The sequence below is a fragment of the Pseudomonas sp. A214 genome (assembly GCF_900156295.1).
Taxonomy (GTDB): domain Bacteria; phylum Pseudomonadota; class Gammaproteobacteria; order Pseudomonadales; family Pseudomonadaceae; genus Aquipseudomonas; species Aquipseudomonas rhizophila.
Window position 1 is genome coordinate 2,409,098 of sequence record NZ_LT707062.1, and the last position, 113,039, is coordinate 2,522,136.

General features: G+C 60.2%; 107 protein-coding genes, 4 tRNA genes and 1 pseudogene (1 of these 112 cut by a window edge). 67 read left to right on the top strand and 45 right to left on the bottom strand.

Features of this window, described 5'->3' with window-relative positions; translation table 11 throughout:
- Positions 1–144, top strand: partial view of a lipid A biosynthesis lauroyl acyltransferase gene (locus tag BW979_RS10855; RefSeq protein ID WP_076383790.1) — the 3' portion only. The gene continues 789 nt to the left of window position 1, outside the view; the window shows 144 of its 933 coding nt (coding positions 790–933); its start codon lies beyond the left edge, outside the window; its stop codon occupies positions 142–144.
- A 35-nt stretch (positions 145–179) separates the two neighbouring features.
- The gene (locus BW979_RS10860; RefSeq protein WP_047229640.1) at positions 180–1,340 is read left to right on the top strand and encodes a patatin-like phospholipase family protein; all 1,161 of its coding nucleotides are present in this window, start codon (positions 180–182) and stop codon (positions 1,338–1,340) included.
- Positions 1,341–1,414: 74 nt separating this feature from the next.
- Here the strand turns inward: BW979_RS10860 and BW979_RS10865 are convergent, their stop codons facing one another.
- The 6 genes from BW979_RS10865 to puuE form a co-directional block, all read right to left on the bottom strand.
- On the bottom strand, positions 1,415–2,200 hold the full coding sequence (locus BW979_RS10865) for an outer membrane protein OmpK (protein WP_047229639.1): 786 nt from the start codon (positions 2,198–2,200) through the stop codon (positions 1,415–1,417).
- 507 nt (positions 2,201–2,707) lie between these two features.
- Entirely contained in the window at positions 2,708–4,009 is a 1,302-nt protein-coding gene (locus BW979_RS10870) for a urate hydroxylase PuuD (RefSeq protein WP_076383791.1), read from the bottom strand.
- A 52-nt stretch (positions 4,010–4,061) separates the two neighbouring features.
- Positions 4,062–4,565, bottom strand: coding sequence for an ureidoglycolate lyase (locus tag BW979_RS10875; RefSeq protein ID WP_047229637.1), 504 nt, complete (start codon positions 4,563–4,565; stop codon positions 4,062–4,064).
- 120 nt (positions 4,566–4,685) lie between these two features.
- The gene (gene alc, locus BW979_RS10880) at positions 4,686–5,681 is read right to left on the bottom strand and encodes an allantoicase (RefSeq protein WP_076383792.1); all 996 of its coding nucleotides are present in this window, start codon (positions 5,679–5,681) and stop codon (positions 4,686–4,688) included.
- A 67-nt stretch (positions 5,682–5,748) separates the two neighbouring features.
- Entirely contained in the window at positions 5,749–6,264 is a 516-nt protein-coding gene (uraD, locus tag BW979_RS10885; protein WP_076383793.1) for a 2-oxo-4-hydroxy-4-carboxy-5-ureidoimidazoline decarboxylase, read from the bottom strand.
- Positions 6,261–7,202, bottom strand: coding sequence for an allantoinase PuuE (gene puuE, locus BW979_RS10890; protein ID WP_076383794.1), 942 nt, complete (start codon positions 7,200–7,202; stop codon positions 6,261–6,263). Before puuE ends, uraD begins: the two co-directional genes overlap by 4 nt.
- Before the next feature lie 412 nt (positions 7,203–7,614).
- Here puuE and uraH point away from each other — a divergent pair, with 412 nt between their 5' ends.
- Positions 7,615–7,968: a hydroxyisourate hydrolase gene (gene uraH, locus BW979_RS10895; protein WP_076383795.1), complete on the top strand. Its 354-nt coding sequence runs from the start codon at positions 7,615–7,617 to the stop codon at positions 7,966–7,968.
- A 97-nt stretch (positions 7,969–8,065) separates the two neighbouring features.
- On the opposite strand, the gene BW979_RS10900 is transcribed toward uraH, so the two are convergent.
- The 5 genes from BW979_RS10900 to BW979_RS10920 form a co-directional block, all read right to left on the bottom strand.
- Positions 8,066–9,472 carry a hypothetical protein gene (locus BW979_RS10900; RefSeq protein ID WP_076383796.1) on the bottom strand — a complete coding sequence of 469 codons (1,407 nt, stop codon included), beginning with the start codon at positions 9,470–9,472 and terminating at the stop codon, positions 8,066–8,068.
- A gap of 266 nt (positions 9,473–9,738) precedes the next feature.
- On the bottom strand, positions 9,739–13,455 hold the full coding sequence (locus BW979_RS10905) for a calcium-binding protein (protein WP_076383797.1): 3,717 nt from the start codon (positions 13,453–13,455) through the stop codon (positions 9,739–9,741).
- A gap of 138 nt (positions 13,456–13,593) precedes the next feature.
- Positions 13,594–14,223 carry a LysE family translocator gene (locus tag BW979_RS10910; protein ID WP_076383798.1) on the bottom strand — a complete coding sequence of 210 codons (630 nt, stop codon included), beginning with the start codon at positions 14,221–14,223 and terminating at the stop codon, positions 13,594–13,596.
- Between the two features lie 63 nt (positions 14,224–14,286).
- Positions 14,287–15,636, bottom strand: coding sequence for an NCS2 family permease (locus tag BW979_RS10915; protein ID WP_076383799.1), 1,350 nt, complete (start codon positions 15,634–15,636; stop codon positions 14,287–14,289).
- A 343-nt stretch (positions 15,637–15,979) separates the two neighbouring features.
- Positions 15,980–16,420: a MarR family winged helix-turn-helix transcriptional regulator gene (locus BW979_RS10920; protein ID WP_047229629.1), complete on the bottom strand. Its 441-nt coding sequence runs from the start codon at positions 16,418–16,420 to the stop codon at positions 15,980–15,982.
- Between the two features lie 82 nt (positions 16,421–16,502).
- On the opposite strand from BW979_RS10920, the gene BW979_RS10925 reads away from it, so the two are divergent.
- A complete protein-coding gene (locus BW979_RS10925; RefSeq protein ID WP_047229628.1) occupies positions 16,503–17,669 on the top strand; it encodes an aminotransferase-like domain-containing protein in 1,167 nt (388 codons plus the stop codon).
- A gap of 143 nt (positions 17,670–17,812) precedes the next feature.
- Here BW979_RS10925 and BW979_RS10930 read toward each other — a convergent pair whose 3' ends face one another.
- The 5 genes from BW979_RS10930 to BW979_RS10950 form a co-directional block, all read right to left on the bottom strand.
- Complete coding sequence (locus tag BW979_RS10930) at positions 17,813–18,184, bottom strand: glutathione S-transferase N-terminal domain-containing protein (RefSeq protein ID WP_047229660.1); 372 nt, start codon at positions 18,182–18,184, stop codon at positions 17,813–17,815.
- A 104-nt stretch (positions 18,185–18,288) separates the two neighbouring features.
- A complete protein-coding gene (gene folE / locus BW979_RS10935; RefSeq protein ID WP_003204506.1) occupies positions 18,289–18,834 on the bottom strand; it encodes a GTP cyclohydrolase I FolE in 546 nt (181 codons plus the stop codon).
- A 77-nt stretch (positions 18,835–18,911) separates the two neighbouring features.
- Positions 18,912–19,469, bottom strand: coding sequence for a Smr/MutS family protein (locus BW979_RS10940; RefSeq protein ID WP_025214971.1), 558 nt, complete (start codon positions 19,467–19,469; stop codon positions 18,912–18,914).
- A gap of 74 nt (positions 19,470–19,543) precedes the next feature.
- A complete protein-coding gene (locus BW979_RS10945; protein ID WP_047229627.1) occupies positions 19,544–19,864 on the bottom strand; it encodes a hypothetical protein in 321 nt (106 codons plus the stop codon).
- 131 nt (positions 19,865–19,995) lie between these two features.
- The gene (locus BW979_RS10950; protein ID WP_047229626.1) at positions 19,996–20,586 is read right to left on the bottom strand and encodes a cysteine hydrolase family protein; all 591 of its coding nucleotides are present in this window, start codon (positions 20,584–20,586) and stop codon (positions 19,996–19,998) included.
- A gap of 266 nt (positions 20,587–20,852) precedes the next feature.
- Here BW979_RS10950 and prmB point away from each other — a divergent pair, with 266 nt between their 5' ends.
- Positions 20,853–21,761 carry a 50S ribosomal protein L3 N(5)-glutamine methyltransferase gene (gene prmB, locus BW979_RS10955; RefSeq protein WP_047229625.1) on the top strand — a complete coding sequence of 303 codons (909 nt, stop codon included), beginning with the start codon at positions 20,853–20,855 and terminating at the stop codon, positions 21,759–21,761.
- Between the two features lie 161 nt (positions 21,762–21,922).
- On the opposite strand, the gene BW979_RS10960 is transcribed toward prmB, so the two are convergent.
- Both BW979_RS10960 and BW979_RS10965 read right to left on the bottom strand, forming a co-directional pair.
- Positions 21,923–22,711, bottom strand: coding sequence for a hypothetical protein (locus tag BW979_RS10960; RefSeq protein ID WP_076383800.1), 789 nt, complete (start codon positions 22,709–22,711; stop codon positions 21,923–21,925).
- Positions 22,712–22,810: 99 nt separating this feature from the next.
- Positions 22,811–23,776, bottom strand: coding sequence for an alpha/beta hydrolase (locus tag BW979_RS10965; protein ID WP_047229659.1), 966 nt, complete (start codon positions 23,774–23,776; stop codon positions 22,811–22,813).
- 143 nt (positions 23,777–23,919) lie between these two features.
- Here BW979_RS10965 and aroC point away from each other — a divergent pair, with 143 nt between their 5' ends.
- The 5 genes from aroC to mtnC are packed head-to-tail and all read left to right on the top strand — an operon-like array spanning position 23,920 to position 28,060.
- Positions 23,920–25,011: a chorismate synthase gene (aroC, locus tag BW979_RS10970; protein ID WP_047229623.1), complete on the top strand. Its 1,092-nt coding sequence runs from the start codon at positions 23,920–23,922 to the stop codon at positions 25,009–25,011.
- 34 nt (positions 25,012–25,045) lie between these two features.
- A complete protein-coding gene (locus tag BW979_RS10975) occupies positions 25,046–26,191 on the top strand; it encodes an MFS transporter (RefSeq protein ID WP_047229622.1) in 1,146 nt (381 codons plus the stop codon).
- A complete protein-coding gene (locus tag BW979_RS10980) occupies positions 26,188–26,808 on the top strand; it encodes a methylthioribulose 1-phosphate dehydratase (protein WP_047229621.1) in 621 nt (206 codons plus the stop codon). The genes BW979_RS10975 and BW979_RS10980 overlap by 4 nt, the downstream gene beginning before the upstream one ends.
- 18 nt (positions 26,809–26,826) lie before the next feature.
- On the top strand, positions 26,827–27,372 hold the full coding sequence (locus BW979_RS10985; protein ID WP_047229620.1) for a 1,2-dihydroxy-3-keto-5-methylthiopentene dioxygenase: 546 nt from the start codon (positions 26,827–26,829) through the stop codon (positions 27,370–27,372).
- A 4-nt stretch (positions 27,373–27,376) separates the two neighbouring features.
- Positions 27,377–28,060: an acireductone synthase gene (gene mtnC, locus BW979_RS10990; RefSeq protein WP_047229619.1), complete on the top strand. Its 684-nt coding sequence runs from the start codon at positions 27,377–27,379 to the stop codon at positions 28,058–28,060.
- Between the two features lie 42 nt (positions 28,061–28,102).
- Here the strand turns inward: mtnC and BW979_RS10995 are convergent, their stop codons facing one another.
- Entirely contained in the window at positions 28,103–28,381 is a 279-nt protein-coding gene (locus BW979_RS10995; protein ID WP_042732342.1) for a DUF3509 domain-containing protein, read from the bottom strand.
- A gap of 354 nt (positions 28,382–28,735) precedes the next feature.
- On the opposite strand from BW979_RS10995, the gene BW979_RS11000 reads away from it, so the two are divergent.
- The 4 genes from BW979_RS11000 to BW979_RS11015 all read left to right on the top strand — a co-directional run bounded on the left by BW979_RS11000 (position 28,736) and on the right by BW979_RS11015 (position 32,113).
- Positions 28,736–30,562, top strand: coding sequence for a long-chain-acyl-CoA synthetase (locus tag BW979_RS11000; RefSeq protein ID WP_047229618.1), 1,827 nt, complete (start codon positions 28,736–28,738; stop codon positions 30,560–30,562).
- 94 nt (positions 30,563–30,656) lie between these two features.
- Positions 30,657–31,175, top strand: a complete 519-nt coding sequence (locus BW979_RS11005) for an ankyrin repeat domain-containing protein (protein WP_047229617.1) — start codon at positions 30,657–30,659, stop codon at positions 31,173–31,175.
- Between the two features lie 144 nt (positions 31,176–31,319).
- Positions 31,320–31,850, top strand: coding sequence for a hypothetical protein (locus BW979_RS11010; RefSeq protein ID WP_076383801.1), 531 nt, complete (start codon positions 31,320–31,322; stop codon positions 31,848–31,850).
- A gap of 71 nt (positions 31,851–31,921) precedes the next feature.
- Positions 31,922–32,113 (top strand): PLDc N-terminal domain-containing protein, encoded by a 192-nt coding sequence (locus tag BW979_RS11015; protein WP_047229615.1) that lies wholly within the window; start codon positions 31,922–31,924, stop codon positions 32,111–32,113.
- Between the two features lie 63 nt (positions 32,114–32,176).
- Here BW979_RS11015 and BW979_RS11020 read toward each other — a convergent pair whose 3' ends face one another.
- The 9 genes from BW979_RS11020 to gcl all read right to left on the bottom strand — a co-directional run bounded on the left by BW979_RS11020 (position 32,177) and on the right by gcl (position 43,084).
- On the bottom strand, positions 32,177–33,382 hold the full coding sequence (locus BW979_RS11020; protein WP_076383802.1) for an MFS transporter: 1,206 nt from the start codon (positions 33,380–33,382) through the stop codon (positions 32,177–32,179).
- Positions 33,383–33,543: 161 nt separating this feature from the next.
- Entirely contained in the window at positions 33,544–34,542 is a 999-nt protein-coding gene (locus BW979_RS11025) for a sulfate ABC transporter substrate-binding protein (RefSeq protein ID WP_047229613.1), read from the bottom strand.
- Between the two features lie 94 nt (positions 34,543–34,636).
- Positions 34,637–35,458 (bottom strand): ion transporter, encoded by an 822-nt coding sequence (locus BW979_RS11030; RefSeq protein ID WP_047229612.1) that lies wholly within the window; start codon positions 35,456–35,458, stop codon positions 34,637–34,639.
- 21 nt (positions 35,459–35,479) lie between these two features.
- Entirely contained in the window at positions 35,480–36,382 is a 903-nt protein-coding gene (locus tag BW979_RS11035) for an urea transporter (protein WP_076383803.1), read from the bottom strand.
- A gap of 124 nt (positions 36,383–36,506) precedes the next feature.
- Positions 36,507–37,922 carry a pyruvate kinase gene (gene pyk, locus BW979_RS11040; RefSeq protein ID WP_076383804.1) on the bottom strand — a complete coding sequence of 472 codons (1,416 nt, stop codon included), beginning with the start codon at positions 37,920–37,922 and terminating at the stop codon, positions 36,507–36,509.
- Positions 37,912–39,192 (bottom strand): glycerate kinase type-2 family protein, encoded by a 1,281-nt coding sequence (locus BW979_RS11045; protein WP_047229609.1) that lies wholly within the window; start codon positions 39,190–39,192, stop codon positions 37,912–37,914. The genes pyk and BW979_RS11045 overlap by 11 nt, the downstream gene beginning before the upstream one ends.
- 150 nt (positions 39,193–39,342) lie before the next feature.
- A complete protein-coding gene (locus BW979_RS11050) occupies positions 39,343–40,233 on the bottom strand; it encodes a 2-hydroxy-3-oxopropionate reductase (protein WP_076383805.1) in 891 nt (296 codons plus the stop codon).
- Positions 40,234–40,388: 155 nt separating this feature from the next.
- Positions 40,389–41,171, bottom strand: a complete 783-nt coding sequence (hyi, locus tag BW979_RS11055; RefSeq protein ID WP_047229607.1) for a hydroxypyruvate isomerase — start codon at positions 41,169–41,171, stop codon at positions 40,389–40,391.
- A 137-nt stretch (positions 41,172–41,308) separates the two neighbouring features.
- Positions 41,309–43,084, bottom strand: a complete 1,776-nt coding sequence (gcl, locus tag BW979_RS11060) for a glyoxylate carboligase (protein WP_076383806.1) — start codon at positions 43,082–43,084, stop codon at positions 41,309–41,311.
- Between the two features lie 266 nt (positions 43,085–43,350).
- On the opposite strand from gcl, the gene BW979_RS11065 reads away from it, so the two are divergent.
- Positions 43,351–43,788 carry a GlcG/HbpS family heme-binding protein gene (locus BW979_RS11065; protein WP_076383807.1) on the top strand — a complete coding sequence of 146 codons (438 nt, stop codon included), beginning with the start codon at positions 43,351–43,353 and terminating at the stop codon, positions 43,786–43,788.
- A 214-nt stretch (positions 43,789–44,002) separates the two neighbouring features.
- On the top strand, positions 44,003–44,461 hold the full coding sequence (locus BW979_RS11070) for an REP-associated tyrosine transposase (protein WP_047229658.1): 459 nt from the start codon (positions 44,003–44,005) through the stop codon (positions 44,459–44,461).
- Between the two features lie 215 nt (positions 44,462–44,676).
- Here the strand turns inward: BW979_RS11070 and BW979_RS11075 are convergent, their stop codons facing one another.
- Positions 44,677–45,285, bottom strand: a complete 609-nt coding sequence (locus BW979_RS11075; RefSeq protein WP_047229604.1) for a TetR/AcrR family transcriptional regulator — start codon at positions 45,283–45,285, stop codon at positions 44,677–44,679.
- A 131-nt stretch (positions 45,286–45,416) separates the two neighbouring features.
- Here BW979_RS11075 and BW979_RS11080 point away from each other — a divergent pair, with 131 nt between their 5' ends.
- Positions 45,417–46,331, top strand: coding sequence for a DUF808 domain-containing protein (locus tag BW979_RS11080; RefSeq protein WP_076383808.1), 915 nt, complete (start codon positions 45,417–45,419; stop codon positions 46,329–46,331).
- 133 nt (positions 46,332–46,464) lie between these two features.
- Here the strand turns inward: BW979_RS11080 and BW979_RS11085 are convergent, their stop codons facing one another.
- Positions 46,465–47,253: an MlaA family lipoprotein gene (locus BW979_RS11085; RefSeq protein WP_076383809.1), complete on the bottom strand. Its 789-nt coding sequence runs from the start codon at positions 47,251–47,253 to the stop codon at positions 46,465–46,467.
- On the bottom strand, positions 47,246–48,544 hold the full coding sequence (locus BW979_RS11090) for a serine/threonine protein kinase (RefSeq protein ID WP_047229601.1): 1,299 nt from the start codon (positions 48,542–48,544) through the stop codon (positions 47,246–47,248). Before BW979_RS11090 ends, BW979_RS11085 begins: the two co-directional genes overlap by 8 nt.
- A 440-nt stretch (positions 48,545–48,984) precedes the next feature.
- On the opposite strand from BW979_RS11090, the gene BW979_RS11095 reads away from it, so the two are divergent.
- From BW979_RS11095 to BW979_RS11105, 3 genes are all read left to right on the top strand, one after another.
- Positions 48,985–49,839, top strand: coding sequence for a glycine betaine ABC transporter substrate-binding protein (locus tag BW979_RS11095; protein WP_076383810.1), 855 nt, complete (start codon positions 48,985–48,987; stop codon positions 49,837–49,839).
- Positions 49,840–50,145: 306 nt separating this feature from the next.
- Positions 50,146–50,457 (top strand): DUF485 domain-containing protein, encoded by a 312-nt coding sequence (locus tag BW979_RS11100; RefSeq protein ID WP_047229599.1) that lies wholly within the window; start codon positions 50,146–50,148, stop codon positions 50,455–50,457.
- A complete protein-coding gene (locus tag BW979_RS11105; protein ID WP_047229598.1) occupies positions 50,454–52,112 on the top strand; it encodes a cation acetate symporter in 1,659 nt (552 codons plus the stop codon). Before BW979_RS11100 ends, BW979_RS11105 begins: the two co-directional genes overlap by 4 nt.
- A 266-nt stretch (positions 52,113–52,378) precedes the next feature.
- Here BW979_RS11105 and gltA read toward each other — a convergent pair whose 3' ends face one another.
- Positions 52,379–53,668, bottom strand: a complete 1,290-nt coding sequence (gltA, locus tag BW979_RS11110) for a citrate synthase (protein WP_003204440.1) — start codon at positions 53,666–53,668, stop codon at positions 52,379–52,381.
- A 364-nt stretch (positions 53,669–54,032) separates the two neighbouring features.
- On the opposite strand from gltA, the gene sdhC reads away from it, so the two are divergent.
- The 12 genes from sdhC to BW979_RS11170 all read left to right on the top strand — a co-directional run bounded on the left by sdhC (position 54,033) and on the right by BW979_RS11170 (position 69,354).
- The gene (gene sdhC / locus BW979_RS11115) at positions 54,033–54,407 is read left to right on the top strand and encodes a succinate dehydrogenase, cytochrome b556 subunit (RefSeq protein ID WP_024780620.1); all 375 of its coding nucleotides are present in this window, start codon (positions 54,033–54,035) and stop codon (positions 54,405–54,407) included.
- Positions 54,401–54,769, top strand: a complete 369-nt coding sequence (gene sdhD, locus BW979_RS11120; RefSeq protein WP_047230490.1) for a succinate dehydrogenase, hydrophobic membrane anchor protein — start codon at positions 54,401–54,403, stop codon at positions 54,767–54,769. Before sdhC ends, sdhD begins: the two co-directional genes overlap by 7 nt.
- 3 nt (positions 54,770–54,772) lie before the next feature.
- Positions 54,773–56,545 carry a succinate dehydrogenase flavoprotein subunit gene (sdhA, locus tag BW979_RS11125; RefSeq protein WP_047230489.1) on the top strand — a complete coding sequence of 591 codons (1,773 nt, stop codon included), beginning with the start codon at positions 54,773–54,775 and terminating at the stop codon, positions 56,543–56,545.
- A gap of 11 nt (positions 56,546–56,556) precedes the next feature.
- Positions 56,557–57,261, top strand: a complete 705-nt coding sequence (locus tag BW979_RS11130) for a succinate dehydrogenase iron-sulfur subunit (protein ID WP_047230491.1) — start codon at positions 56,557–56,559, stop codon at positions 57,259–57,261.
- 262 nt (positions 57,262–57,523) lie between these two features.
- Positions 57,524–60,355 (top strand): 2-oxoglutarate dehydrogenase E1 component, encoded by a 2,832-nt coding sequence (locus BW979_RS11135; protein ID WP_047230488.1) that lies wholly within the window; start codon positions 57,524–57,526, stop codon positions 60,353–60,355.
- 42 nt (positions 60,356–60,397) lie between these two features.
- Positions 60,398–61,621: a 2-oxoglutarate dehydrogenase complex dihydrolipoyllysine-residue succinyltransferase gene (odhB, locus tag BW979_RS11140; RefSeq protein ID WP_076383811.1), complete on the top strand. Its 1,224-nt coding sequence runs from the start codon at positions 60,398–60,400 to the stop codon at positions 61,619–61,621.
- Between the two features lie 109 nt (positions 61,622–61,730).
- Positions 61,731–63,176, top strand: a complete 1,446-nt coding sequence (lpdA, locus tag BW979_RS11145) for a dihydrolipoyl dehydrogenase (protein WP_047230486.1) — start codon at positions 61,731–61,733, stop codon at positions 63,174–63,176.
- A 196-nt stretch (positions 63,177–63,372) separates the two neighbouring features.
- Positions 63,373–64,539 (top strand): ADP-forming succinate--CoA ligase subunit beta, encoded by a 1,167-nt coding sequence (gene sucC, locus BW979_RS11150; RefSeq protein WP_003179235.1) that lies wholly within the window; start codon positions 63,373–63,375, stop codon positions 64,537–64,539.
- The gene (sucD, locus tag BW979_RS11155; protein WP_014339581.1) at positions 64,539–65,423 is read left to right on the top strand and encodes a succinate--CoA ligase subunit alpha; all 885 of its coding nucleotides are present in this window, start codon (positions 64,539–64,541) and stop codon (positions 65,421–65,423) included. Before sucC ends, sucD begins: the two co-directional genes overlap by 1 nt.
- Before the next feature lie 316 nt (positions 65,424–65,739).
- Positions 65,740–67,053, top strand: a complete 1,314-nt coding sequence (brnQ, locus tag BW979_RS11160) for a branched-chain amino acid transport system II carrier protein (RefSeq protein ID WP_047230485.1) — start codon at positions 65,740–65,742, stop codon at positions 67,051–67,053.
- Between the two features lie 145 nt (positions 67,054–67,198).
- A complete protein-coding gene (locus BW979_RS11165; RefSeq protein WP_076383812.1) occupies positions 67,199–68,224 on the top strand; it encodes an IS110 family transposase in 1,026 nt (341 codons plus the stop codon).
- 392 nt (positions 68,225–68,616) lie between these two features.
- Positions 68,617–69,354, top strand: coding sequence for a DUF599 domain-containing protein (locus BW979_RS11170; RefSeq protein WP_047230329.1), 738 nt, complete (start codon positions 68,617–68,619; stop codon positions 69,352–69,354).
- A gap of 74 nt (positions 69,355–69,428) precedes the next feature.
- Here the strand turns inward: BW979_RS11170 and BW979_RS11175 are convergent, their stop codons facing one another.
- Positions 69,429–69,692 (bottom strand): hypothetical protein, encoded by a 264-nt coding sequence (locus BW979_RS11175; protein ID WP_047230330.1) that lies wholly within the window; start codon positions 69,690–69,692, stop codon positions 69,429–69,431.
- 158 nt (positions 69,693–69,850) lie between these two features.
- Between BW979_RS11175 and BW979_RS11180 the strand changes: the two genes are divergently transcribed.
- The 4 genes from BW979_RS11180 to BW979_RS11195 all read left to right on the top strand — a co-directional run bounded on the left by BW979_RS11180 (position 69,851) and on the right by BW979_RS11195 (position 73,576).
- Entirely contained in the window at positions 69,851–70,327 is a 477-nt protein-coding gene (locus tag BW979_RS11180; protein ID WP_047230331.1) for a PaaI family thioesterase, read from the top strand.
- Entirely contained in the window at positions 70,324–70,785 is a 462-nt protein-coding gene (locus tag BW979_RS11185) for a PaaI family thioesterase (RefSeq protein WP_076383813.1), read from the top strand. The genes BW979_RS11180 and BW979_RS11185 overlap by 4 nt, the downstream gene beginning before the upstream one ends.
- Positions 70,786–70,872: 87 nt before the next feature.
- A complete protein-coding gene (gene htpG / locus BW979_RS11190; RefSeq protein WP_047230356.1) occupies positions 70,873–72,777 on the top strand; it encodes a molecular chaperone HtpG in 1,905 nt (634 codons plus the stop codon).
- Between the two features lie 70 nt (positions 72,778–72,847).
- Positions 72,848–73,576: a dienelactone hydrolase family protein gene (locus BW979_RS11195; protein WP_047230333.1), complete on the top strand. Its 729-nt coding sequence runs from the start codon at positions 72,848–72,850 to the stop codon at positions 73,574–73,576.
- Positions 73,577–73,736: 160 nt separating this feature from the next.
- On the opposite strand, the gene BW979_RS11200 is transcribed toward BW979_RS11195, so the two are convergent.
- The gene (locus BW979_RS11200; protein WP_047230334.1) at positions 73,737–74,597 is read right to left on the bottom strand and encodes a pirin family protein; all 861 of its coding nucleotides are present in this window, start codon (positions 74,595–74,597) and stop codon (positions 73,737–73,739) included.
- A gap of 133 nt (positions 74,598–74,730) precedes the next feature.
- On the opposite strand from BW979_RS11200, the gene BW979_RS11205 reads away from it, so the two are divergent.
- Positions 74,731–75,741 (top strand): amidohydrolase family protein, encoded by a 1,011-nt coding sequence (locus BW979_RS11205; RefSeq protein WP_047230335.1) that lies wholly within the window; start codon positions 74,731–74,733, stop codon positions 75,739–75,741.
- A 151-nt stretch (positions 75,742–75,892) separates the two neighbouring features.
- A complete protein-coding gene (locus BW979_RS11210) occupies positions 75,893–76,357 on the top strand; it encodes a DUF3859 domain-containing protein (protein ID WP_047230336.1) in 465 nt (154 codons plus the stop codon).
- A gap of 188 nt (positions 76,358–76,545) precedes the next feature.
- Here BW979_RS11210 and fabB read toward each other — a convergent pair whose 3' ends face one another.
- From fabB to BW979_RS11235, 5 genes are all read right to left on the bottom strand, one after another.
- Complete coding sequence (fabB, locus tag BW979_RS11215) at positions 76,546–77,766, bottom strand: beta-ketoacyl-ACP synthase I (RefSeq protein WP_047230337.1); 1,221 nt, start codon at positions 77,764–77,766, stop codon at positions 76,546–76,548.
- Positions 77,767–77,777: 11 nt separating this feature from the next.
- Positions 77,778–78,293, bottom strand: coding sequence for a 3-hydroxyacyl-[acyl-carrier-protein] dehydratase FabA (gene fabA / locus BW979_RS11220; RefSeq protein WP_047230338.1), 516 nt, complete (start codon positions 78,291–78,293; stop codon positions 77,778–77,780).
- Positions 78,294–78,541: 248 nt separating this feature from the next.
- Positions 78,542–80,449, bottom strand: a complete 1,908-nt coding sequence (locus tag BW979_RS11225; RefSeq protein ID WP_076383815.1) for an ATP-binding protein — start codon at positions 80,447–80,449, stop codon at positions 78,542–78,544.
- Complete coding sequence (locus tag BW979_RS11230; protein ID WP_047230340.1) at positions 80,446–81,378, bottom strand: ABC transporter substrate-binding protein; 933 nt, start codon at positions 81,376–81,378, stop codon at positions 80,446–80,448. Before BW979_RS11230 ends, BW979_RS11225 begins: the two co-directional genes overlap by 4 nt.
- Positions 81,379–83,502, bottom strand: a complete 2,124-nt coding sequence (locus BW979_RS11235) for a TonB-dependent receptor plug domain-containing protein (RefSeq protein WP_076386574.1) — start codon at positions 83,500–83,502, stop codon at positions 81,379–81,381.
- A gap of 199 nt (positions 83,503–83,701) precedes the next feature.
- Between BW979_RS11235 and BW979_RS11240 the strand changes: the two genes are divergently transcribed.
- The 8 genes from BW979_RS11240 to BW979_RS11275 all read left to right on the top strand — a co-directional run bounded on the left by BW979_RS11240 (position 83,702) and on the right by BW979_RS11275 (position 90,019).
- Positions 83,702–84,727: an NAD(P)H-dependent glycerol-3-phosphate dehydrogenase gene (locus tag BW979_RS11240; protein ID WP_047230341.1), complete on the top strand. Its 1,026-nt coding sequence runs from the start codon at positions 83,702–83,704 to the stop codon at positions 84,725–84,727.
- A gap of 30 nt (positions 84,728–84,757) precedes the next feature.
- Entirely contained in the window at positions 84,758–85,105 is a 348-nt protein-coding gene (locus BW979_RS11245; RefSeq protein ID WP_047230342.1) for a DUF4389 domain-containing protein, read from the top strand.
- Entirely contained in the window at positions 85,102–85,554 is a 453-nt protein-coding gene (sixA, locus tag BW979_RS11250) for a phosphohistidine phosphatase SixA (protein WP_047230343.1), read from the top strand. Before BW979_RS11245 ends, sixA begins: the two co-directional genes overlap by 4 nt.
- Positions 85,555–85,608: 54 nt before the next feature.
- Positions 85,609–86,052 carry a hotdog fold thioesterase gene (locus BW979_RS11255; RefSeq protein WP_047230344.1) on the top strand — a complete coding sequence of 148 codons (444 nt, stop codon included), beginning with the start codon at positions 85,609–85,611 and terminating at the stop codon, positions 86,050–86,052.
- Positions 86,053–86,326: 274 nt separating this feature from the next.
- Positions 86,327–87,121, top strand: coding sequence for an alpha/beta fold hydrolase (locus BW979_RS11260; protein ID WP_076383816.1), 795 nt, complete (start codon positions 86,327–86,329; stop codon positions 87,119–87,121).
- Complete coding sequence (locus BW979_RS11265) at positions 87,118–87,969, top strand: alpha/beta hydrolase (protein ID WP_047230346.1); 852 nt, start codon at positions 87,118–87,120, stop codon at positions 87,967–87,969. Before BW979_RS11260 ends, BW979_RS11265 begins: the two co-directional genes overlap by 4 nt.
- Positions 87,970–88,112: 143 nt before the next feature.
- On the top strand, positions 88,113–88,919 hold the full coding sequence (locus BW979_RS11270; RefSeq protein WP_076386576.1) for a DUF4892 domain-containing protein: 807 nt from the start codon (positions 88,113–88,115) through the stop codon (positions 88,917–88,919).
- A 62-nt stretch (positions 88,920–88,981) separates the two neighbouring features.
- On the top strand, positions 88,982–90,019 hold the full coding sequence (locus tag BW979_RS11275) for an AI-2E family transporter (RefSeq protein ID WP_047230347.1): 1,038 nt from the start codon (positions 88,982–88,984) through the stop codon (positions 90,017–90,019).
- A 117-nt stretch (positions 90,020–90,136) separates the two neighbouring features.
- On the opposite strand, the gene xopAW is transcribed toward BW979_RS11275, so the two are convergent.
- The 3 genes from xopAW to BW979_RS11290 all read right to left on the bottom strand — a co-directional run bounded on the left by xopAW (position 90,137) and on the right by BW979_RS11290 (position 92,809).
- The gene (gene xopAW, locus BW979_RS11280; protein ID WP_076383817.1) at positions 90,137–90,862 is read right to left on the bottom strand and encodes an EF-hand domain-containing protein; all 726 of its coding nucleotides are present in this window, start codon (positions 90,860–90,862) and stop codon (positions 90,137–90,139) included.
- Positions 90,863–91,007: 145 nt separating this feature from the next.
- Positions 91,008–92,051, bottom strand: a complete 1,044-nt coding sequence (locus BW979_RS11285; RefSeq protein WP_047230349.1) for a sensor histidine kinase — start codon at positions 92,049–92,051, stop codon at positions 91,008–91,010.
- Positions 92,051–92,809, bottom strand: coding sequence for a response regulator (locus BW979_RS11290; RefSeq protein ID WP_047230350.1), 759 nt, complete (start codon positions 92,807–92,809; stop codon positions 92,051–92,053). Before BW979_RS11290 ends, BW979_RS11285 begins: the two co-directional genes overlap by 1 nt.
- A 291-nt stretch (positions 92,810–93,100) precedes the next feature.
- Between BW979_RS11290 and pyrF the strand changes: the two genes are divergently transcribed.
- On the top strand, positions 93,101–93,799 hold the full coding sequence (pyrF, locus tag BW979_RS11295; protein WP_160893102.1) for an orotidine-5'-phosphate decarboxylase: 699 nt from the start codon (positions 93,101–93,103) through the stop codon (positions 93,797–93,799).
- 121 nt (positions 93,800–93,920) lie between these two features.
- Here pyrF and BW979_RS11300 read toward each other — a convergent pair whose 3' ends face one another.
- Entirely contained in the window at positions 93,921–94,925 is a 1,005-nt protein-coding gene (locus tag BW979_RS11300; protein ID WP_047230351.1) for an NADP-dependent oxidoreductase, read from the bottom strand.
- 226 nt (positions 94,926–95,151) lie between these two features.
- Here BW979_RS11300 and BW979_RS11305 point away from each other — a divergent pair, with 226 nt between their 5' ends.
- The 4 genes and pseudogenes from BW979_RS11305 (at position 95,152) to BW979_RS28110 (ending at position 99,592) form a co-directional block, all read left to right on the top strand.
- Entirely contained in the window at positions 95,152–95,913 is a 762-nt protein-coding gene (locus tag BW979_RS11305; RefSeq protein WP_047230352.1) for an SDR family oxidoreductase, read from the top strand.
- A 206-nt stretch (positions 95,914–96,119) separates the two neighbouring features.
- On the top strand, positions 96,120–97,517 hold the full coding sequence (locus tag BW979_RS11310; protein ID WP_076383818.1) for an aminotransferase-like domain-containing protein: 1,398 nt from the start codon (positions 96,120–96,122) through the stop codon (positions 97,515–97,517).
- Between the two features lie 989 nt (positions 97,518–98,506).
- Positions 98,507–98,731: pseudogene (locus BW979_RS28105) on the top strand (HAMP domain-containing protein); the annotation flags it as partial.
- Positions 98,729–99,592 (top strand): methyl-accepting chemotaxis protein, encoded by an 864-nt coding sequence (locus BW979_RS28110; RefSeq protein ID WP_371264151.1) that lies wholly within the window; start codon positions 98,729–98,731, stop codon positions 99,590–99,592. The pseudogene BW979_RS28105 and the gene BW979_RS28110, both read left to right, overlap by 3 nt.
- A gap of 79 nt (positions 99,593–99,671) precedes the next feature.
- Here BW979_RS28110 and BW979_RS11320 read toward each other — a convergent pair whose 3' ends face one another.
- Positions 99,672–100,430, bottom strand: coding sequence for a hypothetical protein (locus BW979_RS11320; RefSeq protein ID WP_076383820.1), 759 nt, complete (start codon positions 100,428–100,430; stop codon positions 99,672–99,674).
- Positions 100,431–100,801: 371 nt separating this feature from the next.
- On the opposite strand from BW979_RS11320, the gene BW979_RS11325 reads away from it, so the two are divergent.
- The 4 genes from BW979_RS11325 to BW979_RS11340 all read left to right on the top strand — a co-directional run bounded on the left by BW979_RS11325 (position 100,802) and on the right by BW979_RS11340 (position 101,215).
- Positions 100,802–100,877: transfer RNA gene (locus BW979_RS11325), tRNA-Glu, on the top strand.
- Between the two features lie 2 nt (positions 100,878–100,879).
- A tRNA-Gly gene (locus BW979_RS11330) sits at positions 100,880–100,955 on the top strand.
- Positions 100,956–101,060: 105 nt separating this feature from the next.
- A tRNA-Glu gene (locus BW979_RS11335) sits at positions 101,061–101,136 on the top strand.
- A 3-nt stretch (positions 101,137–101,139) separates the two neighbouring features.
- Positions 101,140–101,215, top strand: a tRNA-Gly gene (locus BW979_RS11340).
- 59 nt (positions 101,216–101,274) lie between these two features.
- Here the strand turns inward: BW979_RS11340 and BW979_RS11345 are convergent.
- Positions 101,275–102,144 (bottom strand): response regulator transcription factor, encoded by an 870-nt coding sequence (locus BW979_RS11345; RefSeq protein ID WP_047228158.1) that lies wholly within the window; start codon positions 102,142–102,144, stop codon positions 101,275–101,277.
- A 292-nt stretch (positions 102,145–102,436) separates the two neighbouring features.
- Here BW979_RS11345 and BW979_RS11350 point away from each other — a divergent pair, with 292 nt between their 5' ends.
- From BW979_RS11350 to BW979_RS11405, 12 genes are all read left to right on the top strand, one after another.
- A complete protein-coding gene (locus BW979_RS11350) occupies positions 102,437–102,631 on the top strand; it encodes a Flp family type IVb pilin (RefSeq protein ID WP_008070254.1) in 195 nt (64 codons plus the stop codon).
- Between the two features lie 156 nt (positions 102,632–102,787).
- On the top strand, positions 102,788–102,982 hold the full coding sequence (locus tag BW979_RS11355) for a Flp family type IVb pilin (protein ID WP_047228300.1): 195 nt from the start codon (positions 102,788–102,790) through the stop codon (positions 102,980–102,982).
- Positions 102,983–103,008: 26 nt separating this feature from the next.
- Positions 103,009–103,539, top strand: coding sequence for an A24 family peptidase (locus tag BW979_RS11360; RefSeq protein WP_047228159.1), 531 nt, complete (start codon positions 103,009–103,011; stop codon positions 103,537–103,539).
- Positions 103,540–103,541: 2 nt separating this feature from the next.
- Positions 103,542–104,870, top strand: coding sequence for an ATPase AAA (locus BW979_RS11365; protein WP_047228160.1), 1,329 nt, complete (start codon positions 103,542–103,544; stop codon positions 104,868–104,870).
- 15 nt (positions 104,871–104,885) lie between these two features.
- Complete coding sequence (cpaB, locus tag BW979_RS11370) at positions 104,886–105,698, top strand: Flp pilus assembly protein CpaB (protein WP_047228161.1); 813 nt, start codon at positions 104,886–104,888, stop codon at positions 105,696–105,698.
- A gap of 76 nt (positions 105,699–105,774) precedes the next feature.
- Positions 105,775–107,112, top strand: a complete 1,338-nt coding sequence (locus BW979_RS11375; protein WP_442962049.1) for a TadE/TadG family type IV pilus assembly protein — start codon at positions 105,775–105,777, stop codon at positions 107,110–107,112.
- An 8-nt stretch (positions 107,113–107,120) separates the two neighbouring features.
- Positions 107,121–107,600 carry a TadE/TadG family type IV pilus assembly protein gene (locus BW979_RS11380; RefSeq protein ID WP_047228162.1) on the top strand — a complete coding sequence of 160 codons (480 nt, stop codon included), beginning with the start codon at positions 107,121–107,123 and terminating at the stop codon, positions 107,598–107,600.
- Positions 107,600–108,094, top strand: a complete 495-nt coding sequence (locus BW979_RS11385; protein ID WP_047228163.1) for a TadE family protein — start codon at positions 107,600–107,602, stop codon at positions 108,092–108,094. The genes BW979_RS11380 and BW979_RS11385 overlap by 1 nt, the downstream gene beginning before the upstream one ends.
- Positions 108,088–109,308 (top strand): AAA family ATPase, encoded by a 1,221-nt coding sequence (locus BW979_RS11390; protein ID WP_047228164.1) that lies wholly within the window; start codon positions 108,088–108,090, stop codon positions 109,306–109,308. Before BW979_RS11385 ends, BW979_RS11390 begins: the two co-directional genes overlap by 7 nt.
- 3 nt (positions 109,309–109,311) lie before the next feature.
- Complete coding sequence (locus BW979_RS11395; protein ID WP_047228165.1) at positions 109,312–110,745, top strand: CpaF family protein; 1,434 nt, start codon at positions 109,312–109,314, stop codon at positions 110,743–110,745.
- The gene (locus BW979_RS11400) at positions 110,742–111,728 is read left to right on the top strand and encodes a type II secretion system F family protein (protein ID WP_047228166.1); all 987 of its coding nucleotides are present in this window, start codon (positions 110,742–110,744) and stop codon (positions 111,726–111,728) included. The genes BW979_RS11395 and BW979_RS11400 overlap by 4 nt, the downstream gene beginning before the upstream one ends.
- Before the next feature lie 27 nt (positions 111,729–111,755).
- Positions 111,756–112,721, top strand: a complete 966-nt coding sequence (locus BW979_RS11405; RefSeq protein ID WP_047228167.1) for a type II secretion system F family protein — start codon at positions 111,756–111,758, stop codon at positions 112,719–112,721.
- The last annotated feature ends 318 nt before the right edge of the window (positions 112,722–113,039 follow it).

The following is a 113,039-nucleotide window of genomic DNA, read 5'->3' on the forward strand; positions in this document are numbered from 1 at the left end:
GAGACCGAAGAGGCCGATTGCATCCGTATCAATCGATGGGTGGAGCAGTCGGTCAGCAGATGCCCCGAGCAATACCTCTGGGCTCACCGGCGCTTCAAGAGTCGTCCGCCGGGCGAGCCGAAGCTGTATGACAAACGCGGTTAAGCCTGTAGTCCACTTAATGAACACGGAGCGTTGCGATGACCCCACTTGAACCGGTGACAGGTTTGATTCTTTCCGGCGGCGGGGCTCGGGCAGCGTATCAAGTGGGGGTATTGGCCGCGATTGCCGAACTGTTGCCGGACGGGGCGGATAACCCGTTCCCGGTGATTGTCGGCACCTCGGCCGGGGCAATCAACGCGGTCAGCCTGGCCAGCGGGGCGATGGACTTCAAAACGGCCATCGAGCGCCTGACTGCCTTCTGGCAGGCCGTGCGCAGCCATCAGGTGATGCGCAGCGACTGGTGGGGCGTGATTGCCCAGGCGACACGTTTTATCAGCCACAGCCTGCTAGGCCTGGGCGCCCGGTTACCGGTGGCGCTGATCGACAGTTCCCCGTTGCGTGAACTTCTCCAGTCTCAATTCCACGCCTCGGGCATCGAACAGGCGATCGCGCAGCAGCAACTGCGGGCCGTGGCGGTGACTGCGTTCGGTTATGAGTCCGGCCAGGCCGTGACCTTCTACCAGGGCCGCGGCACCATCGAATCCTGGCTGCGGCACCGGCGCATCGGCGTGCCGACCCAGTTGTCGGTGGAACACCTGCTCGCCAGTTCGGCGATCCCCCTGCTATTCGCGCCGGTCAGGATCGGCCCGGAATATTTCGGCGACGGCGCGGTGCGTCAATCGGCTCCCATCAGCCCGGCCCTGCACCTGGGGGCCAATCGCGTGCTGGTCATCGGGGTCAGCGGCAATCCGCGTGGACTTGGTTCGCCAGAGCCGTTGCAGCGCAGTTACACCGGCCAGCAACCGACGCTGGCGCAGATCGGTGGCCACATGCTCAACAGTACGTTCATCGACAGCCTGGAAAGCGACATCGAACTGCTGGAGCGTCTGAATGGCTTCAGTCATCTGCTGCCCGATGACGTGCCGGCTCATGCGCTGGGCGCGGCGCCGGTGGAGGTGTTGGTGATTTCGCCGAGCCAGCCGATCGACGAAATCGCCGCCCGCCATCGCCTGGAATTGCCCCGCGCGCTGCGCATGTTCCTGCGCGGGCCGGGCGCGACCAAGACCAGCGGCGCCGGGGTGCTGAGTTATCTGCTGTTCGAAGCGGGCTATTGCAGTGAACTGATCGAGCTGGGACGCCAGGATGCGTTGGCCCAGCGCGAGGAGTTAAGCCGGTTCTTGCGGGTGACGGCGGGGTGATGCAGTAGCCTCCAGCGCCATCGCGAGCAGGCTCGCTCCCACAAGATTCCCTGAGCATCGAGGATCGATGTGGATCAGAAATGATACTTCAGCAAGAAGCTGGTATTGCTCTGATTGGTCTTGAAGCCTTCGCTGTCTTCGATCCCGTATTTGTTCTTCCAGTAGTCGTATTCCACACCCACATACAACTGTTTGGCGCCCAGCTTCAGTGCCTTGCCCAAGTCATACTTGATCTGCGGGTTGATGTGCAGGTTGGCGTGGTAGGTGCCTTTGGAGTTGCTGTCGTTGTCCACCACCCAGTCGATGAAGCCGTCGATCAGGATGTCGGATGAGCCCACCGGGAGGGTGTAGGCCCAGGTCGGTGTAATCTGCCAGACGTTGTCGCCAGCGCGCGGACCTTCGGTCTGGCGGTTGTAGAAATTCAACTGGAAGTAATCGAAACCGGGAATCGCCAGGTCGAAGCCCGGACCGATCAGGTATGACTCGTTGTCACCCTCACCGAACTCATAGGTCATGGCCAGCAACACATCTTTGATCGGACCCAGTTCCAGCTTCTGGTCGAAGATTTTGCCGAACGACAGGCGTGGGCTGAACTCACCGTAGTAGGTGTTCGGGCCGGAATTGCTGTCGTCCTGGCCGTTGTAGAAAATCCGGTCGAGGAAGAAGAAGTTGTCGCCGTATTTCCAGGCATCGGCGTGCTCGAAGGTCACGGTTTGCTGGATGCGCGGGTTGACCTGGAAATCCTTGCCATAGAGGTAGGTCAGGCTGTTGTTCTGCCATTGGAACAGGTCGTCGGCCATCGCTTGGCCAGCGGTCAGCAAAGATCCCGCAAGTATCAGGCTGGTGCACGTATGTTTCATTCGGTTTGCTCCCAAAGGTAAGTGGTACTGCATTTTTTTTAAGATCAGCGCTCTGGTGTGGCGCTTTTTTCTACGGAAAAACCATCCGTTCGGTCAGCTTTTTGTTTGTGGCAAGCGCTGACAGCAAGAGCTGAGCCAAGACCGGGATAAATCGGAAAAATGGCTTGTTCAGTGGTTTGAAGCGCTCGAAAAAGTGTGTTCAGCGCAAGCCGATATCTGCCAACACTGCAATAGTTGGCGTATCGGTCAGGATCTGCTGGTTTTACGCGGCACCGGACTCAAACGGCCGCGCAGGATACGGCCCTGCATTCATGGGCTCAAGTGCCCTGCAACGGCGCATTCGTGGCGAATTTGGGGCGTGATGGCGGGGCTGGGTCATCTGGTGCTTTCCTCTTGTTTTTATTGTTGAGGCGCAGGCAGTCGCTGACGGGCGACCGGTCGTGTGCCGGTCTGCCTGTCAGCGGTATTACGTGTAGCGGGTGATGTCAGGTTTGATGTCGGCGGGACTCAGTTGGTCCGCGCCCCCTGGCTGATCCACGCGCCGATCAGGTCGCGTTCCTGTTGGGTCATCTGGGTGATATTGCCCAGGGGCATGATCTGCGTGGCCACGGCCTGGGCCTGGATGCGCGCGGCTTGTTGCTGGATCTGCTGCGGGGTATCGAACATCACCCCGCCCGGCGCGGCGCTGAACAACGGGCTGGTGGGTTTTGCCGAATGGCAGACCGAGCAGCGCTCCTGAATCACGCTGTGGACCTTCTCGAACGAGGGGCCTTGGGCATTGGCGGTCTGGGCCGGCGTCGATGCCGGTGCGGCCGCTGCCGTCGCCGGTTTTGCGCCGCCGCCCACCGCCGTTTCCGGCAACGGTTGGTACTCGATCACACCAGGGGCCTTGGCCACTTCCGGCGCTGTGGCCATGGGCTTGGGACCCGTGACATAAGCCAGGCAGATCATCGCCAGAGCGCCGACCGGCAGCGTCCAGGCATACTTGTTGCTGTCGTGGCGGGTATTGAAATAGTGCCGCACCAACACCGCCGCCACGGCGATCCCGGCCAGGATCAACCAGTTGTACTGGCTGCCATAGGTGCTCGGGAAATGGTTGCTGATCATGATGAACAGCACCGGCAGGGTGAAGTAGTTGTTGTGGCGCGAGCGCAGCAGGCCCTTGGCCGGCAGCGCCGGATCCGGCGTGCGGTTCTCGGCAATGGCCGCCACCAGCGCGCGTTGGGCCGGCATGATGATGCGGAACACGTTGCCGACCATGATCGTCCCGATGACCGCCCCGACATGCAGGTAGGCACCGCGACCGCTGAACACCTTGCTGAACCCGTAGGCCGCGGCGATCAGCAGCACGAACAGGATCAGGCCGAGCAGGGCAGGACGTTTGCCCAGGGCCGAGTCGCAGAGAAAGGAATACACGAACCAGCCGACGAACAACGAGCCGATGCCCAGGGCGACGCCTTCGAGCCCGCTCAGGCTGCTGCCCGGTGCCAACAGGTACAGAGTCGGGTTCCAATAGAACACCAGGCACAGCAGGGCGACGCCCGACATCCAGGTGAAGTAGGCTTCCCATTTGAACCAGTGCAGGTTGTCCGGCATGGACGGCGGCGCGAGTTTGTATTTTTCCAGGTGGTAGATGCCACCACCGTGGATGGCCCACAAATCACCGGCCAGACCGCTTTTGGGGTTGACGCGATTGAGGTTGTTTTCCAGCCAGACGAAGTAGAACGACGCGCCGATCCAGGCCACGCCAGTGATCATATGAACCCAGCGCACGCTCAGGTTCAGCCATTCCAGCATATGTGCTTCCACAGTCTTTACCTCTCGCCCGTCACGCTTGTTTTCGCGTGATCGGACGCTTCTCTTATTGGTGGGGGGCGAGGATCAACAACTCATCCTCTTTGAAAAAATGCTCATCGCAGTTATTGCCTGTGCCACTGCGATCAACCACCAGGAAGTCATCCCGCTTTTCGATCGTCAGCACCGGGTGGTGCCAGACGCCGCGATGGTAATTAATGCCCTGCCTGCCGTTGGTGACGAAGGCGCGGACCAAGCCTGATACAGGTACATCGCCAAGTGGCGCGACCACGATCAGAAAGGGGTTGCCGAGCAGCCCGATGAAAGCCTGGCTGCCCAGCGGATGGCGCTCCAGCATGCGTACGGTCAACGGCATCTCCAGCGCCTCGGCGCGGAAGATGCTGATGATCGCCTTGTCGTCCGGCTCGGCGGTTTCAACCGTCGCCAGGCGATGGAAGCGCATGGTCGAACCATTGTTGATCATGAAGTGATCGCTGCCGTCGGTTTCGATCACGTCACCGAACGGGGCGAAGGCTTCTTTGGTCAACGGTTCGATCTTGAGTGTGCGCATGCTGGTCTTCTTACCTTGAATTCGTTGTTGTCTGTTCTATTGCTATCGCGAGCAGGCTCGCTCCCACATTCGACCTCGTACCCCTGTGGGAGCGAGCCTGCTCGCGATTGGCCTCACCGCTTATTTAGCGACCTTGCCAAGCACCCGCAGGCGACTCACGCCACCGTCCGGGAACACGTTCAGGCGGATGTGGGTGATCGGCCCCAACGCCTTGATCTGCTCGGCGAAGGTGTGTTCAGCGTGCATCTCCAGTTTCTGACTCGGCAGCAGCTCGCGCCAGAACAGCGACTGGGTTTCGATCTGGCTGTCGGTGCCGCCCTTGACGAATGCGCCCTGGATCGAGCAGCTGTCCGGGTAGTTACCCTTGAAGTGCAGGGTGTCGACGATGACTTTCTCGACCTCACCGGCATGGCCCAGGGCAACAATCACCCAGTCATTGCCCGGGGTGCGACGACGGGCGGTTTCCCAGCCGTCGCCCATGTTCACCCCGCGACCTGGGTTGAGGATGTTGCTCATGCGACCGAAGTGTTCGTCGGAACAGGCCAGGGCGCGACCGCCATTGAGGGCCGCGGCGAGGTCGATCTGTTCGTTGTCGCCCACGGCCGACCAGTCGCGGTACGGAATGCCGTAGACCCGCAGGCGGGCCACGCCACCATCGGGGTAGATGTTGAAGCGCAGGTGGCTGAAGGCCTGGTCATTGCTGATTTCATGGTAGTGGTGGCTGTTGCCTTGCAGTTCCACGGCCGACAGCACTTCAGTCCATTGGGTATGTTCGTCTGGTTCGCCCGAGGCCAGGAAGCAGGCTTCCAGGGACGCCGACGGCGGGTAGTTACCGGTGAAGAATGAAGTGTCGATGTCCACGCCTTTGATCGAACCCGGCACGCCCAGGCGGATCACCGCGCTGTCGTAGCCTTCGAAGCGCTTGCGGCGCGACTCCCAGCCGTCCATCCACTTGCCGTTGTCATCGAACACGCCCTCCTTCCATACGGCCGGAGTCGGCTGGAACAGACGGTTGGCGTCGGCGAACCAGTCATCGGTGACCGAAATGATCTTGGTGCCCAGGCGGGCGTCGGCCAGGTTGACGAACTTCTCGAAGGGTACGGCGTAAGCTTTCATTCTTCTTGTCTGCCTTTAATAAGTTGGCTGGGGATGCTTGCAGGGGCCTGGGCCTCAGGGCTGCTTGCTAAAGAGTCAGTAATCGGAACAACGCGATCTTGTTGATCTCTGCCAGCGCGCATTTGAACTCGGTATCTGCCGAGTGGTGAATGCGCGTTTCGAACGCCTCGAGGATCTGATGCCGGTTGCTGCCTTTTACCGCCATGATGAAGGGAAACTTGAACTTGGCTTTGTAGGCCTCGTTCAGCTCGGTGAAGCGTTGGAACTCATCGCTCGAGCATTGGTGAATACCGGCGCCAGCCTGTTCGTTGGTGCTGGCCTCGGTCAGTTGGCCCTGGACGGCGGCTTTACCGGCCAGGTCCGGGTGTGCGTTGATCAGCGCCAGTTGGCTGGCGTGATCGGCGCACAGCAGGATGTCGCTCATGCGCTGGTGCAGGGTTTCGATCTGGTCGATCGATGGGTCCTGGCCCAGGTCGAAAGCCTTTTCGGCCACCCACGGCGAATGTTCGTAGATGTCGGCGAAGGCTTTGACGAACGCTTCGCGGCTCAAGGTCGAAGGCTTGAGGGTCTGGAATGCGGTCATTTCGAAGCCCCTGATTTCAAAGCGCCCGGATGTGGGTGGGTCTGCTGCCAGTGGCGGGCGATGTCGACGCGACGGCTGAACCAGACCTGCTCATGACCCTTGGCGTATTCAAGAAACCGCTTGAGGGCCGCGAGACGGGCAGGCCGGCCGATCAGGCGGCAGTGCAGGCCGATGGAAAGCATCTTCGGCGCCTCGCTGCCTTCGGCATACAGCACGTCGAAGGCATCCTTGAGGTACTGGAAAAAATCATCGCCCTTGTTGAAACCCTGGACCTGGGTGAAGCGCATGTCGTTGGTGTCCAGGGTGTACGGAATCACCAGGTGCGGCTTGCCGGTGGGGGTGTTCGGTTCCCAGTAGGGCAGGTCGTCGTCGTAGGTGTCGCTGTCATAGAGAAAACCGCCTTCTTCCATGACCAGCCGGCGGGTGTTGGGGCCTGTGCGGCCGGTGTACCAGCCCAACGGACGTTCGCCGGTGATTTCGGTGAGGATGCGGATCGCTTCGAGCATGTGCTCGCGTTCCTGGGCTTCATCCATGTATTGATAGTCGATCCAGCGATAGCCATGGCTGCAGATCTCGTGACCGGCGGCGACCATGGCACGGATCACGTCCGGGTGGCGCTGGGCAGCCATGGCCACCGCGAAGATCGTCAGCGGAATATCGAATTCCTTGAACAGCTTGAGGATCCGCCAGACACCGGCGCGGCTGCCATACTCGTAGAGCGATTCCATGCTCATGTTGCGCTCGCCCTGCAGCGGTTGCGCCGAAACCATTTCCGAGAGAAACGCTTCGGACTCCTTGTCGCCATGCAGCACGTTGCGCTCGCCGCCTTCCTCGTAGTTGAGCACGAAGGACAGGGCGATGCGGGCGTTGCCCGGCCACTGAGGGTGGGGAGGGTTACTGCCGTAACCGATCAGGTCGCGTGGGTAGTCAGCGCTCACTGCAGTTTTCCTTCTTGTTCGAACCATGTAGGTGGCGCCTGGGCGATGAATCACAGGCTGGCGTCACAGCGATGGGTTGATTGTATACAACTTTATGCGCGCTTTGTAAGCCTGATTTTTTGCATTTTTCACTGCCGTCTCTGGCTTGTCTACACTGCAAGAAACCTGCCCATTTGGTCAGCTAAGGCATGACAATCCTGTGTGTCTGCTGGTTTTATTGCTGATCGGGTCCGAACCCTTCTCGAATGTGGCAGGGGATAAATTTCTGTTTTTTATTGTGTACAATTTTTGTTTAAAGTGTCTTAATTCGCTCATCGCCGCAGCGTTTCGTGCTCCGAAACGGTGCGGCCTGTCTTTCAACTGATTCAGGAGGCGTCGGGCCGGACTGCTTGCAGCGAGGCGCGCACAATCAATGGGACGTTTGACTACTCACGTTTTGGATGCCGCGCACGGCTGCCCGGGCAGCTCGATCAAGGTCGAGCTGTACCGCGTCGAAGGTGCGCAACTGCAATTGCTCGCCAGCGCGCTGACCAACAGCGACGGCCGTTGCGATGCACCGTTGTTGCAAGGGGATGACTACCGTAGCGGCGTCTATCAGATTCAATTCCATGCCGGCGATTACTACCGTGCCCGTGGCGTCCAGCTGTCCGAGCCGGCGTTCCTGGATGTGGTGGTGCTGCGCTTCGGCATTTCGGCCGAGCAGGAGCATTATCACGTGCCCCTGCTGATTTCGCCCTACGCTTACTCAACGTATCGAGGTAGCTGATCCCCCAAGCAGTTGCCTTGTCCTGGAAGCGACTGCGCATGTAGCTTCTTTGGTTTTTCGCCCGCTCACACTGCGGGCTTTTTTTTGGGCCATGTATTTACAGCCTGGAATTGTCATCCCGGATGATAAAAATCGTGTCTGCAACGCCGGGACGGATTTCAGTACCGCCCTTGAGCCAGATGATTTTATTGGCACTGTGGGCATCGTTGACGGCTTTCGCAGCGACTCCGCCAACCTGGGTTTCCAGGCGCAGCTCGGCTGTCTTGGGATCCATATACATGGGGAGGGAAATCTTCGGAATTCTGGTGCGGTGCAGGCTCATGAAAAATACATAGTCATGCCCTGTGCGGCGAAATACCAAAGCGGGAAAACTGTTGAAAGAGTTGGGCTCAATGACTGTATAGCCATTACGCGTCAGAAGGGCGGCCATAAAGCGTTTGAATTCCACTGGCGAGTACGACGTCAGATAAAGAAGCCACTGTCGCTGGAACCGCAGGGGATCAAAATCCAACCGATTCAATATTCCTGTAGAGGAGGGGTTAGGCAAGGCTATCGAGCGGGCAGCGCCTCGGGACGCCGAAGAGGTTGGAAGAATCGGAAGCATCAACAGTGGATCGGACCATTGCGGATGTGGCGAGAAGGTCGCGTTTTCCCAACTGCTGTAAATCTGCCGGAGTGCGGTCAAACCCGCAGAGTCGGCGAATGGCGAGTCATTGCTGAGTTCAAATTGCCTTCTTGCGATATTTTCCAGGGTGATGGTCGTGACTTCTGGAAAAAAATCCCTGACGTAAGCGGTCAGTGGTTTTTCAAAGGGTAACCTGGCGTCAATTTCCCAATGGTTGTCCGGCGGAACTTGTATTGCGCCTCGGGGTTGCTCGTCAGGCATATGCCTGAGGGTGGCTTCCAACAGGTCAAAATCATAGATGGGATGAGCGGGTGACTGAATGTAGGTGATCGGGGATTCTCGCGCGTCGGTACGTGTCACCACCTTATAGTGAACATTGTTTATGGTGATCAATTCGGACAGCGTGAATCTTGGGTCAACCCCCCAGTTTTTCCTGAATGCCCGTGTAGGTGGGAGATTGGAATCACTGTGGTGCGTCACGTCGCGGTGCGCAGTTGGACGCCATAGAAGGCTGCCCTCCACTTGTTCCAGGCGTGGTCCGGAGGCAACAAGTTCAGTGCCTGATCGGGCTCTGTAGTTCTGTTCGGAGTCGCGACCAAGCAGCACCGTCCCTCCCTCTGCAAGCTCAACGTAGGTGCGTGTCTTGAACGTGCGGATCCCAGAGGTTGCGTCTGGCTCCGATAACAGGGGGACCAGCTCAGGGGAAAGGTAATAATTGTCCAGCGATACCGACAGGGAGCCATCACTGATGGCTGTCGCGGATGCGATTTCGGATACCTGAACGGTCGGGCGCTGCGATTCAGTCGCTTCAGTTTGTCGTCCGGTTGGCGAGCCGGACGCCTGATCGGTTTCTGCGCCTCTCAGGGGATTGCCGAGCATTGTGTCCAGTGACGTATCGCGACTGGAGTGAGGCGTATCAGGGGACGACTTTGTAAGCGTGGGTCGGGTGTTTCGTCTTGGACTCATTGAAAATGTCTGCTCTTGAGTTTGAATATTGATGATTCAAGTAGGTATCAAGCTAATGGCCTGTCGTAGAGCCGGAGGCTGACAGGCCCTGGGTTCCAGGATGTTCGTGGAAAACCAGCAGACAGGTGCACTACATATGTATGGCGTGTGAAAGAAACCGTCGAAGACGTTCTTCAAGGTCAGGTAGGTTCGGGAGACGCCTCAGCCAATGAGAGGAACCAGCTCAATTGCGAGAGCCTTATGCCGAAGACTGCGCTCAGCGCTAACGCCCGCGCAAACATCACTGAGTTGTCCAAAGTGAAGCCTTCTATCAGCTCCACGCATTTTTCCCGCAACAGACGAAGTGTGTCATCACCCAGGGGCGGTGTCTGATTGAGCCCCTCGCGGGCCAGATCCTGATAGATCTTGAGGGCGTGGTCACACAGGTCTGTTTTTCTCAGGTTCGCCGCCTCAATGACTCGGGACTTATCGGTGTCAAGGATCCATTTACGGGTTCTGAGGTTGTAGCTCAGTGTGCCGGGAGACCCATCTTTGACAGCAACGTGAAGAACCTTCAGTTCTTCGGATGTCAGGCTCGACAGTTCGCTGGGCAATGGGATGTTGGGGTCAGTGAGCGGGGCAAAATACCGGCCATCAAGCGCTTCTACATAAACCCGCTCAAACAGGCTGTCGACAGCATGAACAACGCCTTGTGCAGTGATGACTCGTATCGGGTCGACAAGGTCATCAGCTTCATAGACGGGAAGATGGATGGTCGTTCCACCTATTTGCAGCAGGTTGGAGGACAGTTTTATCTCGACTTGGCCCAGGCGCGTGGCATCCAACTCCCATAGGGAGGCACGGGGTAACCGAGGATTGGCGCCGGCCAATGCACCTGGCGTGGACAGGCGTAACGTCATGTTCGGGCTCAGGTGAACCAGGTAGGTGGCGCCTTCGCCAATCAGGACTTCGATACCCGTTTGTTCCGTGGGCGATGTCAGCAGGGCGCAGGTTGCCCAACTGCGCATGTAATAAGGTTTTTTGTCCAAGGGTTGTAGATAGGCGTACTTCTTTTTGGTAGGCGTCAATGGCAATGGAACGTCTGTTTTCCATTCCACCGGATCTTTCCCTATGAATGTTTCGTCCAGCAACAGGCCATAGTCGGGCGAGGGTTGGACCATACGGTACGACGAGCCGTCGTTCAGGGTGAGGATAAAAGTATGATGCGAACCGAGGGCGGAAAATGCACGCCGACCGGTCTTCGCGTTTTGCGCGCTATAGCGCTCATCGGAACTTGCCAGATTTTTCAATACGACTTGGCGAACACCAAAGTGCAAGGTCAGGCCACATTCGCCATATTTGATGCTGTCCCCTTCATCTTTCTGAGTGACATGAGCCTTGTAGTAGGCCTCGATACGGGTCAGCTCGGCGTTGGCGTAGTTAAGATGAAGGGTGGTGGAAAATTCGCTTTTTTGTTTGACCTTGAGTGTGGTCAGTTCATTGAGATGTGAAACATAGTAGCGGGTGTCTTTGTCATGGCTGATCGGCTGCTCGCTTCGATCAGGCAGGATAGCCGGGTTGCGGGGTGTGCCTGGCTGCACCACAACTGTTTCAATGTCGAGCGGGCTGCTGGATTCGATCGTATCGGGCAGGTCGGGTACCAAATGGTAGCCATCCTGGGTGATGAACGTCAGTCTGTTGTTTTGTAAGGCTCTTGGAAAAGCAGAGTCTTCATAGACTTCCCTGATGGTGACTTTGCGAAACTCCCGGTCGCTTGCATCAAAGCATGAAGTAATGACCAGATGACCGTCTTCAATTCGCCAGCTTTCAATCAGGTCAGCTCTCCAGTCCAGCGCGATGACGCTGTTGTCCACACCATCTTCGGTGATGGAAACGTGGCCGGGTTTATGAGCGATGGCATAGATATCCTCACCCGGTCCGCCGTCTGCGTTGCGGTTATTTCCATTGAGAATGAAAATTCGGTCATCTCCCGCGCCGGCATCGATTGAATCGTTGCCGCGGGACTTGATGATGTTTGGGCCGGCTGTCCCCTTGATGATGTTGGCACCACCCTCGGGAATTTCTACGTTTTCAATGCTTTCAAGGTCCGCATGGCGATGATGCTTGCTCTGCGTGTCATGACTTTTTTGAGTGATGATGGACACTTGCCCGGCGTCCAGGTCGACCTGGTAACCCAGACGCGGCTCCTGATGACTGCTGCTACGGCCCGACAACACCAGGGTGTCGTTGCCCAAGCCACCTACCAGGTTATTTGCTGACGTTTCACTGAGGGTTTCCATGGAGCCTTCAAAGATAAAAACGTCGTCTTTTGTGCCCCCGGTCAGTTTTTTAACGCCCGCCCCGTAGTGAAAGACGTTTGGCTTGTTTTCGACGCCTTCAACGATGTCGTTGCCGCCGCCGATGTACCAATGGATAGCTTTATGTTCGGCCGACGTTTCAATGACTGCGCCGGGCGTCTGAGCCGTAACGCCTTTACGTGCATCGACCCGGTCGTCGTTGTCTTTGATCTTCGGGCGGACTGTCGTCGCGCGGTACCTGGCACCGGTCCACCAGTTCCAGGTGTTATAAGGCACCGGTTCGAGTTCCACGCTGAATGTGCCGTTTACGATTGCCTCAGTGCTGTCTTTCAGTGGGCCTTTGAGTAAGTGCGAGGCATTGGCCTGCAGCTGCTTTGTATGTTCGGCGGTAGCCTTGGCGATGGTGTAGCGATCCTGGATATCTTTATCAGGGCCCATTGCCCAGAAGGCCAACCAACCGGTGCGCAGACGCTCGTGTACGGTGAGTTCTATGTAGTCGTCTATTTCATCGACTTGACGAACCGCGCCCCAGATTTGTGAGCCAACCACCAGGATAAGTCCGGCGGCAAGGCCCACAGGACCGGCTGAACCAAATCCCGCCAGCGCCGCTATGCCAATGGTTAAGGTCATCGCGGCGCTGGTGACGCTCAAGGCTGCGCTGACATAGTGATCGATGGCTTCTTTGCCAGTGGCGTGGGCGGCCGCCTTGAAAGAATCAACTGCGGCGATGATATCGAAAGGAAGTGTCAGGACGCTGGCAATCAGCCCACTTCCACGGGCGAGGCGCGTGGCAAAGGTCGTTTTGGCAAAGTCCTCAAGGGAGCGTTGGCCGGCCCTGATCATCTGAGAGGCTTGTCTGGTCACCGCAGCTTCGACACCGATTGAAGCGACTTCGGCGGCCACGCTGGTCCCATTGAAAATGGTCTGGTAGGAGTCCTTGTTACGGATGGCGTCTTGCAGGCCGCGCAGACCGCTATAGATTCCGAAGGCCTGAAGTCCAAGCCCTGTAGGGATGAGGATATTGCTCTTGGTTGTATTTGCCCAACTGAATGCTCCATGGCTAAGCCCTTGTATATCGAGCCTTTGGGCCGATTTCAGGAGTTTTTCCAGCGTTCTCCGATGGCTGGCGGGTTCGGCCTGTGTTTCAGGCGTTTGCCTCAATAATGGGCGCGCGGCGGGTGAGCGCTGGCTCGCCATTTCAAACAGCAACGTGGGCAGCCGATAGTCGTTGGCGTCGGCGGTCAGTTTGAGCCGTGTTTCAATGTTGTTTGCGTTGAACTGTAACGAGTTCACGAAAAAACGATTGGGGCTGCGGAAAAAAGTATTGTCGCCGTTCAGCGGCTGTCCATCGGTGGTTGCGCCTAACGCATCCAGGGCTGAACGGGTGACAGTCACGGAACCGATGTGCAGCGGGCCGTAAAGTCTATCGACGATTTCGAGTTGGGTTTGTCTATGTTCGTGCTCCGGACTCAGCTGCGTCCCATCGGCAGTCTTGAAATCGAGTGTTTCGATGGTGTGCTTATTTGTAGGCACGCCTAAGTCGGTAATGACTACGGCATAGTCCTCGGGCACCGGGCCGGGCTGGATAATCTGGGCCATTGTGAACGTCCTTGTTCAACGATGATTGAGTGGCCCTATATGTAAGATGCTTCCTGGCGGGGTGTATATCGATGGGTTGTTTCTACGTTTTGCGAAAGCCTCGAGTAAAAGATGAGGCTGTTTCGCAAAATCAGGGACTCAGTGAGTGGACATCAAAGAGGCTGCGCCCGCACCGCCAAAGAGTCCTGCACTGATGCGGTTGAACCAACTCTGGCCTTTACCCGTTCGCAGATACCGCGCCGCGCCGTGGGCGCCGAGGCCGTAAGCCAGCTTGCAGAGCAGATCAAGAACGGTCCAGGTGGCGATCATGATCAGCAGTTGCGGCAGGAACGGTTGTTCGGCGCTCAAGAACTGCGGCAGGAAAGCGGCGAAGAACAGAATGTCCTTAGGGTTGCTGGCACCCAGCACGAATGCCCGGCCGAACAGGGCGCGAAAGCGCGGGATGGTGGCGGCCTGGGGCACTTCGGCACCCTGGAACGGCTGGCGCGATTGCTGCCAGCTCTGCCAGGCCAGGTAAAACAGATACAACGCGCCGACCATCTTCAGGGCGCTGAACAGTTGCTCTGACGCCAACAACAGTGCGCCGAGCCCCAGCGCCGATGCGCTCAGCAGGCAAATCGAGGCGATCACGCCACCCAGGAACGCCGGATACGAACGGCGCAGGCCATAGTTCAGGCTGTTGCCGATCATCAGCAACGACAGTGGGCCGGGGATGAGGATCACCACCAGAGCGGCGCCGCTGAACAACAGCCAGGTTTCCAGATTCATTGCTTTGCTCCTGATGCAAGAACGCCTCACCCGACGAGGTGAGGCTGATGAATAATCCCGTGCCTACAAGAAGATGAACTTGGCGATGAAGATCGCGCAGAGCACCCACAGACTGACGGAAATTTCCTTGTGTTTACCCGTGCCGGCCTTAAGCACCACATAGGTGATGAAGCCCAGCGCAATACCGTCGGCGACCGAAAAGGTCAGGGGCATCATGATGGCCGTGACGATGGCCGGGATACTGTCGGTCGCTTCGTCCCATTCGATGTGGGCCATGCCCCCCATCATCAGCATGGCGACATAGATCAAGGCACCCGCGGTAGCGTAGGCGGGGATCATCCCGGCCAGTGGTGCGAAGAACATCGCGGCAATAAATAGCACACCAACCGTCACGGCGGTAAGCCCTGTGCGGCCACCCGCCGCGACACCGGCGGCGCTTTCCACATAGCTGGTCACCGGCGGCACGCCGACCATGGCGCCGAACACGCTGGAGGCGCTGTCGGCTTTCAGGGCCTTGGACAGATTCTCGATCTTGCCATCAGGTTTGACCAGCCCGGCACGCTGGGCAACGCCCATCAGGGTGCCGGCGGTGTCGAACATGTGCACGAACAGGAACGCCAGCACTACGCTGATCATGCTGACGTTGAATACGCCGACTACATCCATCGCCATCCAGGTGGGCGCCAGGCTCGGAGGCGTCGACATGACCCCGTTGTATTGCACCAGTCCCAGGCCCCAACCGGCCAGGGTCACGGCGATGATGCTGATCAGGATCGCGCCGAACACGCGGTGATAGCTGAGCACGGCGATCATCAGAAAACACACCGCAGCCAGTAACGGGCCGGGCTCGTGCAGGGAGCCGAGCTTGATCAGGGTAGCGGGGCTGTCCACGACGATGCCGGCGGTCTTCAGGCCGATCAGTCCAAGGAACAACCCGACTCCCGCACCCATGGCATAACGCAGGCTCACCGGAATGCTGTTGAGCAGCCACTCACGCACCCGCGACAGGGTCAGGAACATGAACAGCACCCCGGAAACAAACACCGCGCCCAATGCGGTTTCCCAGTTGTAGCCCATGGTGCCGACCACGGTGTAGGTGAAAAACGCGTTCAGGCCCATGCCCGGTGCCAGGCCCACCGGCCAGTTGGCGTACAGGCCCATCAACAGGCAACCCAGGGCGGCGGCGATGCAGGTCGCGACGAATGCGGCGCCGTGATCGATGCCGGCGTCGGCCATGATGTTGGGGTTGACGAAGATGATGTAGGCCATGGTGATGAAGGTCGTCAGACCGGCAATCAGCTCGGTCTTCACCGTGGTGCCATGCAAGCTGAGTTTGAAGATGCGCTCCAGCCAGCCAGTGCGTAGTGGCGGCGAGAGGTCCAGCGTCCGGGCTTCGGGTTTGCGGCTTTCCACAGCGAGTACTCCTCAAGAGTTTTATTGTTATTTCCAGCACGCCCGCCCCCTGAGGGTGGCGGCGTTGCTTTGAGGCAGGTAAGGCCGGCGAGGTTTTTTGACCTTATGGTCAAGAACTCGCACGAAGCGAATTATGCTTTTGTATACAAATAAAGCAAATAATGTTTTCTATGTTGTCGACGAAAAGTCTGGGAGGTAGGGATATATCGACTGTGAGGACGCCATCGCGAGCAGGCTCGCTCCCACAGGGGAGCTGCGTCGTTCACAAAATTTGTGCGCATGGGGGATCCATTGTGGGAGCGAGCCTGCTCGCGATGGCGCTGGTTCTGACGCTACAAATCCCTCAGCTCGCCGAACCCTTGCCCAATCCCAGGTTCACCGCCAACCACCCATTCACCGCTTCCTCCCCAGCCTCGGCAAATACCCGCTCGAGCAATTTCACCTGCTCGCGACGCAACGCCTGTTCGAAGCGCTCGCCCTCGGCCGTCAGTTCCAGCAGCCGCTTACGCTTGTCCGTCTCGGACGCGACGCTGTTCACCAGGTGCATTTCCATCAACTGCCGCAACGGCATGTTCAACGCCTGTTTGCTCACGCCAAGCAGCGTCAGCAATTCCTTCACGCTCAGGGATGGGTAGCGGGCGATAAAAAAAACGATGCGCTGATGCACCCGGCTCAGCCCGCGACGCTCAAGCATTTCATCGGCCTTGGCGGTAAACGCCTGGTAACCGAAGAAGAACGCTTCCATGGCCATTTGCTGGGAGGCCGGGTTTTTAAGGTCAAGCATGTTGACGTATCCAGAGAGGTCGGAGTAATTTCGGTCAACTAGTTTGACTCATTTTTCCAGTGACCCGCTACAGGTGACCCCCATGGCTTTTTCCGAACGTGTCTCGCGCCTCAAAAGTTCTTTGATTCGAGAAATCCTCGCCGCCGCGCAGCGTCCTGAAGTGATGTCGTTCGCCGGTGGCCTGCCGGCCGAAGCCATGCTGCCGAAAGTCGAATGGGCGGCCATGCCGGTGTCCATGGGCCAATACGGCATGAGCGAAGGTGAACCGGCCTTGCGCGAAGCCCTGGCGGCACAGGCGCGGTCATTGGGCCTGGCGTGTGAAGCCAGTCAGGTACTGGTGGTCAGCGGCTCCCAGCAAACCCTCGACCTGGCGGCCAAGCTGCACATCGATGTCGGCACTCAAGTCATGCTGGAAGCGCCGACCTACCTGGCCGCGTTGCAGATTTTCCAGCTGTTTGGCGCCGACTGCATCACGGTGCCCCTGGAGGCCGATGGGCCTGATCTGAAACAGTTGCGAGCCCGACTGGAACAGTATCGCCCCGCGTTCATCTACCTGATTCCCACCTTCCAGAACCCTTCGGCGGTGCGCTACAGCGAAGCCAAGCGCGATGCCGTGGCGGCGCTGCTGGATGAGTTCGGCGTGACCCTGGTGGAAGACGAGCCCTACCGCGAGCTGACCTTCGACGGCGGCAGCGCCACGCCGATTGCCAGTCGCTTGAAGAAAGCCAGCTGGATCTACACCGGCACTGTGTCGAAAACCCTGTTGCCCGGGCTACGTGTGGGTTACCTGATCGCCAGCCAGGATCTGTTCCCACACCTGCTGCGGCTCAAGCAGTCGGCGGACCTGCACACCAATCGCATCGGTCAGTGGCAGGCATTGCAATGGATCGGCACCGAGCAGTACCAAAGCCATTTGAGCGAGTTGAGGGATTTTTACCGGGATCGTCGCGACCGGTTCCAGGCGGCGCTGCAAACACATTTTTCCGATATCGCGCATTGGAACGTGCCTCAGGGCGGGCTGTTTTTCTGGCTGACCCTCAAGCAACCGCAGGACACCCGCACCTTGCTCGACGCCGCCCTGGCTGCCGACGTCGCGTTCATGCCGGGAGAGCCGTTCTTTCCCGAGCCGGACAAGCATCCGGGGCACCTGCGGTTGAACTTCAGCCACATTGACCCGGCGCGGCTGGATGAGGGGCTTAAGCGGTTGGCGGGGGTGGTGCGGGAGGCTTTGGCGGTAAAAGCAGCCTGACTTATGTGGTGACTGGACTGGCCCCATCGCGAGCAGGCTCGCTCCCACAGGGTTCAGAGTCGATCACAAAACCCAGTTATCCACAGTTCCATTGTGGGAGCGAGCCTGCTCGCGATAGGGCCCGCAAATACACCATAAAACTATCAGACTGCCGCAAACCGCTTATCCAGATAATCAATGATCACCTTGGACTCATACATCCAGGTGGTCTCGCCGTTCTCTTCGATGCGCAGGCACGGTACTTTGATCTTGCCGCCTTGCTCCAGCAGCGTCTGGCGATCCTGCTCGTTGTTTTTTGCATCCCGCAAGGCCACCGGCACGTTGAGGCGGTGCAGGGTGCGGCGGGTCTTCACGCAGAACGGGCAGGCGTGGAACTGATAGAGCGTCAGGCTGCGGGCGGCCTGATTGACTTGCGCCTGGGCTTCGGCCGGACGTTGCTTCTTGCCGGGGCGGGTGATGAAGTCGATGAAAATAATCAGCTGGCCCAGGCCAACTCGCAGCGCTTTGACGATCACGGTATTAAGCCTCACGACAGGGAAGAAGAGGGCGCGCAGCTTACCTGATTTTTCACGGGCGAAAAAAAACCGGCGATCAATGCCGGTTTTTTTCATGCGGGGGGTTACTTGATCAGGCTGAGGAACTCGCTGCGGGTCGCGGCGTTTTCGCGGAACTCGCCAAGCATCACCGAGGTGATCATCGAAGAGTTCTGCTTTTCCACACCGCGCATCATCATGCACATGTGCTTGGCTTCGATCACCACCGCCACGCCCAGGGCACCGGTCACCTGCTGGACCGCGTCGGCGATCTGGCGGCTGAGGTTTTCCTGGATCTGCAGGCGACGTGCGTACATGTCGACGATGCGTGCGACTTTCGAAAGCCCCAGCACCTTGCCACTCGGAATGTAGGCCACATGGGCCTTGCCGATGAAGGGCAGCAAATGGTGCTCGCACAGCGAGTACAACTCGATGTCCTTGACCAGCACCATTTCGCTGTTGTCGGAGCTGAACAAGGCACCGTTGGTGACTTCTTCGAGGGTCTGTTCGTAACCGCGGCAGAGGTACTGCATGGCCTTGGCAGCGCGCTTGGGCGTGTCGAGCAGGCCCTCGCGGGAAACGTCCTCGCCCAGTTGGCCGAGAATCGCGGTGTAATTCTGTTCCAGAGACATGAAACTACCTGTGGGATTTTACGCAAAGGGCAAGGGTACGGTGGCGGACACGGCGCTGCAAGCTCGGCAATCGGGTGCTACTCGTCGCGGCCTTCCATCATGGTGCGCTTGAGCATCACGTACACCGCCCCGGCGCCACCGTGTTTCGCCTGGCAGGAGGTGAAGCCCAGCACTTGCGGGTGCTGGCGCAGCCAGGTGTTGACGTGGCTCTTGATCATCGGCCGCTTGCCGTCCAGCCGCACGGCCTTGCCGTGGGTGACGCGCACGCAGCGGATTTCGAATTTGGTGGCTTCGGCCAGGAAGGCCCAGAGGGTTTCCCGGGCTTTTTCCACGGTCATGCCGTGCAGGTCGAGGCTGCCTTCGAAGGGAATCTGGCCAACCTTCAGCTTGCGCATCTGGCTTTCCTGAACGCCGTCGCGAGCCCACATCAGCTCGTCTTCAGGACCTACGTCGATCACGAACTGGTCGGACAAGCCATCCACGGTGGTGGCGTCGGTGCGCACCGTGGCGGCCTGGCGCAGCTTGGCGATTTGTGCGCGATCCGCCTTGGGTTTGCCGGTTTCGGCACGGTCGTGCTTGATCGGTTTAACACCCTGGATCGCACTTTTGAACAGGGAAAAGTCGTCGTCTTGCATGTCAGCCTCCGCGAAGGCCGGCCAGTTTACCCAACTCCTGCGGGATCCGGCGCGACAAAACGTCGGGCGGCGGGTCAGTCGTGCTTTTTCATCAAGTGAGGAGCCATGGCCAGCTCCAGGGATTGGCGGGCCCGACGGCGGCAAAGGCGCCACAGCCACACGCCCAACAGCAGTACCAGCAAGCCGATCACCAGAATGATCGTGGAGCCGAGCGGGGTTGCGTTCAACTCGCCCAGGGCGGGCGGGCGACCCAGCAGGCTGGCGGCGCCCGCCATCGACAGCAGTACACCGAGCGTTGCCAGGAGCGCCGCGAGCGCGGCACCGAAACGCAAGCGCCAGTTGCTCGGGCCTTTGGGCCGCAAGCGACGTGCGTCAAAACCATCGGATAACTTCATTCCGACCTTCCTCAATGGGTATCGGCCCTTCGACCGGAAGATGTTCGGGTTGTTCCTGACACTACGGCAATTGCGGCAAATGAGAGGCTTTTGCGGATAAGCGGCGCAACGGGCCGCTTATCGAAGGGGTGTCAGATGAAATCGCGGGTCAGGGCCAGGGTGGCGAAGTTGTCCGCCATGATCGCCATTTCGGTCTGGTGCACGTGTTCGGCACTCAGGACTCCGCCCTTGTGCGGCAGATCGCGAGTGGCGCAGGCGTCTTCGACCAGAGTGCAACGAAAGCCCAGGTTCTTGGCGGCACGCACGGTGGTGCTGACGCTGGAATGGCTCATGAAACCACAAACGATCAGGTCCAGGGGGCCGAGGTCCTCCAGGCGCTTTTTCAGTTCGGTGCCGTGAAACGCGCTGGGCAGCAGTTTTTCCACCACGGTTTCGTCGCCCTGGGGTTCCAGGCCGCTAATGAACTCCCCGCGTTCGCCCTGTGGGTCGAACAGCCCGCCATGGGTGCCCAGGTGACGCACATGCACGATCGGCCGGCCGGCAGCACGGGCCGCGCCGAGCAATTGCTTGATGTTCGCGACCGCCGCATCCATGCCACTCAACGCCAGGGGGCCGGCGAGGTATTCTTTCTGGGCATCGATGATGATCAGCGTCGCTTGACTCAGATTGGCCGCTGCGTAACCGCGACCGCTGAGTTGAAACATCGTTTTTGGAACGGACATTCTGGGGCTCCTTCGAGTGGGGCTTTTGCGACATTCTCCTCTGGCTGAGCGGTTCTGTGAATCGCTTCCATCGCAAGGGCCGTCGTTGCTGGCCTACAGCCTTGTCAAGATGTCTGTCTTGTTCAATAGTCAGCGCGAAAAACGGATAAATCCTACATCTGCCCCGTCCTTTTTCGTGCGCGTTTGAGGTGTGTTTGAGGCGTGCTTTGGTGAGGGGAGTGTTTGGCTGGTAGACTCGCCAGTCGTTTTTTCTGGAGTTTGCCGCCGTGATCACTTCCCGTCTCCGTACCCTGCGCGACCATATACGTTGGGCCGTCAGTCGTTTCCATGGAGAGGATCTGTTTTTCGGCCATGGCACCGACAATGCGTGGGATGAAGCCCGGCAACTGGTGTTGGGCGCGTTGCATCTGCCGTGGGAGATTGCCGATAGCTACCTGGACTGCCGTCTCGAAGATGAAGAGCTGGTCCATGTGCAACGCCTGCTGCGCCGACGCATCGCCGAACGCATCCCGGCGGCCTACCTGCTGGGTGAAGCCTGGTTCTGCGGAATGTCTTTCATCGTCGACGAGCGCGTGCTCATTCCACGCTCGCCCATTGGTGAACTGATCGAAAACCGTTTTGCGCCCTGGCTGGGTCAGGAACCGGCACGGATTCTCGACCTCTGCACCGGTTCCGGCTGCATCGGCATCGCGTGCGCTTTCGAATTCCCGGAGGCGGAGGTGGTGCTGGCTGACCTGTCGTTCGAAGCGTTGGAAGTGGCCAACCAGAACATCGAGCGTCACGGCGTCGACGAGCGCGTGTTCACTGTCCAGGGGGATGGTTTCGAGGGCTTGCCGGGCCAGCGTTTCGACCTGATCGTGTCCAACCCGCCCTATGTCGATGCCGAAGATTTCGCCGACATGCCCCAGGAGTATCAGCACGAGCCGGAGCTGGGCCTGGCCTGTGGCGATGATGGCTTGAACCTGGTACGCCGGATGCTGGCCGAGGCCGCCGACCATCTGACCGAGAAGGGTTTGTTGATTGTCGAGGTGGGCAACAGCCAGGTCCACGTCGAGGCGTTGTATCCGGAAGTCGATTTTGCCTGGCTGGACTTCGAACGCGGCGGGCATGGTGTGTTCATGCTCAGTGCCGAACAGTGCCGTCAGCATCAGGCGTTGTTTGCTTCGCGGGTTTGACGACAATTGATCTGACGGGCGCGCCCGGGTCTGTCACCGAGGATGCAAACCTGTGGGAGCGAGCCTGCTCGCGATGAGGGGGTGTCAGTCAGTTTGAAGACTGCTGACACGACGCCATCGCGAGCAGGCTCGCTCCCACAGGGGTTAGGCGGTGTTCAGTCTTAGCTACGCGTCGCAATCCAGATCAACAACCCGGCCTGGAACATGGCAAATGCGACCAGGCAGGTGATGGTGAAACGCAGGCCGTTGTCTTCGCGTTTGAACTTGGCGACCTTTTCTTCCTGCTGCTTGAGTTTGACTTCCTGCTCCGCCAGGTTCTGCTCGGCTTGCTGGAGCATCTGCGCGGCTTCGAGAATTTCCACGAACTGCAGTTTTTCGGTGTTCCAGTCCCCCAGCAGATTGCCAACCTCGGCTGGCTTGACGCTGCCTTTGAGGTGCTGGGCGTCGGCGTAGACCACTTCGAAACCATGGGCTTTCAGGAAGTGGTCGCGGCGCAGGCGGGTGTCTTCGTTCAGCGCGTCCTTGTTATTCAGGTCGCTGCCATCGACCCGGTAGCTCGACCAGCGCTTCTTGGCCCAGGTAATGCCCTGTGCGGCGAGGAAGCGGCCAATGCCACGGTTCAGCGGCTCGACCTGCAAGCTGTCCGGGGAAAAATACAGGCGTTTATCGACGTGGTCGGCCCAGACGTCCAGGTGATTCTGTTCCTTGCGCACCCGCTGGCCCGGCAACTGGATGCTCATGCGCAGCAAACTGCGCTCCTTGCTGTGGCGCTCGGCATAGCTGAATTCGACAAACCGCAGCGGCCGCGCACCCGTGGCACGGTCGGTCTTGAGCGGTGCCAGCCGGAGCATTTTATGGTGCTCGGCCTGCACATCCGCCCAAGGCAGCTCCGCCACTGGAGCGGCGGGCGTTTCGGCGGGGGTGTCGGGTGAAGTTTGAGTGTCAGTCATAACGGCAAAATCCTGTCCAGGCCGGCCCGTCGGCAGCCATGGCGCTGTCCGACACCGGTCTATCGGCCGTTTTTGCCAGGACTGGAGGGGAAAAACCGCTTATCGAGCGGGTAATGAGCTAATAAAACCCAGAATGTGCGTACCCAGTTCGGCCGCCAGGGGCAGGTTTGGATTTTTGTAGGAGGCCAATTGCCGCTCCATGTCGTTGGGGACGATGCGCATGACATGGTTCATGCCCTTGATCAGCGCCAGCTCGGCGTCGGGTTTGGCGGCTTGCAACTGCCTGGCGTCATCGACGCTGACTTGAATGTCATGGCTGCCCTGGATAATCAACGCTGGCATCTTCAGCGCCGCGAAAGCCTGGGCCGGCGTCTGGCGGAACAGCGATATCAGGTAGGGCTGCACGCTAGGGCGAAAGATGACCTGCAGTTGCGGCGGCACATTTGGGTCGAGCCGACCGGCCTTGAGGCTGTCCAGCAGCTCATTGGCGCGCACCATCAGGGGGGGAGGCAGGCGGCTGCTCAGTTGTTGACGCAGCACCTGGTCGATCGGCCGGGCACTGCCGGACAGCGAGATGACCGCAGCTGCATTGGCCTGGGGCGCGGCGAGACTGGCGATCAACGCGCCTTCGCTATGACCCAACAGGATCAACGGACCCATTCGCGGATCGGCAGCCAGTTTGCGGCTCCAGGCCACGGCGTCGGCCACGTAGGCTTCGACGCTCAGGTTGCGTTCGTCCGGGGTCGCCGCAAGGCTGGCGGCCACCCCGCGTTTGTCATAGCGCACGCTGGCGATGTTGTGCTTGGCCAGCACCCAGGCCAGGCGCTTGAGGCTATCGTTGCGCCCGCCGTCGGGGTTGTTTCCGTCACGGTCGGTAGGACCCGACCCGGATATGATCAGGACAACCGGCACCGGTGCGTCGGATTTGGGTAACAGCAGCGAGCCGAAAAGCTCGCCGTTGCCGGTGTCGAGGCTGATCGGTCGTTGCAGGACGGTGGCCTGGGCCAGGCTGGAAAGCAGGCCGGTCAACAGGGCAAGGCTCAAGGCAAGCAGTTTTAACATCATCACGCCATTAGTTACGAAGGTGCCGGTTGGACTGACAGGCATCGATAAGGTTCGAGGATGAACTCGTCGGGGAGCCTGCGTATACTGGCGCCCACTACGAATCCAAGGTTGAGTCTCTCAGCGTTTTTCACGGAGCACCCTGCATGTCCGGCAATACCTACGGCAAGCTGTTCACCGTTACCACCGCGGGCGAAAGCCATGGCCCGGCGTTGGTCGCCATTGTCGACGGCTGTCCGCCGGGCCTGGAGATTACCCTGGACGATCTGCAGCGTGACCTGGACCGGCGCAAGCCGGGCACCAGCCGCCACACCACCCAGCGCCAGGAAGCCGATGAAGTCGAAATCCTCTCCGGCGTGTTCGAAGGACGCACCACCGGCTGCGCCATTGGCCTGCTGATCCGCAACACCGACCAGAAGTCCAAGGACTACTCGGCCATCAAGGATCTGTTCCGCCCGGCCCACGCCGACTACACCTACCACCATAAATACGGCGAGCGCGACTACCGTGGCGGCGGCCGCAGTTCGGCCCGGGAAACCGCCATGCGCGTGGCGGCCGGCGCGATTGCCAAGAAGTATCTGGCCAGCCAGGGCATCGTGATTCGTGGCTATATGAGCCAGTTGGGTCCCATCGAAATCCCGTTCAAGACCTGGGAGTCGGTGGAACAGAATGCCTTCTTCTGCCCCGACCCGGACAAGGTGCCGGCCCTTGAGGCCTACATGGACCAATTGCGTCGCGACCAGGATTCGGTCGGCGCGAAGATCACCGTGGTGGCCGAAGGTGTGATGCCGGGCCTGGGCGAGCCGATCTTCGACCGTCTCGACGCCGAACTGGCCCACGCGCTGATGAGCATCAACGCGGTGAAGGGCGTGGAAATCGGCGCCGGTTTCGCTTGTGTCGCCCAGCGTGGCACCGAGCACCGCGACGAACTGACCCCGCAAGGTTTCCTCAGCAACAATGCTGGCGGCATCCTCGGTGGCATTTCCTCGGGCCAGCCGATCGTGGCGCACCTGGCATTGAAGCCAACCTCCAGCATCACCACGCCGGGGCGCTCCATCGACATCCATGGCAACCCGGTGGACGTCATCACCAAGGGCCGTCATGACCCGTGCGTCGGCATCCGCGCCACGCCAATCGCCGAGGCGATGATGGCGATCGTGCTGATGGACCACCTGCTGCGTCATCGCGGCCAGAACGCCGATGTGCGAGTCAGCACCCCGGTGCTGGGCCAGCTTTGATGGCTGACCTGCCGACCGCCGTGGCCTGACGACCATGGCGGCTCTGCCGTACTGGCGGCTCTCCAGTTTCTATCTGTTCTATTTCGCGCTGCTTGGTTCGACGGCGCCGTTTTTGGCGTTGTATTTCGATCACCTGGGGTTCAACGCGGCGCGCATCGGCGAGCTGGTGGCGATCCCCATGCTGATGCGCTGCGTGGCACCGAATATCTGGGGCTGGCTGGGGGATTACACCGGTCAGCGCCTGGCGATCGTGCGTTTTGGCGCCATTTGCACGCTGCTGACGTTCTCGCTGATCTTCATCGATCAGAGCTACGCCTGGCTGGCGCTGGTCATGGCGCTGCACGCGTTCTTCTGGCACGCGGTGTTGCCGCAGTTCGAAGTCATTACCCTGGCCCACTTGAGCGGGCAAACTTCGCGCTACAGCCAGATCCGCCTGTGGGGCTCCATCGGCTTCATCATTACCGTGGTTGCGCTTGGCCGGCTGTTCGAATGGCTGAGCCTGGACATTTACCCGGTGGCGCTGGTGCTGATCATGGGCGGCATCGTGCTCGCCAGCTTCTGGGTCCCCAATGCCCAGCCGACACAGGGGCCGCGAGTCGCGGGGGAAGGTTTTCTGCGGCAACTGCGCAACCCTGGGGTGCTGGCGTTCTATGGGTGCGTGGGGCTGATGCAGGTCAGCCACGGGCCGTATTACACCTTTCTGACGCTGCACCTGGAAGGCCTGGGTTACAGCCGCGGGTTGATCGGTATGCTCTGGGCCATTGGCGTGGTCGCGGAAGTCTTGATCTTCCTGCTGATGAGCCGGATCCTGGCGCGGTTTTCCGTGCGTCGGGTGCTGCTGGTGAGTTTCCTGCTGGCGGCGTTGCGTTGGCTGCTGCTGGGCTCACTGGCCGAATTTCTCTGGGTCCTGTTGTTTGCCCAGGTGCTGCACGCGGCGACCTTCGGCAGTTTTCACGCCGCTGCCATCCATTTCGTGCAACGTAGCTTCGGCCCACGCCAGCAAGGCCAGGGCCAGGCGTTGTACGCCGCCCTGGCCGGCATGGGCGGGGCGTTGGGCGCGTTGTATTCCGGCTACAGCTGGAACGCCCTGGGTGCCAGTTGGACTTTCAGCATCGCCAGCCTCGCAGCCTTCGCTGCAGCCGTTATCATTGCCACACGTATGCAAGAGGACAGGCCATGAGCCTTACCCGTGAACAGCTCGCCCGGGAAATCATCGACGCCGGGTGTTTTTTGTATGGCCGCGGCTGGTCCCCGGCCACCAGCAGCAATTATTCGACCCGGCTTGCCCCTGACCAGGCCTTGCTCACCGTGTCCGGCAAGCACAAGGGGCAACTGGGCCTGGATGATGTGCTCGCCACCGACCTGGACGGCAACAGCCTGGAGCGCGGCAAGACACCCTCCGCCGAAACCCTGCTGCACACCCAGCTGTATCGCTGGCGCCCGGAGATCGGCGCGGTGCTGCATACCCATTCGGTGAATGCCACGGTGTTGTCGCGCCTGACCCATCAGGCTTTCATCGACTTTGAAGACTACGAACTGCAAAAAGCCTTCAGCGGTGTGTCGACCCACGAATCCTGTGTCCGCGTGCCGATTTTCGACAACGACCAGGACATCGCGCGCCTGGCCGGCCAGGTGCAGCCGTGGCTCGAGGCTCACCCCGATTGCGTCGGCTACCTGATTCGCGGGCATGGCCTGTATACCTGGGGGCCGAGCATGAACGATGCCCTGCGCCAGATCGAAGCGTTCGAGTTCCTGTTTGAGTGTGAGCTCAAGACCCGCGCACTCCTGAACCGTTAATTTGCTGGAGCCCTAACCATGAGCAGCCTGTCCGTCTATCACGTCTCAAGCCCCGACATTCCGAACAAGGTGCTGACCCATTTCGAAGACATCGCCGCGACCCTGGCCGATAAAGGTGTTCGCTTCGACCGCTGGGAAGCGGCGACGAAAATCCAGCCAGGCGCCGGCCAGGACGAAGTGATTGCCGCCTACAAGACCCAGATCGACCGGTTGATGACCGAGCGCGGCTACGTCACGGTCGACGTCATCAGCCTCAACAGCGATCACCCGCAAAAAGCCGAACTGCGGGCCAAATTCCTCGATGAACATCGCCATGCTGAAGACGAAGTACGATTTTTCGTCGCCGGTCGTGGCCTGTTTACCCTGCACATCGACGATTACGTCTACGCCGTACTGTGCGAAAAGAATGACCTGATCTCGGTGCCTGCGGGCACGCCGCACTGGTTCGACATGGGCGAGCATCCACATTTCGTTGCCATTCGCCTGTTCAACAACCCGGAAGGTTGGGTCGCGAAGTTCACTGGCGACGACATCGCCAGCCGTTTCCCGCGCCTGGAGGACTGAGCCTGTGTCGATCAAAGCCATTCTCACTGACATCGAGGGCACCACCAGTGCGGTGAGTTTCGTGTTCGATGTGTTGTTTCCCTATGCCGCCAGACATCTTCCGGATTTCGTTCGTCAGCATGCCAACCGCGCCGACGTCGCCGAGCAATTGGTAGCGGTGCGTCAGGACAATGGTGAGCCGGGGGCTGACATCGAGCGCGTCATCGCGATCCTGCTGGAGTGGATCGCCGAAGACCGCAAGGCCACGCCGCTCAAGGCGTTGCAGGGCATGGTCTGGGAGCAGGGGTATCAGGCGGGGCAGTTGAAAGGGCACGTTTACCCGGACGCGGTGCAGGCACTGCAGCGCTGGCATCAGCAAGGTTTACGGCTGTTCGTTTATTCCTCGGGCTCGATCCAGGCACAGAAGCTGATTTTCGGCTGTTCCGAGGCTGGCGATCTGTCGCCGTTGTTCAGTGGTTATTTCGACACCACATCGGGACCCAAGCGGGAAGTCCAGTCCTACCAGCGCATCAGCGCGGCGGTGGGCGTAGCCCCGGAGGAGATTCTGTTTCTGTCGGACATCGTCCAGGAACTGGATGCGGCCCGTGATGCCGGCATGGCTACGTGCGGAGTGGCGCGCGAGGGCGGTGAGCTGCAAGGGCATGTCACGGTGGACAGTTTTGCCCGGATCGATCCTGCGCGTTTTTGATAGAGGAGTGTGGGAGCGAGCAAGCTCGCTCCCACAACACGATCAGGCGCTGTGATAGGTCGGCAGCGCAAAACGATGCTGGCTTTGCAGCATGGCGATCTGCGGCAACTCGCTGGCCTGTTCCGCCAGGTCGCGACGGATTGCGCTGATTGCCCAGGACAGTTGGTCCCCGGCGTGCAACTGGGCGTAGGAAATTGTGCGTTTAAACAGTTTGCCTTCGCTGTTGCGCAAGGTCAGCAGGATACCGCCATCCGGGCGGGCCTGAGTGGTCACTTCGTAGTTGGAGAAGAGGGACGCAAACTTTTCTTGAATCATGTTCATATTTGACTGCTCCATGGTGGTGGCAAACCGTGGAGAGGTAGTTGCAGTGTCTGTGCCAGCGTTGGGCTTGATTAAAAAACGTTATAAAACAATCAGTTAACAATTCCTCCTATTTTTGCTTTCGTGCAACTTGCATGAATGGCCATCGTGCATCCTGCATTTTGCGTGGTCGGCTGATCTTTTGTTGAACCAAATGGATTTCTGGCGCTCATGCTCCGCCTGTCCGGAACGGTGGATACAAAACATTGCAAAAACCGCATGTACAGCGCCGGAATCGCTGGCGTAATTTCGAGCGCAATTGAGCTCCAGCCCGACAACAAGAACCCAGACCCACGAGGTCGAACGGGAGTGACCATGAGTCGTACATCCAGCGACGCCATTACCTGGGGCAAGATGCTGCGCAAGCTACCCACTATTGCCAGAGCCATTCCCCGTATCGTCAAAGGCATGAAGCTCGCCAACGTCCAGGACCCGACCCAGCCTTGCGGCCTGGGCTGGTGTTTCGAACAGGCCACCCAGCGCAATCCCCAAGGGCCGGCGTTGTTGTGTGGCGACACGGTATTGAGTTACGCGCAGGCCAACGAACAGGCCAATCGCATCGCTCATTACCTGTTGGCACAGGGCATCGGCAAGGGCGACTGCGTGGCGATTTTCATCGAGAATCGGCCAGAGATGCTGGTGACGGTGCTGGCGGTGGCGAAGGTCGGTGCGGTCAGCGCCATGGTCAACACCTCGCAGACCGGGGACGCGCTGGTGCACAGCCTGGCGTTGGTCACGCCTATCGCGGTGGTGGTCGGGGCAGAACGGGTCGCGGCCTTCAACGACGTGCGAGCCCGCACCTCACTGTCCGGCCACCGAACCTGGTGGGTCGCCGACCAGGACAGCGCCGTCGTTCCTTCCGGTTTTGTCGATCTGATAAGTAGCAGCGCCAGCCATCCAGGTGACAACCCGGCCAGCAGTCAGCAGGTTTTTTTCAACGACCCATGTTTTTATCTCTACACCTCGGGCACTACCGGGCTGCCCAAGGCCGGGGTGTTTCGCCACGGGCGCTGGATGCGCACTTCCACCAGTTTCGGCCTGATCGCCCTGGACATGCAGCCCGCGGATGTCTTGTATTGCACGCTGCCGCTGTACCACGCCACGGGCCTGTGCGTGTGCTGGGGAGCGGCGATCTGCGGCGCCTCGGGGTTTGCGATCCGGCGCAAGTTCAGCGCCAGCCAGTTCTGGAGTGACGTTCGCCGTTACCGGGCCACCACCCTGGGCTATGTCGGTGAATTGTGTCGCTACCTGGTCGACCAGCCCGCCAGTGCCGAGGACCGGCGGCACGAGGTCCGGAAGATGATCGGCAACGGCTTGCGCCCCGGGGCATGGTCGGCCTTCAAGACGCGTTTTGGTGTCGACCATATCTGCGAGCTGTACGCGGCCAGCGACGGCAATATCGGCTTCACCAATGTGCTGAATTTCGACAACACCGTCGGATTTTCCCTGATGGGCTGGGAACTGGTGCAGTACGACCATGACAGCGGGGCGCCGTTGCGCAACCTGCAAGGCCGGATGCAGAAAGTACCCAAGGGAGAACCGGGCCTGCTGATGGCGCGCATTGACGACAAGGCGCCGCTGGACGGTTACACCGATCCGGCCAAGACCGAAAAAACCATCTTCAAGGACGTCTTCGTTCCTGGTGACCGTTACTTCAATACCGGTGACCTGCTGCGCAACATCGGCTTCGGCCATGGGCAGTTCGTTGATCGCCTCGGTGATACCTATCGCTGGAAGGGCGAGAACGTCTCCACCACGGAAGTTGAAAACGTATTGCTACAGCACGCGCAAATCGCCGAGGCGGTGGCTTATGGCGTCGAAATCAATGGCACCAATGGCCGCGCCGGCATGGCGGCGATTACTCCGTCCGAATCCCTGGCTACCCTGGATTTTGCTGAGCTGTTGCAATTTTTGCAGTGCAAGTTGCCGGCCTATGCGGTGCCGTTGTTCTTGCGCATCAAGGTAAAAATGGACACCACCGGCACCTTCAAATACCAGAAAAACCGCCTCAAGAGCGAAGCCTTCGACCCGTGCGCCACGGACGATGAGCCGGTCTACGCCTGGCTGCCCGGCACCGCGACCTACGTGCGGGTCGACCGGCAACTGGCGGCGCAGATTCAGCAGGGACAGTACCGTTATTGATTCTGACTATGCACGGTGCAGAGAAAAAAGGGATGACAGGCCTGGAGTCCCTCGGGAAACTAGCCGCTTTGCGAAGACTTAAGTGGAGTTTCCCATGTCCGATACAAGCCGCCAGATGACCCCGGAAGAGGCTGCGGAGTTTGCCGAACAGGTGTTCAATGTCGCACGCCAGGGTGACGCCGCCATGATGGCCGCCTTGCTGAGCAAAGGTCTGCCCCCCAACCTGCGCAATCACAAGGGTGACACCTTGCTGATGCTGGCCGCTTACCACGGGCATGTGGAGACGGTGAAGGTATTGCTGGAAAACAAGGCCGATCCGGAAATCCGCAATGACAATGGCCAGAGCCCGATTGCCGGTGCGGCGTTCAAGGGCGACCTGGCCGTGGTCACCGCGCTGGTAGACGGCGGGGCGCAGGTGGAAGGCTCGTCCTTCGATGGTCGCACCGCGTTGATGATGGCGGCGATGTTCAATCGTGTGGAGATCGTCGATTACCTGATCAGCAAAGGCGCCGACCCCAAGGCCAAGGATGCCAACGGCGTCTCGGCGCTGGATGCAGCCAGGACCATGGGCGCGGTGGATACCACGGCGCAGTTGGAGAAGTTGTTGGGTTGATCCCTATCTTTTGGGGCTGCTTTGCAGCCCAGCGGGGATAAATCCCCTCGCCACAAAAGCTCCCAGGCCACAGCTTTCTGACTCAATCAATGTGATGCGCTATCCTGCGCGCCCTCAAAACCCAATCGCCACAGGATTTTCCCCATGAAAGCCGCACTCGTCGAACTCATCAGCAAAATAAGCTCCGGCTGCCTGGGCGATGCGGACGTTGCGAAAATCGCTGACGAAGCGGCCCAGGCCTACGCCGACCCGGCGGCTTTTCTGGCGGCCAACCCGGACATCAACTACGACGACAGCTTCCCGATTCCACTGGGCGAGTGGGTGGTGGTGGGTAGCCTGCCGGACACCGTGTTGTTTCAGGCCGACACTTATGTAGAGCTGTTCGAACAAATCGTTGCCTCGTTCGGCCCCGGTGTGGCCTTCAACCTCAAGCCCAAGCAACTGGCGAAAACCGAAGCCCTGACGGCGCTCAATCGCATCCAGATCCAGATGAGCAGTCTGAACAAGGAAAACGGCGGTTATGTGCTGATGAATTTCAGCCAGTTGCTCGACGATGAACTGCAAATGGTTCTGGTGTATGGCAACGACGTGCCGCGCGTGCTGGAGCTGTGCGCCGAAGTCGGCATCGCCGCCGCGCCGGCTCTGGAAGCGCTCAAGGTTGCGATCCACGTCTGACGCAATAAAACGGAACCCTCGCCGGGCCCCCGCTATCCTAAGTGGGCATATCACCATCTGGGAGCGACACCATGGGTTCCACCTTCAATGGCCTGATTGGCCTGATCATCCTGGCGCTCGATATCTGGGCGATCATCAATGTGCTCAAGAGTGGCGCGGGAACGGGGGCAAAAGTCCTATGGGTGCTGTTGATCCTTCTGTTGCCGGTGCTGGGCCTGATCATCTGGGCGATTGCCGGGCCGCGAGGCAACGTGCGGATTTGACCGCTTTTTGATGTTGCCCGGCAGGCCTCGGCCGCCGGGCATTGCGACCCTGTCGCGACGGTATCAGGCCGTCGCCAGTGCGTGTTTTTTCGAGGTCTTCAGGAAACTCAGCAAGGCCAGCAGCGGGAAGCCGCTGCCGACGATCACCACCCATAACCAGCCGCCGTGCTCGTACACCGCGCTGGCAATCGATGAACCAAACGCGCCGCCGACGAAGATGCTGGTCATGTACAGCGCATTGAGACGACTGCGGCTTTTGGCATCGAGGGCATAGATGGTGCGCTGGCCCAGGACCATGTTCATCTGCACACAGAAATCCAGCACCACGCCCGTAACCGCCAAGCCGATGACGCTGTAGAGCGGATGGATGAACGCTGGCAGAAAACTCAGGCTGGCCAACAGCATTGCCAGCAACGAAGCGATGCGGGTATGACCGGCATCCGCCAGGCGACCGGCAATGGGCGCGGCGATGGCGCCAATGGCACCGACCAGGGCGAACAGGGCGATTTCAGTTTGCGACAGGCCATGATTGCGCGACAGCTCCAGCGGCACGGCGGTCCAGAACAGGCTGAAGGTGGCGAACATGCAGGCCTGGTAAAAGGCTCGTTGGCGCAACAATGGCTGCTGGCGCAACAGGGTGCCGAGCGAGCCCAGCAGTTGGCCATAAGAGGCGCTGTGGTCGGGTTGGCGCTTGGGCACGGTCAATGCGAGGACGATGCTGATCGCCGCCATCAAGGCGGCGGCGATCATGAACATCGCCCGCCAGCCGAAGTGATCGGCCACCACGCTTGAGATCGGCCGCGCCAGCAGGATCCCCAGCAGCAGGCCGCCCATGATCCCGCCCACGACCCGCCCTCTGGACTCTTCCGGGGCCAAGTGCGCGGCCAGCGGGATCAGGACTTGCACCGACACCGAACTGAACCCCACCAGCAGCGAGACCAGCAGGAACACGTTCGGCTGGTCGGTGAACGCTGCCGCCAACAGACTGGCAATCGCCACAACGGTGGTGAGGATCATCAGGCGACGGTTTTCCAGCAGGTCCCCCAGTGGCACGAGGAAAAACAGGCCCAGGGCATAACCGATCTGAGTCAGCGAGACGATCAGGCTGGCCATGGTGCTGCTCAGGCCGACGTCGGGTGCGATCAGTTCGATGATGGGCTGGGCGTAGTAGATGTTGGCGACAATGGCGCCGCAGCAGAAGGCGAAGAGCAGGACCATGCCGCGAGTCAGGCTTGTACCGGCGGGCACGGAGGAGGGATGGGCACTCATGGCAATCTCATTAGTAGCTTGAAAGGATGGCGTGAGGCTAAAGAGTTAGCGGGCTCTGGAACAGGCTTTGTGGCTGATATCGGACATGCTTGCTATTGATGATGAAACAGGCGTGATCGTTCCCACGCGGAGCCTGGGAACGATCAAATGTGGATAGGACGTTATTGCCCGCTGTAGATCTGGTCGAAAACCCCACCGTCATTGAAGTGAGTCTTCTGCACTGTGCGCCAGTCGCCGAAGGTTTTTTCCACGGACAGGAAGTCCACTTTCGGGAAACGGTCGGTGTATTTGGCGAGTACCGCAGGGTCCCGTGGGCGCAGGTAGTTGGCGGCGGCGATTTCCTGGCCTTCGGGCGACCACAGGTACTTGAGGTAGGCCTCGGCGGCCTCGCGAGAACCTTTCTTCTCAACCACTTTATCGACCACGCTCACCGGTGGCTCGGCTTCGGCAGAAACGCTCGGGTAGATCACCTCGAACTGGTCGCGGCCAAATTCGCGGGCGATCATCTCGGCTTCGTTTTCAAAGGTCACCAGTACGTCGCCGATCTGGTTGGTCATGAAAGTGGTCGTCGCGGCACGGCCACCGGTATCCAGTACCGGCGCCTGCTTGAACAGTTTGCCGACGAAGGCTTTGGCCTTGTTCTCGTCACCGCCATTCTTGAGCACATACCCCCAGGCCGACAGGTAGGTGTAGCGACCGTTGCCGGAGGTCTTCGGGTTGGGCACGATCACCTGCACGCCGTCCTTGAGCAGGTCGGGCCAATCTTTCAGCGCTTTCGGGTTGCCCTTGCGCACGATGAATACGGTGGCTGAGGTGAAGGGGGCACTGTTGTTCGGTAAGCGGGTGACCCAGTTTTCGGGCACCAGTTTGCCGTTATCCGCCAGGGCATTGATGTCGGTGGCCATATTCATGGTGATGACGTCAGCTGGCAGCCCGTCGATCACCGAGCGTGCCTGCTTGCTGGAACCGCCGAAAGACATCTGCACGATGATGTTTTCGTTGTGCTCGGCCTGCCAGTGTTTCTGGAAAGCCGTGTTGTAGTCCTTGTAGAAATCACGCATCACGTCGTAGGAAACGTTGAGCAGGGGCGGGGCGGCGTGGGCCAGGCTGCCAAAGGTCAGGCCAGCGGCGAGAAGGGAGGCACCAAAGAAGTTCTTCACTGCGAATTCCTTTTTATTTGAAAGGGGTTCCGGGCAATTAGCCGGCACACTAGCGGCAAGCCAATAGGCCATCAAGCATTAAAAAGTGCTTTGCTTATTCCAGTTTCTTAAACAGCGCATTGCCGCAACGGGAGCAGAACGCAGCTCCATGATCGTGGTTGTTTTTGCTGCAGACCGGACAATCATGCTTGAGCTGGTCACCGCGCATGGCCGTGGCCAGCTCAGCGGTGAAAATGCCCGTCGGCACGGCGATGATCGAGTAACCGGTGATCATCACCAGGGACGAAACCACCTGGCCCAATGCCGTCTTGGGCACGATATCGCCAAAGCCCACGGTGGTCAGTGTGACGATGGCCCAATAGATGCCCTTGGGAATGCTGGTGAAACCGTTCTCGGGGCCTTCAATGACGTACATCAAGGTGCCGAACACGGTCACCAGGGTCGAGACGCTGACCAGGAACACGATGATTTTCTGCTTGCTCCCCCGCAGCGCCGCCAGTAGGTAGTTGGCTTGCTTGAGGTAAGGGCTGAGCTTGAGCACGCGGAATATCCGCAGCATGCGAATGATGCGAACGATCAGCAGATACTGGGCGTCGCTGTAGTACAGCGCCAGGATCCCGGGCACGATCGCCAGCAAGTCCACCAGGCCGTAGAAGCTGAACGCATAGCGCAGGGGCTTGGGCGAGCAGTACAGGCGCAGGCCATATTCGACGATGAAGATGAAGGTGAACCCCCATTCGATGGCGGCCAGCAGGGAGGCGTAGTTCTGGTGCACGCTGTCGATGCTGTCGAGCATCACGATCACCAGGCTGGCGAGGATGATCAACAGCAGTGTGCTGTCGAAGCGCCGGCCGGCCACGGTGTCGGTCTGGAAAATGATCACGTAGAGGCGTTCACGCCAGTTGCTGCTATCCATAACCTTCGCCTGAACCAATAGTCAGCGAAGCCTAGGGTGATTGCCCCGCAAAGCGCAAGGCGCAGTGTCCCGACTGGCCTGTTGCCACACTCGGTGGGTGGCATGAACCAGCCAGCAGGCCAGGATGAAGGGCGCGGTCAGCGGCGCCAGACCGAGGGCAAGAAAGCCCGGTGTGAGTATGAGCGCCAGCACAATACCCGCCAGCGGCAACCATCGCTGGCGGCGTTGTTGGCTGAGGGCCAGCGCCACCAGGGCCGGGTTATAACCGCCGAGCCCCGACAGGGCTTGGGTCGTGTCGTGATGCAGCAGGGAGAACCCCAGGCCAGCGGCTGAACCCAGCATCGCCCACCCGGCGGCGCGTGGATTGGCAATCAACAATCCCACAGCGATCAGCGCACCGGCGAATGGCTGGTCGAGAAACATGACCTGACCGAGTCCGCTCCAACAAGCGGCCAGCAAATTGGCCATCGTCAGTTCAACCGAAACGGGTGATGGCTGTGCCGGGGCAAAACTCAGCAGCAACCAGCCCAGCGCCACGAACGGCGCGGTGTAGGCGGGCAGGCACTGAGGGCCACGGCTGCGCTTGAGCCATTGCTCGGTCAACATCGCGCTGAGGCCGCCGCTGGCAATAATCAATGGCGGCAACACGGCTGACCAGGGTAACGCGAGGCTCAATAGCAAGCCCAGCAGGATGCCGTTGTAACTGAACAGTCCGGCCTGTCGATCAACCTTGGCATAACCGCGTCGCTGGGCGGTGAGCAACCCGGCCACGCCGCCGAGCAACGCACCGCCAAACAAGGCGGGTGCGGTGAAGAGAATCGCCAGCAGGCACAGCAGACCGCACAGCGGATGACGCTGGAGGAAAATCTGGCTGAAGCCGTTGAGCAGGGCGGTGGCCCAGTCGGGGCAGTGGGTGTAGGGCATGGCTAGGCGTGTCTGAGAGACCGAGTGGGTTTCATCGCGAGCAGGCTCGCTCCCACACTGGATCTGTGGTGTTCACAAAACCCCTGTGGGAGCGAGCCTGCTCGCGATGAGGCCGATACAGGCGCTAAATCAACGTCTCAATGCGCAGCGAATTAGTCGACCCCGGCTGCCCGAACGGCACGCCGGCTGTGATCAGTAGGGTGTCGCCCCGCTGGGCCATGCCCTGGGCCTGGGCGATTTCCAGGGCCGTAGAGCACACTTCGTCCACTTGGCGCAGCCGATCGTTGACCACCGAATGCACGCCCCAGGCCACGGTCAGACGGCGGGCTGCTTGCAGGTTGGGCGTGAGGTTGAGGATCGGCACCGTCGGCCGCTCCCGCGCCGCCCGCAGGCTGGAGCTGCCCGATTCGCTGTAGTTCACCAGCACCGCTACCGGCAGTACATTGCTGATACGCCGGATTGCGCAACTGATGGCGTCCGACGCCGTGGCTTCGGCCTTCGGCCGGCTGACATCCAACTGCGCCTGGTAATCCGGGCCGTTCTCCACCTGGCGGATGATCTTGCTCATGATCTGCACGGCTTCGAGGGGGTAATCGCCCGACGCGGTTTCCGCCGACAGCATCACTGCATCGGCCCCTTCAGCCACGGCGTTGGCCACATCGGTGACTTCGGCTCGGGTGGGTGCGGGAGAAAAACGCATGGATTCGAGCATCTGCGTGGCCACCACCACCGGTTTACCAAGGGCGCGGCAGGTGCCGATGATGTTCTTCTGGATCTGCGGCACGCTTTCGGCCGGTACTTCGACACCCAAGTCACCCCGGGCAACCATGATCGCGTCGCTCAGTTCGGCGATCTCCCGAAGCTGGGTCACCGCCGACGGTTTCTCGATCTTGGCCATTAGGAATGCCTTGTCGCCAATCAACGCACGCGCCTCGCGGATGTCCTCGGGGCGCTGCACGAACGACAGCGCCACCCAGTCCACGCCCAGCTCCAGGCCAAAGCTCAAGTCGCGACGGTCCTTGGTGGTCAGCGGGCTCATGTCGAGCACGGCCTGGGGCACATTCACGCCTTTGCGGTCTGACAGTTCGCCGCCGTTGAGCACTTGGGTGTCGATGGCATCGGCGTGTTTGGTGGTCACACGCAGGCGCAGCTTGCCGTCGTCCAGCAGCAGGTCCATGCCCGGCTCCAGGGCCGCGATGATCTGTGGGTGGGGCAGGTTGACCCGCTGTTCATCGCCGGGCGTGGCGTCCAGATCCAGGCGCAGGGCCTGGCCGCGTTGCAGCAGCACTTTGCCGTCGGCGAATGTGCCCACGCGAAGTTTCGGGCCCTGCAAGTCCATCAGAATGCCCAGTGGGTAGTTGAGCTGCTGCTCGACGTCACGAATCCACTGGTAGCGCTGGGCGTGGTCGGCATGCTCGCCGTGGCTGAAGTTCAGGCGGAAAATATTCACGCCGGCTTGCACCAGTTCACGGATGTCATCGATCCCACGGGTTGCGGGGCCAAGGGTCGCGAGAATCTTGACCTTTTTATCAGGCGTCATGTTTGGGGTTCTCAAGAATCAGGATGGCGCGAAAGTCGTTGACGTTGGTGCGCGTCGGCTCGGTAACGATCAACGCCTCCAGCGCGGCGAAGTAGCCGTAGCCATTGTTATTGTCCAGCTCGTCGCTGGCGCTCAGGCCCAGTTCGGCGGCTCGGCGATAGCTGTCCGGGGTCATGATGGCGCCGGCGTTGTCTTCGGAACCGTCGATGCCGTCCGTGTCACCGGCCAGTGCGTAAATGCCGGGATGGCCCTTGAGGCTGTCGGTCAGGCTGAGCAGGAATTCTGCGTTGCGTCCGCCCCGGCCATTGCCGTGCACGGTGACTGTGGTTTCGCCGCCGGAGAGGATCACGCATGGCGCCGCCAGAGGCTGGCCGTGCAGGGCGATTTGCCGGGCGATACCGGCGTGGACTTTGGCCACTTCCCGGGATTCGCCTTCCAGGTCGCCGAGGATCAACGGGCTGAAACCGGCCTGGCGGGCTTTCACCGCCGCCGCTTCCAGTGATTGTTGGGGACGGGCGATCAATTGGAAGTGACTGCGGGCCAGGCGCGGGTCGCCGGGTTTGACGGTTTCCGATTCCGGGCTTTGCAACCAGTTGCGCACCGAGGCCGGTACTTCAATGTTGTAGCGCTTGAGGATCGCCAAGGCTTCGGCCGACGTACTGGGGTCGGCCACGGTGGGGCCGGAGGCGATGACCGTGGCGAGGTCGCCGGGCACATCGGAAATCGCGTAGGTGTAGACCGTCGCCGGCCAGCAGGCCTTGCCCAGGCGCCCGCCCTTGATTGCCGAGAGATGTTTGCGCACGCAATTCATCTCGCCGATGGTGGCACCGGACTTGAGCAAAGCCTTGTTGATCGATTGCTTGTCGGCCAGGGTGATTCCAGCTGCCGGCAGCGCCAGCAACGCCGAGCCGCCGCCGGACAGCAGGAAAATCACCCGGTCGTCTTCGTTGAGGTTGCTGACCAGCTCCAGCACCCGTTGGGCCACCGCCAGGCCCGCCGCATCAGGCACCGGGTGAGCGGCTTCCACTACTTCGATCTTCTGGCAAGGCGCGCCATGGCCGTAGCGGGTCACCACCAAACCGGTGACGTCGCCCTGCCAGCAGCGCTCGACCACCTGCGCCATCGCCGCGGCGGCCTTGCCGGCGCCGATGACGATCACCCGGCCGCTGCGATCGCTGGGCAGATACTGTTCAAGGACATGCTGCGGATGGGCCGCATCGATGGCTGTGGCAAACAGCTCGCGCAGCAATTGTTGCGGATCGACCGACATGGCGGACTCCCGATTTTTATTATTGGATGAAGCGACTCGATTCCCTGTGGGAGCGAGCCTGCTCGCGATGGCGTTAATCCAGTCACTTTATGTGTTGAATGTAAGACCGCTATCGCGAGCAGGCTCGCTCCCACAGGGGTTAGTGCAGGTTTACTTGTCGCGAATCGAGAAATTCGCCATGTGCTCCAACCCCTTGATCAACGCCGAGTGATCCCAGTTGCTGCCGCCGATGGCCGCGCAGGTGCTGAAAACTTGCTGGGCGTTGGCGGTGTTGGGCAGGTTGATGTTCAGCTCCTTGGCGCCTTGCAGGGCCAGGTTCAGGTCCTTCTGGTGCAGGCTGATGCGGAAGCCCGGATCGAAGGTGCCCTTGATCATGCGCTCGCCGTGTACTTCCAGGATCTTCGAAGAGGCAAAACCGCCCATCAACGCTTCGCGAACCTTGGCCGGATCGGCGCCGTTTTTCGCGGCGAACAGCAGGGCTTCGGCCACGGCCTGGATGTTCAGCGCGACGATGATCTGGTTCGCCACTTTCGCGGTCTGGCCGTCGCCGTTGCCACCCACCAGGGTGATGTTCTTGCCCATGGCCTGGAACAGCGGCAGGGCACGCTCGAAAGCGCCGCTGTCGCCGCCGACCATGATGCTCAGTGTGGCGGCCTTGGCGCCGACTTCACCACCGGACACGGGGGCATCGAGGTATTGCGCGCCTTTTTCATTGATCCTGGCCGCGAACGCCTTGGTGGCGGTGGGGGAGATCGAGCTCATGTCGATGACCACCTTGCCCGTGCTCACGCCCGCCGCGACGCCATCGGCGCGAAACAGCACGTCATCGACCTGCGGGGTGTCCGGGACCATGACGATGATGAACTCGGCTTCCTGGGCGACTTCCTTCGGGTTGGCCAGCGCCACCGCGCCGCCGGCCAGCAGATCGGCGGGGGCCGGGTCGTGGTGCTGGCTCAGGAACAGACTGTGCCCGGCCTTTTGCAGGTTCATTGCCATGGGATGGCCCATGATGCCGGTGCCGATGAATCCGATTTTAGCCATGAGAAAATCCTCTTGTTTTTATTGCTGCTTCAGCAAATGAGACTGCTTTCCTGTGGGAGCGAGCCTGCTCGCGATGTCGGTTTCACATTCAACGAATAGGTTGGCTGGACTACAGCTATCGCGAGCAGGCTCGCTCCCACAGGGGATTTTTTGGGTCAGACTGCGTTATGGCTTTTCAGCCACCCCAGACCCGCTTCCGTGCTGGTCAGCGGCTTGTATTCGCAGCCGACCCAGCCCTGGTAACCGATGCGGTCCAAGTGTTCGAACAGGAAGCGGTAGTTGATCTCGCCGGTTCCCGGCTCGTTGCGTCCCGGGTTGTCCGCCAGTTGCACATGGTTGATCTGACCCAGGTGCGCCGACAGGGTCCGGGCCAGGTCGCCTTCCATGATTTGCATGTGGTAGATGTCGTATTGCAGAAACAGGTTGGCGCTGCCCACCTGCTCGCGGATCGACAGGGCCTGGGCGGTGTTGTTCAAGTAGAAACCGGGAATGTCGCGGGTGTTGATAGCTTCCATCACCAGCTTGATGCCTTTGGCCTGCAGCTTCTCGGCAGCGTATTTCAGGTTGGCGACGAAGGTTTTCTCCACCAGGGCCTTGTCGCAGTTCTGCGGACAAATGCCGGCCAGGCAGTTGACCTGGGTGTTGCCCAGCACCTGGGCATAAGCGATCGCCAGGTCAACGCCCGAGCGGAACTCTTCAACCCGGTCCGGAAGACAGGCAATGCCGCGCTCGCCCTTGGCCCAGTCGCCGGCCGGCAGGTTGAACAGCACCTGGGTCAGGCCATTGGCCTGGAGCAGCGCCTTGAGCTCGGCGGAGCTGTAGTCATAAGGGAACAGGTATTCGACACCGGTGAAACCGGCCTTGGCGGCCGCTTCGAAACGGGCGAGGAAATCCTGCTCGGTGAACAGCATGGACAGGTTGGCTGCAAAACGCGGCATGGTGGTCTCCTATAAATAGTTGGCAGGCCCCCTGTGGGAGCGAGCTTGCTCGCGATAGTGGTGTGTCTGCTTGCATCCATGTTGAATGTAGCGCCGTCATCGCGAGCAAGCTCGCTCCCACAGGAGTGCGTCGGCATTCAATCGAGCAACGAAATCGCTGTCGGCGCATCGTTGCCCACCAGCGCCAGGTCTTCGAATTCGTTGACGGCGTTGATCTCGGTGCCCATGGAAATGTTGGTCACCCGTTCCAGGATGATCTCGACGATCACCGGCACCTTGAACTCCTCGATCAACTCCTGGGCCTTGCGCAGCGCCGGCTGGATGCCGGACGGTTCGAACACCCGCAGCGCCTTGCAACCCAGGCCCTCGGCCACGGCGACGTGGTCCACGCCATAACCGTTGAGTTCCGGGGCGTTGAGGTTGTCGAAGGACAGTTGCACGCAATAGTCCATGTCGAACCCGCGCTGGGCCTGGCGGATCAACCCCAGGTAGGAGTTGTTCACCACCACGTGGATGTACGGCAGCTTGAACTGCGCGCCTACCGCCAGCTCTTCGATCATGAACTGGAAGTCATAGTCGCCCGACAACGCCACGACCTTGCGGCTCGGGTCGGCCTTGACCACCCCCAGTGCCGCCGGAATGGTCCAGCCCAACGGGCCGGCCTGGCCGCAGTTGATCCAGTGGCGCGGTTTGTAGACGTGCAGGAACTGCGCCCCGGCGATCTGCGACAGCCCGATGGTGCTGACGTAGCAGGTGTCCTTGCCGAAGACCTGGTTCATTTCTTCGTACACACGCTGGGGTTTGATCGGCACGTTGTCGAAGTGGGTCTTGCGCTGCAGGCTGGCCTTGCGCTGCTGGCAGTCCTGCAGCCAGGCGCTGCGGTTTTTCAGTTTGCCGGCGGCTTGCCATTCGCGGGCGACTTCGATGAACGCCGTCAGTGCCGAAGCGGCGTCGGACACGATGCCCAGGTCGGGGGTAAACACACGGCCGATCTGGGTCGGCTCGATGTCCACATGAATGAAGGTGCGGCCTTCGGTGTAGACATCCACCGAACCGGTGTGGCGGTTAGCCCAGCGGTTGCCGATACCCAGCACCACGTCCGATTTGAGCAGCGTCGCATTGCCATAGCGGTGGGAGGTTTGCAGGCCGACCATGCCGACCATCAGCGGGTGATCGTCAGGGATGGTGCCCCAGCCCATCAAGGTAGGGATGACTGGGATGCCGGTCAGCTCAGCGAACTCCACCAGCAGCTCACTGGCATCGGCGTTGATGATCCCGCCGCCGGCCACCAGCAAGGGGCGCTCGGCCTGATCGAGCATGGCCAGGGCTTTTTCGATCTGCACGCGGTTGGCGGCGGGTTTGGCCAGGGGCAGCGGTTGGTAGGCGTCGATGTCGAACTCGATCTCGGCCATCTGCACGTCGAACGGCAGGTCGATCAACACCGGGCCCGGGCGACCGGAGCGCATCTCAAAGAAGGCTTTCTGGAAAGCGTACGGCACCTGGCCCGGTTCCAGAACGGTGGTGGCCCACTTGGTCACCGGTTTGACGATGCTGGTGATATCCACAGCCTGGAAATCTTCCTTGTGCAGGCGGGCGCGGGGCGCTTGGCCGGTGATGCACAGGATCGGGATCGAGTCGGCCGAAGCGCTGTAGAGCCCCGTCACCATGTCGGTCCCCGCCGGCCCCGAGGTGCCGATGCACACGCCAATGTTACCGGCCTTGGTGCGGGTGTAGCCCTCGGCCATGTGGGAGGCGCCTTCAACGTGGCGAGCGAGGACATGATCGATGCCACCCACCCTTTGCAGGGCAGAGTACAGCGGGTTGATCGCGGCACCCGGGATGCCGAAGGCGGTGTCCACGCCTTCACGGCGCATCACCAGAACGGCGGCTTCGATTGCTCTCATTTTGCTCATGATTTTGTGCCTCTTACGTTTTGTAATTGTATACAAGTGGCTTTGCGCTGAGTGTATTCACGGCGGACGGCGCAGGTCAATCCATTTCCTCAAGCACCTGTTTCATTCGTCGGAAGGCCGTAAATGCTGTGGCTTTTCGTCGATAAGGTTACGTTGTTGGATTTATTGTATACAAAAAATATTATCATTGTGTTCTATTGTTTGCGTCTGGTATTGCTGATGGCAATGCCAGGAACGCTTCCCACAACAAAAAAAGGACAGCACCTATGAGCGCTTTAACCTTGAAAGTCGCCGTCAACCTGACGGGGCAAGCCCTTGCCGCAGGCCGTGAAATCAGCGCTGCACCCCTGACCATTGCGGTCCTGGACAGCGGCGGCCATCTGATTGCCTTGCAACGCGAAGACGGCGCGAGCCTGCTTCGCCCTCAGATCGCCATCGGCAAGGCCTGGGGCGCCATCGCCCTGGGCAAAGGCTCGCGCCTGCTGGCCCAGGACGCCCAGCAACGCCCGGCGTTCTTTGCCGCTTTGAATGGGTTGGGCCAAGGCAACGTCGTACCGGCCCCGGGTGGGGTGTTGATCAGGGATCAGGAGGGGAGGGTGCTGGGCGCCATTGGCATCAGTGGCGATACCTCGGATGTTGATGAGCAGGTTGCGATCAGGGCCGTGGAGGGAGTGGGGTTGATGGCGGATGCGGGGGTGGCTTGATTTTGTATTGACTGACCTATTGCTATCGCGAGCAGGCTCGCTCCCACAGGTGGACTTGGGCGGACACAATATGTATGGGCACCGCAAATCCCCTGTGGGAGCGAGCCTGCTCGCGATAGCCATCCAGCAGACACATCCAGCTAAAAGTTTGCCTCCTATCCAGGCATGCACAGATCTAGCCTTCTTCATGAGTCAATCATCAAAGGGGCAAGGAATGCCTGGTTCACCTGCTTCACATAGACTGCGCCTCGGTCGCTACGCCGAATCCAGTCGGGTCTATTTACTGACCACCAACACATTTGGCCGCATACCAATTTTTAAGGACGTTATCCTGGGTAGATTGGTCGTTGAGCAATTTCGAAAAGCTCAGGAGCAAGGCTGGGCCGACTCATTGGCTTGGGTGGTCATGCCTGATCATTTCCATTGGTTGATCGAGTTGCGAAGGGGATCTTTGAGTGAGTTGATGCAAAGGATCAAATCATTGAGTACCAAAGCTGTAAATCTGCGCCTGGGTAATAAAGTCAGCCTTTGGCAGCAAGGATTTCATGACCGCGCACTGCGGCGGGAAGACGAGTTGATCATAATGGCGCGCTATGTCGTCGCTAACCCGTTGCGGGCAGGTCTCGTGAAGCGGCTTGGCGATTATCCGCTGTGGGATGCCATTTGGCTTTGACTCGAAATCGAGTTGCCGCTATCGCGAGCAGGCTCGCTCCCACAAGGGATTTAGGTTGCTCGCAGAATCTACATTCACAGCAGAACCCTGTGGGGCGAGTCTGCGCGAGAAAGCCCGTTCCCACAGGGTTTATGTGATGGACACAAAATGTCTGAACACAGAAAATCCCCTGTGGGAGCGAGCCTGCTCGCGATGGCCGCGGCACGGTTCTGAGCCTAGCGATCCACCTCACACCCCTTCAACACCAACCGAATAATCGTCTGCGCCGCCGCTTCGTAATCCGCCTCATCCAGCTTCGCCTTGCCGGTCACGGCGCTGATCTGCCAGTCGAAATCGGCATAGGTCTGGGTGGCGGCCCAGATGCTGAACATCAGGTGGTTGGGGTCGATGGGGGCGATCTGGCCGCGGTCGATCCAGGTCTGGATGCAGTCGATGTTGTGCCGGGCCTGGGCGTTGAGTTGTTCCACCAGGTCGGCACTCAGGTGTGGGGCGCCGTGCATGATTTCGCTGGCGAAGACTTTTGAGGCGAAGGGCAGGTCGCGGGAGATGCGGATCTTGGAGCGGATGTAGTGGCTCAGCACTTCGCCGGGCACGCCGTCCGCGTTGAACGGGGTCGAGGCCTGGAGGATTGGCTCGATGATACTTTCCAGCACCTCGCGGTAGAGATTTTCCTTGGACTTGAAATAGTAGTAGACGTTGGGTTTTGGCAGGCCCGCCTTGGCCGCGATATCGCTGGTTTTGGTCGCCGCGAAGCCCTTGTCGGCAAACTCTTCGCTGGCGGCACGCAGGATCAGTTCTTTGTTGCGCTCGCGGATAGTGCTCATAAACCCAGGGGTTCCTTGCCTGTTCTGGCGGTTGCGCATGGTAGCACCGGCCTCGCGAAGCGCTCAAGAATGCCCCGCGGCCACGTCGGGCGCGCTATGCTGCGCAGCATTATTGTTCAAGGAGTTCCTCCATGGCCGGAAGCAGTTTGCTGTTACTGATCGACGATATCGCCACAGTGCTCGACGATGTTGCATTGATGACCAAGATGGCCGCCAAGAAAACCGCCGGCGTGCTCGGCGATGACCTGGCGCTCAATGCCCAGCAGGTGTCAGGCGTGCGTGCCGAGCGGGAAATACCGGTGGTCTGGGCGGTGGCCAAGGGGTCGTTCATCAACAAACTGATCCTGGTGCCGTCGGCGTTGGCCATCAGCGCTTTCGTGCCCTGGCTGGTGACGCCACTGCTGATGGTGGGGGGCGCCTACCTGTGCTTCGAAGGGTTCGAGAAACTGGCCCACAAGTTCCTTCACAGCAAGGCGCAAGACCAGGCCGAGCATGCGCAACTGGTCGAGGCCGTGGCGAATCCGGCGGTCGATCTGGTGGCCTTCGAAAAGGACAAGATCAAAGGTGCGATACGCACCGACTTCATCCTCTCGGCGGAAATCATCGCCATCACCCTCGGCACCGTCGCTGATGCACCGCTGACCCAGCAGGTGATCGTGCTGTCGGGTATCGCCATCGTCATGACCGTCGGCGTCTATGGTTTGGTGGCCGGGATCGTCAAGCTCGATGACCTGGGGTTGTGGCTGACGCAGAAGCCGGGGCAATGGGCCAAGAGCGTCGGTGGCGCCATCCTGCGCGCCGCGCCCTACATGATGAAAGGCCTGTCGGTGATCGGCACGGCGGCGATGTTCCTGGTGGGCGGCGGCATCCTGACCCATGGCGTGCCGGTGGTGCATCACTGGATCGAAGGTGTGACGGCCAGTGCTGGCGGCGCCGGGTTCATTGTGCCGTTGCTGCTTAATGCGGTGGCCGGGATTGTGGCGGGGGCGCTGGTGTTGGCGGGAGTGATGGTGGTTGGCAAGGTCTGGAAGGCGCTGAAAAGCTGAATCTGACAACACATGACAACTGTGGGAGCGAGCCTGCTCGCGATAGCGGTCTACCAGCCAACATAAATGTTGAATGGCAGGCCCTCATCGCGAGCAGGCTCGCTCCCACAGTGGGTTTTGGGGTGGCCGGGAGTTACTCGGCAATCTGCAACTTGCGCGACTCGGTATACACGTAACGCACCTTCTCATATTCGAATGGCGAGTTCAGTTGGCCATAGCGGAAGCTGGTCTGGTGGCGCTTGTCCACGGCGCGCAGGAGCAGCAGTTCCGGGTGGTTGCCGCTGACTTCTGAAACGTTGAGGAAGTTGATCGCCGATTCAGCCGTGTAGTCCACCAGCAATCCCGAGGTGTCGCGAAGGTTCGAAGGGCCGAAGATCGGCAGTACGAAATACGCACCGCCGGGCACGCCATAGAAGCCCAGGGTCTGACCGAAGTCTTCGCTCTGGCGCGGCAGGCCCATGGCGGTGGCCGGGTCCCACAGGCCGGCGATGCCGACGGTGGTGTTGAGCAGCAGGCGTGCCGTGGTTTCCATCGAACGCTTGCCCTTGAATTGCAGCAGGCTGTTCATCAGGTTCGGCACGTCTCCCAGGTTATTGAAGAAGTTGCTCACCCCGGTGCGCAGGAAACCTGGCGTGATGTAACGGTAACCATCGACGACTGGCAGGAAGACCCACTGATCGAATCGATAATTGAAGTGGTAAACGCGGCGGTTCCAGGACTCCAGCGGGTCATAGACGTTCAGGGCGTTGAGGGTCGAGCGTTCGAATTCGCGCTGGTCCAGCCCGGGGTTGAACTTGAGCTTGCTCAACGGTTCCTTGAAACCGTCGGAGTCCACCACCACAGGCGCGTTGGCCTTGCTGTTATCGGCGTGGACCATGCCGGCACTCATTAACGCGGCGATAAGCAGGAGATATTTAGCCACGGAAGAACTCCAGCATGGCGTCGCTGTTGACGCGGTAGTTTAGGTTGCCGCAGTGGCCGCCCAATGGGTAAACCGTCAGGCGGTCGCCAAAGGTCTTGCGCAAGAAGCCCAGATCGCCCGGGCCGAGGATGACGTCGTCGGCGTTGTGCATGACGGCAATCTTCGGACTGTCGTGCAGGTAATCCTTGAGCGCATAAAGGCTGACCTGATCGATCAGTTGCAACAGGCTGCCGCCGTCGGTGCGCGCGCGCCACATCGGAATCACCTGCTCGGTGAGATAGCAGTCGAAATCGCATTGCAACGCGCGCTTGAGGAACGGCGTCAGGCTGGTGCTTTCGGTAATCGGGAATTTGGGCGGGATGATCAGGCCGCGACGGTTGATCAGGTCCGAGGTGAATGCAATGTCGGCCGCCGAGAAGCGGAACGAAGTGCCGATCAGCATCGCCATCTGCTCGTTGGTCAGGTGCTGCTTGGACTGCTGGAAATCATAGAGCAGGGCATCGTTGAGATCGATGTAGCCTTTTTGCTGAAAGTAACGAGTCAGCTTGTTGAGCACCAATTCATAAAAAGTGGTGGTGTTGTTGATGCCCTTGACCTCGGTCTGGACCAGTTTGTCCAGGTTGGTGATCGAGGTGTAGAGGTTGACCGGCGGGTTGAGCAGCAGCACTTTCTTGAAGTTGAAGCTGCGTCGGGTTTCATCCAGATGCGCGACGAAAGCCGCGTCCAGGGCGCCGAGGCTGTAGCCGGTGAGGTAATACTCGGTCACGGGCAACTTGGGGTTCTGCGCGCGCACGGCCTGCATCACCCGGTACATGTCTTCGGCGTCTTCCTTGGTGATGCCGGGTGTGGCGAAGCGCGAAGCGGCACTCATGAAGTCAAAGCTGGTGGGCGACGACAGCTGCACCACGTGGTAACCGGCCTTGTAATAGAGGCGCTTGAGGTATTCGTTGAGGCTGCTGTCGTATCGTGCGCCGGTGCCAGCGATCAGGAAGATCAGCGGCGCGGGCTTGTCCTGGGTCGCCATGCGGTAGGTGAGGCTTTTCACCGGCCAGAAATTGTCTGGCAGGATGAACTCGCGTTCCGGGCGCAGGGTCAGGCTGTGGTCCGCCTGGTCGATATCTTCGATCGGGGGCAGTTCCGGGCGCAGGTCCGGTGGCGTAGTGGCGATGGTCGCCTCGAACGGGTTGGTCAAGGGGTAGCCATAGCTGGCGGCATCGATGTCCACCGCCAGCGCGGACGCACTCAGAAAAAGGCCGCCGGCGAAGGCAGCGAAGCGCAAGGAATGGAGCATGACTGGATCCCTTAAAGGAAGATGCCGATTGAAGTTCGCAGGCTATGACCGCCGAAGTGAAGCCAAGTGCCATGATTGGCACAAAACAGGCACAAAACAGGCACAAACGGGGCGCGATAGTAGCGCGAAGATACACGGTCACGCGTGGTAGCGGCTAGTTATCTGGCGGTTTGCCGAATTCGGGCGTGACCGGCAGGAGAGCATTTTTGTTGGCCCGAATGGCGCAGGCAGGTAGCTGGCGTTCTGATGTCGTTTCTCGTTGCTTCAACGTCGCAGGCAGAGCAGGTTCCAGATCGGCGCAGGTTGATGATCAACGAGTCAGTACTCCACTGACGTTCGAACCGGTTTTGCAGGCGAGCGTGATGGGGGCGCTGTGCACCATAACAATACGTTGACGCCGCTCGGCATCCGTCGGGCGCAGCACTTTCGGGGAAGTAACGATGAGAATGCGACGACTCTTGGGCGCAGGTGCCGCACTGGTACTGGCGATCAGCTCCACACTGGCCAGCGCCGAAACCAAAACCCTGAGCATCGGTTATGTCGATGGCTGGTCCGACAGCGTCGCGACCACCCATGTGGCGGCCGAAGTCATCAAGCAGAAACTGGGCTATGACGTGAAGCTGCAAGCGGTTGCGACCGGGATCATGTGGCAAGGCGTAGCCACTGGCAAACTCGACGCGATGCTCTCGGCCTGGCTGCCGGTGACCCATGGCGACTACTGGACCAAGAACAAGGATCAGGTGGTCGATTACGGTCCGAACTTCAAGGATGCAAAAATCGGCCTGATCGTGCCGGAGTACGTCAAGGCCCAGTCCGTGGCCGACCTCAAGACCGATGACAGCTTCAAGAACCGCATTGTCGGTATCGACGCCGGTTCAGGTGTCATGATCAAGACCGAGCAGGCCATCAAGGATTACGACCTGACCGGGTATCAACTCAAGGCCAGTTCCGGCGCCGGCATGATTGCCGAGCTGACCCGTGCCGAGAAGAAAAAAGAATCCATCGCCGTCACCGGTTGGGTGCCGCACTGGATGTTCGCCAAGTGGAAACTGCGCTTCCTGGAAGACCCGAAAGGCGTTTACGGCGCGGCTGAAACCGTGAACAGCATCGGCAGCAAGGAGCTGGACACCAAGGCGCCGGAAGTGGTCGCGTTCCTGAAGAAGTTCCAGTGGAACTCGAAAGACGAAATCGGCGAGGTCATGCTGGCGATTCAGGAAGGCGCCAAGCCGGACGCCGCTGCCAAGGATTGGGTTGCCAAACACCCGGACCGCGTGAAGGAGTGGACCGGCAAGTAATCCGCCCGGTTTAACATCCTCGAAACCGCATGACGTGGCGTCATGCGGTTTTTTTATGCCTGCGTTTTTTAGCCTCGCCCACGTCCTTGTGGGAGCGAGCCTGCTCGCGATGGCGACGGTACATTCGACGGTGCACCCACAGACCCACCGCTATCGCGATCAGGCTCGCTCCCACAAGGGGTAACGGTGCTCGTCATCAATCGATAAACGTCATGTCGTTCTAATACTAAGGTCGTCTGGAACCTGGCCTTCAGCCGCATAGAGTAGAGCTGTTCCAATTAAATCTGTGCTGCGAGGATAAAAACAATGAACGACAGCATTTACCTCTCGATTCAAAACAGCCCGCGCTTCAAGGAGCTGGTGAGAAAAAGAGAAAAGTTCGCCTGGATTCTCTCGGCGATCATGCTTGGGTTGTATTCAGGCTTCATTCTTCTGATTGCCTACGGGCCGCATGTTCTCGGGGCCAAGATTTCGCCCGAGTCCACCATTACCTGGGGTATCCCCATAGGTGTCGGCCTGATCGTCTCGGCCTTCATCCTGACCGGTATCTACGTGCGACGCGCCAACGGTGAGTTCGACGATCTGAACAATGCGATTCTCAAGGAGGCTCAGCAATGATCCGGCGTCTAATGGCTCTGTTGAGCATCGCAGCTTTCGCACCGGGGGCCTGGGCGGCTGAAGCCCTGACCGGTGCCGTGCAGAAACAACCGCTTAACGTTTCGGCCATTGTCATGTTCGTGGCTTTCGTTGGCGCGACCTTGTGCATTACCTACTGGGCGTCCAAGCGCAACAACTCGGCAGCCGACTACTATGCTGCGGGCGGGCGGATCACCGGTTTCCAGAACGGCCTGGCGATTGCCGGTGACTACATGTCGGCCGCGTCCTTCCTGGGGATTTCCGCGCTGGTGTTCACGTCTGGCTACGACGGTCTGATCTACTCCATCGGCTTTTTGGTCGGCTGGCCGATCATTCTGTTCCTGATCGCCGAGCGCCTGCGTAACCTGGGTAAATACACCTTTGCCGACGTGGCGTCCTACCGCCTGGGGCAAACCCAGATCCGCACCTTGTCTGCCAGCGGCTCGCTGGTCGTGGTGGCGTTCTACCTGATCGCGCAGATGGTGGGTGCCGGTAAGCTGATCCAGCTGCTGTTCGGCCTGGATTATCACGTTGCGGTGATTCTGGTCGGTATCCTGATGTGCCTCTACGTGCTGTTCGGCGGCATGCTGGCCACTACCTGGGTACAGATCATCAAGGCGGTGCTGTTGCTGTCGGGCGCTTCGTTCATGGCGCTGATGGTCATGAAGCACGTCAACTTCGACTTCAACATGCTGTTCTCCGAGGCGGTCAAGGTTCACGCCAAGGGTGAAGCGATCATGAGCCCTGGTGGCCTGGTCAAGGATCCGATCTCGGCGTTCTCCCTGGGTCTGGCGCTGATGTTCGGTACCGCTGGCCTGCCGCACATTCTGATGCGCTTCTTCACCGTGAGTGACGCCAAGGAAGCTCGCAAGAGCGTGCTGTACGCCACTGGCTTCATCGGTTACTTCTACATCCTGACCTTCATCATCGGCTTCGGCGCGATCCTGCTGGTCAGCACCAACCCGGCCTTCAAGGACGCGGCAGGTGCCTTGCTGGGTGGCAACAACATGGCGGCGGTGCACCTGGCTGACGCGGTGGGTGGCAGCATCTTCCTGGGCTTTATCTCGGCCGTAGCCTTTGCCACCATCCTGGCGGTAGTGGCGGGTCTGACCCTGGCCGGTGCCTCGGCGGTGTCCCATGACCTGTATGCCAGTGTCGTCAAGAAAGGCAAAGCCAACGAAAAGGATGAGATCCGCGTGTCGAAGATCACCACCATCGCCCTGGCGGTGCTGGCGATCGGCCTGGGCATCCTGTTCGAGAAGCAGAACATCGCGTTCATGGTGGGCCTGGCGTTCTCCATCGCGGCAAGCTGCAACTTCCCGGTACTGCTGCTCTCGATGTACTGGAAGAAGCTGACTACCCGTGGCGCCATGATTGGCGGCTGGCTGGGCCTGGTCAGTGCCGTGGGCCTGATGGTGCTCGGTCCGACCATCTGGGTGCAGATCCTGGGTCACGAGAAGGCGATCTTCCCGTATGAATACCCTGCGCTGTTCTCGATGGCCATTGCCTTCGTCGGCATCTGGTTCTTCTCCGTCACCGACAAGTCGGCTGAAGGCGTGAACGAGCGTGCACTGTTCTTCCCGCAGTTTGTGCGTTCGCAGACTGGTCTGGGGGCGAGTGGGGCGGTTAACCATTGATGTAGCGAGAAGTGCTTGAAGAAATACCCCGGTCGAGAGGCTGGGGTATTTTTTTGTGTTGGGTTTAAGGGGCGGCAGGCCGGCCGCCAATCGCGAGCAGGCTCGCTCCCACAGGGGAGTGCATTTCCATGTGGGAGCGAGCCTGCTCGCGATGGCGCCGGACCGGGCGAAGAAGATGGGGAGGGGCACAAACAAAACGGCCCCCGCTCTTATATAAGAAGCGGGGGCCGTTTCGGTGCAGCTTGGGACCTATCGCAAGGCAGGTCTTACTTGCGGTCTTCCAGCTGGGTGATGTCACGCGACTCGTAGCCGGTGTACAACTGGCGCGGGCGGCCGATCTTGTACGGGCTGGAGAGCATTTCTTTCCAGTGGGAGATCCAGCCCACGGTCCGCGCCAGGGCGAAGATCACGGTGAACATGCTGGTTGGAATGCCGATCGCCTTGAGGATGATCCCCGAGTAGAAGTCGACGTTCGGGTACAGCGAGCGCTCGATGAAGTACGGGTCGGTCAGGGCGATCTCTTCCAGGCGCATGGCCAGTTCGAGTTGCGGATCGTTCTTGATCCCCAGTTCCTTGAGCACTTCGTCGCAGGTCTGCTTCATGACGGTGGCGCGCGGGTCGCGGTTCTTGTAGACCCGGTGACCGAAGCCCATCAGCTTGAACGGATCGTTCTTGTCCTTGGCCTTGGCGATGAACTTGTCGATGTTCGAGACATCGCCGATTTCATCGAGCATGGTCAATACCGCTTCGTTGGCACCGCCGTGGGCTGGGCCCCAGAGTGCGGCGATACCGGCGGCGATACAGGCGAACGGGTTGGCACCCGAGGAGCCGGCCAGGCGCACGGTGGACGTGGAGGCGTTCTGCTCGTGGTCGGCGTGGAGGATGAAGATCCGGTCCATGGCCTTGGCGAGCACCGGGCTGATCGGTTTGATCTCGCACGGGGTGTTGAACATCATATGCAGGAAGTTTTCTGCATAAGTCAGGTCATTGCGCGGGTACATCATGGGCTGGCCCATGGAGTACTTGTAGACCATGGCTGCCAGGGTCGGCATCTTTGCCACCAGGCGGATCGCGGAGATTTCGCGATGCTGGGGGTTATTGATGTCCAGGGAGTCGTGGTAGAAGGCCGAGAGGGCGCCGACAACGCCGCACATGACGGCCATCGGGTGGGCATCGCGACGGAAGCCGTTGAAGAAGGTCTTCAACTGTTCGTGAACCATGGTGTGGTTCTTCACGGTGCTGACGAACTGGGCCTTTTGCTCTGCGGTTGGCAGCTCGCCGTTGAGCAGCAGGTAGCAGGTTTCCAGGTAGTCCGACTTTTCAGCCAGTTGTTCGATCGGGTAGCCGCGGTGCAGCAGGATGCCGTTGTCGCCGTCGATATAGGTGATTTTCGACTCGCACGAAGCGGTCGACATGAAACCCGGGTCAAAGGTGAAACGGCCCGTGGCCGTCAGGCCCCGTACGTCGATTACATCGGGACCAACGGTGCCGGTTAAAATGGGCAGCTCGACGGGGGCTGCGCCCTCGATGATCAACTGCGCTTTTTTGTCAGCCATGTGGCCTCCTATTAATGCTTGGAATCATCAGACAGACCCCCCACGCAGGGCCCGCACCACTATAGTGAGATAAATTCGAATGTCAATTTGCCTAAAGTCTTGCTCCAGAAGGCTTTAACCGGACTTTTTCCGCGAAATTGCCTGCCGTTTACGCCTTTTGCTTCATATGTGCAATGCGCTATTAGGGGAAGGTGAACGCGTTGTCATTAGTAGCCTAACTGTCTATACTCGGCCACCGACCGCCAGGGGCTTTTGGGCCTGCTTTCTTGGGGGTCGTCACTCCCTGGGTGGTGAGTACCTGACCAGTGCGCGCCCCAACAACTTTGCCCTGATTGTTAGGGGCTCTTCAGTGTGAAAAAAAGCCGTGAAAAGCCAACGACCTGTAAACCTAGACCTAAGGACCATCAAACTCCCAGTCACTGCTTACACGTCCATTCTTCACCGTATCTCCGGTGTCATTCTCTTCGTCAGCCTGGCCATCATGCTTTATGCATTGGACAAGTCGCTCGACTCGGAAGAAGGCTTCGGTCAGGTGAAAGCGTGTCTGACCAGTCCGCTAGCCAAGCTAGTGATTTGGGGCATCCTGTCCGCCTTGCTGTATCACCTGGTTGCCGGTGTGCGCCACTTGATCATGGACATGGGCATCGGTGAGACGCTGGAAGGCGGCAAGCTGGGCTCGAAAATCGTTATCGCCGTTTCCGTGGTGGTAATCGTTCTGGCAGGAGTCTGGATATGGTAACCAACGTCACGAACCTTTCCCGTTCGGGCCTCTATGACTGGATGGCGCAGCGTGTGTCTGCGGTCGTTCTCGCGGCTTACTTCATTTTCCTGATCGGATATGTCGTAGCAAACCCTGGCCTTGGCTATGCCCAATGGCACGAACTGTTCGCAAACAACTGGATGCGTATCTTCAGTCTGCTGTCGCTTGTCGCACTGGGCGCTCACGCCTGGGTCGGCATGTGGACCATCGCGACCGACTACCTGACGCCGATGGCGTTCGGCAAGTCGGCGACTGCCGTACGTTTCCTCTTCCAGGCAGTATGCGGCGTCGCGATGTTTGCGTACTTCGTCTGGGGTGTGCAGATTCTTTGGGGTATCTGATTCATGGCTAACATTCCTACGATTTCTTTCGACGCCATCATTATTGGTGGCGGCGGTGCCGGCATGCGCGCTGCGCTGCAACTGGCACAGGGCGGTCACAAGACTGCCGTGATCACCAAGGTTTTTCCGACCCGTTCGCACACTGTTTCCGCCCAGGGCGGCATCACCTGTGCCATCGCTTCGGCTGACCCGAACGATGACTGGCGCTGGCACATGTACGATACCGTCAAGGGTTCCGACTACATCGGTGACCAGGACGCTATCGAATACATGTGTCAGGAAGGTCCGGCTGCGGTTTTCGAATTGGACCACATGGGCCTGCCGTTCTCGCGTACCGAAACCGGCCGTATCTACCAGCGTCCGTTCGGCGGTCAGTCCAAGGACTACGGCAAGGGCGGCCAGGCTGCGCGTACTTGCGCGGCGTCCGACCGTACCGGTCACGCACTGTTGCACACCCTTTATCAGGGCAACCTGAAAGCCGGTACCACGTTCCTGAACGAGTACTACGCCGTTGACCTGGTGAAAAACCAGGATGGCGCTTTCGTCGGTGTGATCGCGATCTGCATCGAAACCGGCGAAACCACCTACATCCGCGCCAAGGCTACCGTGTTGGCGACTGGCGGTGCCGGCCGTATCTACGCGTCCACCACCAACGCCCTGATCAACACCGGTGACGGTGTCGGCATGGCGCTGCGTGCTGGCGTGCCGGTACAAGACATCGAAATGTGGCAGTTCCACCCGACCGGCATCGCCGGCGCCGGTGTACTGGTCACCGAAGGTTGCCGCGGTGAAGGCGGTTACCTGATCAACAAGCACGGCGAGCGTTTCATGGAGCGTTATGCTCCGAACGCCAAAGACCTTGCCGGTCGCGACGTAGTTGCCCGTTCGATGGTGAAAGAAATCATCGCCGGCAACGGTTGCGGTCCGAATGGCGACCACGTGATGCTCAAGCTCGACCACCTGGGCGAGGAAGTGCTGCACAGCCGTCTGCCAGGCATTTGCGAACTGTCGAAGACCTTCGCTCACGTCGACCCTGTCGTTGCGCCGGTTCCAGTAGTTCCAACCTGCCACTATATGATGGGCGGCGTTGCCACCAACATTCACGGCCAGGCGATCACCCAGAACGCCGAAGGCGTGGACGAAATCATCCCTGGCCTGTTCGCAGTGGGTGAAGTGGCTTGCGTATCGGTTCACGGTGCCAACCGTCTGGGCGGCAACTCGCTGCTCGACCTGGTGGTATTCGGTCGCGCTGCCGGCCTGCACCTGGAAAAAGCGCTGACCGAGGGTATCGAGTATGACGATGCCACCGACGCCAACATCGAAGCCGCCCTGGCGCGTCTGTCCGCTCTGAATGAGCGTACCGAAGGCGAAGACGTGGCGACCCTGCGTCGCGAGCTGCAAAACTGCATGCAAAACTACTTCGGTGTGTTCCGTACCGGCGAGTACATGCAGAAGGGTATCGCTCAGCTGGCTCAATTGCGTGAACGAATCGCCAACGTGAAGATCAACGATAAGTCGCAGGCGTTTAACACTGCACGTATCGAAGCGCTGGAACTGCAGAACCTGCTGGAAGTGGCCGAAGCCACCGCCATCGCGGCAGAAGTGCGCAAAGAGTCCCGTGGTGCCCATGCCCGCGAAGACTTTGAAGACCGTGATGACGAAAACTGGTTGTGCCACACCTTGTTCTTCCCGGGTGAAAAACGTGTCGCCAAGCGTGCGGTGAACTTCTCGCCGAAGACCGTTCCGACGTTTGAACCCAAGATCCGGACTTACTAAGGGTGGCCGCCATGTTGCAAGTCAGTGTTTATCGCTACAACCCTGATCAGGACGCCGCGCCGTTCATGCAGGATTTCCAGGTCGATACCGGTGGTAAAGACCTGATGGTGCTGGACGTGCTGGCCCTGATCAAAGAGCAGGACGAAGGTTTTTCCTACCGTCGTTCCTGCCGCGAGGGCGTTTGCGGCTCCGACGGCATGAACATCAACGGCAAGAACGGCCTGGCGTGCATCACGCCGCTGTCCGCCGTGGTCAAGGGCAACAAGCTGATCGTTCGTCCGCTGCCAGGTTTGCCGGTTATTCGTGACCTGGTCGTCGATATGAGCATCTTCTACAAGCAATACGAGAAGGTGAAGCCATTCCTGCAGAACGATTCGCCGGCTCCGGCCATCGAACGTCTGCAGTCCCCGGAAGAGCGTGAAAAGCTCGACGGTCTGTACGAGTGCATCCTGTGCGCCTGCTGCTCGACCTCGTGCCCATCCTTCTGGTGGAACCCGGACAAATTCCTGGGCCCGGCCGCTCTGCTGCAAGCGTATCGCTTCCTGGCAGACAGCCGCGACACCAAGACGTCCGAGCGTCTGGCTGCACTGGATGACCCGTTCAGCGTATTCCGCTGCCGCGGGATCATGAACTGCGTCAACGTCTGCCCGAAAGGCCTGAACCCGACTAAGGCCATCGGTCACGTACGTAACATGCTGCTGCAAAGCGGCGTGTGATTCAGCTGCTGTACCCGTAGAACCGCTGTACCCGTACAGGTCGGGGCGTGGGCTTCAACCCGCGTCCTGGCTATAACCAGAACCGCCGCTCACAAAGCGGCAGTTCTTATTTTGAAGAAATGAGACAAGCAGGGGCATCCGGGCTGGTACCCGGACTATCAGCGTGATCCTAAGTGGCTTGTTTTGGTCGCTGCATTCGGACTTCTGCAAGTTTGCTCGGTGTTTTCGCCGATGGTGTTCCCCAAATCGAGGGTGACCAAGCATGCAAGAAAGCGTGATGCAGCGCATGTGGAACAGTGCCCACCTCTCCGGTGGTAACGCTGCCTATGTGGAAGAGCTCTACGAGCTCTACCTGCACGACCCTAACGCTGTGCCAGAAGAGTGGCGCACCTACTTTCAGAAGTTGCCGGCTGACGGTAACTCTGCCACTGATGTTTCGCACTCGACAATTCGCGATCATTTCGTGCTGCTGGCAAAGAACCAGCGCCGCGCTCAACCGGTGTCTGCCGGCAGCGTGAGCAGTGAGCACGAGAAGAAGCAAGTTGAAGTGCTGCGACTGATCCAGGCCTACCGGATGCGCGGCCACCAGGCAGCCCAGCTGGACCCGCTGGGGCTGTGGCAGCGTCCTGCACCTGCAGACCTGTCGATCACTCATTACGGCTTGACCAATGCCGATCTTGATACGACCTTCCGTGCCGGCGACCTGTTCATCGGCAAAGAGGAAGCGAGCCTACGCGAAATTCACGAAGCGTTGCAGCAGACATATTGCCGCACCATCGGTGCCGAATTTACGCACATCGTCGATTCCGAGCAGCGCCAGTGGTTCCAGCAGCGTCTGGAAAGCGTTCGTGGCCGTCCGACCTTCTCCGCTGACGTCAAGAGCCACTTGCTCGAGCGCGTCACTGCCGCCGAAGGCCTGGAAAAGTACCTGGGCACCAAATACCCGGGCACCAAGCGTTTCGGCCTGGAAGGTGGCGAAAGCCTGATCCCGCTGCTGGACGAACTGATCCAGCGCTCCGGTTCCTACGGCACCAAGGAAGTCGTCATCGGCATGGCCCACCGCGGCCGTCTGAACGTGCTGGTCAACACCTTCGGCAAGAACCCGCGCGAGCTGTTCGACGAGTTCGAAGGCAAGAAGAAGGTCGAGCTGGGCTCCGGTGACGTCAAGTATCACCAGGGTTTCTCGTCCAACGTGATGACCACCGGTGGCGAAGTTCACCTGGCGATGGCCTTCAACCCGTCCCACCTGGAAATCGTTTCTCCGGTGGTCGAGGGTTCGGTCCGTGCCCGTCAGGATCGTCGCAACGACCCGACTGGCGAAAAAGTCCTGCCGATTTCCATCCACGGTGACGCTGCATTCGCAGGTCAGGGCGTGGTCATGGAAACCTTCCAGATGTCGCAGACTCGCGGCTTCAAGACCGGCGGTACCATTCACCTGGTGATCAACAACCAGGTCGGCTTCACCATCAGCAACCCGGAAGACTCGCGTTCCACCGAGTACTGCACCGACGTTGCGAAGATGATCCAGGCACCGATTCTCCATGTGAATGGCGATGACCCGGAAGCCGTGCTGTTCGTGACCCAGTTGGCCATTGACTACCGCATGCAGTACAAGCGTGACGTGGTGATCGACCTGGTCTGCTACCGTCGTCGCGGCCACAACGAGGCCGACGAGCCAAGCGGCACCCAGCCTCTGATGTACCAGCAGATCGCCAAGCAGCGCACCACCCGTGAGCTGTATGCCGAGCGCCTGACCCAGAGCGGTGTGCTGGACGCTGAGCGCGTCCAGGAAAAAGTCGATGAATATCGCAATGCCCTGGACAATGGCCTGCATGTTGTAAAAAGCCTGGTCAAAGAGCCGAACAAAGAGCTGTTCGTGGACTGGCGCCCGTACCTGGGTCATGCCTGGACCGCTCGTCATGACACCCGTTTTGATCTCAAGACCTTGCAGGAACTGTCCGCCAAGCTGCTGGAAATTCCGGAAGGCTTCGTGGTCCAGCGTCAGGTCGCGAAAATCTACGAAGACCGGCAGAAGATGCAAGCCGGCGGCCTGCCGATCAACTGGGGTTATGCCGAAACCATGGCATACGCGACCCTGGCGTTCGAAGGTCACCCTGTGCGCATCACCGGCCAGGACGTAGGCCGCGGCACTTTCTCGCACCGTCACGCGGCGCTGCACAACCAGAAAGACGCCAGCACCTACATCCCGCTGCAACACCTGTACAAAGGCCAGCCACGTTTCGACCTGTACGACTCGCTGCTGTCCGAAGAAGCCGTCCTGGCGTTCGAATATGGCTACTCCACCACCGAGCCGAATGCGCTGGTGATCTGGGAAGCCCAGTTCGGCGACTTCGCCAACGGTGCCCAGGTGGTTGTCGACCAGTTCATCACCAGCGGCGAGCACAAGTGGGGCCGTCTCTGCGGTCTGACCATGCTGTTGCCACACGGTTATGAAGGGCAGGGGCCGGAGCACTCTTCGGCACGTCTGGAGCGTTACCTGCAGCTGTGCGCCGAGCACAACATCCAGGTGTGCGTACCGACGACCCCGGCTCAGATCTACCACTTGCTGCGCCGTCAGGTGATTCGCCCGCTGCGCAAGCCGCTTGTAGTGCTGACACCGAAGTCATTGCTGCGTCACAAGCTGGCGATCTCGACTCTGGAAGATCTGGCCGAAGGCTCGTTCCAGACCGTTATCCCGGAAATCGACGCTCAGGATCCGGCCAACGTCGGTCGCGTGGTTCTGTGCAGCGGCAAGGTCTATTACGACTTGCTGGAAAAACGCCGTGCCGAAGGCCGTGACGATATCGCCATCGTGCGTCTCGAGCAGCTGTACCCGTTCCCGGAGGACGACCTGGTCGAAATCCTGGCTCCGTACAAAAACCTGAAGCACATCGTCTGGTGCCAGGAAGAGCCGATGAACCAGGGTGCGTGGTACTGCAGTCAACATCACATGCGCCGCATCATCAGCGCTCACGACAAGTCGCTCGTACTTGAGTACGCCGGCCGTGACGCTTCTGCTGCACCTGCTTGTGGTTATGCATCGATGCACGCCGAGCAGCAGGAACAACTGCTGCAAGATGCCTTTACCGTTTAATGCCTTCGCGCACCTGAAACCGAATTTAAGGAACCACAGATAATGGCTATCGAGATCAAAGCCCCCACTTTCCCGGAATCGGTTGCCGATGGCACGATTGCCACCTGGCACAAAAAACCGGGCGACGCGGTCAAGCGCGACGAACTGATCGTCGACATCGAAACCGACAAAGTTGTCCTGGAAGTGTTGGCCGAAGCTGACGGCGTCCTGGGCGCCATCGTCAAGAACGAAGGCGACACCGTTCTGTCGGCCGAAGTGCTGGGCTCCATCGAAGCGGGCGGCGCTGCTGCCGCTGCTCCGGCTGCTGCTGCCGCACCGGCCGCCGCTCAGGCTGCTGCTCCTGCCGCTGGCGGCGAAGACGATCCAGTCGCCGCTCCCGCTGCTCGCAAGCTGGCTGAAGAGAATGGCATCAACATCGCTTCCGTTGCCGGCACCGGCAAGGGTGGTCGTGTGACCAAGGAAGACGTGGTTGCCGCGGTTGCCGCCAAGAAAGCCGCTCCGACCGCTGCGCCAGCCAAGGCTGCCGCGCCTGCCGCTGCCGCTCCGGTGTTCGCTGCCGGTGATCGCGTTGAAAAACGCGTTCCGATGACCCGCCTGCGTGCCAAGGTTGCCGAGCGTCTGGTTGAAGCCCAGTCGAACATGGCGATGCTGACCACCTTCAACGAAGTCGACATGACCGAAGTCATGGCCCTGCGTTCGAAGTACAAGGACCTGTTCGAGAAGAGCCACAACGGCGTACGCCTGGGCTTCATGTCGTTCTTCGTCAAGGCTGCCACTGAAGCACTCAAGCGCTTCCCGGCCGTCAACGCGTCGATCGACGGTTCCGACATCGTTTACCACGGTTACGCCGACATCGGTGTTGCGGTCTCCAGCGACCGTGGCCTGGTGGTTCCGGTCCTGCGTAACGCCGAACTGATGAGCCTGGCTGAAATCGAAGGCGGCATCGCCACCTTCGGCAAGAAAGCCCGTGACGGCAAGCTGTCCATCGAAGAGATGACCGGCGGTACGTTCACCATCACCAACGGTGGTACATTCGGTTCGATGATGTCGACCCCGATCGTCAACCCGCCACAAGCGGCGATCCTGGGCATGCACAACATCCTGCAACGCCCGATGGCGATCAATGGTCAGGTCGTGATTCGTCCGATGATGTACCTGGCATTGTCCTACGATCACCGTCTGATCGACGGTAAAGAAGCCGTGACTTTCCTGGTAACCATCAAGAACCTGCTTGAAGATCCGGCTCGTCTGCTGCTGGATATCTGATTCGCCGCAAGGGCCGGTCGGTTGACCGGCCTCTTGCTGAAATAACCGGTTTCGTCCCACGACGGTCTCCACAAGTGACCGTCCGGTTTGATTCGAGAAGGAATGACTCATGACTCAGAAATTCGACGTGGTAGTGATTGGTGCGGGCCCTGGCGGCTACGTAGCGGCCATCAAGGCTGCGCAACTGGGCCTCACCACTGCCTGCATCGAGAAATACACCGACAAGGAGGGCAAACTGGCCCTCGGCGGTACTTGCCTGAACGTCGGTTGCATTCCGTCCAAGGCGCTGCTGGACAGCTCCTGGAAGTTCCATGAAGCGCAGGATGGCTTGGCCATCCACGGCATTGGCGGTGTCAACCGGGAAAACGTCACCATTGACGTACCTGCCATGGTTGGCCGCAAGGCCAACATCGTCAAAGGCCTGACCTCTGGCGTTGCCACCCTGTTCAAGGCCAATGGCGTGACCTCGATCCAGGGCCACGGCAAGCTGCTGATGGGCAAGAAGGTCGAAGTGACCAAGCCAGACGGCTCGGTTGAAGTGATCGAAGCCGAGAACGTCATCCTGGCACCGGGCTCGCGTCCGATCGACATTCCGCCGGCTCCGGTGGACCAGAACGTGATCGTCGATTCGACCGGCGCTCTGGAGTTCCAATCCGTACCAAAACGCCTGGGCGTGATCGGCGCGGGTGTTATCGGTCTGGAGCTGGGTTCGGTCTGGTCGCGCCTGGGCGCGCAAGTAACCGTCCTCGAAGCACTGGACACCTTCCTGATGGCCGCCGACACCGCGGTTTCCAAGGAAGCGCTGAAAACCCTGACCAAGCAAGGCCTGGACATCAAGCTGGGCGCTCGCGTGACCGGCTCCAAGGTCAACGGCGAAGAAGTCGTGGTGAACTACACCGACGCCAACGGCGAACAGACCATCACTTTCGACAAACTGATCGTTGCGGTTGGCCGTCGCCCAGTGACCACTGACCTGCTGTCCGCCGATTGCGGCGTGACCCTCGATGAGCGCGGCTTCATCGCGGTTGACGAGCAATGCGCAACCGACGTTCCGGGTGTCTACGCCATCGGTGACGTGGTACGCGGCATGATGCTGGCGCACAAAGCGTCCGAGGAAGGCATCATGGTGGTCGAGCGCATCAAGGGCCACAAAGCCCAGATCAACTACGACCTGATCCCGTCGGTTATCTACACCCACCCGGAAATCGCATGGGTCGGCAAGACCGAGCAAACCTTGAAAAACGAAGGTGTTGAAGTTAACGTCGGCACCTTCCCGTTCGCAGCCTCCGGCCGTGCCATGGCAGCCAACGATACCGGTGGTTTCGTGAAAGTCATCGCTGATGCCAAGACGGATCGCGTATTGGGCGTTCACGTGATTGGCCCAAGCGCTGCCGAGCTGGTACAGCAAGGCGCGATCGGCATGGAATTCGGCACCAGCGCTGAAGATCTGGGCATGATGGTCTTCTCCCATCCGACCCTGTCCGAAGCCTTGCACGAAGCGGCCCTGGCCGTAAATGGCGGTGCCATCCACGTGGCCAACCGCAAAAAGCGTTAATAGACAATAAGAAACCACGGCGGTATGGCCCGTCGTGAGCCTTGCGAGCAAGACTCACCGCGGAATATCCGCTGGACGCAGCCTTGCGTAGCGGCACCGGTCAACCGGAACGCTACGCAAGCAGCAGTCACAGGTGGTGCGGCACCATAACGGTGCAGCACCGAATGCGCAGTACCTAACGAAGACGGTAATAAGCATGAATCTTCACGAGTATCAGGGTAAGCAGCTGTTCGCTGAGTACGGCCTGCCAGTATCCACCGGCTACGCGGTAGACACCCCGGAAGCGGCAGCAGAAGCTTGCGACAAAATCGGCGGCAGCGAATGGGTTGTCAAAGCCCAGGTTCACGCCGGTGGTCGCGGTAAAGCGGGCGGCGTCAAGCTGGTTCGCAGCAAAGAAGACGCCAAAGCCTTCGCACAGCAGTGGCTGGGCAAGCGTCTGGTGACCTACCAGACTGACGCCAACGGTCAGCCAGTCACCAAGATCCTGGTTGAATCGTGCACTGATATCGCTAAAGAGCTGTACCTGGGCGCTGTCGTTGACCGTTCGAGCCGCCGTATCGTGTTCATGGCTTCCACCGAAGGTGGCGTGGACATCGAGAAAATCGCTCACGATACCCCTGAGAAAATCCTCAAGGCCACCATCGATCCACTGGTTGGCGCCCAGCCATTCCAGGGTCGCGAGCTGGCATTCCAGCTGGGCCTGGAAGGCAAGCAGGTCACTCAGTTCGCCAAGATCTTCGTAGGCCTGGCCAAGCTGTTCCAGGACCACGACCTGGCGCTGCTGGAAGTGAACCCGCTGGTGATCAAGGCCGACGGCGATCTGCACTGCCTCGATGCCAAGATCAACATCGACGCCAACGCCATGTACCGTCAGCCTAAGCTGAAGACTTTCCACGATCCGTCGCAAGACGATCCGCGCGAAGCGCACGCTGCCAAGTTCGAACTGAACTACGTGGCCCTGGAAGGCAACATCGGCTGCATGGTCAACGGTGCTGGCCTGGCCATGGGTACCATGGACATCGTCAACCTGCATGGCGGCAAGCCAGCCAACTTCCTCGACGTGGGCGGTGGTGCTACCAAGGAACGCGTAACCGAAGCGTTCAAGATCATCCTGTCCGACACTAACGTCGCTGCAGTACTGGTCAACATCTTCGGCGGCATCGTTCGTTGCGACATGATTGCCGAAGGCATCATCGGCGCCGTGAAAGAAGTCGGCGTGAAAATCCCGGTTGTTGTTCGCCTCGAAGGCAACAACGCTGAGCTGGGCGCTAAAGTACTGGCAGAAAGCGGTTTGAACATCATCGCTGCTACCAGCCTGACCGACGCTGCTCAACAAGTCGTTAAAGCTGCGGAGGGCAAATAATGAGCGTCCTGATCAATAAAGACACCAAGGTTATCTGCCAGGGTATTACCGGTTCGCAAGGTAGTTTCCACACCCAGCAAGCTCTGGAATACGGCACCAAGATGGTTGGTGGCGTAACGCCGGGCAAAGGCGGCACCGAACACCTGGGCCTGCCTGTCTTCAACACCGTCAAAGACGCTGTTGCTGCCACTGGCGCCACCGCCAGCGTGATCTACGTTCCAGCTCCTTTCTGCAAGGATTCCATCCTTGAAGCAGCGTTCGGCGGCATCAAGCTGATCGTCTGCATCACCGAAGGCATCCCGACCATCGACATGCTGGAAGCCAAGGTCAAGTGCGACGAGCTGGGTATCACCCTGATCGGCCCTAACTGCCCAGGCGTGATCACTCCAGGCGAATGCAAGATCGGCATCATGCCAGGTCACATTCACTTGCCAGGCAAGGTCGGTATCGTTTCCCGTTCCGGCACCCTGACTTACGAAGCCGTCAAGCAGACCACTGACGCCGGTTTCGGTCAGTCGACTTGCGTCGGCATCGGCGGTGACCCGATCCCGGGCTCCAACTTCATCGACATCCTGAAGCTGTTCCAGGAAGACCCGAAGACCGAAGCGATCGTCATGATCGGTGAGATCGGCGGTTCGGCTGAAGAAGAAGCGGCGGCCTACATCAAGGCTAACGTGACCAAGCCGGTTGTTTCCTACATCGCGGGTGTGACTGCTCCTCCGGGCAAGCGCATGGGCCATGCTGGTGCAATCATCTCTGGCGGCAAAGGCACTGCGGACGAGAAATTCGCCGCTCTGCAAGACGCAGGCGTGAAAACCGTGCGTTCGCTGGCAGACATCGGCAAGGCCCTGGCCGAGCTGACTGGCTGGGAAATGAAGAAGTAAGCTTCGGCTGACTTTTTTGTTCCAGCAACAAAGGCCACCTTCGGGTGGCCTTTGTCGTTTTCGGATGAGGGAATTGCAATCAGCAACCCATTTAGATGCAAAAACGCGACACGGAAATGTCGTGTATCGGATAGTTCGCCCTGTAACAGTGCGTTATTCGCACTAATTCGTTAGGCTAGCCGCCATTTTTGCGACTGTGGCTCACAAGGACGCGGTGCGCTAAACGGGTTGGTCTTATACGGATCGGCAGCATTTCCCTCCACCCTCAAGGGAAGTCCCTCTCTAAATTCCGATTCAGCAGTGTGGTTTCCTTAAAATGAAAGTGTTGAAAGGCCAGGACATCCTGGCGCTTGGTTTCATGACCTTTGCCCTGTTCGTCGGGGCTGGCAACATCATCTTCCCGCCGATTGTCGGTTTGCAGTCCGGGCCCCATGTCTGGATGGCGGCGCTGGGCTTTCTGGTCACGGCGGTCGGGCTACCGGTCATCACCGTCGTTGCGCTGGCCAAGGTCGGTGGGGCGATGGATGCCTTGAGCAGTCCTATCGGCAAGGTGGCCGGTGGCCTGCTGGCGGCTGTGTGCTACCTGGCCGTCGGGCCGCTGTTCGCCACTCCGCGCACCGCCACAGTCTCCTTCGAAGTCGGGCTGGCGCCGTTGACCGGTGAAAGCCCGCTGGCGCTGTTTCTCTACAGTGCGGTGTATTTCCTGCTGGTGTTCTTCATCTCGCTCTATCCCGGTCGCTTGCTGGACACCGTCGGGCGATTCCTTGCCCCGCTGAAAATCATCGCCCTGGCCGTGCTGGGCATTGCCGCGTTTGCCTTGCCCGCCGGCGATATCGGCGTGGCGACACCGCAATACGTGGCCGCGCCATTCTCCCAAGGGTTCATCAACGGTTACCTGACCATGGATACCCTGGGCGCATTGGTGTTTGGCATCGTCATCGTCAATGCGATCCGTTCCCGGGGCGTTGAATCGCCTGCCTTGATCACCCGCTACGCCATCATCGCCGGGCTGATCGCCGGGGTCGGGCTGGCGCTGGTCTATGTCAGTCTGTTCCGCCTGGGGTCTGGCAGCCATGAAGTGGCTGCGGGCGCGACAAACGGCGCGGCTGTGCTGCATGCCTATGTGCAACACACGTTCGGCAGCCTGGGCAGCGGTTTCCTCGCAGTGCTGATTTCCCTGGCGTGCCTGGTCACTGCAGTTGGCCTGACGTGTGCCTGTGCCGAGTACTTCAGCCGTGTCTTGCCGCTGTCGTACAAAACATTGGTGGTCATCCTGGCGGCGTTTTCGCTGCTGGTGTCGAACCTCGGACTGACCAAGCTGATCGCTTTCTCGATCCCGGTCCTGACCGCGATTTACCCACCGTGCATTGCCTTGGTGGCCCTGAGCTTCTGCAAGGACTTCTGGCATGAGCAGGGGCGCATTGTCGGCCCGGTCATGCTGGTGTCGTTCCTGTTCGGCCTGATCGATGCGCTTAAAGGCGCCGGACTGGCGGATTGGATGCCGACGCAAATGGCCCACCTGCCATTGAGCGAGCAGGGCCTGGCCTGGCTCGTGCCGTCGGTGATGACCCTGGCGGTTGCGTTGGTGTGTGATCGTCTGCTGGGCAAGCGCAGCGAAGCCTTGGCCTGAGTTGCCGCGGCCTGCCACGAGTGGGCCCACCGGTAAAAAACCAATGCCCCGTATCCATCGATACGGGGCATTAATGAGATGGTCACCCCCACACCCTGCGAGGGCTACGCTTTCGCAGGGTGTTTTGTTTTCGGAGGCCATCATTATGAGCGAGTCAGCGCTGATCGGGATCGATCTCGGTAAACACAGTTTCCACCTGCACGGCCAAGACAAATTGGGCCGAGAGGTGTTTCGCAAGAAGTTCTCGCGTCAACAGATGATGACGCTCTTCGGCAATCTGCCGGCCTGTACCGTGGTGATGGAAGCTTGTGCCGGGGCGCATTTCGTCGCTCGCCAGCTGATGGCCATGGGGCATGAAGCCAAACTGATTTCCCCGCAATTCGTCCGCCCCTTCGTCAAAGGCAACAAAAATGACTTCGTGGATGCCGAAGCCATTTGCGAGGCGGCTTCGCGTCCATCGATGCGCTTCGTTTCGCCTAAAACCGAGGCACAGCAGACGCTTTCCATTCTGCATCGCCTGCGCGAGTCGCTGGTACGCGATCGCACCAAAACCGCCAATCAAATGCATGGTTTCCTACTGGAGTTCGGCATCAGCCTGCCCAAGGGCCTGGCGATCATGAAGCGGTTGGCGAGTATTTTGGCTGAGCATGAGTTGCCCGTTCGGTTGACAGTGCTGTTACAGCGCTTGCATGAGCATTTCTGTTATCTGGATGAACAGATCAAGGCGCTGGATAAAGAGCTGGCAAGCCAACTGGCCGACGATGATCTCGGCAGCCGCTTGCTGAGCTTGCCGTGTGTCGGGCCGATCACCGCCAGCCTGCTGGCTGTAGAGATGGGGGACGGCAGGCAGTACCGATGCAGCCGTGACTTCGCCGCCTCCGTGGGCTTGGTGCCCAGGCAGTACAGCACCGGCGGCAGGGCTAATTTGCTGGGTATCAGCAAGCGCGGCGACAAGCACCTCAGGCAGTTGCTGGTTCAATGTGCTCGGGTCTATATGCAGAGGCTAGAACACCAGAAAGGGGCTCTGGCCGACTGGGTGCGCTCATTGCTTGGGCGACGACACTCGAACGTGGTGGCCTGCGCCCTGGCTAACAAGCTGGCGCGGATCGCGTGGGCGCTAGCGGCTCACCATACGCAATATGAAGCAGGGCCAGACGCGCTGAACGCCTGACCCTGCGGTTGTTGCAGTACCACGAATCACCCTTCAGGTTTTGCGATAGCTGAACAACGGATGACGTGAACGGCCCACCGGCCTGACGAAGAACCTGACATAAAAATCGGCTTCAGAAGCCGCGGCATTTTTCAGGATCGTCAGGCGCGACTCTCATCGTGGCGCGGGGCATGCCCTGGATCGACGCCGGATAGATTTAAGCAAGCCAACCACTTCACCCATTAATCAGTATTGCAAAAATGGGGGTGACCATAGATTTTTATGGCGCGAGTGCAGTGTCTTTTTCCTTGGACTAACGTCGAAGCATTGTCTTGAAAGGCTTGTGCCGGCCCTGTGGACTGAGCAAGGTCAATCGCAAGCTGCTCCATGTTCTTCGTCAGATAAGGAATTACATGTCATTCATCCAAGCCAATCTGATCCATCTTCTGGCCGCGGTCTGGTTCGTCGTCTGCTGGGGCGGCTACACCCGTTATGCGTCGCTGAAAGCTCGCGATACGGCCTGTCTGGCCAGCGTCATGCACTTGTATCGCGAAGACTGGATGCGCCGCATGTTGCTGCGCGAAAACCGTATCGCCGACGCCAGCGTGATCGGCAACCTGGAGCGCAACGCGTCCTTCTTCGCCTCCAGCACGCTGATCATCCTGGCGGGCATCCTGACGGTGCTTGGGGCGTCCGATCGTGCGGTGTCGTTGTTGGCCGACTTGCCGATGGTGCAGCAGGCGTCCCAAGGCATGTCCGAGGCCAAGTTGCTGTGCCTGGCGCTGGTGTTTGTGTATGCCTTCTTCACCTTCAGTTGGTGCATGCGCCAATACAACTTCGCAGCGGTTCTGGTGGGATCGGCGCCGATGATCGGTGAGCGACATGTAACGGCGCAGGAGCGCAAGGCCTTCGCGCTCAGGGCGGCGCGGGTGATCTCCATGGCGGCCAACCAGTTCAATTTTGGCCTGCGCGCTTATTATTTCGGCATGACCATGTTGGCGTGGTTCGTCAGCCCCTGGTTGTTCATGTTGATGAGTGCAGGCGTGGTGTTGGTGCTGTACCGCCGGGAGTTTCACTCCGACGTGCTGCAGGTCATGGTTTACACCCCCACCGAGGCGCCATTGCCTGATGTAGGCAAAGATCCGGCCTGACAGAACGATCACTACCAAATCGCAGACAAAAGAAAACCCGCGCTAAGCGGGTTTCTTTATATGCCCAAACCGTATTAGTTGGTTGCCGGTGCGGTGGCGGGCGCTGTTGCAGGTGCTTGTTCCTGTGTAGCAGCTTCGTTCGATTCGGCCTGATCTTTGGCGGCTTCGGCGTTTTCTTTCGCTGCGTCGTTCACTTTATCCTGTGCTTCGCTCATTTTTTCCTGAGCTTGCTCAGCGTGTTCGTTGGCATCTTGAGCTTTGTCCTCGGATTTTTTATCGCAGGCAGCGAGACCGAGGGAGGCGGCCAACATCAAGGCAATAGCTAAAGTCTTACGCATGGGGTGTTTCTCCTTATGGAAATAACTACTGGCCTTTTGAACGCCCCCCCTTGGATTAAGTTCCTCTTTTGCTACAGATATATAACTTTGTATGGGAACGGAACTTTACAGGGCATGCTTGTTACCGCGACTGCTCATTAATAAAGGCGTTAAATCCAATGGCGCAAGACCCCGTTTTTGAGCGTGCGACACGCTTTCTGTCCGCACTGCGACATTGTCAGGTGCTGGGCTTGAAGTTGCACAGTGCCAGTCCCGAGGGGCTGACTGTGATCCTGCCTTACAGCCCCCAGATCGTCGGCAACCCCCTTACGGGCATCATCCATGGTGGCGCGTTGACGTCGTTGATGGACACGGCGTGTGGCATGTCTACGTTGTGCGTGTTGCCGCAGTTCGAGGTCTGTCCGACCCTGGATCTGCGCATTGACTACATGCACGCCGCTGAACCGAACAAGGACGTCTATGGCTTTGCCCAATGCTATCGGGTCACTCAGGACGTGATCTTCAGCCGTGGATTTGCCTATCAGGACGACCCCGAACAACCCATCGCCCATGTGGTGGGCACCTTCATGCGCCTGGGCCAGCACGCCAAGGGAATCAAAAGGGGTGGCCCGCTGGCTGCCGTAGACAAACCATGAGCGACATCACTCAGGAACAACTGCGCCACGCCTGCGAGCGGGGCGACTACGCGCTGCTGCTGGCCTCGATTCCTTATGCGCGGTTGATCGGCGTGGAATGCTCGCGTCAGGGCGAGGAGCTGCTGTTTCGCCTGCCGGCCAACAAGGACAACATTGGTAACCCTTTATTGCCGGCCATTCACGGCGGCGTCATCGCCGGTTTCATGGAGTTGTCGGCCGCGGTGTATCTGTTGATTGCCACCCGTGCGACGGGCGTGCCGAAAATCATCGATTTCTCCCTGGATTACCTGCGCGCCGGGCAGTTTCGCGACACTTTCGCCAGATGTCAGGTCTGGCGGCAGGGGCGCCGGGTAGCCAATGTTGCGATCACCGCCTGGCAGGATCTCGAGGCCGAACCCATTGCCACCGCCCGGGCGCATTTCAAGATTCAGGAGTCTTCAAAAGCGCATAGCCCTTGAAATCATCAGCGTTGCCCCCACCTTGAGGACATCCCGCCGCCAATCTCAGCGAGGCGGACACCACCATCCACTTGGAGTTTGATGACCATGAGCGTGGAAACTCAAAAGGAAACCCTGGGCTTCCAGACCGAGGTGAAGCAACTGCTGCACCTGATGATTCACTCGCTGTATTCGAATAAGGAAATTTTCCTTCGCGAGCTGATTTCGAACGCCTCTGACGCTGTCGACAAATTACGTTTCGAAGCCCTGTCCAAGCCAGAGTTGCTGGAAGGCGGCGCCGAACTGAAAATCCGCGTGAGCTTCGACAAGGACGCCAAGACCGTCACCCTCGAAGACAACGGCATCGGCATGAGCCGCGAAGAGGTGATCACTCACCTGGGCACCATCGCCAAGTCCGGCACCGCCGATTTCATGAAGAACCTCTCCGGCGACCAGAAAAAAGACTCCCACCTCATCGGCCAGTTCGGTGTCGGTTTCTATTCCGCGTTCATCGTCGCTGATCAGGTCGAAGTGTTCAGCCGCCGTGCCGGCCTCGCTGCGAGCGAAGGTGTGCATTGGTCGTCCAAGGGCGAGGGCGAGTTTGAAGTCGCCACCGTCGACAAGGCTGATCGCGGTACCCGCATTGTGCTGCACCTCAAGTCCGGTGAAGACGAGTTCGCCGATGGCTGGCGCCTGCGCAACATCATCAAGAAGTACTCCGACCATATCGCGTTGCCGATCGAGCTGCCGAAGGAAGTCGCCGCTGCCGAAGGCGAAGAAAAGCCCGAAGTGGAATGGGAAACCGTCAACCGCGCCAGTGCCCTGTGGACCCGTCCGCGCACTGAGGTGAAGGACGAGGAATACCAGGAGTTCTACAAGCACGTTGCACATGATTACGAGAACCCGCTGAGCTGGAGCCACAACAAGGTCGAAGGCAAGCTGGAGTACAACTCACTGTTGTACGTGCCGGCCCGTGCGCCGTTCGACCTGTACCAGCGCGAAGCACCACGCGGCTTGAAGCTGTACGTGCAGCGTGTATTCGTGATGGACCAGGCCGAATCGTTCCTGCCGCTGTACCTGCGTTTCATCAAGGGCGTGGTCGATTCCAATGACCTGTCCCTGAACGTTTCGCGGGAAATCCTGCAGAAAGACCCGATCATTGACTCCATGAAGTCGGCGCTGACCAAGCGTGTTCTGGACATGCTGGAAAAACTGGCGAAAAACGAGCCCGAGCAGTACAAGAGCTTCTGGAAGAACTTCGGCCAGGTGATGAAGGAAGGCCCTGCCGAGGACTTCGCGAACAAAGAAAAAATCGCTGGCCTGCTGCGCTTTGCTTCGACCCAGGGTGATGATGGCGAACAGATCGTTGGCCTGGCCGATTACCTGGCCCGCGCCAAGGAAGGTCAGGACAAGATCTACTACCTGACCGGTGAAACTTATGCACAGGTCAAGAACAGCCCGCACCTGGAAGTTTTCCGCAAGAAAGGCATCGAAGTGCTGCTGCTGACCGACCGCATCGACGAATGGCTGATGAGCTACCTCAGCGAGTTCGACGGCAAGAGCTTTGTCGATGTGGCCCGTGGTGATCTGGACCTGGGTAACCTGGATTCGGAAGAAGACAAGAAAGCCGCCGAAGAAGTCGCCAAGAGCAAGGAAGGCCTGGTTGAGCGGATCAAGACTGCCCTGGGCGATGCCGTCAGCGAAGTGCGGGTTTCTCACCGCCTGACGGACTCCCCGGCGATCCTGGCCATCGGTGAACAGGACCTGGGCCTGCAGATGCGGCAGATCCTTGAAGCCAGCGGCCAGAAAGTCCCGGACTCCAAGCCGATCTTCGAATTCAACCCGGCTCACCCTCTGGTGGATAAGCTCGACAACGAGCAGAGCGAAGAGCGTTTCGGCGACCTGTCGCACATCCTGTTCGATCAGGCCGCCCTGGCGGCGGGTGACAGCCTGAAGGACCCGGCGGCCTATGTTCGCCGCCTGAACAAGCTGTTGGTTGAACTGTCAGCTTAATCAAGTGCAGGAAAAACCCGCTTCGGCGGGTTTTTTCATTTCTGGTGTTCCGTTTCAAGAGGAGTCCGTCATGAGTCAGGTTACGGTTAGTTCGCTGGAGTATCAGATCGATGGTCGAACCTATGAGGGCCGCCTGGCCTTCGACGTTAGCCAGCAGGGCTCGCGCCCGGGTTTGCTGATGGCGCCCAATTGGATGGGCGTAGGGGCGGGGGCCGAGGAAATCGCCAGGTCAGTGGCGGCCAACGGCTATGTTGTGTTGATCGCCGATCTTTACGGCCAGGACGTGCGCCCGACCAATGCCGATGAAGCCGGGGCTGCGATGATGCCGCTCAAGAATGATCGTGCCTTGTTGCGCAAGCGCATGCAGGCGGCATTCGAGCAGCTGCAAAGTCAGGGTGAGGCGCAGGTCGATGCGTCGAGACTTGCTACGTTCGGTTTCTGCTTCGGCGGCTGCTGCTCCCTGGAGCTAGCACGCACAGGCGCACCGTTGAAGGCCGCTATTTCGTTCCATGGCACCCTGGACACACCCAATCCGGCGGATGCGCAGAACATCAAGGGGGCGGTGCTGGTCATGCATGGCGCCTCGGACCCATTGGTGCCCAAGGAGCAACTGCCGGCTTTCGAAGACGAAATGAACGCCGCCGGGGTGGATTGGCAACTGCTGAGCTACGGTGGTGCGGTGCATTCGTTCACCGATCCACAGGCCAATGTCCCGGGCAAGATGATGTACGACGCCAAGGTTGCCGCACGGGCGTTCCGGTCGATGCATAATTTGCTGGATGAAGTGCTCAGGGGCTGAGATCGGGCCTGGTGCTGAATAGGCTGTCGCCTGCCAGACTGCTATCGCGAGCAGGCTCGCTCCCACATTTGACCGAGGTGTTCGCGCCATTTGCGAATGGCAACGGTCCAGTGTGGGAGCGAGCCTGCTCGCGATGGCGGCCTGTCAGACACCGCTGAATTCAGGGCAATTCGATCCGCTCACTTTCCCCCGGCACGGTCGGCCAGTCCCCGGCCGCCCAGCGCCGGCGGGCTTCGTCTATTCGCGCCGGATCACTGGAGACGAAATTCCAGTTGATCCGACGTGGCCCATCCAGCGGCGCGCCGCCGAACAGCACCGCATGGCAGTCGCTGTCGGCGAACAGTGTCATTTGTTCCCCGGCCGGGAGCACCACCAACGAGTGGGGCTCCAGCGGTTCACCGTCCAGCTGCGCCTCGCCGCTGAGCACATACAGTGCCCGCTCTTCATGCTCGGTGGGAATCAGCAGGGTCGTTGCGGTTTGCAGGTTCAGTTCGGCGTACAGGGTCGGGGACAGCGTCGGCACCGGTGATTCCAGGCAAAAACCCGACCCGGCGATCATCCGGATCTTTACCCCCAGGTTATCGCTGACCGGCAGGGTGTGCGCCGGATGATGGCTGTAGTGTCCAGGCCCCTGTTCGTGGGATTGGGGCGAGGCCAACCAGACTTGCAAGCCGTGCATGACGAAGTCGCTGCCCAGCAGTGATTCGGGCGTGCGCTCGACATGGGCGATGGCGCTGCCCGCGGTCATCCAGCTGACGTCCCCGGCGTCCACCACTTGATCGGAGCCAAGGCTGTCCTTGTGCTGGAGCTGCCCTTCGAACAGATAGGTGAGGGTCGACAACCCGATATGGGGATGCTGACGAATGTTCATGCCTTGACCGGCCTTGTAGGAGGTTTGCAGCATGTGGTCGAAAAAAACGAACGGTCCGACGCTGCGACACTTGGCGGACGGCAGCGGGCGAAGAATCGGCTGGCCTTCCACATCTTCTGCGCGTGGGCGAATGGTCAGGGGCGTGATCATGATGTCTTCCAGGTTGAGCAACGGATGGGCAAAGCATAACCCGCCGTGACAACTGACGGCACATGCGCCGTGAACCCGGACGCGACGGTCGGGGTCTATCCTGTTCATAACTTTCTGGAGTCCGCCCGTGCCCATGACCCGTCTGATCTTCGCCTGGCTGCTGGCCGTTTCGAGCAGTGGCGTCATGGCCCGCGAATATGCCTACAGCGATGCACACCTGCATTACGTCGATTTCTTTCAGGAAACCGCCGGCATGCCCGAGTTACTGAAGGCGATGGCCGACAATCGCATCGAGCATGTGATGATTTCAGGCATACCGGTGGCCAAGAAATGGCATGAGGATGAGCCCAAGCGCCCGCGTTACTACGCCGGTGACGATGCGGACGCCTATTGGTACAGCGCCACCGATGTAATTGTCGCGGCGGCGGTGAGCAAGTTGACCGCTGAACAACGCCAGCACTTTCATCCTTTTTTGTCCGGTTTCAACCCCAACGACAAAAACTCCGCCATGCACATCCAGCGCATGCTCGATCTGTATCCGGGTTTGTGGCAAGGCATTGGTGAGGTGTTCACCCGCCATGACGACCTGACGGCACTGACGTCGGGGGACACCCCGCGGGCCAACAACGAGGCCATGACGCGGATCTATCACCTGGCGGCGGAGAACGATCTGCCGGTGCTGCTGCACTCCAACATCACCTCCAAGCGTGAGAAAAACGCGCTGTATTTGCCGGAAATTGAAGAGCCGTTGCGCAACCATCCCCACACGCGGTTCATTTGGGCCCATGCCGGCACCAGCATGGAGATCCATCGTCACCAGACGCGGCTGGATTTTCTGTTGCCGACACTGACCCGGATGCTGGAGACCTATCCGAACCTGTACATCGACCTGTCCTGGAGCGTGCTCACGCCTTACCTGCTGGACGAGGCGGGCAAACCCCGCGAGGCGTGGCTCAAGCTGGTGGAGCGCTTCCCGGAGCGTTTTATGTTGGGGTCGGATGTAGTGGGGCGTTTCGACAATGTCGGTAAGGAATTACGCAGCTTCGATCCGTTCCTGGATGCGTTGCCGGAAGAGGTGGCGAAGAACGTAGCTCGGGATAATTTCCTGGCGGTGTTGTGTGGGAGCAAGGCTTGCCCGCAATGAAGGTATTGCAATTTCGCAATTGAGGGCGCCTGCAGCGCGAGCAAGCTTTGCTCCCACAGAAGCTCTCAGTGCACAAGGTGACCATCGCCTTGTCATCAGCCTGTCACCGCCGCGTCATACCCTCGCGCTCATCACAATCAAGGAGCGCACTATGCACCTCACCCGTTCAAGCGCACTGGTCGCGCTGTTGTCGGTCTGCGGCCTGGCCCAGGCGGAAGTCCGTGTCGAAGGCCCGGTGGAGTACGGTATCTTCGAAGGGCCCCAAGCCGAACTGCAATCAGGGGAGCGGGTTCTGCGCCGCAGCAACGAGCAGATCCGGCAGACTGAAAGTGTACCGGCCAAGCTGGGCACCAAGTTCGGTCTGCGCTACCGCTTGGCGGACAAGGTGGCTGACGACCAGCCATTGACCTTGTTGTATTTCACCCCAGGCATTCGCACCCCCGATGGCGTGCGCCACGATAAATTCGAAGTCACCCAGAAACTGGTGCCCGGTGCACCGCAGGATGTGATGGCCTACGAGTTCACCGAAAGCCACGAAGTGGTGCCGGGGGAGTGGCGGTTCATGGTGTTCCAGGGCGATCGATTGCTGGCGCAGCAACGGTTTGTCGTGCGCTGAATCTGTGAGAGCGAGCCTGCTCGCGATAGCAATCTGTCAGCCAACATAGATGTTGAATGTCAGGGCCTCATCGCGAGCAGGCTCGCTCCCACAAGGGAATTATCCACAGGGAATGTGGTGTGCAGAGCAGACAAAAAAAACGCCCCGAACCAGTCGGGGCGTTTTTGTGTGTGGCGTTGCGGCGGGGCTTACTTGCCCTGCCAGCGCTTCAATACCAGGGTGGCGTTGGTGCCGCCGAAGCCGAAGCTGTTGCTCATCACGGTGTCGATCTTGGCGTCTTCGCGAGTCTTGGTCAGGATCGGCAGGTCGGCCACTTCCGGGTCCAGTTCGTCGATGTTGGCCGAGCCGGCGATGAAGTTGCCTTCCATCATCAACATGCAGTAGATCGCTTCGTGAACGCCCGCGGCGCCCAGGGAGTGACCCGACAGGCTCTTGGTGGAGCTGATGGCCGGGGCGTTGGCACCGAACACTTCGCGCACGCCTTTCATTTCCGCAACGTCACCGACCGGGGTCGAAGTGCCGTGGGTGTTCAGGTAGTCGATGGGCGTGTCGACGGTGGACATGGCCATCTGCATGCAGCGGATGGCGCCTTCGCCGCTTGGGGCGACCATGTCATAGCCATCGGAAGTGGCGCCGTAGCCGACGATTTCCGCGTAGATTTTCGCGCCACGGGCCAGAGCGTGTTCCAGCTCCTCGACCACCACCATGCCGCCGCCGCCAGCAATGACGAAGCCGTCACGGTCGGCATCGTAGGCGCGGGAAGCTTTTTCCGGGGTGTCGTTGCGCTTGCTGGACAGGGCGCCCATGGCGTCGAACAGGAACGACTGGCTCCAGTGTTCTTCTTCACCACCGCCGGCGAACACGACGTCCTGCTTGCCCATCTGGATCTGCTCCATGGCGTTGCCGATGCAGTGCGCACTGGTGGCGCAGGCAGAGGCGATGGAGTAGTTCAGGCCCTTGATCTTGAACGGCGTGGCCAGGCAGGCGGAAACGGTGCTGCTCATGGTCCGAGTGACGCGGTACGGGCCGACACGCTTGACGCCTTTTTCGCGCAGGATGTCCAGCGCTTCCATCTGGTTCAAGGTCGAGGCACCACCGGAACCGGCGATCAGGCCGGTGCGCGGGTTGGACACCTGCTCTTCGGTCAGGCCGGAGTCAGCGATGGCGTCCTTCATGGCCAGGTAGGCGTAAGCCGCCGCATGGCCGACGAAACGGTAGATCTTGCGATCGATCAGCTCTTCGAGGGGAAGGTCAATGGAGCCGGAAACCTGGCTACGCAGACCCATTTCGGCATATTCCGGATTGAACCGGATGCCAGGGCGACTTGCACGCAGGTTAGCGGAGACGGTCTCTTTGTCATTGCCCAGGCACGAAACGATGCCCAGACCAGTGATAACGACGCGGCGCATGCGGATAACCCTTAGAAGTTGTCAGTGGAGGTGAAAACGCCGACCCGAAGGCCTTCGGCGGTGTAGATCTCGCGACCATCCACAGCCACTGAACCATCGGCAATGGCCATGTTCAGCTTGCCCTTGAGGACGCGTTTGATATGAATGTTATAGGTAATCTTCTTCGCGCTCGGCAGAACCTGACCGAAGAACTTCACTTCGCCCGAACCCAGGGCGCGACCGCGGCCTGGCAGGCCTTGCCAGCCGAGGAAGAAACCGACCAATTGCCACATGGCATCCAGGCCCAGGCAGCCCGGCATCACCGGATCACCTTCGAAGTGGCAGGCGAAAAACCACAGGTCAGGAGTGATGTCCAGCTCGGCGACCAATTCACCTTTGCCGTACTTGCCACCCTCTTCGCTGATATGGGTGATGCGATCCACCATCAGCATGTTCGGGGCGGGCAGTTGCGCGTTACCTGGGCCGAACAGCTCACCGCGACTGCAGCGCAGCAGGTCTTCCCGAGTAAAGGCGTTTTGTTTGGTCATGCGAGCTCCTCAATAGTCCCATGCGGCAGGGTGGGGCAAATCTTCCCGGCCGATCGAAGCGTTCATGCCTCGAATCGACAGCCTACTCATAGACTATTGCGTTGTAGTGAAAGTCACAGCACACGGGAAATGAATGTACACCTGTGCACTGAAATTTTTATTCAAGCCCCAATCGGGACTTGTTCGGGTGGTTAAGACTGCCGCACTTTCGCCTTTCACGCCAGTCGCAGATGGTCGAAACGCCTGCACTAACGCACCCAGCGCTGCAGAATTTGCTGCAGGTCAGCTCTTTTGAACGGTTTGGCCAGGTAATCGTTCATGCCCGCCGCGAGACAGGCTTCGCGATCGCCCTGTAGCGCATTGGCCGTCAGAGCGATGATGGGCACCTCGCCGCAGCCGGGTAACTGGCGGATCTGTCGCGTGGCTTCGTAGCCATCGATGATGGGCAATCGGCAATCCATCAGAATCGCCTCGAAAATCAGACTTTCGGCACTGCGGATGGCTTGGGCGCCGTCGGCGGCGATGCTGACGGTGAAGCCCAGGCTGCGCAGCATGGCTTCGATCACGGTCTGGTTCACCGGATTGTCTTCTACCAGCAGCACGTTGCGGCCCTCGCCATGACCGCTGCCGATGCCGTCGGGGAGCTTTGGCGCCAGGGCTATCGGTGCCTTTTTCGACAGGGCCAGAGGGATCTCCAGGGTAAACACCGACCCCTGGCCTTCTTCGCTCTGGGCGCGCAATGTGCCCCCCATGCGCTCAGCCAGGGTGCGGGCAATCGGCAGCCCCAGGCCGGTGCCACCGTAGCGCCGGGAAATCGAACTGTCGGCTTGCTGGAAGGCATCGAACATGCGCTCCAGGCTTTCGGTCGCGATCCCGATGCCACTGTCGCGCACCGTGCAGGTAAACCACAGGAGTTCGTGATCCAGTGCCTGCCACTGGCATTGCACGGTGACGCGGCCTTGTTCGGTGAATTTCAGGGCATTGCCGATCAGGTTGACCAGGATCTGCCGGATCCGCGTCGGGTCGCCTTGCACCTGCAAGGGCTGCATGTCATCAGGGATCAGCAGGTCCAGGCCCAGCTTGCGTTGCGCGGCGCTGTGCTGGAACGACTGGGCGCAACTGGCGACCAGCTCCGCCAGATTGAACGGGATGTGTTCCAGCTCCAGGGCCGAGCGTTCGATGCGCGAGAAGTCGAGGATGTCGTTGATGACTTTCAGCAGGTGCTCGGTGGATTCGCTGGCCAGCGCCGTGTACTCGAATTGCTCCTCCGTCATTTCGGTGGTTTCCAGCAGTTGCAGCATGCCCAGTACACCGTTCATGGGGGTGCGCAGTTCATGGCTCATCATCGCCAGGAATTCGGACTTGGCGCTGTTGGCCTTCTCCGCTTCTTCCCGGGTTTTGATCAGTTGCGCCATGGCCTGGTGCTGTTCACGGCTGGCTTGCTCGAGACCGTCGGCCAGATTGTTGATATGCCGCGACAAGGCCCCCAGTTCGGCATCGTCGACGATGGGCAGCGGCGTGCCGTAGTCGCCTTGCTGGATCGCCATGACTGCGTTGCCGATGTCGCGGATCGGCCGGGACAGGTTGGACGCCAGGCGACGCGCCACCAGGAAGGTGAACAGCAGGGCGAACAGCGCCAGGATCGCGGCCTTGAGGAGGATTTCCTGCTGCCGCTGGCTGAAGGCGTCACTGGACATGCCGACGATCACCCGGCCCAGGTAATCCTCATCGGGCGCCTCGATGGTCATGCTGTTGCCTTGCAGGAAATCATTGTTCAAGGCAATGCGCTGCAGGCGAACCGGCGCCTGGAAAACTTCGATCTGCTGGGAATGCTTGCGGCCTTGCGCGGGCTGCTCGACATACACCACAACCCGGTCCGTGCTGTCTTGAACCTCCAGAAAACGCACATGAGGCGTGGCCAGGGTGGCGGTGAGCAGATTTTCCAGCACCTCGTTATTGCCCGATATCACCCCATATTCCGTGGCCGGGGCCAGCTGGTTGGCGATCAACTGCCCGGTATGGTTGAGTTCCTGGCGCAGGTCCTGGATTCGCACGAAGGTAAAGAAGCTGATCAACAGCACCGTCAGCAGCAAGGCCGGGCCGAGGGCGATAAGCTGGGTGCGGGTATTGATGTCCCAGCGGCGACGCAAGGTCATGGGCGTTGTTCTCCTTCGGCCAGCTGTGCAGCGACGGATTCGGCGTCAATCGGCTCGATCCCCAGTGAGCGGGCGACCTGCTGGTTGCTCAGGACTTTGAAGCGGGCCGGATACAGGGTGCGGGGCCAGGTGGCGGCGGGGCGGTCCAGCAAATCGTCGAGAATTGCCAGCCAGTCCTCCTGGTCGCTGTAGGTGCTGGCCAGGCTGCCGGCCTTGACGAAAGCGGCGTTGGGCCCGATCAGCGCACGTTGCCGGGCGTAGCTGCTGAGCAACAGATTCTTTACCGTCTTGGGGTTGTACAGATCGGGGTCGTCGAGCCCCAGCAGCACATCGCTGCGGCCCAACAGCTTTTGCAGAGGGCGACTGTCACTGGTGTCGTCCCAGCGTTCACTCACGATCTCCAGCCCCAACGGCGTCGCTGCCTGGCGGATTTCCTTGAGCAGGAACTCGCTGTGCCCGTCGAACAGCACGCCGACCCTGCGCATTTGCGGAAGGATCGCGCTAATCAGGCGCAATTGCCGCGTCAGCGGCGGATCGCTCCACAACAAGCTCAGGTGATCGGGTGTTGTCTCGCCCAGGCGATCCCTGGCTTGTTGGCGGCTGATTCGCAGTACCAGGGTGGCGGGCCCGTGGGTTTCCTGCAGGCGCCAGTCAAGGCTGGGCAGGTCAAGCAAGATCAGGCGGACATTGCGGGGCAGTTTGCCGGGCGCCGGCAGGCTGGCCAGCGGAGTAAACCTGACGTTATCCTCGGGGCGCAGGGCCTTCAGGGCCTGGGTGAATGACTGAGCGCCAGGGCTGTTATGGGCACCGGTCAATAGAATGTCGGCGGCGCGGGCCTCGATCGTTGCCAGCCAGCCTGCAAACACCAGGCACAGCGCCAGCGGCAGGCGGCCACGAAAGGGCGTCTTGCGCGATTGACCCCGGAACATCTAGAACGACAACTCCGCAGTGAAATACAGGACGTGACGGGAGTCGTAGTGGTTGTCGACAAACGTAGTGGGCTGGTTGTCGAGACGCTGCTGCAGGATGCCCGCCAGTTCCAGGTTGGCCTTGCCCAAAGAAATGCGTTTGGCCAGGCGGGTGTCGACTCGTTCAAAGCGATAGCCGTTAAGGTCGTCGGCGCCATAATAGAACACCGCACTGTTCCAGCCTCGGCCCCAGTCCCGCAGCCAGCCGGCCGAACCGCTATTGCGGGCGGTCGGCTGTTCGTCGAGAGCATTGCTGGCCAGCGCATCGACGTAGGCATAGGTCAGGCGCAGGCGGTCGGCGCTGGTGATGCGCCAGTCGAACTGGGTTTCGGCCCCGGAAAACTGTGATTCATTGGTGTTGCTGGCAATGTACTGATTGTTGCGCAGGGGTTCGCTGATCATGCCGGTGATTTCGTCATGGAACAGCTTCACATCGACGCTCAGCCCCAGGTTCATGAAATAACCGTTGTAGCCCAGTTCCCGGGAGCGCATGTGCTCCTGGTCCAGGTTTCCCGGCCCTCGGGTCTGGACAAAATAACGGGCACTGCTCTGGCCGAAGGCGGTGGGCTTGAGGTTGGTGACCTGATAACTCCAATTGACATTGTTCTCGAACATGTCCGGCGAGCGCACCGCCTCGGAGTACACCGCCCGCAGGCCATGGCGTGGTGTGATCAGGTAGTTGACCGCCACCCGCGGCGTCAGCGAGCTGCCGGTCAGGTGGGTGTCTTCGAACATCGCACCGCCCTGTACCAGCCAATGTTCGCTGGCCCGCCACTCCAGTTGGCCGAACAGGCGCCAAGTGGTGTCGTCCAGCGTGCCGTTGAAGTACGTCTCGGAGTCGGCCCGGTCGTAGCGATAGTTTGCCCCGGTGACCAGTCGCAGGCTGTCGGACAGGCTCAGGGTGTCCTGGATTTCCAGGTCGTAGCGCGACTCACGGGCGCTCTGGTCGATATCGCCGCACAAGGTTTGCGAGGCGCCGTTGCGCCATTGATCGAGCACCTGATTGGCCAGCGCCTGTTCTTGCGGGGTGCCGGGCGGCGCACCGGTGCCGGTGAAGCTGGGAATATTGCGCGCCAGCTTCTCGGCGTAGTTAGGGTTGAGCAACCACAGATCGGTCAACTGCGGGCTGAAGGAGACCTCGGCATCGCAGGCGCGCCAGGTCTGCTGGCGATCCCAATGCTGGAGCGAGCCTTGTACATAAAGGCTGTGGTTGGGGTTCAGGTCCAGGTTCCAGCGCAGCGAACCGGCGTAGTCCTTGGCGACGACATCGGAGTTATCCCCGGCGGCCGTAATCCCGGCGAACACTGGACGGTAGGTATAAGGCCGCTGATTGGTCCCGTCCTTGGCGTTCAGTTGCCAGTCGATGCTCTGCTGTTCGTTCAGGGTCTGGCTGACGGACAGGTTGAAACGGTTCAAGCGTCGACTGTCGCGGTAATCGGCGCCGGTGCGGTTGCTGTCAAAGCCGTCGTCTTCCTGGCCGGACAGTGACAGCCGCAGGTCACCGCTCTCCCAACCGCTGCCCTGGCTGGCGTACCAGTCGCTGATGCCACGCTGGCCTCGGGTGATTTTCAGGCGGGTGCCGTGGCTGTCGGCCGGAGCGCGGGTGATGATATTGACCACCGCCATCAGTGCATTGGCGCCGTAGCTGACGGTGTTGGGGCCGCGGAAAACTTCGATCCGCTCGATGTCTTCCATGGCCACTGGAATATCGCTCCAGTCCACCGTGGCCAGGCCGGCGCGATACACCGAACGGCCATCGATCAGCACCTGCATGCGCCGCGCTTCGGTGGCGTTGGTGCCGTGGTAGTTCACGGCGGCCTGGTTCCCGCTGATATTGCCGACCATCATGCCCGGCACCAGGCGCAGCAGTTCGCTGATGTCCCGGGCGCCACTGGCCTTGATCAATTCGCTGTCCAGCACGGTCATGCTGCCGGGGACCGCCGCCGGCGATTGTTTCAGGCGCGTGGCCGTCAACACTTGGGGCAGGGGCTGACTGTCGACGAACAAGTCGTCGGCCAGCACTGGCGGGCTGATGAACAGCGCCAATACGAGCGACGAACCTGAACGGGAAGGGCCAACGAACACGGCACAGCCTTTGATTAGGGAAAGGATGGCCGGCATGTTAACCGAGGTGAGTGACTTTTCCATTCACGTTGACAGCATTTTCCTAGGAATTGATGGTCAGCTTCCTACAACTGCCGGTAATTGTAGTCGGGGCTGGTCGCGGTGTGGCCGCTCCGTATAATGCCGGCATTGCCACTTGGTATGGATGAACGGATTGCATATGACTGAACAGCGCCCGATTGCGGTCCTGGGGGGCGGGAGTTTCGGTACCGCCGTGGCCAATCTGCTGGCCGAGAACGGCCACCCGGTGCGCCAATGGATGCGTGACCCGGAGCAGGCCGAGGCCATCCGGGTCAATCGCGAGAACCCGCGTTACCTCAAGGGCATCAAGATCCGCCCTGAAGTTGAACCGGTGACTGACTTGCAGGCCACCTTGCAGGACTGTGACCTGTTTTTCGTCGCCTTGCCGTCCAGCGCCCTGCGCTCGGTCCTGGCGCCCCATGCCGAACGCTTGAGCGGCAAATTGCTGGTGAGCCTGACCAAGGGGATCGAAGCCCAGACCTTCAAGCTGATGAGCGAGATTCTCGAAGAAATCGCCCCAAAGGCTCGAATCGGTGTGATTTCCGGGCCGAACCTGGCGCGCGAGATCGCCGAGCACGCGCTGACCGCCACCGTAGTCGCCAGTGAAGACGAAGAACTGTGCCAGCGGGTCCAGGCCGCGCTGCATGGGCGAACCTTCCGGGTCTACGCCAGTGCCGACCGTTTCGGTGTGGAACTGGGCGGGGCGCTGAAGAATGTCTATGCCATCATCGCCGGCATGGCGGTGGCGCTGGGCATGGGGGAGAACACCAAAAGCATGCTGATCACCCGGGCGCTGGCGGAAATGACCCGTTTTGCCGTCAGCCAGGGTGCCAATCCGATGACCTTCCTGGGGTTGGCCGGGGTCGGCGATTTGATCGTCACCTGTTCCTCGCCTAAAAGCCGCAACTACCAGGTCGGTTTCGCGCTCGGTCAGGGGTTGAGCCTGGACGAGGCTGTGTCGCGCCTGGGTGAAGTGGCCGAAGGAGTGAATACGCTCAAGGTGCTCAAGGCCAAGTCTCAGGAGTCCGGGGTCTACATGCCACTGGTCGCGGGGCTGCATGCGATTCTGTTCGAAGGGCGCACGCTGGAGCAGGTGATCGAACTGTTGATGCGTGGCGAGCCCAAGACCGACGTCGATTTCATTTCCACCAGTGGCTTCAACTGAGCCTCTATTGATCAGAAGCGGGAGCAAACCATGAGCGATCCAAAAGAGCAGGCCCGATACGAGTCCATCCTGCTGCGTGTGTTGTGGATGGTGATTTACCTGCTGGTCTGGCAGGTGGCGCAGTTCATCCTGGGCGCGGTGGTATTGGTGCAACTGATCTACCGGCTGATCTATGGCGCGCCCAGTGCCAGCCTGATGAACTTTGGTGACAGCCTGAGCCAGTTCCTGGCGCAGATCGGCCGTTTCGGCACCTTCCACAGCGACCAGAAACCCTGGCCATTCGCTGACTGGCCCACCCCGCGCACGCCGGAAGGTGAAGCGCCGCACGTGGTGGCGCCGGCTCCGCATCCGGTCCGGGACGAGGAGCCCAAGCTATGAAATTGTGGGTATTGCGTCATGGGGAAGCCGAGCCATACGGTGCCCGTCCCGACCCTGAGCGGGCGCTGACCGCTCACGGTCGCGAAGAAGCACTGCGCAGTGCCGCCGCGCTGATCGGCCAGCCGCTGAGCGCCATTTATGCCAGCCCGTACTTGCGCGCCCAACAGACCGCCCAACTGGTGCGCGAAGCCTTGGGCTTCGCGCCTGAGTTGATCACTGTTGATTGGCTCACGCCGGAAACCCGCCCGCAAAAAGTCCTGGAACAGCTGGTTGATCAGGGCGACGTGCTGCTGGTCAGCCATAACCCGCTGGTGGGCAGCCTGCTGGGCTTTCTGCAACACGGTCACCTGCAACAACCCGAACAGGTTAAAACGGCTGGCCTGGCCGAGCTGGAGGGTGACCTGCCGCTGGCCGGGGCGATGCAGCTCAAGGGCATTCAGCATCCCTGAGAGGTCTCTGGTCGCAGGGTTGAGCACAACAAAAAACATAAAGGAAGGACAACGATGAGTCTGTGGCGCACCACCCCCAACATCGAGCAACTGAACGCCGCCGGTAAAAACACCATCAGCGAAGTGCTGGACATTCGTTTCGAATCTTTCGACGACGAGTCCCTGACCGCCAGCATGGTGGTCGATCACCGCACCCACCAGCCATTCGGCCTGTTGCATGGCGGTGCATCGGTGGTGCTGGCTGAAACGGTCGGGTCCATGGCGGCCTATCTGTGCGTGGACACCAGCAAGTTCTATTGCGTGGGCCTGGAGATCAATGCCAACCACTTGCGTGCTGTGCGCAGCGGTCGGGTGACGGCCACGGCCCGGATGGTCCATCTGGGCCGCACCACCCAGGTCTGGGATATCCGCCTGACCAACGACGAAGGCAAAGTCAACTGCGTGTCGCGCCTGACCATGGCCGTGGTGCCGCTGGGTGAACAGCCGCCGGCGCGTTGACGCTCTAGCTGGACGCAATCCTGCGGTGAGGGATCTTCTGTGGGAGTAAGGCTTGCCCACGATGGTGTCGACGCGCAACACCTGATCCACCCCAGCGCCTGCATCGCGGGCAAGCCTTGCTCCCACACGTCTCCTTCGCCACATGGGGCAGTGCTTACAGCTAGATAGCCCCATAGCCCAAGCCCGACTGTCATCATTGCTGTCAGTTACGGTCATTGCCGCGCCACCGGGATGTGCGGACAATCGGTTCCAGTTTCCCCATGGATCCACTGTCATGTCGCAACAGGTGTTTTTCGCCCACGCCAATGGTTTTCCCTCGGCCACTTACGGCAAGCTGTTCGCCGCGCTGGCGCCGCAGTACGAGGTCGCGCATCTGGAATTGCACGGCCATGACCCGCGTTTTCCGGCAGACGATAACTGGCACAACCTGGTGGACGAGCTCATCCATCACCTGGAACAACAACCTGAACCGGTGTGGGGCGTCGGCCATTCCCTGGGTGGCGTTCTGCATCTGCATGCCGCATTGCGCTGTCCACAGTTATATCGTGGCGTGGTAATGCTCGATTCGCCCGTGCTGACCCGCGCCGATCAGTGGGTGATCCTGGCCGCCAAGCGCCTGGGGTTCATCGATCGTCTGACTCCAGCGGGACGGACGTTGGGCCGGCGTGAAGAGTTCGCAGACCTGAAGTCGGCCCGGCAGTATTTTTCCGCCAAGACGCTGTTCCGCGGGTTTGACCCGGAATGCTTCGACGCCTACCTGCAACATGGCTTGCAGCAAGTCGGCGACCGCTTGCGGCTGCGCTTCGATCCGGCCACGGAGATCAGCATTTACCGCGGCGTGCCGCACACCAGTCCCGGCCGGGCCCGTATGCTCAAAGTGCCGTTGGCGGTGGTGCGCGGCCGGCAGAGTCGCGTGGTGATGCGCCATCACACCCGTTCGGTGGGTCGAATGCCCCATGGCGAATCCCTGAGCATGCCCGGCAGCCATATGTTTCCCCTGGAACGTCCGCAGGACACGGCCAGGTTGCTCAAGGATCTCTTTCAGCGCTGGGAAGGGCGCAGCTTATGAGTGGGGTTGAAGAAGTCCGTCTGAGCCTGCCCCACATTGAACTGGCGGCCCACCTGTTCGGGCCGGAGGATGGCCGGCCGGTGATCGCCTTGCACGGTTGGCTGGACAATGCGAACAGCTTCGCCCGGCTGGCTCCACGGCTTGAGGGCCTGCGGGTCATTGCACTGGACATGGCCGGTCACGGTCACTCCGGGCATCGCCCACCCGGTGCTGGCTATGCCCTGTGGGACTATGCCCATGATGTGCTGCAAGTCGCCGAACAACTGGGCCTGGCGCGTTTCGCCCTGCTGGGGCATTCCATGGGCGCCATCGTCTCGCTGGTGCTCGCCGGAGCCTTGCCCGACCGGGTCACGCACCTGGGGCTGATCGACGGGGTGATCCCTCCCACGGACAAAGGCGACAACGCCGCCGAGCGCATGGGCATGGCCCTGCAGGCGCAGCTGGATTTGCAACAAAAACGAAAACCGGTCTACAAAACCCTCGACCGGGCCATTGAGGCCCGCATGAAAGGCCTGGTGGCGGTCAGTCGCGAAGCCGCCGAATTGCTGGCCCAGCGCGGCCTGATGCCGGTGCCGGGAGGGTACACCTGGCGCACCGACAATCGCCTGACCTTGCCATCGCCGCTTCGCCTGACCGATGAGCAGGCCATGGCCTTCGTGGCGCGGGTCGCTTGCCCCGCGCATCTGGTGGTGGCTGCTGACGGCATGCTTGCCCGACACCCCGAGTTGCTGGAGCGTCTACCCTTCAGTCATGAACGGTTGCCCGGCGGTCATCATTTGCACCTGAACGACGAGGCTGGCGCCGCGCTTGTAGCAGACTGTTTCAATCGGTTCTTCACCGTTTCTTGACTTGCGCCTGGCAACTGTCGAGGCTGGGCGGGTTGAAAAAGGGAGACAACCATGACAGATCTCTGTTTAGCGGCCTCGCAGTGCATCGATGACACCGGCCTCACCCCAGAGACCCAGGCCATGCCGATCCGATGAAATTATCCATTCATTCACTCGCCTTGCTTACGCTGGCCTGCTTCAGCCCGGCATCGTTTGCCGCCGATGTTCCCGGCAGCCGGGACCTGGAGCGGGTGCCCCGCATGCCCGACGCGCAAATTGTCGATTACCGGCAAACCACTGACCTGGAGCGGATTTATCCCCTGGGTTCGATCCGCAAGATCAGCGGCCAGTTGCGCTTCGATGGGCAGGTCGATGCCCGTGGCAACACCACGTCGGTGACTTACGAACTGCCGCCGGAACACTCCGCCACCCAGGCCTTCACCGCCGCCCGCGAAGCCTTGCAGAAGCAGGACGCGCAACTGTTGTTCTGGTGCCAGGCCCGTGATTGCGGCGAAAGCAGCCTGTGGGCCAACGAAGTGTTCGGCAATGCCAAGCTCTATGGTGCCGATAACGGTCAGTCTTATCTGCTGCTGCGCCTGGCGCCGCCCGCGGACAACACGCTGATTGCGCTGTATGGCATTACTCGCGGCAATCGCAAGGCTTACCTGCATGTCGAGCAGTTCGAGGCAAACGCCTCGCTGGGGAACCTGCTGCCCACATCGGCCACGCTGTTGCGCCAGCTCAAGGACACCGGCGTGCTGGACTTGCCGCGTCTGGTCGGCGAACCGGACGAAACCTGGTTGCGCCTGCTATCCCGGGCGCTGAACCTGGACACGGGTCTTCGAGTCACTGTCGCCGGACCCCAGGCCGAGGCCTGGCGGCAAGCATTGATCGATCAGGGGGTCCGGGCGGCGCGAATGGAGGCCGCCAGGGGCGATGCGGCGGGCCTGCATCTTGAGCTGCTGCGTTAAGCTGTTTCGGGTGACGTGCTTCACGCCGTCAGCCCGGCCCTGTTTTTATTTCGAGACCTGACATGCTCAATAACGATCGGCTGTTGGTGCAGATCCTGCTCCTGGTGTTGTTCGGTGCAAGCTTCTGGGTGATGGCTCCGTTCTGGTCGGCGCTGTTCTGGGGCGCGGTGCTGGCGTTTGCCAGTTGGCCGCTGATGCGCCTGTTGACCCGCTGGGTCAATGGTCGTGAGTCGCTGGCGGCGGCTTTGCTGACCGTGGGCTGGATGGTGCTGGTGGCGGTGCCGCTGGTGTGGCTGGGCTTCAACCTGGCTGATCATGTACGCGACGCCACGGCATTTATCAAGAACGTGCAGGTCGATGGCCTGCCTGATCCCCCGGTATGGCTGGCGGGCTTACCGCTGGTGGGTGGGCGGTTGGTGGGCATCTGGAACAGCATCGATCAGCAAGGTGCAGCCATGATGGTGTCCGTCAGGCCGTACCTGGGTCAGGTCGGCAACTGGCTGCTGGCTCGCAGTGCCCAAATCGGCGGTGGCATTCTCGAACTGACCCTGAGCATTGTGTTCGTGTTCTTTTTTTACCGTGACGGCCCGCGCCTGGCGGTGTTCGTGCACGGGTTGCTGGAGCGTCTGATCGGCGACCGTGCCGGTTACTACATCGAACTGGTGGCCGGTACGGTGCAGCGTGTGGTCAACGGCGTGATCGGCACCGCGGCGGCCCAGGCGGTGCTGGCGCTGATTGGTTTCCTGATCGCTGGCGTACCGGGGGCATTGGTGCTGGGCATCGTCACCTTCCTGCTCAGCCTGATTCCCATGGGGCCGCCCCTGGTCTGGATCCCCGCCACGGCGTGGCTGGTGTGGAAGGGAGAATACGGGATGGCGGTGTTCCTGGGGATCTGGGGCACCTTCATCATCAGCGGTGTGGACAACGTGCTCAAACCCTACCTGATCAGCCGTGGCGGAAACCTGCCGTTGGTGATCGTATTGCTGGGGGTGTTCGGTGGCTTGATTGCCTTCGGCTTCATCGGACTGTTCATTGGCCCGACCCTGCTGGCGGTGGCCTACAGCTTGCTGACGGACTGGAGCAAGAGCCAGGCGCGATAACCCCACTCCTGAGACCAGCACCAACCTTTTTGTAGTGAGGGGATAGATCCCCTCGCCACCAATGGGCTTCGATCCAGCAGGCAAGCCTGGCTCTGAAAAACCAGGCTTGCCGGTCAATCACGTCGCCACGTTCAGGTATTTCCCCACGGGGGCGACATCATCCAGCGAGTATTGTCGACTGAGGTTGGCGATCATCCTGTTCAGCGCTTCACTGACATTGGTCTGGTCGGTGGAGCTGTCGCTGGTGCGGTTGGCCTGTACCGCGCTGGTCAGTTCGCTGGTGCCGGTGTTGCTCTGACCATCGGCATCGAGCTGGCTGAACAACGCCTCACTGGAGGCCTGTTGTGGCGGTGGCGGGGGGAGGCTGGCGGCGAGTTCGTCGAGGCTGACGGTACCGTCTTCATTCTCGTCCAGAGCCGAGAACAGTTCCTGGCTGTCGGCAGCGCTGCCGGCGCTCGCCAGACCATTGCTCAGCTCCTCGCTACTGACCTCGCCATCACCGTCGGCGTCCAGGGCGCTGAGCAGCGCATCGGCCAGTTCAGTCGTCGGCGCCTGGTCCCGTGGCGGCGGAGGCGGTGGCGCCATCGCGGCTATCTCATCACTGCTCAGGTCACCGCTGCTGTCGCTGTCCAGGTCGCTGAAATTGTCGCTCAGGCTGACCAGGATGCCGTCGTCACTCTTCTGCGACAGGGCCGTGCTCAATTCTTCCTGATCGACCGAGCCGTCGGCGTTGCTGTCGAGTTTGCTGAGCAGCTCCTTTTGAAACTGCTGGCTGCGGGCACTGCTGGTCGCGGTACTGCTGGTGCTGGTATAGGGCGAGTAACTGCTGACGCTACCGATCATGGGCGCTCTCCTTGGGCTGGAATGCCGGTGGGTGCACCGGCTTATGCAGCGTCGGCGGGGCAGTTGTCGTGGGTGTGTGGAGTTTGTACCGGCGGGTGTACAAACTCAGCTCCCGGCGCGGCTCCCACATGGGATTGAGGTTGTTTCAGGCGCGGGGCAAGCGGATCACTGCCGTCAATCCACCCCCTGGCGTTTCTTCCAGGCTCAATTGCCCGCCCAAGCGTTCGGCGGCTTCCCTGGCGATGGTCATGCCCAGGCCGACACCGCCGGAGTTGCGGTTGCGTGAGCCTTCCAGGCGATAGAAGGGCTCGAACACTGCTTCGCGTTTATCCGCCGCAATCCCGGGGCCGTGGTCAATCACCCGAATCACTACCTGGTCGCGCTGGTCTTGCAGCGTAATCAACGCATGGCCGGCGTAGCGCAAGGCATTGTCCATGAGGTTGTTGATACACGAGCGCAACGCCATCGGCTGCACCTGTAACGGCGCGCAACCACCGCTGGCTTGCACGTCGGCACCCTGGTCCTGGGCGTTTTCGCTCAGCGATTCCACCAACGCCTGCACGTCCATCCATTGCAGCGCTTCGCTGGTGCGCTGCTCGTGCAGGTAGGTGAGGGTGGCGTCGAGCATGCCAATCATATCGTTCAGGTCCTGACGCATCTGGCCCTGCAGCTTGATGTCATCGATCTGTTCCAGGCGCAGCTTGAGCCGTGAAAGCGGAGTGCGCAGGTCATGGGATACCGCACCGAGCATGCGCGAACGCTGCTGCACCTGCTCGCGAATTCGCTGTTGCATGAGGTTGAACGTATGGGCAGCCTGGCGGGCCTCCCGAGGGCCGGTTTCTTCCAACGGTGGGCTGTCGAGGTTTTCGCTCAGGCGTTCGGCGGCATCGCTCAGGCGCTGGATTGGCCGGGTCAGCAGTTTGGCGCCGTACCAGGCGGCGACGATCAGGCACACAAACTGAAACGTCAGCGGTACCACCGGCCCACCGAACCATGGGCGCGCAGGGCGGTTGGGTGGGGGTCCCGTGGGCCCAGGGTGCTGGCCTTGCCGGGAAAATTCGGGGGGTGGCCCCAAAGGCGGTTTGTCGTATTGAGAAAACCAGGCAAAGGCCAACAGGTGCGCCAGGACGATCGCCAGTAACAGCACGCCAAACAGGCGGCCGAACAAGGTGTCGAGGCGCAAGCGCATCAGCCGATGTCCCGGGCGTCGAACAGGTAGCCTTCGCCGCGCACGGTCTTGATCAGTTGCGGCGCCTTGGGGTCGTCACCCAGCTTTTGGCGCAGGCGCGACACCAGCAGATCGATGCTGCGGTCGAACGCCTCGATGGAGCGCCCACGGGCGGCGTCCAGCAACTGTTCGCGGCTCAGTACCCGGCGCGGTCGTTCGATGAATACCCACAACAGCCGGAACTCGGCGTTGGACAGCGGCACCACCAGCCCGTCGGCGGAGATCAACTGGCGCAGTACGCTGTTGAGTCGCCAGTTATCGAAGCGAATATTGGCCCGTTGCTCGGTGCGGTCGTCGCGTACCCGGCGCAGGATCGTCTGGATCCGCGCCACCAGTTCCCTGGGTTCGAACGGCTTGGCCATGTAATCGTCGGCGCCCAGTTCCAGGCCGATGATGCGGTCGGTGGGCTCGCACCGGGCGGTGAGCATCAGGATCGGGATGTCCGATTCGGCGCGCAGCCAGCGACACAATTGCAAGCCGTCTTCGCCCGGCAGCATCAGGTCGAGCACAACCACGTCGAAATGCTCGGCCTGCATCGCCCGGCGCATGGCCGCGCCATCGTTCACGCCGCTGGCGCGTATGTTGAAACGGGCCAGGTAGTCGATCAGCAGCTCGCGGATCGGCACATCGTCATCGACGATCAACGCCCGGGTACTCCAGCGCTTGTCATCGTCGGGCGCTTTTTGATCGTCAGAATTTGCAACAGGGGTGTTCTGCATGGGTGCATCATCTGCCAGATAGGCTGCCAACCGCAAAGAAGGCGGCGAGGTTGAGGCTTCAGCATAGGCTTCGTGCCGCTAGGCGTGAAGCGCTGAAAGGACGGGGGTGCGGCGCCAGACGGTAGCGTGCCGGCGTGTTGTGCGCGTGTCATGAGTGTATCGACTTCGACACAAAGGCCGGCATCGTCCATGCTGTCCGGGCGCGATGAGGATTTACCGATCATCGGGTCCCGCACGGGCGCTGGTTCCGCTACAATGCGCGCCGATTTCGACTTGCCTGAGAGCCCACTCATGTCCGCCTGCCAGACGCCCATCATCGTTGCCTTGGATTTCCCTACCCGTGACGCCGCCCTGAAGCTGGCCGACCAGTTGGACCCCAAGCTGTGCCGGGTCAAAGTCGGCAAGGAGCTGTTCACCAGTTGCGCTTCGGAAATTGTCGGGACCCTGCGTGACAAGGGTTTTGAAGTATTCCTGGATTTGAAATTCCACGATATTCCCAATACCACCGCCATGGCCGTCAAGGCGGCCGCCGAAATGGGGGTGTGGATGGTCAACGTGCATTGCTCCGGCGGCCTGCGCATGATGGCGGCCTGCCGTGAAGTGCTGGATCAGCGCAGCGGGCCGAAGCCGTTGCTGATCGGCGTGACCGTGCTGACCAGCATGGAGCGCGAGGACTTGGCCGGTATCGGCCTGGATATCGAGCCTCAGGAACAGGTGCTGCGCCTGGCGGCGCTGGCGCAGAAGGCTGGCCTGGACGGTCTGGTCTGCTCGGCCTTGGAGGCCAGCGCCCTGAAAGCGGCGCACCCGTCGCTGCAACTGGTGACCCCGGGGATTCGTCCGGCGGGCAGCGCCCAGGACGATCAACGCCGCATCCTGACCCCGCGTCAGGCACTGGATGCCGGTTCCGACTACCTGGTGATCGGCCGACCGATCAGCCAGGCGGCTGATCCGGCCAAGGCACTGGCGGCCGTAGTCGCCGAACTGGCCTGATCAGACCTGAAGATCCCTTGTGGGAGCGGGCTTGCTCGCGAAAGCGGTGTGTCAGTTGGCAAAAATGGCGCCTGACAATCCGCCTTCGCGAGCAAGCCCGCTCCCACAGGTGTTTTTGTGACTAGACCTTCAATACCAACTTCCCGAAATTCTCCCCACTGAACAATTTGGTCAGCGTCTCGGGGAATGTCTCCAGTCCTTCAACGATGTCTTCCTTGCTCTTGAGCTGCCCCTTGGCCATCCAGCCGGCCATTTCCTGCCCGGCGGCGGCGAACTGAGAGGCGTAGTCCATGACCACGAAGCCTTCCATGCGCGCCCGGTTGACCAGCAGCGACAGGTAGTTGGCCGGGCCTTTCACCGCTTCTTTGTTGTTGTACTGGCTGATGGCACCGCAGATCACTACGCGGGCCTTGAGGTTCAAACGGCTGAGCACCGCATCGAGGATGTCGCCGCCGACGTTATCGAAGTACACATCCACGCCTTTGGGGCATTCGCGCTTGAGACCGGCATGGACGTCTTCATTCTTGTAGTCGATGGCGCCATCGAAGCCCAGTTCATCGATCAGGAATTTGCATTTGTCGGCCCCGCCGGCGATGCCCACCACGCGGCAACCTTTGATCTTGGCGATCTGCCCGGCGATGCTGCCCACCGCACCGGCGGCACCCGAGAGCACTACTGTCTCGCCGGCCTTGGGCGCGCCCACGTCCAGCAGGGCGAAATAGGCGGTCATGCCGGTCATGCCCAATGCTGACAAGTAGCGCGGTAATGGCGCCAGTTTCGGATCGACCTTGTAGAAACCTCGCGGCTCGCCGAGGAAATAATCCTGCACCCCCAGCGCACCGTTGACGTAGTCACCGACCGCGAAGGCCGGGTTGTTCGAGGCGACTACCTGGCCTACGCCCAAGGCGCGCATCACTTCTCCAATGCCTACCGGCGGGATGTAAGACTTGCCTTCGTTCATCCAGCCGCGCATGGCCGGATCCAGGGACAGATATTCGTTCTTCACCAGAATCTGGCCGGCTGCCGGCTCGCCGACCGGTACTTGCTGATAGGTGAAAGTCTCGCGGGTCGCAGCGCCTACCGGGCGTTTGGCGAGCAGGAACTGGCGATTGGTCTGGGCAGTCATGGCTGGCACTCAAGATGAATGAAGCCTTGTTGATAGACCTTAGAAGCGTTTGTCGCAAGGTTTGCTGATGCAGCGAATGCAGTTCGATCGAACCCAGTGATAATGGCGCCGGGGCCGTTATCACTGGCGCCCATGAATACTCAAACGGTAATTGGATAGTGCTGCCGCATCGTCCGGACCTGTGACTAGACTGGCGTCATCTCCCGCACTCTTCGAGGATTTGACAATGAGCATGACGTTTTCCGGACAGGTCGCCGTGGTCACGGGCGCAGCCGCGGGCATTGGCCGTGCGACCGCCCAGGCATTCGCGGCAGAGGGCCTGAAAGTGGTGGCGGCCGACCTGGACGTGGCGGGTGGCGAGGGCACAGTGCAGTCGATTCGTGAGGCGGGCGGTGAAGCGCTGTTCGTGCGCTGCGACGTAACGCTGGAAAGCGACGTGCAGAACCTGATGAGCGAAGTAATCAATGCCTATGGCCGCCTGGATTACGCCTTCAATAACGCCGGGATCGAAATCGAAAAGGGCAAGCTGGCCGACGGCACCCTCGATGAGTTCGACGCCATCATGGGCGTCAATGTGAAGGGCGTCTGGCTGTGCATGAAGTATCAATTGCCTTTGCTGCTGGCCCAAGGGGGCGGTGCCATCGTCAATACCGCCTCGGTGGCGGGTCTGGGGGCGGCGCCGAAGATGAGCATTTATGCAGCGTCCAAGCACGCGGTGATCGGCCTGACCAAATCGGCGGCGATTGAATACGCCAAGAAGAAAATCCGCGTGAACGCGGTTTGCCCGGCGGTAATTGACACCGACATGTTCCGTCGTGCCTATGAAGCGGATCCGAAAAAAGGTGAGTTCGCCAACGCCATGCACCCGGTAGGACGCATCGGCAAGGTCGAGGAGATCGCCAGCGCGGTGCTGTATTTGTGCAGCGATGGCGCTGCATTCACCACCGGTCATTCATTGGCGGTGGACGGCGGCGTCACGGCTTTCTGAAGAACGTTGTATTTAGCGTGTAGGACTAGGCCCGCACTCGTTGTGGGCTTTTTCTTTGGGGGTTAAAAATGCCCCGTGTCAGCCCCTGAATGTGTTTCAAAGGGTGAGAATCGACCGTTTTGGCGACGTTGTCGTACATCGTCCAGAGACGGCCTGTGCTTAACTGTTTCCAGAGATAAAACAGTTGCTTAGGAGCTTGGTTACTCATGGAGTTGAGAATCGACCGGCAGGCCCTGGTGCCTGTCGTGCAGCAAATTGTCGACGCGCTGGCCGGCTGGATTCGACAGGATGCGGTGCAACCGGGAACCCGACTGCCCTCCATTCGCCAATTGGCCCGGGAGAATTTGCTCAGTCAGTCCAGTGTCAACGAGGCGTGTGAACGCCTGGTGGCCCAAGGGGTGTTGGCGGCGCGCCATGGTTCGGGTTTTTTTGTCGCGCCGCCTCCGTCGTCCAGCTACGAGCCCTCCGACAAAGACTGGCTGGAAGACACGCAGATCACCCAGGAAAGCGTGCCCCATAGTTCGCAGTGGGAACTGACGCTGGGCTGTGGCGGGCTGCCCGAGAGTTGGCGCGAAAGCGATGATCTGGGCTACGCGATCCGTCAGGTCACCCGCACCGATATGGCAGGGCTGTTCAGTTACAGTACGCCGATGGGGCTGCCCGCTCTGCGGGAGCAACTGTCCAGGCGCCTGAAACAATTCAATATCCACGCCGATAAAAACCTGATCCTGACCACCACGGGCGCGACCCACGGTCTGGACCTGATTGTGCGCACACTGCTTGAGCCTGGATGCTGCGTTGTGGTGGAGAGTCCGGGGTATTCGAAGCTGTTCGACCTGCTCAGGTTTCATGGCATCGACATGATCGAACTGCCCAGGACTCCGCGCGGCCCGGACGTCGATGCACTCCAATGTCTCTTGGCGACGCATCGGCCCAGCGCTCTGTTCGTCAACAGCGCCTGCCACAACCCGACCGGCAGCAGCCTGGCCCCGGTCGTGGCCCAGCAACTGCTGCAACTGGCGAAAAAGCACGCCATGTTGGTGGTCGAAGACGATGTCTATGCCGACTTCCAGAACTCAACCCGGACCCGACTGGCAGCGCTGGATACCGACGTGGTGTACGTGGGCAGCTTCTCGAAAACCCTGAGCAGCTCATTGCGAGTCGGTTTCGTCGTGGCCGGATCGTCTGTCATCGCACGCTTGAGGGACGTCAAGGGCATTACCAGCATGGGCAGTTCACGCTTCTGTGAGTCAGTGCTGGCCAATCTTCTGGCCAGCGGCGCCTATCGCAAACTGGTCCAGCGTCAGCGCCAGCGTTTGAGTGCCGACATGGCAGCGGTGTTGCAGGTGCTGGAGGATGCGGATTGGGAAGTCTTTGGCCGGCCGGCCGGCGGGCTGTTCATTTGGGCGCGTCCACCGTTATGCGACTACGCTGCATTGCAGCGCTTGGCCAAGCGGTTCGGTGTGGTGCTTTCTTCTCGTACAGCGTTCAGCCCGTCGGGTGCTGTCAGCGACTGGCTGCGGATCAACGTGGCCCACGCCTGCGATTCGAGGGCCCAGGCATTCTTCCGCGCGGCGGCTCTGGATCGACCTCAATTGTCCTGAAAACGACGGCGCTGTAGCTTTTTGCCATTATTCCGACGCCAGCATCTTGTGTTACAGGGCATCTCGTTGCGAATCTGCAATCAACACACACTGGCAGAGGACTGGGCGCAATGATTTCGGCCGTGCAAAGACGTTTTGCCAACCTGGGTATGGCAAAGAAACTGGGCCTGGGGTTTGTCCTGGTGCTGCTGCTTACCGCCGTGGTGGCGGCCATCGGTGTCTGGTCCCTGCAGACCATCAGCTATCGTTTCGATGGCCTGAAACAGATGTCATCCCTCAATAGCGGCTTGCTCAAGGTCCGTCTGCTTGAGCAGGAATACGCCTTGCGCTCGGACCCGAAAACGGTCGATGCCTTGCGGCTGGGCGTGGACGGACTGATTGCCCAGGCCAACGAGCTCAAGGCGCAATCGGCGGCCAACGTGCCGGTGATGAACGACGTGGAGCAAGCCTTGGCGGCTTATCGCAAGGCGTTCGACGAATTCGTCGAGTTGAGCCAGAGCAAGGATCTGGCACTGGAAATGGCCAGTTGGTCAGTGTCCAGCGTTGCCAATAACCTGGATGTGCTGCAAGCGGGCCTGGCAGATGATGGCGCTTATACCCTGAAAGAGTCCGAAGGCAAGGAGGGCGGCGAGTTCATCGAGCAAGCCAATCAGGTCAGCGAAGTGTCACGGTTGATGTTGCAGGCCATGAACGAAGCGCGGGTACGCCTGGATCAAAGCCGCAAAGGTTCTGAAGAGGGCGGGCAGGGCACTATCGAACAGGCCGAGCAAGCCATGAAGCAGGCCGAGGTGCTCAAGACCGCCGTCAAGGACCCGGGATACCAGACCGTGCTTAACGAAGTGGCCGGGCATATCGCTGGTTTCAACGAAAAACTCGCTGAATACACCGGCCTGCTGGCCCAGGAGAAAATCGTCTACCAGCAACTGCACGAGCGTGCCTCCCAGGTAGTGGAGCGGGTTGACCAGGCTTACACCGCCGAGGATGGTGCCATGCAGACGGAACTGAAGAAGAATTCGCTGCTGATCATCGGCTCGTCGGCCCTGGCGCTGCTGGTGGGACTGATTGCGGCCTGGGTCATTACCCGGTTGATCGTCGGGCCGTTGCGCAGCGTCATCCGTGTTGCACAGCAGATTGCCTCGGGCGACTTGAGTGCAACGGTGCAGGTGACGCGCCAGGATGAGATCGGTCAACTGATGCTCGCCATGCAACAGATGGGGGCGGGCCTGAGCAGTATCGTCAGCGGTTTGCAGGCCGGTATCGAACAGTTGGCCAACTCCGCCCAATCGCTGTCGGCCGTGACCGAGCAGACCAACCTGGAGGTCAGCAGCCAGAAGGAGGAGACCGAACAGGTCGCCACGGCCATGAACCAGATGACCGCCACCGTGCACGACGTGGCGCGCAATGCCGAAGAGGCGGCCCAAGCGGCCCAGACCGCCGACGATAAGGTTGAAAGCGGTCAGCAGGTGGTGCGTCAGAGCATGGTGCGCATTGAACAATTGGCCGACTCGGCCACTTCAGCCAGCAGCAGTATCGAAAGCCTCAGCGCTGAGATCCAGAACATTGGCACGGTGTTGAGCGTGATCAAGAGCGTGGCTGAGCAGACCAACTTGCTGGCGCTCAATGCGGCCATCGAAGCGGCCAGGGCCGGTGAGCAGGGCAGGGGCTTTGCGGTGGTGGCCGATGAAGTGCGGGCCTTGGCCAAGCGCACGCAACAGTCCACCGAGGAAATCGAACGCCTGGTGAGCGCCTTGCGCTCAGCAGCCCAGACCTCCGTGCAGCAGATCCAGAGCAGTGGCGAGCTGGTGAAGATGGCGGTCAGTGATGCCCTGCAAACCGAAAGCGCCCTGGGGAGCATTGCGGCGGCGGTGTCGCTGATCCAGCAGATGAACCAGCAGATCGCGGCGGCGGCCGAGCAACAGAGTTCGGTGGCTGAAGAGATCAACCGCAGTGTCACCAGCATCCGCGCCAGTGCCGATCAATCTTCCCTGGCGATGCAGGGCAATGCCGCGTCGAGCATTGAGCTGGCGCAGCTAGGGGTTGAGCTCAAGGGGATGGTGGGGCATTTCAGGCTGTGAGCTGTCGACGGACCCTGTGTAGCGAGGGGATAAATCACCTCGCTACACAGGAGTCAGGCTTGAGAGCCTAACCCGAATATCAGTCGTAAACCTTCTTCTTCTTCCACTCGTCGTTTACTTCGGCGTCCTTCAGCCCTTCGGTCAACTGGTTGACTTCGCCTTCGACCGGCTGGGTGCTGGCCAGAACCATGGCATTGGCGCGGGCCAGGAGTTTTTCCAGGTAGTCCAGTTGTTCGGCATAGACCTGCGGTTCCTGTTGCTTGCGCAGGTACTGCACACCCCGTTCGAACGCCAGGCGGGCCTGCCCCGGTTGTTCTTGCTGCAAGGCGTGTTGGCCGAGATTATTGAAGAACTCGATGTGCAACAGCACCAGGATGTGTCGCACTTCGCGGATCCAGCGCTTGGCTTCGTTGGGCGGCAGGAAACCATCCTGGGCGGCGCGGGTAATCTGACCATGAAGGGCCTCGAGCAGAAACCGCACATCCTTGGCCTTGGCTTCGGTCTGGATCGGTGCCGGTGGGTTGTTCACCGGAATCGATTCACCCTGTGCGGCCAGCGCATTCAGTTCGTCCAGGCGCGCCTTGACCGCCGTATTGGTTTTCTCCAGGTTCAGCAGGCGCTGACAGACGTTGATCTCAAGACGCGTGATCAACAGCTTCAGGGCCGGGGTCATCAATTGTCCGGGAAAGGTCTCGGTGAGCTCGCCACAACGACGTAAACGGTCGTTGAGTTCAATCTTGGTACGGGCCTTTTCCAGCTTGTTGTTTTCCACCACATGGTTCATGTAGCCAATGGCGATCAACAGTGCGATCCCGGCTACGACGAGCAGGGTGATCATGAGTGGTGTCACCGGTAAGACCTCTTTATTGGGGTTCGCATATCAAGAGTGTAGTGGCTTGGCTTTTAAGCGCATAGGCCTGTGCGATGCGATTAGACAGGCGTGGCACTGCGTATGGAAGTACGGCGAATATGGATGCACATTGCCACTATTTGTCGGACACGACTATAACGTCTTGGCGGATGACAGAATATAGGCGCCAGAGACCGGACGGGCAAAATGTGCGAACAGCCCCTAAACCGGGCGAAGTCATTGATTTAAATAAATTTATATCTGGGGGTTGACGACCCAGCAATCCATCCATAGAATGCGCGCCACTTACAGCGTAAAGCACTTAGCCAAACGCGATAAGCAGTGAATGTTGTACGCGTGTCCCCTTCGTCTAGTGGCCTAGGACACCGCCCTTTCACGGCGGTAACAGGGGTTCGAGTCCCCTAGGGGACGCCAATGCGGGAATAGCTCAGTTGGTAGAGCACGACCTTGCCAAGGTCGGGGTCGCGAGTTCGAGTCTCGTTTCCCGCTCCAATTTTAAACAGCGTTGCCTTCGGGCAGGGCTGAGTGAAACCAGAATCGATATCTTCGGGTACGGATCTGGGCACTGGAACACACACCATGTGTTCCGGGCAGCGTGTCCCCTTCGTCTAGTGGCCTAGGACACCGCCCTTTCACGGCGGTAACAGGGGTTCGAGTCCCCTAGGGGACGCCATTTGCGGGAATAGCTCAGTTGGTAGAGCACGACCTTGCCAAGGTCGGGGTCGCGAGTTCGAGTCTCGTTTCCCGCTCCAAATTCAAAAAAACGCCGCTCATTGAGCGGCGTTTTTTTTCGTCCGTGAAAAAGCGCGCTTCAATCTTCGAGGCTCTCCACCAGGCTCTCAAGTGCGTCTGCACGCTCGTTTTCCGGCAGATCGGGAGCGGGAATCATTGTTCGCATCTGCCGCGCCAGGCGGTATTCACTGGGTGTGCAGTTGGCGTACTGCTTGAAGGCGCGGGCGAAATAGGAGGGATCCTTGAACCCGGCCTCATAGCCGATGCTGGTGATAGGCATCTGGCTATTGTCGAGCAGTTCCTTGGCAAAGCTCATGCGTTTGTTCAGTACGTAATCGGTGAAGCCAAGTCCGTTGGCTTCCTTGAACACGCGGCTGAAGCGAAACGTGGTCATACCGCATCGCTTGGCCAGGTCCCGCTGATCGATGCTGTCGCGAAAATGTTGGTCGATGTACAGCATGATATGGCTCAGGGCCTGGTGTTTCTGGTGCCCCGAGGTCAGGCGGATGCTGTCTGGCAGGGTTGGCGCGTGGTCGATCAACGAAGTCTTGCGCGGGCCACAGGTGTGGCGGCGTAACTCGCATAATTGCACCAGGGCAGTCAGGTAGCGCTTCCTCTCTGTGGCTGACAGGGGCAGTACCATGTATTCCCACACACTCGAGCGCATGGCCCAGACGGCCAGTTCTTCGGAGTGCTGCACGGTGAACATGGTGATGGGAGTGGCAGGGACGGTGCGTTTGATCTCCAGCAACCGCCTCAGGCCCGGCGTATCCGGGCGATCGAAATGGATGCAGATCATGTCCGCCTGTTCCCCGCCGGGCAGCAGGGCATCTTTTGCCTGGGTGCAGTCGCAAGTGTCCTCGAACTGGCTGACAAGTTCCGGGGTGGACCGATCGTGAGTCAGATCGAACCACAACAGCTTTGGCTTTCTGGTCAGATTCGATGGCATGTGCTTACCACTCAGCGTTGCGACTGCCCTTAAGCTAGCAGTATTGCCAATGTGCCATCACTTCGCCGAATAATTTTTTATAAAAAGCCGGTTTTTTAAGCGCCGTATGCTCAGAACGCCAGAGCGCGAATCGTTGCGAGTTGCAATCGCAAGGCATGCCTGGCTCCCCCCGCAAAATAATCCTAGCGATGTGCAAAATCCTCCTAACGGCTATCCCCACCCGCTGACTAGGGTTGCATCAGGCAGTTGCAAATGTACTGCCTCTGAAAACAACCCTGATGAGGTGCGCAAAATGACTCTTCAAACAATCAAGGCTTCGGTGCTGAAGTTCGCCAAAGATGAAGACGGCCTGACCATTGTGGAATACGCCGTGGCCGGTGGGTTGATTACGGTGTTGGTGGCCGCCGCCTTCGTTCTTCTGGGCGGTGCCGTGAATACCAAGATCCGCGCGCTGTGCCAGGCCGTCAACGGCAACGTTGCCTGCTGATAGCGATAACTGCGCGGGGACACGGCAGCTTTCAAGGAAGCCTCGCTTGCGACTCTTTTGCTGTGAGTACAACGATTCATTCAAATGGACTTGGCGTTGTCCCCGACAACTCAGTTCATGGCGTTACAACCTTTATTCAAAGGTGAGGTGAAAAAAATGACTCTGCACACAATAAGAACTTCGATCAGCCGGTTCGCCAAAGATGAAGATGGCCTGACCATTGTTGAATACGCCGTCGCGGGAGGTTTGATCACGGTGTTGGTGGCGGCAGCCTTCGTTCTTCTGGGCGGCGCGGTGGACACCAAGATCCGTGCGCTGTGCCAGGCCGTCAACGGCAACGTGGCCTGCTAACGATAACTGCAACAGGGAGACGCGCCATGTCCATGGAATTGCTGGTGTCGACGGTGCTGCTGCTAGGACTGCTGGGTGTGGCGGTGGTGAGCGATTTGCTTCGCCACCGCATCCCCAACACGCTGGTCCTGTTGGGCCTGGCCTTGGGTTTGGCCGGTCAGACTTATACAGGCGGGATCAGCGGAACGGGCGACAGCCTGCTGGGCATGCTGGTCTGTTTTGCGCTGTTTTTGCCCATGTATGCGGTGGGTGGCATGGCCGCCGGAGACGTCAAGTTGATGGCCATGGTGGGCAGTTTCCTGCCGGTTCATTACGCATTGTGGGCTGCGCTGTTCAGCCTGATTGCTGGTGGCGTGTGCGGTTTTCTGATCGTGCTGGCCCGCGGTCAGTTGCTCCAGACCCTCCAGCGTTACTGGCTGATTGTGCGGGCCCAGGCTTACCTGGCACCTACCGCGGATGAAGTGGCCGGCAAACCTTTTCCTTATTCGATCGCGATCCTGATCGGCACCTTGAACAGCGTCTACTGGCAGCTGATTGCCGATGGCTGGGGAGTCTAGTCATGCACGTCATCAACGATAGTGATGCCTACCCCAGTGAACGGGAAGCGGTGCAACGCCTGGCACCTCAGCCATGCACGATTCAAGACACCGGCCTGACCGACAGTTTTCTCGGCGAGCTGGTCTGCAAGCATCTGCACGACGCCGGTGTGTTGGACCTGCCGCGGCTGGTGGAACGCCTGGCGCTGACCGGCGCGGTACTGGAAGAAGTCCTGGCGTTCCTGCGCAAGGACGGTCGTGTCGAAGTGCTCGGCCAGCTCGGGCAAACAAGTGTGCAGGCCTTGCGTTACGGCCTGACCGAACGTGGCCGCAGTGCCGCCCGCGATGCCCTGTCTCGCAGTGGCTATATCGGTGCGGCACCTTTTCCGGTGAGTAGCTATCGGTCCCTGATCAAGATCCAGACCATTCACCATGGGCGTATCACCGCCACCGACATGCAACGGGCCCTGGCCGGCATGGTGCTGTCGCAAGGCATGCTCGATCAGTTGGGCGTGGCACTGAATTCAGGACGGGCGATCATGATTTACGGCCCGGCGGGCACGGGTAAGACCTATGTCAGCAGTCGTCTTATCCGTCTGTTCGCCGAGGCCATCTGGGTGCCCCATGCCATCGTCATCAACGAGTCGGTGATCGAGATCTACGACCCGCAGGTGCATCAGCGTCTGGATGACAAGAGCCAATCGAACAATCTGATGCTCAACGAAGGCATCGACCGTCGGCTGCTGTGCTGCAAACGCCCGATTGTCATCACGGGCGGCGAGTTGAACATGGAGCAGTTGGATGTTCGCTATGACCCTTTTACTCGCCAGTACCAGGCCGCGTTGCAGCTCAAGGCCAGCAACGGCCTGTTCATCATCGATGACATGGGACGCCAGCGCATGGCCCCGGCCGAATTGCTCAACCGCTGGATCGTGCCGATGGAAGAAAAGCGCGACTTCATCAACCTGGGCGGCGGTCGCCATTGCGAATTGCCGTTCGATCTGGTCCTGGTGTTTTCCACCAACCTCAACCCCCTGGAACTGGCTGACGAGGCCTTTCTGCGCCGCATTGGCTACAAGGTGCAGTTCGGTTACCTCAAGCCCGAAGAATACGAGCGCATCTGGCGCCAGGAGTGCGAACGTCTGGGCATTCCCCATGACCCGCTGCTGGTGCGCTATGTGCTGCAGCAGCTTTATGCCGGCGAGGGCATGCCGCTGGTGCCTTGCCATCCCCGTGACCTGTTGAACATGGCGCTCGACCGCCAGCGTTACCTGGGCGGTTCCGGGCCCCTGTTGCCGCAAGAGCTGGAATGGGCCTGGCACAACTACTTCGTTCAGCTCGACTTCCTTTGAATCGGAGATACCGACATGAGCTCTCGTACGCTTTCGCTGATTGGCGTTTCCCTGGTAATGGGCCTGGGTGCCGCATGGATGGCTGACTCCTGGCTGAGCGCACGACTTAACGCCAAACCCGATGACCACTTGCGAAGTGTGGTGGTCGCCACCGTACCAATTCCCTTCGGGCAGATGGTCGAGGCCCAACAGGTCACGACCGTGCGCATGCCCATGGATACGATCCCGGACGATGCCTTTGACTCCAGCGAACAGGCCGTGGGCAAGATCGCAACGTTCGACATTCTGCGCGGTGACATCGTGCGGGGCGCGCGTCTGAGTGAGCACCTGGGTGGCAGCACCCTGGCGTCCCTGATCGATCCTGACAAACGCGCCATATCGGTACGGGTCGATGATGTGGTCGGTGTGGGTGGGTTCCTGTTGCCGGGGAACCGGGTCGACGTGCTGGCAACCAAGACCACCAGCGCCGGCAGTAACAACGCCGTGTCCCGGACCATTCTTGAAAACCTGCGGGTGCTGGCGGTGGATCAGACGGCGGGCACCGACAAGACCCAGCCGGTGGTGGTAAGGGCCGTGACGCTGGAAATGTCGGCCACTGAAGCGGAGGCCCTGGTGACTGCGCAGACCGAAGGCAAGTTGCAACTGGCCTTGCGTAACCCGCTGAACCTGGAGAAAAAAACCGTGGTCGTGGCGCCCCCTCCGGCTCCGGTGATGGCGGTGGCGACTGCTGCGGTGCCAAAGCCCGTAGTGCAGCGCAGCCCCAAAGCGCAGGCCAGCGGGATCACGGTGATCCGTGGAGTTGAAAGCAGCGTCGTCAACGTTCACTGAAACGCGTAGAAAAATGCCTGGTCCCTTCGGCCATGGCGATGCCGATCCTCACGTGTCGGCAAACGAGGGCTCGATCATGAATCCCAGTATCCGGCAGCCTGTCACTGCGACGCCTCGGCGCCAGGAAGGAGCAGTGAGTGTATTGATGGTGATCGCGTTAATGGCGATTTCCATGATGGCGGCATTGGCCCTGGATGGCGGACACATGCTGCTGAACAAGACCCGTCTGCAAAATGCCGTGGATGCCGCGGCCCTGAGCGGCGCCAAGACCCTGAGCCAGGTGACGGGAGGGCTCAACATGGCCAGCACGACTCGGGCCGCTGCCCTGGACACGCTGACACGCAATGCCGACGCTGCGGGCAACGCTGAACTGGCAACCGCTGTCGCCGGCAACCCGGCTGCGTTCGCCGCAGTGGAGTTGGCCAGCAGCGTTTATGGCCCGTTCTCCTATCCCGGGCCGGCGGATGCCAAATACGTGCGAGTGTCGGTGTCCAGCTATCGGTTGAGCGGTTTTTTCTGGAGTTTCGTTCAAACGATGGGCAGTGCCGGCCTGGGCAACAAGGCCGTGGCGGCGATCGCCACCGCAGGCCCCAGCCCGACGGCTCCGTGTGATCTGGCGCCCTTGATGGTCTGCGGCGACACCAGCCAATACGACCCGGCTGCCGGAAATTTCTGGAGTTACCGCTTTGGCGACCTGACGGTGCTGAAGACGGCCGCGGGCAACACGTCGCCCATTGGCCCGGGCAATTTCCAACTGCTCGATTTCGGCTCCGGCGGCAGTGCTGTGCGCGAAGACTTGGCGGGCGGCGGTTCGGTCTGCCGCAGTGTCGGGGACAACGTCCAGACCGCACCGGGCAACAAAGCCGGCCCGACTTCCCAGGGCTTGAACACGCGATTCGGTATCTATAACGGTCCGGTCAGTTCTTCGGACTATCCACCCGACCTGATCACCACTTCGAGCAACCCGGCGATGACCTATAACGATTCGCTCTCCCAGGCGCAATACAAAGGACAGCCCATTACTTCGAGCAACGGCGATCTCTCGGCCGGCGGCGAGGCAATACTGGACTACAACGACTGGCGAACAGCAGTTGCCGCCTGTGTGGCCGGAGCTGGCAATGGCTGTGAGAGCAACGGGGTTTTCGAACGGCGGATGCTCAAGATCGTGATCGGTGACTGCACCGGCAAACTGAGCGGTTCTACCTCGATTCCCGTCCTGGGTTTTGGCTGCTATTTCGTCGTGCAACCGGTGAATGGCGGAGGTTCGGACTCCATCATCTTTGGCCAGTTCGTCCAGGAATGCGAAGGCGATAATGTGCCCGGCCCCACGCCGGTCAGCGATACCGGGCCGCAGGTCATTCAGCTCTACAAAACCTATCTCAACGGCAGCGGCACTCCGAGCACCGACTCGTAGGAGGCGTCATGAGACTTGCCCATTTCAAACCCGCGCAGGCCCAGCAAGGCGTGGCGCTGGTGGAATTCACCCTGGTGCTGCCGTTGTTGTTGCTGCTGTTGCTGGCTTTTGGCGAGTTCGGCCGCATGCTCTTCCAATACAACGTGCTGCTACAGGCCAGCCGTGATGCCAATCGATTCGTCGCCAGCCAGGCCTGGAATACCACCCTGGGCACCATTGCCCTGAACAACACGCTGCAGACCCAGACGAAAAACGTCGCGGTGTATGGCACCCCGAGCCAGGCCGGCACCGCTGTGGTGGCCGGGTTGACCACGGCTAACGTGGAGGTCGCGGCGGTGGGGGCTGACCATGTGCGTGTCACCATCACCTACACCTTTTGCCCGGTGATTGGAGCGGGCAATTGCGGCGGAACAATTCCCGGTTTTTTCGGCAGTGCCATTGCGCTGGGTATCCCACTGGTCGCGACCACCGTCATGAGGGCGTTGTGATGAACAACAAGCACATGCAAGGCACCTATATCGTGGAGTTCGCCTTCGTTGGCCTGCTGGTGTTCATCCTGCTGTTTGGCGTGGTGGAGATGGGCCGGCTGTATTTCACCGCCAATGCCTTGGATGAGGCCGCGCGGCGCGGTGCGCGTCTGGCGGCGGTGTGCAACATCAACGATCCGGTGGTGTTGCGCCGGGCCATCTTCAACGCCGCGACGGACGCAGGCACCAGCCAATTGATCAGCAGCCTCGCCACCTCGAACCTGGCGCTGACCTATCTGGATGTGAACGGCGCGGTGGTGGCGAACCCCGCCGACACGGTCAGCGCCAACGGCTTCCGCGCTATCCGTTACGTCCAGTTGAGCGTGCAGAACTTCGTTTTCAATCTGTTCATTCCTGGGTTTGGCGTGCCCATTACCTTGCCCACATTCAGGGCGACCTTGCCACGCGAAAGCCTTGGGCGTCATTCCGATTCCGGGGAGATCACACCATGCTGAATACCAGGGAAACTCCACTGTCGACCGTCACCGGCAAAGCCGGGCTGCGGTTACTGATCAGCAGCCGTGACGCTTCGTCCCTGCGCGACTTGCAATGCGTCTGCCAGCGCATGCCTTGCCTGGAAGTGAGCACGCGCCTGGTGAGCAACGGCCATGTCGATCCGCTCTATGGCCTGGAGCGAATGCCCGATCTGCTGTTGTTGCGGGTCAGTCACTTGTGGCGCGAAGAGCTGGCGGCGTTGCTGCAGCGGCCTGCCCATGAGCGTCCACCGATGCTGGTGTGCGGTCTGATGGGCGAGCAGGAAGGCATGCGGCTGGCAATGCAGGCCGGTGCCCGGGACGTGCTGCCCGAGCCTTTCGCCGAGACGGAACTGGTGGCCGCCCTGAATCGTCTGGTTGCGGAGGTCCGTGTCGGCCACGGCGCCGAAGGCAAGTTGGTCGCCGTGATCGGCGCCAAGGGTGGTTCCGGTGCAACGCTGGTGGCCTGCAACCTGGCCCAGCAACTCAGCGCCCAGGCAGGTACCACTCTGCTGCTGGATATGGACCTGCAATTTGGCAGCGTGACCCACTATCTGGATGTGGCCCAGTCCCATAGCCATCTGCAAGTGCTGCAACAGGTCGAGGACCTGGACAGTATCGCCCTGCGGGGTTTTTGCAGCCACTTCAGTCCGACCCTGCACGTGCTGGGTGGCCGTAGCGGCGAGTTGTGCCTGCCACAGGACGCCCAGCCGGAACAACTCGACGCCTTGTTGCAATTGGCCCGTGCCAGCTATGACTGGGTGGTAGTGGACCTGCCGCGTCAGATCGACCACCTCACCGGCTCTGTGCTGGAGCAGGTCGACCGGGTCTACGTGGTGGTTCAACAAAGCGTCAGCCATCTGCGCGATGCCAGCGCCCTGGTGCGGATTCTTCGCGAGGACCTGGGCGTACGTGGGGACCAGTTGCAGGTGGTGGTCAACCGCTATGACAAGGCGGCTGCGGTCAGCCTCAAGGATGTCGCAGAAGCCCTGCGGTGCACCAACCTGTCGAAATTACCCAATGACTTCAACCTGGTCAGCCAGAGTCAGAACACTGGCGTGCCGTTGGGGCTGCATGCGCCGAGGGCGGCCATCACCGTTGCCCTGCGCGATTTGACCGAAGACCTGGTCGGTCACCAGATGGCCGCAGACAAAGGCCTGCTCAAACGTGCCTTCAACCGTTTTTTCGGGGGATGACCCATGATCAGCGACTTCCGCAACCGCTTGCGTAAACAGTCCGGTAAACCGGCCATTGAACTGGCTGGCGACAGCCTGCCGGATCCGACAGAGCAATTGATGGCCTGGGAACATGCCATCCCCGACGTGCTCTACGAAACCCGTAGTCAGGTCACCCCGGTGGAAGCCCAATGGCGGGAAAAAATCTACCAGCAACTGCTCAAGGTCATGGACCTGTCCTTGCTCGACTCCCTCGAGCAGGCCGAGGCGGCGAGGCAGATACGCGATATCTGCCAGCGTTTGCTCGATGAGCATTCGGCGCCGGTAAGCTCCGCCAGCCGTCAGTTGATCATCAAGCAGATCACCGACGAAGTGCTCGGGCTGGGGCCTTTGGAGCCGTTGCTGGCCGACCATAGCGTGTCCGACATCCTGGTCAACGGTTTTGCCTCGGTCTATGTCGAGCGCTTCGGCAAGCTGCAAAGAACCGACGTGCGCTTTCGCGACGACCAGCATCTGCTGAACATCATTGATCGCATCGTCTCCAGCCTGGGCCGGCGTATCGACGAGTCGTCCCCTTTGGTGGACGCCCGGCTCAAGGACGGCTCGCGGGTCAACGCAATCATCCCGCCACTGGCCATCGACGGTCCGAGCATGTCGATCCGTCGTTTTGCGGTGGACCTGCTCAACACTGACAGCCTGATCCAGGTGGGCACCATGACCCCAGCCATTGCCTTGTTGCTCAAGGCGATTGTCCGTGGGCGCTTGAATGTGCTGATTTCCGGCGGCACCGGCAGTGGCAAGACCACCATGCTCAACGTGCTGTCCAGTTTCATCCCCCACAACGAACGCATCGTTACCATCGAGGACTCGGCCGAACTGCAACTGCAGCAACCTCACGTGGTGCGCCTGGAAACCCGTCCTTCGAACATCGAGGGGCGCGGCGAGGTCAGCCAGCGGGAACTGGTGCGCAACAGCCTGCGGATGCGTCCGGACCGCATTGTCATCGGCGAAGTGCGCGGCGCCGAAGCGCTGGACATGCTCACCGCCATGAACACCGGCCACGATGGCTCGTTGACCACAATCCACGCCAATACCGCGCGCGATGCCTTGGGGCGAATCGAGAACATGGTGTCGATGACCGGCGCGACTTTTCCGATCAAGGCCATGCGTCAACAAATTGCCTCTGCCATCGATGTGGTGATCCAGCTGGAGCGTCAAGAAGACGGCAAACGTCGTGTGGTGAGCATGCAAGAGATCAACGGCATGGAAGGGGAGATCATCACCATGACCGAAATTTTCTCTTTCACGCGCCAAGGCATCGGGGAAAACGGCGAGGTGCTGGGGGATTATCGGCCCAGCGGCATGATCCCGGCCTTTCGCGACGTGTTGGCCAGGCGCGGCATCGAGTTGCCGCTGACCCTGTTCCGCCCTGAGTGGATGGAGGCTCGGACGTCATGAACAACATCCCCAGTGAGTTCATCCTGATTTTTCTCGCCATGGTGTTCATCGCCGTCTTCCTCCTGTCCCAGGGTGTGGTGGTGCCGGTGTTCGGCGAGGCCGGCAAAATGCGCAAGCGCATCCGTGGGCGCCTGCATGTGCTGGAGAAAGCCAACCATCTGCCCAACATGCAGACCGTGTTGCGGCAGAAGTACCTGACGCGCTTGTCGCCCCTGGAAGCCCGGCTTGAACAATTGCCGTTCATGGCCAACCTGACCCAGTTGATCGAGCAGGCCGGCCACGAATACCGGGCCTATCGGGTAATGGCGCTCGGCCTGGCCCTGGGCGTAGCGGCCGGTGCCGTGGTGTTGATGTTCTGGCCGGTGTGGTGGATGGCGCTGCTGGCGGCCTTTGCGGTGACCTGGCTGCCGGTGCTGAAGATCATGCGTGATCGTAGCAAGCGCTTCGCCGCCTTCGAGGAAGGCTTGCCGGATGCGCTGGACGCCATGTGCCGGGCCTTGCGCGCCGGGCACCCGTTCAACGAAACCCTGCGCCTGGTTGCCGAGGAGCACAGGGGGCCGGTCGCCCAGGAGTTCGGCATGACCTTCGCCGACATCAACTATGGCAACGATGTGCGCCGGGCCATGCTCGGGCTGTTGGAGCGCATGCCGAGCATGACGGTGATGATGCTGGTGACCTCCATACTTATCCACCGCGAAACCGGCGGCAATCTGACCGAAGTGCTGGAGCGCCTGAGCCGCTTGATCCGCGGGCGCTTCCGCTTCCAGCGCAAGATCCGGACCTTGTCGGCGGAAGGGCGCATGTCGGCCTGGGTGCTGGTGGCGATCCCTTTCGTGCTGGCGATCGCCATTGTGCTCACCAGCCCCAGCTACATGCCGGTGCTGATCAACGACCCTATAGGCCACAAGCTGATCATGTTCGCGTTCGGCGCCATGTTGCTGGGGATTCTCTGGATCCGAAAAATCATCCGGATCCAGGTTTAAGCGCCCTTGCGGCGAGAGGTATCAGTCATGGATTTTCTGCTCGGGTTGTTCAGTCGGTTTACGGGAAACGAGGAGGCGGCACGGCTGTTGTTCATCGCCGTGATCGGTCTCAGTACGGTACTGGCGGTCGTCGCCATGATCTTGCTGATGCTCGGCCTGCAGGACCCGGTGCAACGGCGTCTGGCGCTGATCAAACGGGGATATTCCGGCAGCACGCAAGGGCAGGAGGCGCCAGGTAACCTGCAACTCTTGCTGGAGCGGGTCGGCCAGCGGTTCGCAGCGACTGACCCGGCCCAGGCCAGCGCCACCCTGACCCTGCTCACACACGCCGGCTACCGTTCCGCATCGGCGGTGCAGATGTACTGGGCCGTGCGCCTGATGCTGCCGTTGCTGCTGCTTGGCGTTACGTTACTGCTGCTGCCGCTGATCAAGGTGTCCTTGATTGTCGGTTTGCTGGTGGCGACCTTGATGGCGGGTATCGGATGGTTGCTGCCGGCGCTGTACGTCGGCAAGCGTAAGCAGGCGCGACAAGCGCGGCTGCGGGCGGCATTTCCCGATGCGCTGGACCTGATGGTGGTGTGCGTCGAGTCAGGCCTGGCTCTGCCCACCACCATAGAACGGGTGGCCGAAGAAATGTCGGTCAGCCAGGTTGAGCTGGCCGAAGAGCTGGCCCTGGTGAACGCGCAGATCCGCGCGGGTATCACCAGCACCGACGCTCTCAAGCAACTGGCCCTGCGCACCGGCCTGGATGATATCCAGGGCCTGGTCAGCCTGTTGGCCCAGAGCATCCGCTTCGGCACCAGCGTGGCCGACACCCTGCGTATCTACGCCGATGAGTTTCGTGACCGGCGCACCCAGGCGGCCGAGGAAATGGGGGCCAAAATCGGTACCAAGCTGATCTTTCCGCTGATCTTCTGCCTCTGGCCAAGCTTCTTCCTGGTCGCCATCGGCCCCGCCATGATTGGCGTGTTCAGGGCCTTTGGAAATATGTAGAGGGGCATACGGTCCCGGTTGTACAAGCCTGTGGCGAGGGAGCCTGCTCCCGCTCGAGCAGCGCTGCAGCCCCGGTTTGCGGCTGCTGCGCAGCCCAGCGGGAGCAAGCTCCCTCGCCACTCAGTCAGGCACACAAGGGTTATGATCGTTCCCACGCTCTGCGTGGGAATGCATCCCGTGACGCTCTGCGTCACCTTCCAGAAGCGGAACGCGGAGCGTCCCTGGCGACATTCCCACGCAGAAGCGTGGGAACGATCGAAGTCCATACCCAACCGAACTCCAACGCCCGTGGCGAGAGGGTTGATCCCCGCTGGGCCG

What these genes read in the sequence shown, in the direction of transcription:
- BW979_RS11105 (WP_047229598.1), top strand. Translation starts at nt 50,454, where the DNA reads ATGATCCGGCGTCTAATGGCTCTGTTGAGCATCGCAGCTTTCGCACCG.
- BW979_RS11075 (WP_047229604.1), bottom strand. Translation starts at nt 45,285, where the DNA reads ATGAGCACTATCCGCGAGCGCAACAAAGAACTGATCCTGCGTGCCGCC.
- BW979_RS11310 (WP_076383818.1), top strand. Translation starts at nt 96,120, where the DNA reads ATGGAGTTGAGAATCGACCGGCAGGCCCTGGTGCCTGTCGTGCAGCAA.
- BW979_RS11225 (WP_076383815.1), bottom strand. Translation starts at nt 80,449, where the DNA reads ATGACCTTGCGTCGCCGCTGGGACATCAATACCCGCACCCAGCTTATC.
- BW979_RS11030 (WP_047229612.1), bottom strand. Translation starts at nt 35,458, where the DNA reads ATGGATAGCAGCAACTGGCGTGAACGCCTCTACGTGATCATTTTCCAG.
- BW979_RS11260 (WP_076383816.1), top strand. Translation starts at nt 86,327, where the DNA reads ATGTCGCAACAGGTGTTTTTCGCCCACGCCAATGGTTTTCCCTCGGCC.
- BW979_RS11230 (WP_047230340.1), bottom strand. Translation starts at nt 81,378, where the DNA reads ATGTTCCGGGGTCAATCGCGCAAGACGCCCTTTCGTGGCCGCCTGCCG.
- BW979_RS10910 (WP_076383798.1), bottom strand. Translation starts at nt 14,223, where the DNA reads ATGAATCTGGAAACCTGGCTGTTGTTCAGCGGCGCCGCTCTGGTGGTG.
- BW979_RS11095 (WP_076383810.1), top strand. Translation starts at nt 48,985, where the DNA reads ATGAGAATGCGACGACTCTTGGGCGCAGGTGCCGCACTGGTACTGGCG.
- BW979_RS11255 (WP_047230344.1), top strand. Translation starts at nt 85,609, where the DNA reads ATGAGTCTGTGGCGCACCACCCCCAACATCGAGCAACTGAACGCCGCC.
- BW979_RS10940 (WP_025214971.1), bottom strand. Translation starts at nt 19,469, where the DNA reads ATGCAAGACGACGACTTTTCCCTGTTCAAAAGTGCGATCCAGGGTGTT.
- BW979_RS11080 (WP_076383808.1), top strand. Translation starts at nt 45,417, where the DNA reads ATGGCCGGAAGCAGTTTGCTGTTACTGATCGACGATATCGCCACAGTG.
- BW979_RS11405 (WP_047228167.1), top strand. Translation starts at nt 111,756, where the DNA reads ATGGATTTTCTGCTCGGGTTGTTCAGTCGGTTTACGGGAAACGAGGAG.
- BW979_RS11090 (WP_047229601.1), bottom strand. Translation starts at nt 48,544, where the DNA reads ATGCTCCATTCCTTGCGCTTCGCTGCCTTCGCCGGCGGCCTTTTTCTG.
- odhB (WP_076383811.1), top strand. Translation starts at nt 60,398, where the DNA reads ATGGCTATCGAGATCAAAGCCCCCACTTTCCCGGAATCGGTTGCCGAT.
- BW979_RS28110 (WP_371264151.1), top strand. Translation starts at nt 98,729, where the DNA reads ATGGGGGCGGGCCTGAGCAGTATCGTCAGCGGTTTGCAGGCCGGTATC.
- BW979_RS11290 (WP_047230350.1), bottom strand. Translation starts at nt 92,809, where the DNA reads ATGCAGAACACCCCTGTTGCAAATTCTGACGATCAAAAAGCGCCCGAC.
- BW979_RS10905 (WP_076383797.1), bottom strand. Translation starts at nt 13,455, where the DNA reads ATGGCCCAGATTATCCAGCCCGGCCCGGTGCCCGAGGACTATGCCGTA.
- pyk (WP_076383804.1), bottom strand. Translation starts at nt 37,922, where the DNA reads ATGACGCCTGATAAAAAGGTCAAGATTCTCGCGACCCTTGGCCCCGCA.
- lpdA (WP_047230486.1), top strand. Translation starts at nt 61,731, where the DNA reads ATGACTCAGAAATTCGACGTGGTAGTGATTGGTGCGGGCCCTGGCGGC.
- gltA (WP_003204440.1), bottom strand. Translation starts at nt 53,668, where the DNA reads ATGGCTGACAAAAAAGCGCAGTTGATCATCGAGGGCGCAGCCCCCGTC.
- BW979_RS11320 (WP_076383820.1), bottom strand. Translation starts at nt 100,430, where the DNA reads ATGATCACCCTGCTCGTCGTAGCCGGGATCGCACTGTTGATCGCCATT.
- BW979_RS10925 (WP_047229628.1), top strand. Translation starts at nt 16,503, where the DNA reads ATGGCTTTTTCCGAACGTGTCTCGCGCCTCAAAAGTTCTTTGATTCGA.
- BW979_RS11020 (WP_076383802.1), bottom strand. Translation starts at nt 33,382, where the DNA reads ATGAGTGCCCATCCCTCCTCCGTGCCCGCCGGTACAAGCCTGACTCGC.
- sdhD (WP_047230490.1), top strand. Translation starts at nt 54,401, where the DNA reads ATGGTAACCAACGTCACGAACCTTTCCCGTTCGGGCCTCTATGACTGG.
- BW979_RS11245 (WP_047230342.1), top strand. Translation starts at nt 84,758, where the DNA reads ATGAGCGATCCAAAAGAGCAGGCCCGATACGAGTCCATCCTGCTGCGT.
- xopAW (WP_076383817.1), bottom strand. Translation starts at nt 90,862, where the DNA reads ATGATCGGTAGCGTCAGCAGTTACTCGCCCTATACCAGCACCAGCAGT.
- BW979_RS11195 (WP_047230333.1), top strand. Translation starts at nt 72,848, where the DNA reads ATGAGTCAGGTTACGGTTAGTTCGCTGGAGTATCAGATCGATGGTCGA.
- BW979_RS11175 (WP_047230330.1), bottom strand. Translation starts at nt 69,692, where the DNA reads ATGCGTAAGACTTTAGCTATTGCCTTGATGTTGGCCGCCTCCCTCGGT.
- BW979_RS11010 (WP_076383801.1), top strand. Translation starts at nt 31,320, where the DNA reads ATGAAAGCCGCACTCGTCGAACTCATCAGCAAAATAAGCTCCGGCTGC.
- htpG (WP_047230356.1), top strand. Translation starts at nt 70,873, where the DNA reads ATGAGCGTGGAAACTCAAAAGGAAACCCTGGGCTTCCAGACCGAGGTG.
- fabA (WP_047230338.1), bottom strand. Translation starts at nt 78,293, where the DNA reads ATGACCAAACAAAACGCCTTTACTCGGGAAGACCTGCTGCGCTGCAGT.
- BW979_RS10945 (WP_047229627.1), bottom strand. Translation starts at nt 19,864, where the DNA reads ATGAAGTTATCCGATGGTTTTGACGCACGTCGCTTGCGGCCCAAAGGC.
- BW979_RS11385 (WP_047228163.1), top strand. Translation starts at nt 107,600, where the DNA reads ATGAACAACAAGCACATGCAAGGCACCTATATCGTGGAGTTCGCCTTC.
- BW979_RS10960 (WP_076383800.1), bottom strand. Translation starts at nt 22,711, where the DNA reads ATGACTGACACTCAAACTTCACCCGACACCCCCGCCGAAACGCCCGCC.
- BW979_RS11005 (WP_047229617.1), top strand. Translation starts at nt 30,657, where the DNA reads ATGTCCGATACAAGCCGCCAGATGACCCCGGAAGAGGCTGCGGAGTTT.
- BW979_RS11100 (WP_047229599.1), top strand. Translation starts at nt 50,146, where the DNA reads ATGAACGACAGCATTTACCTCTCGATTCAAAACAGCCCGCGCTTCAAG.
- fabB (WP_047230337.1), bottom strand. Translation starts at nt 77,766, where the DNA reads ATGCGCCGCGTCGTTATCACTGGTCTGGGCATCGTTTCGTGCCTGGGC.
- BW979_RS11130 (WP_047230491.1), top strand. Translation starts at nt 56,557, where the DNA reads ATGTTGCAAGTCAGTGTTTATCGCTACAACCCTGATCAGGACGCCGCG.
- sdhA (WP_047230489.1), top strand. Translation starts at nt 54,773, where the DNA reads ATGGCTAACATTCCTACGATTTCTTTCGACGCCATCATTATTGGTGGC.
- gcl (WP_076383806.1), bottom strand. Translation starts at nt 43,084, where the DNA reads ATGAGCAAAATGAGAGCAATCGAAGCCGCCGTTCTGGTGATGCGCCGT.
- BW979_RS11395 (WP_047228165.1), top strand. Translation starts at nt 109,312, where the DNA reads ATGATCAGCGACTTCCGCAACCGCTTGCGTAAACAGTCCGGTAAACCG.
- BW979_RS11000 (WP_047229618.1), top strand. Translation starts at nt 28,736, where the DNA reads ATGAGTCGTACATCCAGCGACGCCATTACCTGGGGCAAGATGCTGCGC.
- BW979_RS10995 (WP_042732342.1), bottom strand. Translation starts at nt 28,381, where the DNA reads ATGAACATGATTCAAGAAAAGTTTGCGTCCCTCTTCTCCAACTACGAA.
- hyi (WP_047229607.1), bottom strand. Translation starts at nt 41,171, where the DNA reads ATGCCGCGTTTTGCAGCCAACCTGTCCATGCTGTTCACCGAGCAGGAT.
- BW979_RS11380 (WP_047228162.1), top strand. Translation starts at nt 107,121, where the DNA reads ATGAGACTTGCCCATTTCAAACCCGCGCAGGCCCAGCAAGGCGTGGCG.
- BW979_RS11165 (WP_076383812.1), top strand. Translation starts at nt 67,199, where the DNA reads ATGAGCGAGTCAGCGCTGATCGGGATCGATCTCGGTAAACACAGTTTC.
- BW979_RS10875 (WP_047229637.1), bottom strand. Translation starts at nt 4,565, where the DNA reads ATGCGCACACTCAAGATCGAACCGTTGACCAAAGAAGCCTTCGCCCCG.
- pyrF (WP_160893102.1), top strand. Translation starts at nt 93,101, where the DNA reads ATGTCCGCCTGCCAGACGCCCATCATCGTTGCCTTGGATTTCCCTACC.
- BW979_RS11305 (WP_047230352.1), top strand. Translation starts at nt 95,152, where the DNA reads ATGAGCATGACGTTTTCCGGACAGGTCGCCGTGGTCACGGGCGCAGCC.
- BW979_RS11045 (WP_047229609.1), bottom strand. Translation starts at nt 39,192, where the DNA reads ATGTCGGTCGATCCGCAACAATTGCTGCGCGAGCTGTTTGCCACAGCC.
- BW979_RS10975 (WP_047229622.1), top strand. Translation starts at nt 25,046, where the DNA reads ATGGCGGCTCTGCCGTACTGGCGGCTCTCCAGTTTCTATCTGTTCTAT.
- BW979_RS11065 (WP_076383807.1), top strand. Translation starts at nt 43,351, where the DNA reads ATGAGCGCTTTAACCTTGAAAGTCGCCGTCAACCTGACGGGGCAAGCC.
- BW979_RS11070 (WP_047229658.1), top strand. Translation starts at nt 44,003, where the DNA reads ATGCCTGGTTCACCTGCTTCACATAGACTGCGCCTCGGTCGCTACGCC.
- sucC (WP_003179235.1), top strand. Translation starts at nt 63,373, where the DNA reads ATGAATCTTCACGAGTATCAGGGTAAGCAGCTGTTCGCTGAGTACGGC.
- BW979_RS10865 (WP_047229639.1), bottom strand. Translation starts at nt 2,200, where the DNA reads ATGAAACATACGTGCACCAGCCTGATACTTGCGGGATCTTTGCTGACC.
- BW979_RS11015 (WP_047229615.1), top strand. Translation starts at nt 31,922, where the DNA reads ATGGGTTCCACCTTCAATGGCCTGATTGGCCTGATCATCCTGGCGCTC.
- sucD (WP_014339581.1), top strand. Translation starts at nt 64,539, where the DNA reads ATGAGCGTCCTGATCAATAAAGACACCAAGGTTATCTGCCAGGGTATT.
- cpaB (WP_047228161.1), top strand. Translation starts at nt 104,886, where the DNA reads ATGAGCTCTCGTACGCTTTCGCTGATTGGCGTTTCCCTGGTAATGGGC.
- BW979_RS11180 (WP_047230331.1), top strand. Translation starts at nt 69,851, where the DNA reads ATGGCGCAAGACCCCGTTTTTGAGCGTGCGACACGCTTTCTGTCCGCA.
- uraD (WP_076383793.1), bottom strand. Translation starts at nt 6,264, where the DNA reads ATGACCGCATTCCAGACCCTCAAGCCTTCGACCTTGAGCCGCGAAGCG.
- BW979_RS11035 (WP_076383803.1), bottom strand. Translation starts at nt 36,382, where the DNA reads ATGCCCTACACCCACTGCCCCGACTGGGCCACCGCCCTGCTCAACGGC.
- BW979_RS11390 (WP_047228164.1), top strand. Translation starts at nt 108,088, where the DNA reads ATGCTGAATACCAGGGAAACTCCACTGTCGACCGTCACCGGCAAAGCC.
- BW979_RS11360 (WP_047228159.1), top strand. Translation starts at nt 103,009, where the DNA reads ATGTCCATGGAATTGCTGGTGTCGACGGTGCTGCTGCTAGGACTGCTG.
- BW979_RS10965 (WP_047229659.1), bottom strand. Translation starts at nt 23,776, where the DNA reads ATGATGTTAAAACTGCTTGCCTTGAGCCTTGCCCTGTTGACCGGCCTG.
- BW979_RS11050 (WP_076383805.1), bottom strand. Translation starts at nt 40,233, where the DNA reads ATGGCTAAAATCGGATTCATCGGCACCGGCATCATGGGCCATCCCATG.
- sixA (WP_047230343.1), top strand. Translation starts at nt 85,102, where the DNA reads ATGAAATTGTGGGTATTGCGTCATGGGGAAGCCGAGCCATACGGTGCC.
- BW979_RS10980 (WP_047229621.1), top strand. Translation starts at nt 26,188, where the DNA reads ATGAGCCTTACCCGTGAACAGCTCGCCCGGGAAATCATCGACGCCGGG.
- BW979_RS10920 (WP_047229629.1), bottom strand. Translation starts at nt 16,420, where the DNA reads ATGCTTGACCTTAAAAACCCGGCCTCCCAGCAAATGGCCATGGAAGCG.
- BW979_RS11355 (WP_047228300.1), top strand. Translation starts at nt 102,788, where the DNA reads ATGACTCTGCACACAATAAGAACTTCGATCAGCCGGTTCGCCAAAGAT.
- BW979_RS11400 (WP_047228166.1), top strand. Translation starts at nt 110,742, where the DNA reads ATGAACAACATCCCCAGTGAGTTCATCCTGATTTTTCTCGCCATGGTG.
- BW979_RS11265 (WP_047230346.1), top strand. Translation starts at nt 87,118, where the DNA reads ATGAGTGGGGTTGAAGAAGTCCGTCTGAGCCTGCCCCACATTGAACTG.
- BW979_RS11275 (WP_047230347.1), top strand. Translation starts at nt 88,982, where the DNA reads ATGCTCAATAACGATCGGCTGTTGGTGCAGATCCTGCTCCTGGTGTTG.
- BW979_RS10900 (WP_076383796.1), bottom strand. Translation starts at nt 9,472, where the DNA reads ATGCTCGGCAATCCCCTGAGAGGCGCAGAAACCGATCAGGCGTCCGGC.
- uraH (WP_076383795.1), top strand. Translation starts at nt 7,615, where the DNA reads ATGGGACGTTTGACTACTCACGTTTTGGATGCCGCGCACGGCTGCCCG.
- alc (WP_076383792.1), bottom strand. Translation starts at nt 5,681, where the DNA reads ATGAAAGCTTACGCCGTACCCTTCGAGAAGTTCGTCAACCTGGCCGAC.
- BW979_RS11170 (WP_047230329.1), top strand. Translation starts at nt 68,617, where the DNA reads ATGTCATTCATCCAAGCCAATCTGATCCATCTTCTGGCCGCGGTCTGG.
- BW979_RS11210 (WP_047230336.1), top strand. Translation starts at nt 75,893, where the DNA reads ATGCACCTCACCCGTTCAAGCGCACTGGTCGCGCTGTTGTCGGTCTGC.
- BW979_RS11205 (WP_047230335.1), top strand. Translation starts at nt 74,731, where the DNA reads ATGACCCGTCTGATCTTCGCCTGGCTGCTGGCCGTTTCGAGCAGTGGC.
- BW979_RS11185 (WP_076383813.1), top strand. Translation starts at nt 70,324, where the DNA reads ATGAGCGACATCACTCAGGAACAACTGCGCCACGCCTGCGAGCGGGGC.
- BW979_RS11350 (WP_008070254.1), top strand. Translation starts at nt 102,437, where the DNA reads ATGACTCTTCAAACAATCAAGGCTTCGGTGCTGAAGTTCGCCAAAGAT.
- BW979_RS11240 (WP_047230341.1), top strand. Translation starts at nt 83,702, where the DNA reads ATGACTGAACAGCGCCCGATTGCGGTCCTGGGGGGCGGGAGTTTCGGT.
- folE (WP_003204506.1), bottom strand. Translation starts at nt 18,834, where the DNA reads ATGTCTCTGGAACAGAATTACACCGCGATTCTCGGCCAACTGGGCGAG.
- BW979_RS10985 (WP_047229620.1), top strand. Translation starts at nt 26,827, where the DNA reads ATGAGCAGCCTGTCCGTCTATCACGTCTCAAGCCCCGACATTCCGAAC.
- BW979_RS11365 (WP_047228160.1), top strand. Translation starts at nt 103,542, where the DNA reads ATGCACGTCATCAACGATAGTGATGCCTACCCCAGTGAACGGGAAGCG.
- BW979_RS11200 (WP_047230334.1), bottom strand. Translation starts at nt 74,597, where the DNA reads ATGATCACGCCCCTGACCATTCGCCCACGCGCAGAAGATGTGGAAGGC.
- aroC (WP_047229623.1), top strand. Translation starts at nt 23,920, where the DNA reads ATGTCCGGCAATACCTACGGCAAGCTGTTCACCGTTACCACCGCGGGC.
- BW979_RS10950 (WP_047229626.1), bottom strand. Translation starts at nt 20,586, where the DNA reads ATGTCCGTTCCAAAAACGATGTTTCAACTCAGCGGTCGCGGTTACGCA.
- BW979_RS10860 (WP_047229640.1), top strand. Translation starts at nt 180, where the DNA reads ATGACCCCACTTGAACCGGTGACAGGTTTGATTCTTTCCGGCGGCGGG.
- BW979_RS11345 (WP_047228158.1), bottom strand. Translation starts at nt 102,144, where the DNA reads ATGCCATCGAATCTGACCAGAAAGCCAAAGCTGTTGTGGTTCGATCTG.
- BW979_RS11300 (WP_047230351.1), bottom strand. Translation starts at nt 94,925, where the DNA reads ATGACTGCCCAGACCAATCGCCAGTTCCTGCTCGCCAAACGCCCGGTA.
- BW979_RS11285 (WP_047230349.1), bottom strand. Translation starts at nt 92,051, where the DNA reads ATGCGCTTGCGCCTCGACACCTTGTTCGGCCGCCTGTTTGGCGTGCTG.
- BW979_RS11135 (WP_047230488.1), top strand. Translation starts at nt 57,524, where the DNA reads ATGCAAGAAAGCGTGATGCAGCGCATGTGGAACAGTGCCCACCTCTCC.
- BW979_RS11375 (WP_442962049.1), top strand. Translation starts at nt 105,775, where the DNA reads ATGAATCCCAGTATCCGGCAGCCTGTCACTGCGACGCCTCGGCGCCAG.
- brnQ (WP_047230485.1), top strand. Translation starts at nt 65,740, where the DNA reads ATGAAAGTGTTGAAAGGCCAGGACATCCTGGCGCTTGGTTTCATGACC.